This window comes from Caulobacter sp. 05T431, from assembly GCF_056665975.1.
Genome location: NZ_JBFTKU010000013.1, coordinates 1 through 115,343 on the forward strand (window position 1 = coordinate 1; position 115,343 = coordinate 115,343).

The window sequence follows — 115,343 nt, forward strand, 5'->3', positions numbered from 1 at the left end:
ATGTCGGCGTAGTTCTTGGCCGTCGCGCCGCCCGACTTGGCCAGCGTGATGGTGATCGCCGCCGTCAGCGTCGTCTTGCCGTGGTCAACGTGACCGATCGTGCCGATGTTGCAGTGCGGCTTAGTGCGTTMGAACTTTTCCTTGGCCATGGTCTCTACCTTCGCGCCGGCGGCTTGTTTCTGGGAAATAGGTGTTGGGAGCTGGAGCGGGTAGCGGGAATCGAACCCGCATCCTCAGCTTGGAAGGCTGCTGCACTACCATTGTGCTATACCCGCCAAGCTAGCGGGGTCGCGATCGGCTCCCGGTCTGGCTTCTTTGGGGTCCAGGCTTCTTGGGAGCTCTCTTCGCGCGTGGTGGGGGAAGTAGGACTCGAACCTACGAAGGCGTACGCCAGGGGATTTACAGTCCCCCCCCTTTGCCACTCGGGACATTCCCCCAGCGCGCGACAGAGTTCCTTCAAAGCGGCCTTTCCATCCTCGAAACCGGCGGCGGACCGCCCGTCACGAAAAAGGAACAAAAGCTTCCTCGAGACCTGTGAGACGGTGCTAAAGCAGCGCCGCCCTGGCTCTCGGAAACCCTCAGGGCCCCAAATCGGAGCGCGTCTTATAGTGTCCTCTCATTCCGAACGCAACGACCGGAAAAAGCCTTCTTCGCCCGGACGTGATTTTCGTTCCAAGCCACGGGAAAACAACAAGTTTTCCAAAGGCCAGGGAGACGCCAAGGACTGGATTTGGGGGACTCACGCCGTCGAGGCGGCTCTTTCGAACCCCGCCAGACCCGTTCCGAAACGCCTTCTGGCCACTCCGGATCGCGCCAAGCGACTCGCGCCGAATCTGAGCCGTGCGCCCTTCCTGCAGATCATGGAGGGCGCCGACATCGCCCGTCAGCTGCCCACCGGAGCGGTCCACCAGGGCATCGCCCTGAAGATCGACGAGCCCGAGATGCTGACCGTCCACGACCTGGGGACGCCGGCCCGGGGGCTGATCGTGATGCTGGACCAGATCACCGACCCGCAGAACATCGGCGCGATCTTCCGCTCGGCCGCCGCCTTCGGGGCCAAGGGCATGATCCTGCAGGACCGCCACGCCCCCGCCCTGACCGGCGTGCTGGCCAAGACCGCCGTCGGCGCCGTCGACAAGATCCCCTACGCGCGCGTGGTCAATCTATCCCGGGCGCTGGAGGAACTGGCCGACCTGGGCTGGCGGGCCGTGGGCCTGGCGGGCGAGGCCGAACAGACCCTGGACCAGGCGCTGGATGATCGTCCCACGGTCCTGGTGCTGGGATCGGAGGGCGAAGGCGTGCGTCGACTGGTGGCCGAGCACTGCGACGTGATGGGCAAAATTGCCATGCCCGGAGGGTTTGAAAGCCTGAATGTGTCGGCTGCGGCGGCGGTGGCGCTCTACGAAGCGTCGAAATTTCGCTCCAGGGATGAAATCGGTTCGTGAATCTCTCTTAACCGTTTTGATTTCGTCGCGATGACGTGGTTCTCTCAAGCTTGAGAGTGCCGCCAGGCTGCTTGGCGGAGAGTTCAGACATGGGATCGGGGGACCCGATGTTGCATAACAAAGTCCGTTTGGCGGCTCTGGCCGGTTGCGCGGTAAGTGTTCTGGTGATCGCCGGGTGCGGCGCGCGCGAGCCTGTCGAGGCCCCGCCGGCTTCGGCGGCGCCCGGCGCCGGCGCGGCTCAGACGCCGGAACTGATGGGCGCGCCGCCCGCMGCCGAGGCCACGCCGGCCGACGGCCTGCTGGGCGGGCCCGCGCCCGCCGCGACGCCTGAACAGGCCGCGCCGGCGCCCGTCGTCAGCTCCAACCCGAATCTGAAGACCTGGCGCCGTCCGGACGGCACCCTGGTCACCGCCATGGCGCCGATCGCCAATCCCAAGGCGACCCGTTACGCGCCGCGCGCCGTCGCCGCGCCGGCCCGCCGGAGCCACGCCGCGTCCGCTCCAGTCGCCAAGCCCGTCGCGAAACCGGCCGTCGTCGCCAAGGCGCCGGCCAAGCCGGCCGTCGTCGCGCCCGCTCCGGCCCCGGTGAAACCGGTCGTCGCGGCCAAGCCCGCCGTCGCCCCGGTCAAGGCCCCGGTGGTCGCCGCGGCCGCGGTCGCGCCCGCCGCCGCCAAGCCCGCCCCGGCCCAAGTCGCGGTCAAGCCGCTGACCAAGCTGGAGAAGCTGCAGGCCGCCGTCGCGCCGGAAGCCACCAAGGGCGCGACCCTGGCCACGGCCGAGAGCCTGGGCCAAGGCAAGGAAGGCCAGGTCACCCTGTCCCTCCCCGCCACCCTGGGCGACCTGATCAAGAAGGAAGCGGCCAAGCTGGGCCTGGGCAAGCCGGCCAAGAAGGCCAGCGCCTACGCCGACCTGCAGGGCCAGGGCTACGAGATCACCCCGAACGGTCGCCAGACCGCCGAGATCAAGGCCGGCGAGCCGGCCACCTTCGCCTGGCAGGTCAAGCCGACGGCTGACGCCAAGGGCCCGCTGAAGACCGACTTCGGCGTCGAGCTGAACGGCGCCAAGCCGGCCCAGGGCTTCACCCTGGGCTCGATCTCCAAGCAGGTCGCGCCGATCCAGGAAGCGGTGAAGGAGAAGACCAAGGGCTTCAAGTTCGCCATGCCCAGCCTGCCGAGCCTGGGCAAGTACGAGACCGTCGACCTGCCGGGCGTCGGCAAGGTGCCGGGCAAATCGCTGCTGGGCGGCGCCCTGGTCCTGCTGGCCCTGCTGATCCTGGTGGCGATCGCCCGCAACGCCGCGGCGTCCAAGGCCCGGGCCGAGCGTCGTCGCAAGTTCCGCACCCTGACGGACTACGGCCGCAACGAGATGGAGCATGACGCCCCGCCCGCCTCGGCCAGCGTCAACTACGTCAACCCAATGGTCGCGGCCGCCGGCGGCGCCCTGGCCGGTGCGGCGATCGCCACCGCAGTCAACCATCATGACGACCACGGCCACCACGATGATCACGGCCACGACGCCCATGGTCACGATGACCACGGCCACGCTCACGACGATCATGCCCACGGCCATGACGATCACGGACATGGTCACGACGACCACGCCCACGACGCCCATCACGTGACCGCCCAGACGGTCAGCGGCCACGACGATCACGGCCACGGCCATGACGACCACGCCCACGGTCACGACGACCATGGTCATGGCCACGACGATCACGGGCACGACGACCACCACGTCGCCCCGGCGGCCGGCGCGCCGACCCTGGCGGTCAGCGGTCACGACCATCACGACGACCACGGTCATGGCCACGACGATCATGGCCACGGCCATGACGACCACGGCCATGGTCATGACGATCACGCCGGTCATCACGACGATCACGGGCATCACGCCCATGCCGATCACAAGGAACTTGAGCACGCCCACTAGGGGGCGCTTGCCAGACCCGCCCGCCTGACGCATTGAGGCCGCATGTTTGACGCGCTCCTAGCCCAGGTGGGCGGACTGAACGGTCCGTTCGCGGCCTTCCTTTCCGTCCTGATGATCGACCTCGTCCTCGCGGGCGACAATGCGGTGGCCGTGGGCCTGGCGGCCGGCGGCCTGCCGGCCAAGGACCGCAAGAAGGTCATCCTCTACGGGCTGGGCGCGGCCGTCGTGCTGCGCATCAGCTTCGCCCTGATCACCACCTGGCTGCTGGGCGTGATCGGCCTGCTGCTGGCCGGCGGCATCCTGCTGCTGTGGGTCTGCTGGAAGATGTGGCGTGAGCTGCGCGAGCAGATCACCCACGACCAGGCCAACGCCCAGGCCTGCCTGGACGACGATCCGAACACCGAGCCCGTCAACGTCAAGCCGGCCAAGAGTTTCCAGGAGGCCTTCCTGCAGGTGCTGATCGCCGACGTCTCGATGTCGCTGGACAACGTGCTGGCCGTGGCCGGCGCGGCCCGCGAGCATCCCGCCATCCTGGTGTTCGGTCTCCTGCTGTCGATCATCCTGATGGGCGTGGCCGCCAACGCCATCGCCAAGCTGCTGCACAAGCACCGCTGGATCGGCTTTATCGGCCTGGCCATCGTGCTGTACGTGGCCGCGCACATGATCTGGGAAGGCCATCGCAGCGTGGTCATCGACCTGAACAAGACCCAGGCCTACAACGCCGCCGTGCCGTCATTCGTGGAGATCACGCCGGCCGAGGTGGCCGAGCACAACTCGCACAAGAAGCACAAGTGATGCGCGGCCCGGCGCTCGTCGTCCGCCTGGCCGCCCTCAGCGGCTTCCTGGCCGTCGCCTTCGGCGCCTTCGCCGCGCACGGGGCCAAGGACGCGCGGGCGGCCGAGCTGCTGCACACCGGATCGCTGTACCAGATGACCCACGCCCTGGCGGTGTTCGGCTGGCTGGCCGTGCGGAAAGCCGGCGGCAAGGCGGGGGTGACCATCCCCGCCCTCTTCCTGGCCGGGACCGTGCTGTTCTCGGGCTCGCTGTACGCCCTGGCGTTCGGCGCGCCGCGGATCATGGGCCTGGTCACGCCGTTCGGCGGCCTGTGCTTCCTGGCCGGCTGGCTGCTGCTGGCCTGGCGGGCCGGGACGATCGTCGACCGCGAGGCCTAGGCCGCGCGCCGGTCCTTGGGGACCGCCAGCAGGAAGATCGCCAGGCTCGATCCCGCCAGGCAGGCGAACATCACCGCCGCCACCGGCCTGGGCGTGCCGTCGTGCAACAGGCCGCTGACGCCCGAGGCCAGGGCTCCCGCCGCGAACGACACCCCGCCCATCAGGGCTGAGGTCGAGCCGGCCCGGCTGGGATCGACGCTCAGCGCCCCGGCCATGGTGTTGCCGGCCATCAGGCCGTAGCTGGACAGGGCCGCGAACAGCAGGGGCAGGACCGTGAACTGCCCGCCCAGGCCGCTATAGGCCGCGACGGCCAGCAGCAGGGCGGCGACGATCGAGGCGATGCTGGCCCGCACCAGCACCTGGTCGGGCGTGAAGCGCCGCAACAGCAGGCGGTTGACCTGGCTGGCCCCGATGATGCCCACGGCGTTGAAGGCGAAGATGATGTTGAAGACCAGCGGCGCGTGGCCGTAGGTCCCCATCACCAGGTCCGGCGCGGTCGAGATGTAGGTGAACAGGGTCGCGCCGTTCAGAGCCCCGGCCAGGCCGTAACCGACCAGTCGCTTCTGGCGCAGCAGGGCGAAATAGGCCCGGAACGGGTTCTCCGACCGCGCCTGGACCGCCGTGGCCTCTGATCGTGATTCCGCCAGACTCAGCGTCACCCATAGGCCGATCAGCAGGCCGAACACCGCCAGGGTCCAGAACACCCCGCGCCAGCCGGCCAGGAATTGCACCGCGCCGCCCAGCTGCGGGGCCAGCACCGGCGCCAGGCCCATGATCAGGGTCATCATCGACAGCACCCGCGCCGTGTCGGCGTGGTTGAACTTGTCGCGCACCACCGCCCGGGCGATCACCGGCCCCGCGCAGCCGCCCAGGGCCTGGACGAAACGGGCGGCGATCAGAACCTCGACCGACGGCGCCAGGGCGCAGACCACCGAGGCGGCGATGAAGATGGCCACGCCCAGCAGCAGCGGAAGGCGACGTCCGAACCGGTCCGAGGCCGGACCGTACAGGAACTGGCCGATCGCCATGCCCGCGAAGAAGGCCGCCAGGGTGGCCTGAACATCCTCGGCCCCCGCGTGCAGCGACCGGCCGATGTCGGGCATGCTGGACAGGTACATGTCGATCGACATGGGCGCGAACGCCGTCAGGGCGCCCAACATCAGGACGAGCCGCCAGGGCGTGGCGGCGGGCGCGGGCTGTACGGTGTCGGTCATGGCCGCGCTTTTACGCTTGTTTTCCCCAAGGGTAAGTCCTTGACCGTGCGAATCGCGGCCTTGCTCGACGTGACGCCCGCCTGCAAGGTGATCAGCAATAATATAAGCAGGAAACGCCATGACCCAGCTTGCGCCGCCGATGCCCGAGCCCGCGTTCGCCCAGATCAACGGGATCCGCATGTCCTATTGCGAGGCCGGCCCGCGGGAGGGCGTGCCGATCGTGCTGTGCCACGGCTTCCCAGAATTCTCCTATTCCTGGCGCTGGCAGATCGCCGCCCTGGCCGCCGCCGGGCGCTGGGTGATCGTGCCCGACCAGCGCGGCTACGGCCTGACCGATCGTCCCGAGGCGGTCGAGGACTACGACATGGCCCACCTGACCGGCGACCTGGTCGGGCTGCTGGACCACCTGGGCGTGGAGAAGGCGGTGTTCTGCGGCCACGACTGGGGCGGCCTGGTCGTCTGGCAGATGCCGCTGATGCACCCCGACCGGGTGGCCGGCGTGGTCGGCGTCAACACGCCGTTCCTGCCCCGCCTGCCGGTCGACCCGATCACCGCCTTCCGCAACGCGTTCGGCGACGACATGTACATCGTCCACTTCCAGAAGCCCGGCGTGGCCGACGCCCAGCTGGCGGCCGACGTCGAGAAGACCATGCGCTATTTCATGCGCAAGCCGACGGGCGAACAGGCCGCCTTCACCAGCGGCAAGGGCGAGCGTCGCTCGTTGGCCCTGCAGGACGGCCTAGCCCGCTTCGACGTCGCCGACACCTCGGCCCAGCTGCTGGAGCCCGAGGAGCTGGCGACCTTCGTCGAGACGTTCGAACGAACCGGTTTCACGGGCGGGATCAACTGGTACCGCAACTTCGTGCGCAACTGGGAACGGGCCGAGCATCTGCCGACGCGGATCGACGGCGTTCCCTGCCTGATGATCATGGCCGAGCACGACGTGGTGCTGCCCCCCTCGCTGGCCGACCGCATGGGCGACCAGATCTCGGACCTGGAGAAGGTGCTGGTMGAGGGCAGCGGCCACTGGACCCAGCAGGAGGCGCCCGAGCGGGTGAACGCGATCCTGATCGACTGGCTGGGCCGGCGGTTCCCGAACTAACGGCCGGGGACATGCCCTTGCGGCGTGTTCCCCAGTAGCTAGTCCAGGCGCTTGGGCTTGGGATCGCCCGCCAGAAGCTCGGCCCGGCGGCGCATGGCGGCGGCCATCTGCAGCATGGCCAGGGCCGAGGTCGGGTCACGTTCGGCGGCGCGCACGGTGTAGAGCTGGGCGGTCACCTGCAGCGGGATGACCTTGTCCAGGCCCTCCGGGCCCATCAGGGCCGCGATGGCGCGGTCGAGGTCGGCCAGCTGGCGCGGGCTCAGCATGGCCAGCAGTTCTTCGTCGCTGAAGTCTTCGGGATTCGGCTGATCGGTCATCGTGCTCAGAATAACGCAAATGACGGCCGCGGCGACACAGGCCCTTCTTCGCGTCGTGACGTTCCCTCTCGCCCCGAAACGGGGTTAGGGTTGCGGCATGGATCGTAATGCTTCCGCCTCCCCGATGTCCGCCACCGGTCGCCGCGGCCTGTTTCGCGACATCGAGCCCTTCTCGTTCGGCTGGCTGAGCACCGACGGTCCTCACGAAATCTACTACGAGGAATGCGGCGCCCCGCGCGGCAAGCCGGCGGTGATCCTGCACGGCGGGCMCGGCGGCGCGGTCAATCCGACCATGCGGCGGTTCTTCGATCCCAACAAATGGCGCATGGCCCTGTTCGACCAGCGGGGCTGCGGCCGCTCGCGCCCCAACGCCAGCCTGGAAGACAACACCACCTGGAGCCTGATCGCCGACATCGAGCGGCTGCGAGTGCATCTGGGCGTCGAGAAATGGACCGTGTTCGGCGGCTCGTGGGGCTCGACCCTGGCCCTGGCCTACGCGATCGCCCATCCCGACCGGGTGGAGGCCCTGGTGCTGCGCGGCATCTTCCTGCTGACCCAGAAGGAACTGCGTTGGTTCTACCAGGAGGGCGCCTCGATGCTGTTCCCCGACGCCTGGGAACGGTTCCTGGCCCCGATCCCGGTGGAGGAGCGCGGCGACCTGATGGCCGCCTATCACCGCCGCCTGACCCACCCCGACCGCCGCGTCCAGGCCGAGGCCGCCGGCGCCTGGAGCCAGTGGGAGGGCGACACGATCTCGCTCCGGGGCCCCGAAGCGCGTCCGCCCAAGTTCAACGAAGAGGACTTCGCGATCGCCTTCGCGCGGATCGAGTGCCACTTCTTCACCAACGGCGGCTTCTTCGACGAGGACGGCTGGATCCTCCAGAACATCCACAAGATCCGCCACATCCCGGCCTGGATCGTTCAGGGCCGCTTCGACGTKGTCACCCCGCTGGACAGCGCCTGGGCGCTGCACCGAGCCTGGCCCGAGGCCAAGTTCGAGATCGTCTGGGACGCCGGCCACGCCTCGACCGAACCGGGGATCATCGACGGCCTGGTGCGGGCCACCAACGCGGCCCTGGCCGTCTAGGCCGGCGCCCCGGCCCGGCGCGCCAGCCCTTCCCGGACGGACAGGCCCAGCAGGACTAGCGTCGTGGCGATCGACAGGATCAGCGGGCTGACCACCAGGCTGGCGGGCGCCAGGGCCGCCAAGGCCAGCAGGGCCACGACCTGCGCCGGGGCCCATGCCCGGAACACCGCCCGCTTGAACAGCAATCCGCCCAGCAGGAACAGGAACGGCCCGCCGATCAGGGCGGCCGCGGTCTTCAGGTCGGTGTGGTCGGTCGGATGGTGGATGGTCCACTCGTCGGCCACGGCCGTCACGATGATCCCGGCGATCGGCAGCAGGTGGATGTAGGTGTAGGCCGCGCGGGCGACGCGGCCGGGATCCTTGGCGTGGCTGATCGCCTCGCTGGCCGCCTCGGCCGTGTCCGAGAAGTAGATCCACCACATGGCCAGGCTGCCGGCGAACGAGGCCAGGAAGGCGGCGATCACCGTCGGCGTCCAGGCCAGCCCCGCCGTCRTCGCGCCCATGACCAGGATCGACTCGCCCAGGGCGATGATCGTGAACAGGGCGCAGCGCTCGGCCAGGTGCCCGCCCTCGACGTCCCACTCCTCGGCGCGAGCTCGTCCCATGCCGGGCGTCCAGAACCCCAGGGCCGGTGAGACGTATTCCAGGGCGATCGCCCCGCCCCATAGCGCCAGGCGCGCCCCGCCCTCGGCCAGGCCGCCGGCGATCCACAGCACGCCCGAGGCCGCGAACCAGGCTGAGATGCGGATGAAGTTGCGGCTCTGGAACGGGTGGTTCCGCATCGCCCAGGCCGTGAACAGGCTGCGGCCCAGTTGGATGGCTACGAAGGCCAAGGCGAAGATCAGGCCGCGCTCGCCGAACGCCGTGGGGATCGACATGGTCAGGACCATGCCCACCACCATCACCACGAACAGCATGATCCGCACCGGCGGCCGCTCGGGGTCCAGCCAGTTGGTGACCCAGGCCGTGAAGATCCACGCCCACCAGACGGCCATCAGCAACAGGCCGGTCTCGACCACGCCCAGCAAGCTCGGATGCTGCATCAGGCCGTGCGACAGCTGGGTCACCGCGAACACGAAGACCAGATCGAAGAACAGCTCGACATAGGTCACGCGCGCATGGCCGCCGGCGGCGCGGTCCCGGAGCATGTGGCGGCTTGGCATGTCGGAATCCCTCGTGGCGAGTCGCCAGCCTAAAGTCTGGCGGCGGAAAGTGGAGACATCCGCGCCGGCGGATAGAACGTTTTGCGTTCCAGCGCGCTTCCGTTGGTATGGACGCCTCGGACCTCCTCCCCCATCGCACCGCCCTGATCGGCGCCGCCGTCGCGCTGACGGTCGGGCTGACGGGCGGTTTGATCCTGAAGACCGGCTCCCAGACCGCGCCGGAAACCGAAATGGCCTTCGCGCCCGAAGCCCCCTCCGCCCAGGCCGAGCCCATCGCCTGGCCCAGCGGCAAGGTCCCCGATTACGTGATCGGCAGCGACTTCCTGCGGTCGCAGGCGCCCGATCCGCCGGTCGTCGTGGCGTCCTACGAGGTCCCCGAGTACGTGCCGGCGTCCTGGACCGAGCCGACGCCACAGGCCCAACCCGTCCGGGTGGCGGAGACGACCGAACGCGCCTGGCCGTCGACCGGCGGCGACATCTTGGACGTCCGCCTGCCGGAAGACGCCCCCGCCGCGCCCGAGCCGCCCCCGGCGCCCCAGGCGATGAACGCCCCGGACGCGCCCGCCGCCCAGGACTCCGTCATCCTGGCCGCCGCCTACTAGGCCACCGAGGCCCGGCCTTCCGGCCCTCCCCTTGCAGCCGACCGCTCCAACCCAGGGCGCGTGTTCCATTTCGCGCCACAGGCGAGGATCGGAATGACGGACGGACAGCAGCAAGACGGCGAACGGCCCGACCTCTGGCGCAAGCTGGAAGCGCTGGCCTGCGGCTTCGTGCTGTTCATGCTGTCCAACGCCTTCATCGGTCCGCTGCTGGATCCGCTGCAGGCCGGCGGCGAGAACATTCCCGTCCTGCGCCTGATGTGGCTGCCGGTCTACGCCCTGGTCCTGGGCCTGGCCGCCTGGCGCGCCCCGCGCCTCATGCGGTTCTGGTTCCCGGCCGTTATGCTGAGCCTGCTGATCTTCTGGGTGTTCGCCTCGGCCTCGTGGTCGCTGGAGCCGGGCACCACCAACCGCCGCGCCCTGGCGGCGGCGTTCACCACCCTGTTCGGGCTCTATTTCGCCTCCAGCTTCGACGGCAAGCGGATGGCCGAGATCATCGCCACCACCTTCCTGTTCCTCGCCATCGGCGGTGGGCTGGCGGCGGTGGCCTATCCCAAGATGGGCGTCCACCACGACGTCAACGCCGGCGACTGGCGCGGCCTCTGGTACGAGAAGAACCAGATGGGCGCGATGATGGTCTACGGCGCCCTGGCGGCGATGGCCGCCATCCTGGCCGGTTCGACCCGCCGCAAGCAGATGGTCGTCACGATCCTGCTGTGCGCGGCGCTGATCGTGATGACCAAATCCAAGACCTCGCTGGTCGTGCTGCTGATGGGCCTGGGCGGATCGATGCTGCTGACGGCGATGCGGCGGGGGCCCGCCACGGCGATCGTCGTGGTCTGGCTGGGCGTCACCGTGGTCCTGACCGTCGCCATGGTGATGTGGCTGTCGCCCGAGCTGGTGTTCAAGGCCCTGGGCAAGGACCCCACCCTGACCGGCCGCACCGACATCTGGGCCGCCCTGCTGCGCCAGTCCGCCAAGCGCCCCCTGACCGGCTACGGCTATGCGGTGTTCTGGACGCTGGAATCCCATCCGGCCCAATGGATCCGCAAGGAGACCGGCTGGCTGGTGCCCACCGCCCACAACGGCTGGCTCGACATCCTGGCCCAGCTGGGCTGGATCGGGGTGGGCCTGTGCGCCCTGGTGCTGGGCGGGTCGCTGCTGGTCTCGCTGGTCCGCTTCCGCCGGGTGCAGGACGGCTACTGGGCCACGCTGTTCCTGGCCATCTTCCTGATGACCACCTTCTCCGAGAGCTTCATCCTGGAGCGCAACGGCATCGCCTGGGCCCTGGCCTGCGCGGCGGTTACGCGACTGCTGGGTCCTGTGTGKACCAAGCCGGCCGAGAAGGCTCAACGCCGCCCGATCTTCGCCGAGGCGCCGCTGGCCTGGTCCCTGGCCCCGGCCGAGCCGGTGTTCGAGATCTGGACGCCCGAGCCGGGCCGCGCGCCGGTCGTCGCCCAGGCCGAGGCGCGATCGGCCACGCGCCCCGCGACCTTCGGTCAGCCCTTCCGGCCCACTTTTGGCAAGCGCGCGGTCTCGCCTTTCGGCGCTTAGGCGTCTACTGGAGCGGCATGACCGACTACACGCCCCAGCAGATCGTCGCCCGCGGCGCGCGCGCCGACGCCGAAGCCGCCGCCGACGCCATCGACAACCACCCCGGCCTCGAGGGCGCGACCTACTCGATCCTGGAAGAGGACGAGGACAAGGGGATCTGGCGCATCGACGCCTTCCCGACCACCGACGAGGAAGACGCGGGCCTGCTCGCGGTCCTGGCCGGCTATCCGCTGAAGGTGGTGCGCGAGCAGCTGGCCGACGCCGACTGGCTGGCCATGGCGCTGTCGGGCCTGCCGCCGGTGCGCGCCGGCCGGTTCTTCGTCTACGGCATGCATGATCGCGGCCGGGTGCCGGCCAGCGCGGTCAACCTGCGCATCGAAGCCGGCGCGGCCTTCGGCACCGGCCACCACGGCACCACCGTCGGCTGCCTGCTGGCCTACGACAAGCTGCTCAAGGCCCGGAAGTTCGACAAGGTGCTCGACGTCGGGGCCGGCACGGGCCTCCTGGCCATCGCCGCCGCCCGCACCGGTTCGAAGCTCGCGGTCGGCACCGACATCGACAAGCCCAGCGTGCGCATCTCGCGCGAGAACGCCAAGGTCAACCGCGCCAACGCCCGGTTCGTCCACGCCTCGGGCCTCAGCAACCGCCTGGTGGCCGACAACGCCCCCTACGACCTGGTGTTCGCCAACATCCTGGCCCGCCCGCTGATCAGCCTGGCCCAGGACATCAAGAACGCCCTGGTCCCTGGCGGCACGGTGATCCTGTCGGGCCTGCTGCGCACCCAGGAACGCATGGTCAAGGCCGCCTACCTCTCGCGCGGCTTCAAGGTGGTCGATCGCATCCACCGCGACGCCTGGGCGGCGCTGGTGCTGCAGCGGCCGTAGAAGGCGGAACACCCTCCCCCTTCCCCACGTTTCTCCGAGCGGGACACTCTCGCTCCAGGAGCAACGTCATGACCTATGTCGATCCCCAAGGCCCGCCGCCCGAGCGCGTCGTCCATGTCCGCCGTGAAGGCGGCGCGACGGGATGGTTCGTGGCCGGGGCCGTGGCCATCGTCGCCGTGGTCGCCATCGCCTTCATGCTGACCGTGGGCGCGCGTACGCCCACCGACGACCAGATGATCGCCCAGGCCCAGGAACAGGGCCGCGCCGCCGGCGTGGCCGAAAGCGCCCAGACCGGCGCCGCCCAGGCCACGATCGTCGCCCAGCAGGCCGCCCGCGACGCCAGCGCCGCCGCCGACAGSGCCCGCCGCTCGACCGAAGYCACGGCCGCCAACGCCGCCCAGGCCGCGCACGACGCCGCCGACCGGGCCGACCTGTCGCGCGACGACACCATCGCGCCCTCGGCCGATCCCAACATCAACCCGCCGCCGCCCGCCCAACCGGCGAACTGAGCCCCTCTTTCCAGGCAGGCGGGGGCGGATTACATCGTTGGGCATGCGCCAGACCTTCGATGAATCCACCGATCCGGGCTTCGGCCCCCGCCACGTTCCCCTGATCCGCGCCGCCATGGCCAAACAGGGCCTGGACGGCTTCCTCGTCCCGCACGAGGACGAGCATCAGAACGAGTACCTGCCCGCCGCCAACGACCGCCTGGCCTGGGCCAGCGGCTTCACCGGTTCGGCCGGGGCCGGTGTGATCCTCAAGGATCGCGCCGCCGTGTTCGTCGACGGCCGCTACACCCTGCAGGTGCGCGACCAGGTCGACCAGGGCGTGTTCGAGATTCGCGATCTCGTCGAGGGCGGCGTGCCCGCCTATCTCGAGACCGCCTCCAGGGGCGCGGTGATCGGCTACGACGCCCGCCTGCACAGCCCGCAAGCGCTGGACGGGCTGAAGGCCGCCGCCGCCAAGGCCGGCGCGGCCTTGAAGCCGGTTGCGATCAATCCCATCGACGAGGCCTGGGGCGCCCAGCGTCCCGCCCAGCCCGCCGCTCCGGTCGTGCCCCAACCCGTGAAGTACGCGGGCGAGGAATCGGCCTCCAAACGCGCGCGCGTCGGTTCGGCCGTCGCGGCCCTGGGAGCCCAGGCCGCCGTGATCACGGCTCCGGCCTCGATCGCCTGGCTGTTCAACATCCGCGGCGGCGACGTGATCCGATCGCCCCTTCCGCTGTCGCAGGCGGTGCTGCGCGCCGACGGCACGGCCCGGCTGTTCCTGGACCCCGCCAAGGTCACCGACGACCTGCCGGCCTGGCTGGGCAACCAGGTGTCGCTCGAGACGCCCGAGGCCCTGGACGACGCCCTGGCCGAGCTGACCGGCCAGAAGGTCGTCGTCGATCCGGGCCAGTCCTCGGCCTGGTACTTCGACACCCTGGCCGCCGCCGGCGCCGAGGTGGTCCGCGCCATGGACCCCTGCACCCTGCCCCGCGCCTGCAAGAACGCCGTCGAGATCGCCGGCACCATCGAGGCCCACAAGCGCGACGGCGCGGCCCTGACCCGGTTCCTCCACTGGCTGGCCACCGAAGGCCAGGTCAACCCGCCCGACGAGAAGGAAGCCGTGGCCAAGCTGGAGGCCTTCCGCGAGGCGACCGGCGTGCTGAAGGACCTCAGCTTCGACACCATCGGCGCGGCCAACGGCCACGGCGCCCTGCCGCACTACCGCCCGACCGAGCGCAGCAACGAACGCGCCGCCATGGGCTCGCTGCTGCTGGTCGACAGCGGCGGCCAGTACCTGGACGGCACGACGGACGTGACCCGAACGGTCGCGATCGGCGAGCCGACCGCCGAGATGGTCACGCGCAACACCCTGGTGCTGAAGGGCCACCTGGCCATCGCCCGGCTGCGCTTCCCGGCCGGCACCACCGGCTCGGCCATCGACGCCTTCGCCCGCGCCGCCCTGTGGAGCCACGGCCTGGATTATGACCACGGCACCGGCCACGGCGTCGGCGTCTATCTGGGGGTCCACGAGGGCCCGCAGCGGATCAGCAAGGCGCCCAACACCATCGCCCTGCAGCCGGGCATGATCGTCTCGAACGAGCCGGGCTACTACAAGGACGGCGAATACGGCATCCGCATCGAGAACCTCGAGGTGGTCATGCCGGCGGAAGCCGTGGGCGCGGGCGACCGCCCGATGCACCGCTTCCACGCCCTGACCCTGGCCCCGATCGACCGGCGCCTAGTGGACAAGAGCCTGCTGAGCCCCGAGGAGATCGCCCAGTTCGACGCCTATCACGCGCGGGTCGTGCGCGAGATCGGTCCGCTGGTGGAGGGCGAGGTCCGCGCCTGGCTGGACGAGGTCTGCGCGCCGCTCTGACCGTTTCGACGACCCCGCCCTCCGTTGGTGCGGGATCGTCGACGGTTGTCGCTATTTGGCGGAAGGCGAGCTGATCCCCGCCTCTTTGAGCATTTCCTCGAACTTTTTTTCGTCCATGGATTTGCCCAGTCCGGCCATGCCTTCGGCCACCTTGGGATCGCTCATCAGGCCGCGCATGGCCGCCTGGCCGAGCACGCCGAACGCCTGGCCGATGGAGCCCGTGCCCTCGTACTTCAGCGCGTCGACGGTCTCCTTGCGGCAGTCGACCAGCATCAGGCGCTGCATCAGGGCGCCCGCCTTCTGGACGGCGGCGTCGCGCTGGGCGTCGGTGAGGTTGGTCATCGGCTTCACCGACGGGTGCGAGCTGATCGCCGCGAAAAGCCAACCCACCAGCTGGGCCTGGTCGGCGTCGGTGGTCGAACGCACCAGGCATTTGGACATGTCGTCAGCATAGACGCCGGCCGAGGCCATACCCGGCACGGCGAGCGCGCCCATGAGGGCGGCGCAAGTGATCAATCGACGCAATGGTAGTCCCCCGAAATAAAGCGGCGACTCTGCCGCGGGCGCAGTGGTGCAACTTCCCCGGCAATGGACAAGCTTTTTCACCGACCTTAAGTGCCTCGAGGCTTGGCCCGTGTCGTCGGCGCCGTCGTCGCCGGGTCGTCCGGCCAGACGTGGCGCGGATAGCGACCCTTCATCTCGGTCTTCACCTCCCGCCACGACCCCTTCCAGAACCCCGGCAGGTCCTTGGTGATCTGGATCGGCTTGTGGCCCGGCGACAGCAGGGCCAGCACCAGGGCCGCGCCGCCGACCGTCGGATGGGCCGTCAGGCCGAACAGCTCCTGCACCCGCACGTCGACGCGCGGGCCGCCGTCGGCGGCGTAGTCGATGGCGAAGCTGGAGCCCGTCGGCGCCGTGAACCGGGCCGGCGCCTCCGCGTCGAGGCGGCGATGCAGCTCCCAGGGCACGAGCGTGCGGATCGCGTCGGTCAGCGCGCCGTCCGGAAGCTGGCTCAAGGCCGAGCGGCCGGCCAGCAGCGGTTCCAGCCATTCCTCCAGCCGTTCCAGCAGGGCCGTGTCCGACAGGTCCGGCCAGGTCTCGGCGTCGCGCCCGCGCAGGAAGGCCACCCGACGGCGCAGGGCTTGAGCGCCCTCGCCCAGCGGCACGGCCGACAAGCCTTCGCGCGCGACCTGGTCCAGCAACGCCCTGGCGACCAGGCCCGGATCGACCTTGTCCAGCAGCCGCTCCTCGATCACCAGCTTGCCCAGGCGCAGCAGGCGGCGGGCGCGGACCTTGCCCTTGGCGTCCGGTTCCAGCCGATCCTCGGCCACCAGCCGGTCGGCGAAGGCCTCGCGCAGGGCCGTCTCGTCCAGCGGCGCGGCCAGCAGGATGCGATCGCGGGCGTCACCGCCGCCCAGTTCGCCGACGGCCAGCCAGGTCTCGCGGGCCAGGGCGTCGGTGGGCTCCAGATAGACCCCGCGCCCGCCGGCCAGCTGGTACTCGCCCGGCTTGCCCCGCGCCTTGGCCACGCGCTCGGGATAGGCCTCGGCCAGCATCAGGGCGTCGTCCAGCGGCGACGCGCCGGATACGCGACCGGCGGACCGCGCCCAACGCTCGGACAGGGTCCGGGCGTCGCGGGCCCTCGGCGAGCGGTCGCGGTCGAAGCTCTCCAACCGGTGACGCAGATCGACCTCGCGCCCACCCAGCCCCTGTTCGCTCAGCACCGCGGCGACCTTGGCCCCGCGTTCGGCCTGGCCCGAGGCCGCGGCGCGGACCACCATGTGGGCCAGGCGCGGGGCCAGGGGCATGTCGRCCAAAGCGCGGCCGTGGGCGGTGAGCCCGCCCTGCCCGTCCAGGGCCTGCAGGCGATTGAGCAAGGTCCGCGCCTCGCTGAAGGCGGCCGACGGCGGCTTGTCGAGGAAGGCCAGGTCATTGGCGTCTCGGGCGCCCCAGCGGGCCAGGTCCAGGGCCAGGCGCGAGAGGTCGGCTTCCAGGATCTCGGGCCGGGCGAAGGCCGGCAGGGCCCGGGTCTCCGGCTCGTCCCACAAGCGGTAGCAGACGCCCGGCTCGGTGCGGCCCGCCCGGCCTCGGCGCTGGTCGGCGGCGGCGCGGCTGACGCGGACGGTCTCCAGCCGGGTCAGGCCGCTGGACGGGTCGAAGCGCGGCACGCGGGCCAGGCCGCAGTCGATCACCACCCGCACGCCCTCGATGGTCAGGCTGGTCTCGGCGATCGAGGTGGCCAGCACCACCTTGCGGCGGCCCGGCTGGGCCGGCGCCACGGCGCGGTCCTGCTCGGCGGGCTCGAGCGCGCCGTAGAGGGGGGCGACATCGACCTCGGGACGTCGCAGCCGCTCGCGCAACAGGGTCTCGGTCCAGCGGATCTCGCCCTGGCCCGGCAGGAAGACCAGCAGGCTGCCGGTCTCCTCGGACAGGGCCCGTTCGATCGCGCGGACGACGCGCTCCTCCAACCGCTGGCGCTCGTCCCGGCCGAGGTAGCGGGTGTCGATCGGGAACATCCGCCCCTGGCTCTCGACCACCGGGGCTTCGTCCAGCAGGGCCGAAATCCGGGCGCCGTCCAGGGTGGCCGACATCACCAGGATCTTCAGGTCCTCGCGCACCAGCCCCTGGGCGTCGCGCGCCAGGGCCAGGCCCAGATCGGCGTCCAGGCTGCGCTCGTGGAATTCGTCGAAGATCACGGCCGCCACGCCGTCCAGACCCGGATCGTCCAGAATCATCCGGGTGAACACGCCCTCGGTCACCACTTCGACACGGGTCTTGGCGCTGACCTTCGACTGCAGACGCACGCGGAAGCCCACGGTCTCGCCGACGCCCTCGCCCAGGCTCTGGGCCATGCGCGAGGCCGCGGCTCGGGCGGCCAGGCGGCGCGGCTCCAGCATGACAATCTTGCCGCCCGCGGCCCACGACTCGTCCAGCAGCGCCAGGGGCACGACCGTGGTCTTGCCCGCCCCCGGCGGCGCGACCAGCACGGCGGCCTCGCGCTCGGCGAGCGCGGATCTCAGGGCCGGCAGGGCGTCATGGATGGGAAGGGTCACGCGGCGTGGTTTAAGGGCGCGGGATAAAATCGCCAAGCGCCGGCCGCCGAACGCCGGTCTCCTCGCCAGCGCCTAACCCTGAGGCAGCAACGGCTAGGAAGCGTGCTGCGTCGCAACATCGCCCCGGCAGGCCATGGCCCTTATTGCGCGCAGCGGGGCGAACAATTACGCACGCCCTCCGCTTTACCTTGACCGCGTCCCGTTAACCGGGCCAGGGTCCGCAAAATTTATCTACGCGGCCCCCGGGGGTGGCCGCGGGTCTCTGGAGGAAATATGTGGCGCGTTAAGTCGCTGGACGCGATTCTAGCAACGGCCGAGAAGAAGTCGCTGCATCGCTCGCTCGGTCCCATTCAGCTCACCCTGCTCGGCGTGGGCGCCATCATCGGAACCGGCATCTTCGTTCTGACCGCCGCCGCCGCCCAAAAGGCCGGCCCGGGCATGATGTGGAGCTTCGTGATCGCCGGCGCCGTGTGCGCCATCGCCGCGCTCTGCTACTCGGAACTGGCTTCGATGGTGCCGGTGTCTGGGTCGGCCTACACCTACACCTACGCCGTGATGGGCGAACTGCTGGCCTGGATGGTCGGCTGGGCCCTGATCCTGGAATACGCCGTCGCCGCCAGCGCCGTGTCGGTGGGCTGGTCGGGCTACTTCCTCGGCTTGATTGAGAACGCCCTGCACTTCCATTGGCCCGATCTCCTGCGATCCGGTCCCGCCTGGTCGATGAACGGCTTCGTGCCGGCCGCCGACTTCAGCAAGGGCATCGTCAACATCCCCGCCATCCTGGTGGCCCTGACGGTGACGGCCCTGCTGGTGCGCGGCACGACCGAAAGCGCCCGCGTCAACGCCATCCTGGTGGTGATCAAGGTGACGGCCCTGACGGCCTTCGTGATCCTGACCATCCCGGTGCTGAAGACCGGCAACTTCTCGCCCTTCACCCCCAACGGCTGGTTCGGCCCGCACGGGACGACGGGCATGGGCGTGGTCGGCGCCGCCGCCTCGATCTTCTTCGCCTATGTCGGCTTCGACGCGGTCTCGACCGCCGCCGAAGAGACCAAGAACCCGCAGCGCAACGTGCCGATCGGCCTGATCGGCAGCCTGGGCATCTGCACCGTCTTCTATCTGCTGGTCGCCGCGGGCGCGATCGGCGCCATCGGCGCCCAGCCGGTGCTGGCCCTGGACGGCTCGGTCGTCCAGCCCGGTTCGGCCGCCTTCCAGGCCGCCTGCGCCACCGCCGCGAACGCTGACCGCCTGGTCTGCTCGAACGAAGCCCTCGCCCACGTCCTGCGCGAGATCAACTGGCCCGTCGTCGGCAACCTGCTGGGCCTGGCCGCCAACCTGGCCCTGCCCTCGGTCATCCTGATGATGATCTACGGCCAGACCCGGATCTTCTTCGTCATGGCCCGCGACGGCCTGCTGCCGCAGAGCTGGGCCACCATCCACCCGAAGTGGAAGACGCCGCACGTCGTGACGATCTTCACCGGCGTCTGCGTCGCGATCGCCGCCGCCTTCTTCCCGGTGGGCCAGCTGGCCGACATCTCCAACTCCGGCACCCTGTTCGCCTTCTTCATGGTGGCGATCGCGGTGATGGTGCTGCGGGTGAAGGATCCGAACCGTCCGCGTCCGTTCAAGACGCCGGCGGTCTGGATCATCGCGCCCCTGGCGATGGTCGGCTGCGCGGGCCTCTACTTCAACCTGCCGCTCGAGGCGATGGCCGTCCTGCCGATCTGGGGCGGGCTGGGCCTGGTGATCTATTTCGCCTACGGCTTCCGCAAGAGCCACGTGGGTCGCGGCATCACCGACGAGGTCCACGAACTGGACGCCGACGCTCCGCCCACCGGCGTTCCCGGTCAGGACTGAGATTAGGACTTGAACAGGCGTTCATAACGCTTAGTTCGGACGGGCGGAGATCCTCGGGTCTCCGCCCGTTTTCGTTTCGGAGTTTCCTTAAAGGATTTGGCCGCATGACCGACATGCCCATCCGCGCCGTCATCGCGCCGGTCACGCCGCTGCAGCAGAACTGCACGATCGTCTGGTGCGCCAAGACCAAGAAGGCCGCGGTGATCGATCCGGGCGGCGAGATCCCGCGCCTGATGAAGGCGATCGAGGACCAGGGCCTGACCCTGGAGAAGATCTGGATCACCCACGGCCACATGGACCACGCCGGCGGCGCGGCCGAGCTGAAGCGTCTGACCGGCGTCCCGATCGAGGGGCCGCACAAGGACGACCAGTTCTGGATCGACCGCATCCAGGAGAGCGGCGAGATGTACGGGATCCCGGAGGCCCGCATCTTCGTCACCGACCGCTGGCTGGACGACGGCGACGTGGTCACCCTGGGCGAGACCCAGTTCGAGGTGCTGCACTGCCCGGGCCATACGCCGGGTCACGTGATCTTCTTCCACCGCCAGGCGCGCTTCGCCCAGGTGGGGGACGTGCTGTTCAAGGGCTCGATCGGCCGCACCGACTTCCCGCGCGGCAATCACCAGGACCTGCTGGACGCCATCACCGGCAAGCTGTGGCCGCTGGGCGACGACGTCCAGTTCGTGCCGGGCCACGGCCCGATGTCGACCTTCGGGGCCGAGCGCCGCTCCAACCCGTTCGTCAGCGACCTGGCGATCGAGGCGATGAACGTCCAGGGCAAGGACTACGAAGCCCCGGTGAACCGCTCGCCGGGCTAAGGCCGGCCCAGGTCCTAGTTCGGAGGCCCACGCCGCATCGGCCGCTCGGCCTCGCTGAGCTTGCCGTCCTTGTCGGTGTCGAGGGTCTCGAAGCGGGCCTTGCTGGCGGCCAGGGCCTCGGCCAGCGTGACCTTGCCGTCGTGGTCTGCGTCCATCGCGCTCCAATCGCCGCCACCGCCGCCCGGCCGCGGCCCCACGTCGGGCCGCTGGGCGCGGAATTCTTCCATCCGCTTCTGGATCGCGGCCAGTTCGGTCGCGTCGATCACGCCGTCCTGGTTGGCGTCCATGCGCTGGAACCGAGCCTTGGCGGCGTCCTCGAATTCCTGGGCGCTGATCACCCCGTCGCCATTGGCGTCCTGATTGCCGCGCGGCCCTTGGGCCTGGGCCAGGCCGGCGGTGGAGGCCAGGAGAAGGACGGCGAAACCCGTCGGCATTAGGCGGGACATGCTTGTCTCCAAACAACAATTGCGGGGATTGGTCGCATGCGCGGGTTGCGTCCCTGTTGCAGGCGTGAAATCTGCACGAGACGGGGGCGTGGAAAGAGCAAGTCATGGAAAGTTCGCAAGATCCCGCGACGGCCTCCGTCGCCGCCCCCGCATCCGGCCAGAACACCGACCCGGCGCGCGGCGCCCGCATCCTGATCGTCGACGACGATCCCGGCATCCGCGACGTCGTGGCCGATTTCCTGGGCCGGCACGGCTACACCATCGACACCGCGTCCGATTCCCGGACCATGGAGCAGGCCCTGGCCCGCGGGCCGGTCGACCTGATCGTCCTGGACATCATGCTGCCCGGCGAAGACGGCCTGGCCATCTGCCGCCGTCTGTCGGCCGCCGACGGGCCCGCCATCATCATGCTGTCGGCCATGGGCGAAGAGACCGACCGGATCGTCGGCCTCGAGCTGGGCGCCGACGACTACCTGCCCAAGCCGTGCAATCCGCGCGAGCTGCTGGCCCGCATCCGCGCCGTGCTGCGCCGCCGGCAGGAGCCGCGCACGGTCGATGACGGCATGGGCGCGGCCTGCGAGTTCGCCGGCTGGCGCCTGGACCTGGTCCGCCGCGAACTGCGCTCGCCGCAATCGGTGGTGGTCAACCTGTCCAGCGGCGAGTTCTCGCTGCTGCGCGCCTTCGTCGAACGCCCCCAACGCGTGCTGACCCGCGACCAGCTGCTGGACCTGGCCCGGGGCCGCGAAAGCGACGCCTACGACCGGGCCATCGACGTCCAGATCAGCCGGCTGCGCCGCAAGCTGGACGACGGCGGCGGCGGCGAACTGATCCGCACGATCCGCAGCGAAGGCTACATGTTCACGTCCAAGGTGACCCGCACTCCATGAGCGACCGCGTGCGGGTGAAGGGGCCGAGCAGCGCGCCGCTGTTCGTCCAGGCCCTGGGCCTGGTCATCGTGACCCTGGTGGCGGCCCAGTTGATCGCCATCGCCGTGGTCTTCAACCTGCCCGCCCCGCCGCCCGAGATCTATCGGATGAGCGAGATCGCCCGCGCCCTGAAGGGTCCGGCGACCGTCCAGCCGCGCGACGGGCGCCTTCTGGTGCTCCGCCGCAACGTCGGTCCGATCCGGGGCTTGGTCGACAACCGGCGCCGCGCCGAGTTCAAGACCGCCCTCGCCAGGGAGATCGGCGTCGATCCCGCCCGGATCGAGATGGACATCGACACCGGCCCGCGCTTCTTCGTCCGCGCCCAGAAACGCACGTTCGTCCAGGATCTCCCCCGGGATGTCCGCCACCGTCCGCCGGAAGGCCCCGGCGGTCCGGACGGTCCGGTCGGCCCTGGTCCGCGAGGCGGCCCCGACGGGCCCGGCGGGCTTGGACGTCCCGGCGGCCCCGGAGGCCCGCCGGGTCCCGCCGGACCGCCTCGCATCTTCCAGTTCGATGGCCCCCGCGACGAGCCGTTCATCGTCGGCGACTTCAAGGTGGCCGTCCATCAGGACGACGGGCGCTGGACGATCGTCGAGCCCAAACCCGCCATCCGCTTCGACAGCTGGCAGCAGCGGATTCTGCTGATCCTGGCCCTGTCGGTGCTGTGCGTCTCGCCCCTGGCCTGGCTGTTCGCGCGCCGGCTGTCGGGTCCGATCAGCGCCTTCGCCGGCGCGGCCGAGCGCCTGGGCCGCGACCCGCGCGCCGCGCCGCTGGCCCTGCACGGCTCGTCCGAGGTGATCGCCGCCGCCCAGGCCTTCAACATGATGCAGGAGCGCCTGCGCCGCTATGTCGAGGACCGCACGGCGATGATCGGCGCGGTGGCCCACGACCTGCGCACGCCCCTGACCCGCCTGCGCTTCCGCATCGAGGCGGTGCCGGACGACGTCCGCGCCAAGCTGGCCTCCGACATCGACCAGATGGAGGCGATGATCGCCGCCACCATGGCCTTCGTCCGCGACACCACCCGGCCGGCCGAGCGCACCAAGCTGGAGCTGGCCTCGCTGCTGGAAAGCATCATCGACGAGGCCGCCGAGACCGGCGGCCAGGCGTCTGTGGAGCTGGGCGAGAAGATCATCATCGACGGCGATCCCGTCGCCCTTCGCCGCCTGCTGACCAATCTGGTCGAGAACGGCCTGAAGTACGGCGGCGCCGTGCAGGGCCGGGTCCGCGCCGAGGGCCGCCTGGCCGTGGTCGAGATCGACGACAACGGTCCCGGCATCGCGCCCGCCGAGCTGGACCGTGTGTTCGAGCCGTTCTTCCGCAGCGAGCCCTCGCGCAACCGCGAGACCGGGGGCATCGGACTGGGCCTGGCCGTGGTCCGTTCGGTGGCCCGCGCCCATGGCGGCGACGCCACCCTGCACAACCGCCCCGAAGGCGGGCTGCGCGCACGTGTCGAGCTGCCGTTCTAGGCCGGATACGCAGCCGACAAGGAAGCCCCCGATTTGTTTCGGGCGCGCAAAAGCTGCGCCATACGCAGGACATCCCGGGCGTCATTGATCAGGCCATGCAAACCTTCACCAGCCTCCGCGCCACCTGCATCCTGATGTTCGCCGCCCTGTGCCTGGGCGCCTGCGCCTCCGGTCCGCCGCAGGACGGGCCGCGCGGCGACTGGGGCAAGGCTCCGCGCCCCCGCCCGCCGGAAGAGGGCGAACCGGGCGGACCGCCGCGCCAAGCCCGTCCGCAACTGTTCATCAGTCCGGCCGGCGAGCCGTTCCGCGCCGAGCCCGGCGCGCCCTACCCCGTCGTCGCCTGGTTCTCGGGCGCCGACGCCGACCACGACGGGGCCCTGACGCGCGACGAGTTCGTCGCCGACGCCCTTCGGTTCTTCGACAGGATCGACAGCGACCATAACGGCGTCATCGACGGCTTCGAGGTCTCGACCTACGAAACCAAGGTCGCGCCGGAGATCCTGCAGGGCTTCCAGGGAGACGGCGGCGGTCGCGGCGGTCAAGGCGGCCGGCCCGGCGGCGGACGTCACGGCGGTCGCGGCGGATCGCCTCCCGGTGGCGGCGGCGGATTCCCCGGCGGCCTCGGGCTCGCCGGCCAGGACGACGGACCGCCGAGCGGAGGCCGTCGTCGCGGCGGCGGCATGATGGGCGGCATGCTCCAGGGCGCGACGCCCTACAGCCTGTTGGCCGAGCCGGAGCCGGTCATGGCGTCCGACGGCGACTTCGATCGCCGCATCACCCGCGCCGAGGCCACCAAGGCGGCCAAAGCCCGCTTCGCCCTGCTCGACAAGGACGGCGACGGTCGGCTGCACCTGGCCGACCTGCCCCAGACCCCGGTCCAGGCCCGGCTCGAAGGCCCGCGCCCCGAAGGCAAGCCGCCGMGTCGCTAGCTGACCAGCCCGGCGATGATGTTGATCCCCAGGGCCAGCACGGCGGTGTTGTAGAAGTACGAGCAGACCGCCTGGGCGGTGACCAGGTTGCGCAGCTTGGCGGTCAGCACGTTGTTGTCCGACACCTGGAATGTCGCCCCGATGCTGAAGGCCAAATAGACGAAGTCCAGATAGGTGCGGGCCGGTTCGCCGGGGAACAGAAAGCCCGGCTTGCCCGTTCCGTCGCCGAAGTGGCGATGGGCGTAGTGCAGCGTGAACACCGAGTGCAGGACGATCCAGGACAACACCAGGGTGACCCCGGCGCAGGCCGCGGTGATCGCCTGGATTTCCGGCCCCGCCGACTTGGCGTGCAGCATCGCCGCCACCACCGCGACCAGGCTGGACAGGATCGCCATCAGCACCAGCAACAGAATCTGCGAGGGCTTTTCATCCTCCGCCGCGGCCCGTCGGCGCACTTCGGCCTCGTCGGCGGTGAGGAAGAGATGCCAGGTGGTCGTTACATAAACCAGCGCGCAGACATCCCAGCCGATGAGCAAATGCGTGCTGACCGGAGCATTTAGGTGACGCGCGGCGAGCCAACCCAAAACGCCGGCCAGACCGGCCGCCCATAGCCGCCAATGGCGCGATATTGCTGCGCTTTCAGGTTTTTTCGCCCGGGCTTTCGTCATGCTTTTTGCCTCTCCGTCGCAGGCCTAACGCGAAACTCTGCAATTTTGTCTCGCCTGTTGGGTGAACCGAACGCGACTTCACCGGTTACTTCACTGGAACACGCTGAAGGACGCCATGACCGACCCCGACGCCCCGCCGCCGATCGAGCCCTCGCGACCCGAGTACGACCCGGGCTCCCAGCCCGACGAAGTGCCGATGAACGAGCCGCCCGTCCAGCCCGGCGACGACCGGCCCTATGACGCCCCGCCCGCGCCGTTCCCCCCCGTGACCAGTCCCGATTAGGAGCAACCTATGGACCTCGACACCGAACGGCCCCGCGGCCGCCGAGGCTTCGCCGCCATGGACCCCGAACGTCGTCGCGAGATCGCGCGCAAAGGGGGGGCCAGTGTTCCCAGTGAAAAGCGCAGCTTCGCCAAGGACCGCGACCTCGCGGCCAACGCGGGCCGCAAAGGCGGCTCCTCGTCGCGTGGCGGCGGGCGCCTGTCCGGGCGCGACGCCTGATCTGAAGCGCGCCGCGGTCCTAACCCTTCCAGGGTTGGGACCGCGGCCGCTTTCCGATGTGAATTCCGCCCGCCTCAGCCGGCCAGGGCGAAGACACCGAAGCTTGGGCTGTCGCTGATCCAGCGCGCCGCGACCTTCCAGCCCGCGCGCCGGGCCAGGTCCACGAACATTTCCGGGGTGTATTTGTAAGAGTTCTCGGTGTGGATCGTCTCACCGGCCTCGAACCGGATCTCCCGTCCCGCCACGCGCGCGGTCTGGTCGACACGACTGACCAGATGCATCTCCATGCGGCTTTCCTCGGCGTTCCAGGCGGCGCGATGGTCGAACGCATCCAGATCGAAGTCCCCGCCCAGCTCCGCATTGATCCGCGCCAGCACGTTCTTGTTGAACGCCGCCGTCACGCCCTGGGCGTCGTCATAGGCGGGCACCAAGACGTCAGGGCTCTTGGCGATGTCCACCCCGACCACGAACATGGCGCCGTCGCCGAGCAGTTCGTGCGCGCCGCGCAGGAACTCCTCGGCCTCGGGCGGCGCGAAATTGCCGATCGTCGAGCCCGGGAAGAAGCCGGTCACCGGCCGCCCCCGCGCCGCCGCCGGCAGCCGGACCGCGCGGGTGAAGTCGTCGACCAGCGGGGCCACCGTCAGGCCCGGATAGTCCCGGCGCAGCGCCTCGCTGGCCTCGTCCAGCGCCGACTTGCTGATGTCGATCGGCACATAGACGCCCAGCTGCGGCATGGCGTCCAGCAGCAGGCGGGTCTTGGTGCTGGCTCCGCTGCCGAACTCGACCAGGGCCGCGCCCTCCATCACCCGGGCGGCGATCTCGGGCGCGATGCGGCGCAGCAGCGCCGTCTCGGTGCGGGTGGGATAGTATTCCGGCAGCTCGCAGATCGCCTCGAACAGGCGCGAGCCCTCGGCGTCGTAGAAGTACTTGGCCGGCAGGGTCTTGCGCGCGGCCGTCAGGCCGGCCAGGGCGTCGTCCAGGAAGGTCGAGGCCTGGAGGGTTTCACGGTCCGAGGTGCTGGCGTCGTCGGCCAGGCGCACGCTCGTGAAGGCCCAGCGCTGTGCCGGATGGAAGAAGTTGCGATACGACGGCCGCGTGTGGCCGGGCGGGCTTTCGACCGCCCCGCCCCGCAGGACCATCTGGTTGATCATGAACTTGCCGTTGTATTCGCCCAGCGCGCCCGCGCCGGGCTTGAAGCCCGGATAGGCGACATAGGGGCTGGCGGTCCATTGCCAGGCCTCGTCGGACGTCTGGCGCAGCCCCTGGCCTTCAGTAGCCGTGACGGCGGCCTCCCATTCGGCCTCGGTCGGCAGCCTGCGGCCGCACCAGGCGGCGAAGGCGGCCGCCTCGTAGTAGCTGACATGACCCACGGGCGCGTGCGGATCGACGGGGCGTCGGCCCGACAGGGTCATGACCGACCAGGCGCCGCCCTCCTCCCGCCGCCAGTAGAGCGGCGCTTCCCAGGCCTGCTCGTTGACCGCGGCCCAGCCGTCGGACAACCACAGGTCGGCCCGGCGATAGCCGMCGTCCTCGATGAAGGCCAGCCACTCGCCGTTGGTCACCAACCGGTCGGCCAGGCGATAGGGCTCGAGATAGACCTTGTGACGCGGCCGCTCGTTGTCGAAGGCGAAGCCGGGCCCCTCGTCGCCGATTTCGACCAGTCCGCCCTCGAAGGCCAGGTAGCGGGCGGCGCCGGCGACCGGGCGCGCCGGTGGGGCCGCGTCGCGATAGGCCGGCTGCAGCGGCGATTGAGCGAACAGATGCAGCAGGTCCATCAGGATCAGCTCCTGATGCTGCTCCTCGTGGGCCAGGCCCAGGTCGAGGCGCTCGATCACCTCCGCCGTCGGCGTGGTGGTCAGCAGCCGGACCATGGCCGCGTCGACATGGGCGCGATAGGCCCCGACCTCGTCGGCGGACGGACGCGTGATCAGGCCGCGAAGGGGCCGCGGCTGKCGGGGCCCGACGGCCTCGTAATAGGAATTGAACAGATAGGCGAAGGCCGGATCGAAGACCCGATAGCCCGGCAGGAAGGGCGTCAGCAGGAAGGTCTCGAAGAACCAGGCCGTATGGGCGCGATGCCATTTGACCGGGCTGGCATCGGGCATCGATTGCGCGCCCTGGTCCTCGGGCGAAAGGGGCTTGGCCAGGGCCTCGGTGCGCCGACGGACCGCCAGATAGCGATCCACCAAGGCGATGGCGCGGGCCTCCGAGGCCTCGCGTGCAGGGGTATCGTCGGGACTCATGCGCTCTCCTGGCGGCCCTGCCTCGGGGAGCTTGCGCCGCCCGATGAGCTCAACGAATAAGCAACTTGAGTGTTCCCCCCTCGCCGTTCAAGCGGCGCCGGGAATAAAAAGTGAACGACGATCGAAGAACGTCGCCCCGACCACCGCGGGGCTAGAGCAGGAAGGGCTCGGGACCGTCGTCGATGGGCAGCATCACCGGCGGCGGGCTCTCTGTTTCAGGCGCGGCTCTGGTCGGCCTGACCGGTCTGGCCGGCGCCTTGCGCAGCAGCCGCCCCACCCTCTGCAGCAGTTGTTCGTCCTTGAACGGCTTGGCCAGGAAATCCCGGGCGCCCAGGGTGATCGCCTTTTTCACGTCGTCGGGCTGGTTGCGGGCGGTCAGCACCATGGTCGGGGTGTTCAGGCCCTCCTGGCGCATCTTGCGCAGCACGCCGAAGCCGTCGAGCCGGGGCATGTTGATGTCCAGCACCAGGGCCGACGGCCGCAGTTCATGCAGCCGCTTGAGGCCCTCGAAGCCGTCGCGGGCGAAATAGGTGTCGTAGCCCGCGATATCGAGGCGGGTGGTGATCAGGTCGAGGATGATCGGATCATCCTCGACGATCAGGATACGCGTGCGGCCCACCTCACGCCTCCGCGAGGTCGAGGTCGGCGCCCAGGTCGTCGGGGACGCCGTCCCAGCGCGTGAACCGGTCCACGGCCTCGACCAGATCGGCCGCCATGATCGGCTTGGAGACCAGACCGTCGAAGCCGTGGTCCAGGTCCGTCAGGTTGAGGTCGGTCTCCGCCGTGAAGGCCAGGATCGGCACGTCCTGGTTGGGGCCCGGCGTGTCGCGGATCTCGTGCAGGGCGTCGATCCCGGAGAGCCCGGGCATCCGCAGGTCCATCAGGATGCAGTCGAACGGTTCGAGCGCCGCGGCCTCGAGCGCGCCACGACCGTCGCCCGCCTCGGCGACCTCGGCCCCCATGTGCTCCAGCACGGTGCGCGCCAGCTCGCGATTGACGAAGTTGTCGTCGACCACCAGCACCCGGACGCCGTCCAGGCGCCGCGCATCCGCCACGGGCTCCAGCGAAGGCGCCTCGCCGCCCGGGCCCGTCGCCCGTCCAGCGGCGATGTGGAAGGTGAACACCGCCCCCTCCCCCAGGGTGCTGCTCACGGCGATGCCGCCGCCCATGGCCTCGGTCAGCCCCTTGCAGATCGCCAGCCCCAGGCCGGTGCCGCCGTGCCGGCGGGTGGACGAGGCGTCGACCTGGGAGAAGCGCTGGAACAGCTTGGTCTGCTGCTCGACGCTCATGCCCTCGCCGGTGTCCTCGACCCGCATCCGCAGCCGGGCCGCGTCCGGGTCGTAGGCGACGAACAGGCGCACCGCGCCCTGCCGGGTGAACTTGACCGCGTTGCCCACCAGGTTGAGCAGCACCTGGCGGACGCGGTCCGGATCGATCATCACCCGCTCGGGCAGCTCGCCTTCCGCCTGGCACTCCAGCCACAGCCCCTTGGCGTCGGCCTGGGGGGCGAACAGGGCCAGGGCGTCCTGGGCCAGCGTCAGCGGCGAGACCGCGCGCGGCGTGATCTCGACCTGGCCGGCCTCGAGCTTGGAGAAGTCGAGCACGTCGTTGACGATCGCCAGCAGCGCCTGGCCCGCGCTCGACACGCGCTGCACATAGCGTTGGGACACCTCGTCCAGCTCGGGACGCTGGGCCAGCAGGCCCGAGAAGCCGATGACCGCCGTCAGAGGGGTGCGGATTTCGTGGCTCATATTGGCCATGAACTCGCCCTTCACGACCGCGGCCGCCTCGGCCTCGGCGCGGGCGGCGGCGAGGGCCTCCTCCTGGGCGACCTGGGCGGTCACGTCGCGGATCACGTCGAGGAAACCCGTCGGCGCATCGGTGGCCGGATCGCGCAGCAGCGACGGGTTGGATTCCAGCCAGACCTCGCGGCCGGCGGTCTTGTGCGAGACGCGCCAGCGGACGCGCCCGGCGGAGCCGCCCTTCAGCAGGTTGCGATAGACCCGGCGCACGCGCACGCGCTCCTGCGGGTGGGCGAGGTCGGCGGCGCCGCGCCCGATCACCTCGGCGGGCGCGTAGCCGGTCAGCTCCTGGCAGGAGGCGGCCACGAAGGTGATCCTGCCGTCCAGGCCGGCCGTCAGGATCATGTCGGTGGTGTTCTCGGCCATCAGGCGATAGCGGGCCTCGCTGTCCTTCAGCGCGGCTTCGGCTTCCCGCCGGGCAGTCAGGTCCTCGATCTGCGAGATGAAGTAGCGCGGCGTGCCGTCGGGGTTGTCGACCCGCGACACCGCCAGCTGGATCCAGATGATCGAGCCGTCCTTGCGGATATAGCGCTTGTCCATCCGGTAGGTGGAGATCAGGCCGTTGTAGAGGTCGGTCACCAGGCTGAGATCGGCGTCCAGGTCGTCGGGGTGGGTGATGGCCTGGAAGTTCAGCGCCAGCAGTTCCTCGCGGCTGTAGCCCACCATCTCGCACAGCATCGGATTGACCTTCAGGAAGGCCCCGTCCAGCCCGACCAGGCACTTGCCGATCGGCGCGTGCTCGAAGGCGTTCTCGAACAGCTCCAGCTGTTCCTTGCGCTCGGTGATGTTACGGAAGACGTTGACGATCTCGGTCGCCCGCCCCTCCGGGTCGCGGACGATATGGGGATTGCCCTCGAACCACACCCAGCGGCCGTCGGCGGCCTGATAGCGGTGCTGTCGATTGGCCACCAGATCGGGAACCGAGCCCGTGAACAGCGGCCTGGAATTGGCGATCAGGCGTTCACGGTCGTCCGGATGCACCAACCGGTCGTACGGCGTGCCGACCAGGTCCTCGGGCTCGTAGCCCATCGTCCGGCAGGCGGGCGAAACATAGAGCAGCGTCCCGTCGAGAGCGCAGCGGACGATGACGTCCGAGGTGTTCTCGGCCAGGAGTCGATAGCGCGCTTCGCTGGCCGTCAGGTTCTCCAGATTGCGGACCTGCTCGGTCACGTCCTGGAACAGGCCGATCAGGGCGACGACCTGGCCGTGCTCGTCCAGCTCGCAACCGGCCTTGGACTGGACCATCCGCGTCTCGCCGTCCGGCCGGATCATGCGCGCCTGGAAGCTGGAGGTCGTCTTGCTGGCGATCGCCTCGGCCAGCCGATCGGAGACCAGACCCTGATCGTCCGGGTGGAAGGCCTCCAGGCCAGCCTGGTAGGTGAGGACATAGGTCCGGCGATCCACCCCCAGGATGTCGTAGAGCAGGTCCGACCAGTAGACCTCGCCGGTGACGACGTCGTAGCGCCAGTGCGCGACGCCCGACATGGTTTCGGCCAGCTTCAGCAGGCGCGCCTGCTCCCAGCGCACGCGGTTGACGCGCATCCGCTCCAGCTCGTCGACGACGATCCGCGCCAGGGCCCGCAGGCGGTCCAGCTCGCGATCAGTGGGGCGCGGGCGGGGCTTGGTGTCGATGATGCACAGCGTGCCGAGATTGTAGCCCTCGGGCGAGGTCAGCACGGCGCCGACATAGAAGCGCACGCCCATGTCGCCGACCACCGAGGGATAGTGGGCGAAACGCCGATCCAGAGCGGCGTCTTCCACGATCATCACCGTGTCGGGACCCTGCTCGATGGCCACGCTGCAGAACGCCTCGCTCCGGGGCGTCGAGCAGTCCGTCAGGCCCTGGCGCGACTTGAACCACTGGCGCTCTTCGTCGATCAGCGAGACCAGGGCGATAGGCGCGTCGAACAGGTCGCACGCCAGCTGGGTCACGCGATCGAAAGCGACGTCGGGCGAGGTGTCCAGGACGCCGTAGCTCTGGAGCGCCCGGATGCGCTTGGCTTCGTTGGGGTTCATGCTGCGCCTCCGAAGCGGGCAGCATGAACCGAAAGGTCCGCAAAACCGGTTAAGGCCGACCGCGACAATGGCGCGCGGGCCGTCGGGGCCAACCGCCGCCGGGCTCAGACCGGGCGGCGGCGAAGCCCGCTACGGACGCTTGGGGATCTCCAGGCCGCGCTGGACGGCCGGACGGGCCAGGCCCCGCTCCAGCCAGGCCGGCACGTGCTTGAGGCTGGCGTAGTCGACCAGGTCGCCAGCACCGTAGAAGCCGACCAGGTTGCGCACCCAGCCGAGGGTGGCGATGTCGGCGATGGTGTATTCGTCGCCCATGATCCAGTCGCGGTCGGCTAGTCGGGCCTCCAGCACGCCCAGCAGGCGCTTGGATTCGGCGACGTAGCGATCCCGCGGCCGCTTGTCCTCGTAGTCCTTGCCCGCGAACTTGTGGAAGAAGCCGACCTGGCCGAACATCGGGCCGACGGCGGCCATCTGGAAGAACACCCAGGCCAGGGTCTCGTAGCGCCGCGCCGGGTCGTTGGGCAGGAACTTGCCGGTCTTCTCCGCCAGATAGACCAGGATCGCGCCGGACTCGAACAGGCCCAGCGGCTTACCGTCGGGGCCGTCGGGATCGATGATGGCGGGGATCTTGCCGTTGGGGTTCAGCGACAGGAATTCCGGTCCCCAGGTCTCGTTCTTGCCGATGTCGATCGTGTGCGGCTCGTACGGCAGGCCGATCTCCTCCAGCATGATCGACACCTTGACCCCGTTCGGCGTGGGCAGGCTGTAGAGCTGCAGGCGGTCGGGGTGCTGGGCGGGCCAGCGCTGGGTGATCGGGAAGGCTGAGAGATCGGTCATGGTCGGCTCCGAAAGCAAAAGGCCGCCACTGCCAGCGCGGCCGAGCTTGTCAGATGGTCTCGCTCGGCGCGGCGACAAGGCGCCGGCCGTCGAAAGCGTCGCGCCTCAACCGCGCTTGGCCTTGGCCGGCGCGTCGGCCGGAACCTCGGCGTCCAGCACGGCCCGGATCTTGGCCGCCAGGGCCGGGCCCAGATAGGGCTTGTCGATCATCGGGAATTCGTTGGCCCACGACGCCGCCTCGTCGCCCACATAGCCGGACGTCAGCAGGACCTTCAGCTCGGGCCGCACCTTGAGCGCGGCATGGGCCAGCTCGACGCCGTTGACGCCGCCGGGCATGACGACGTCGGAGAACAGCAGGTCGAACGCCTTGCGGCTCTTCAGGCGCTTCAGGGCCGCCGCGGCCGTGTCGGCGGTCGTGACCTGGTAGCCCAGGCCCTCCAACGTCTCGACGGCCATGGCCAGCACCGCGGGATCGTCCTCGACCACCAGCACCCGTTCCGAGCCCCGGGCCGCTTCGGTCGTCTCGCCCCCGGCGCCGCGCTGGCTCAGCGCGGCCAGGCTCAGCGGCAGGGAAATCTCGAACGCCGCGCCCGCCCCCGGCGCGCTGGTCACCGTGACCTCGCCGCCCGACTGCCGCACGAAGCCGTAGACCTGGGACAAGCCCAGGCCCGACCCCTTGCCGATCTCCTTGGTGGTGAAGAACGGCTCGAAGATGCGCGAGGCCACGTCCGCGTCMATGCCCTGGCCGGTGTCGCGCACCGTCACCAGGATCCGGGGATCGTCCCCGCCGATCGACTTGGTGGAGACCGACAGCAGGCCGCCGCCCTCCATCGCGTCGCGGGCGTTGACCGCCAGGTTCAGCAGGGCGCTCTCGAACTGGGCCGGATCGAGGTGGGCCGGCAGCGCCTCGGCCGCCAGGCTCAGCTCGATGCTGATCGCCTCGCCGACCGCCTGGCGCAGCAGCGGCGTGAAGTCGGAGATCAGGACATTGAGGTCGACGGTTAGGGGATTGAGGCGTTGGCGACGCGAGAACGCCAGCAACTGCCGGGTCAGGGCTCCGCCCTTCTCGGCCGCCAGCCGCACGGCGTCGATCTGCCGGGCCAGCTCGTGCTGCTCGCCGGTCCGTCGCTTGATCAGCTCGATATTGCCGAGAACAACCGTCAGCAAGTTATTGAAATCGTGGGCGACACCGCCGGTCAGCTGACCCACGGCCTCCATCTTGCGGGCATGGCTCAGTTGCTCTTCCAGCCCCCGGCGCTCGGTGTTGTCCAGCAACGTGCCGAACACCACCTGCCGGCCGCTCTCCTCGTCCTGGGCCAGGACGCCCTGGTCGATCAGCGAGCGGTAGGACCCGTCGGCGCACTGCCAGCGGTATTCGCAGCTGTAAGCGCCGGACTTCCGGGCCTCGGCCTGGGCGCGCACCACGATGTCGACGTCGTCGGGATGGACCCGGCTGATGCCGAACTCGGCCGAGGCCAGGAAATCCTCGGCCGAAAAGCCGGTCAGTTCGATCACGTTGCCGCCGACGAACAGCGGCTCGTAGGGCGCGTCGGCCGTGCGCGAATGGAACACCACCGGCAGGGCGCGGAGGATCGCCTCCTGGCGCTCCTGGGTGCGGCGCAAGGCCCGCTCCGCGGCCAGTTTCTCGGCGTGGATCCGGGCGTTCTCCTCGATCAGCAGGCGACGGCTCTCCGACTGCTGTTCCAGCTCCAGGGTCTTGATGTGCAGGTCGACCAGCACCTGCACCTTGGAGCGCAGGATGAAGGGGTCGACCGGCTTGAACACCACGTCGACGGCGCCCGCCGAATAGGCCTTGAAGATGTGGGCTTCGTCGCGGAACACCGCCGTCAGGAAGACGATCGGCACGTCGCGGTTGCGGCGCCGCTGGCGGATCAGCTCGGCCGTCTCGTAGCCGTCCATGCCCGGCATGTGCAGGTCCAGCAGGATCACCGCGAAGTCGTCGATCAGCAGGCGCCGCAGCGCCTCCTCGCCCGACCGGGCGACGATCAGCTCCTGGCCCAGCGTCTCCAGGGCCTGGATCGCGGCGAAGGCGTTGCGCTCATCGTCGTCGACGATGAGGATCCTCGTCCTTGGTCGATCCTCKGGCGGCGGGGTCGCCTGATGCTTTACCGCGGGTACGGTCATTGCGCTGCGGTGCTGTGGATGGCGACGACGTTGTCTCCGGCCAGGCGCTGGGCGTCCGTGCGCTGGACCGAGACCCGCAGGACCGAGATCAGCTGGTCGATGTCCACGGGCTTGGACACGTAGTCCGAGGCGCCCGCCTGGATGCACTTCTGGCGGTCGCCCTTCATCGCCTTGGCGGTGACGGCGATCACCGGCAGATCGGAGAACCGCGATCGGGCCCGGATTTCACGCATGGTCTCGTACCCGTCCATGTCGGGCATCATGATGTCGACCAGCACCATATCCACCGACGGCAGGCTGTCGAGCAGCTCCAGGCCTTCGCGGCCGCTCTCGGCGTAGCGGAGTTCTATGCCGTATTCCTCCAGGGCGCTGGCCAGGGAGAAGATGTTGCGGATGTCGTCGTCGATGACCACCGCGGTCAACCCCGTCAGGACGGCGTCGGCGTGGCGGCTGTGGGCGATCATCGCCTTGGCCGGGCTGGACAGGCGCTCCAGCGGCGCGTGCAGCGACATGGTGACGTGGTCGATCAGCTGCTCGGGCGTACGCGCCAGGCGGGCCAGACCGGAGAACACCGCCAGGCGCAGCCGACGGTCCTCCTCGGGATCCAGGTCGTCGGGCGCGTAGAGCACCGCCACCCCCGACGCCGCACCGCGCTGCTTCAGGGTATCGATGAACGGGCCGACCGGCCCGGCGCCGACGTCGATCACCAGGCAACCGCCCTCTTCGACGAAGGCCTCGTCCGGCAGGTCCGCCAGGACGGGAACGAACTTCACGGCCCCGATCGCCTCGCGCAGCGTATCGGCGGCTTGGCCCTCGCCGCCGACCAGGATCGGGGCTCGGCCGGTCTCGGCCACCAGCTTCTTGACCTTCTCCAGCGTCGAGGCCACCGCCTCGCGCTCCACGGGCTTGCTGGTGAAGCCGAAGGCGCCCATCGACAGGCCAAGCCCGCCGTGGTCGTCGGCCGAGATCACCTGAACCGGGATGTGGCGGGTGTCGGGCGTGCGCTTGAGCAGGTCCAGCAGGGCCAGGCCGTCCATGTCGGGCAGGCCGATGTCCAGCATGATGGCGTCCGGCGAGAAGCGGCGGGCCAGGGACGGCACGGCGGATCCCTCGCCCGTCACCACGCCCTTGAAGCCGCCGTCGCGGACCAGGGACAGCAGGATCGAGGCGAAGCGGGTGTCGTCCTCGACGATCAGGATCACCGGATCGCCGGGCTCGATCTGCTCGCGGTCGTCGACCACGGTCTCGGCCGGTTCGACCGTGCCGGCCTCGGTCGTCGACAGACGGAAGGTCTGGACCGGCGAGATGGCGGGACGCAGCGGCTGGGCCGGCTGGGGCAAGGCGGACGGGCTGAAGTTGAGCGGCAGGTACAGGGTGAAGGTGCTGCCCTGCCCCGGCGTCGAGACGACCCGCAGCTCACCGCCCAGCAGACGGGTGATCTCGCGGCTGATCGACAGGCCCAGGCCCGTGCCGCCGTACTTGCGGCTGGTGGTGCCGTCGGCCTGCTGGAAGGCCTCGAAGATGATCCGCTGTTTGTCCTCGGGAATGCCGATGCCGGTGTCCTCGACCGAGAAGGCCAGCACCTGGCCGGCCTTGTTGAGGTGGTCGTTGCCGCTGGCCCAGCCGTCTTCCGCCCGGGCGATGCCCAGGCGCACCGAGCCGGCCTGGGTGAACTTGAAGGCGTTGGACAGCAGGTTCTTGATCACCTGCTGCAGGCGCTTGTCGTCGGTGTACATCGAGCGCGGCAGGGCCGGGTCGATGTTGATCGAGAAGTCCAGCTTCTTGTCCTGGGCCAGCTGCGAGAAGGTGCGGTCGGTCTGGTCGCGGAGGCTGGCGAACGACATCTCGCCGATGTCGAGGGTGACCGTGCCGCTCTCGATCTTCGACAGGTCCAGGATGTCGTTGATCAGGCCCAGCAGATCGGCGCCGGCGCTGTGGATGTTGCGGGCGAACTCCACCTGCTTGGCGCTCAGGTTCCCCTGCGCGTTCTCGCTGAGCATCTTGGACAGGATCAGCAGGCTGTTGAGCGGCGTGCGCAGCTCGTGGGACATGTTGGCCAGGAACTCGGACTTGTACTTCGAGGTCAGGGCCAGCTGTTCGGCCTTCTCCTCCAGCGCCGCCTTGGCCTGCTCGACCTCGGCGTTCTTGGCTTCCACCTGCTTGTTCTGGGCCGACAGCAGGACCGCCTTGTCCTCCAGCTCGGCGTTGGTCTGCTGCAGTTCGTCCTGCTTGGAGCGCAGCAGTTCTTCCGATTGGCGGAGGGACGCGGCCTGCAGTTCCAGGCGGTCGTTGGTCTTCTTCAGCTCCTCCTGCTGGGCCTGGAGTTCGGCGGTCAGCAGCTGGGACTGCTCGAGCAGGCCTTCGGTCCGCATGTTGGCGGCGATGGTCGACAGCACGATGCCGATGGATTCCATCAGCTGGTCGAGGAAGGCCTGCTGGGTCTCGTTGAAGGTGCCGAAGGTGGCCAGCTCGATCACAGCCTTCAGCTCGCCTTCGAACAGGGCGGGCAGGACGATGATGTTCTGCGGCGCGGCCTCGCCCAGGCCCGAGCTAATCTTGATGTATTCGGACGGGACGTTGGTCAGCAGGATGCGCTGGCGCTCGGCGGCGCACTGGCCGATCAGGCCCTCGCGCTGGCGCAGGCGGGCCGGCGGCCGGTCGCCCGGGTTCGAGGCGTAGCTGGCGGCCAGGTTCAGCACCGGCTCACCGTTCACGTCGTGGTCGGAGACGTAGAACACCCCGTGCTGGGCGTTGATCAGCGGGGCCAGTTCCGACAGCACCAGGTTCGACACGGTCGACAGGTCGCGCTCGCCCTGCAGCATCCGGCTGAACCGCGCCAGGTTGGTCTTCAGCCAGTCCTGCTCGGTGTTCTTCAACGTCTGATCCTTCAGATTGCGGATCATCTCGTTGATGTTGTCCTTCAGGGCGGCCACTTCGCCCGACGCTTCCACGGTGATCGACCGCGTCAGGTCGCCCTTGGTCACGGCGGTGGACACCTCGGCGATGGCGCGGACCTGGGTGGTCAGGTTGGCGGCCAGTTCGTTGACGTTGTCGGTCAGGTCGCGCCACAGGCCGGCGGCGCCCGGCACCCGCGCCTGGCCACCCAGCTTGCCTTCCGAACCCACTTCGCGGGCCACGTTGGTCACCTGGTCGGCGAAGGTGGCCAGCGTCTCGATCATGCCGTTGATGGTGTCGGCCAGCGAGGCGATCTCGCCCTTGGCGTCCAGGGTCAGCTTGCGCTTCAGGTTGCCCTGGGCGACCGCGGTCACGACGTCGGCGATGTTCCGCACCTGGCCGGTCAGGTTGGCGGCCATCATGTTGACGTTGTCAGTCAGATCCTTCCAGGTGCCGGCCACGCCGGGCACCTGCGCCTGGCCGCCCAACTTGCCTTCCGTGCCGACTTCGCGCGCCACCCGGGTCACTTCCGAGGCGAAGCCGTTCAGCTGGTCCACCATGACGTTGATGGTCGACTTCAGCTCCAGGATCTCGCCCTTCACGTCGACGGTGATCTTCTTGGAGAGGTCGCCCTTGGCGACGGCGGTGGTGACGTCGGCGATGTTGCGGACCTGACCGGTCAGGTTGGCGGCCATGAAGTTGACGTTGTCGGTCAGGTCCTTCCAGGTGCCGGCCACGCCCTTCACCTGGGCCTGGCCGCCCAGCTTGCCTTCCGTGCCGACTTCGCGGGCCACCCGGGTCACTTCCGACGAGAACGAGTTGAGCTGGTCCACCATGACGTTGATGGTGTTCTTCAGCTCCAGGATCTCGCCGCGCACGTCGACGGTGATCTTCTTGGACAAGTCGCCCATGGCGACGGCGGTGGTCACCTCGGCGATGTTCCGCACCTGGCCGGTCAGGTTGCCGGCCATCAGGTTGACGTTGTCGGTCAGCTCCTTCCAGGTGCCGGCCACGCCCTTCACCTGGGCCTGGCCGCCCAGCTTGCCTTCCGTACCCACTTCGCGGGCCACCCGGGTCACTTCCGAGGCGAAGCCGTTCAGCTGGTCCACCATGACGTTGATGGTGTTCTTCAGCTCCAGGATTTCGCCGCGCACGTCGACGGTGATCTTCTTGGAAAGGTCGCCGTTGGCGACGGCGGTGGTGACCTCGGCGATGTTCCGCACCTGGCCGGTCAGGTTGCCGGCCATGAAGTTGACGTTGTCGGTCAGGTCCTTCCAGGTGCCGGCCACGCCCTTCACCTGGGCCTGACCGCCCAGCTTGCCTTCCGTACCCACTTCGCGGGCCACCCGGGTCACTTCCGAGCTGAACGAGTTCAGCTGGTCCACCATGGTGTTGATGGTGTTCTTCAGCTCCAGGATTTCGCCGCGCACGTCGACGGTGATCTTCTTGGAGAGGTCGCCCATGGCGACGGCGGTGGTCACCTCGGCGATGTTACGAACCTGGCCGGTCAGATTGCCGGCCATCAGGTTGACGTTGTCGGTCAGCTCCTTCCAGGTGCCGCCGACACCGGTGACGTTGGCCTGGCCGCCCAGCTTGCCTTCCGTACCCACTTCGCGGGCCACGCGGGTCACTTCCGAGGCGAAGGCGTTCAGCTGGTCCACCATGACGTTGATGGTGTTCTTCAGCTCCAGAACCTCGCCCTTCACGTCCACGGTGATCTTCTTGGAGAGGTCGCCCATGGCGACCGCGGTGGTCACCTCGGCGATGTTACGGACCTGGCCGGTCAGGTTGCCGGCCATGAGGTTGACGTTATCGGTCAGGTCCTTCCAGGTGCCGGCCACGCCTTCCACGCGGGCCTGGCCGCCCAGCTTGCCTTCCGTACCCACTTCGCGGGCCACGCGGGTCACTTCCGAGGCGAAGGCGTTCAGCTGGTCCACCATGGTGTTGATGGTCGACTTCAGCTCCAGCACCTCGCCCTTCACGTCCACGGTGATCTTGCGCGAAAGGTCGCCGCGGGCCACGGCGGTGGTCACCTCGGCGATGTTACGGACCTGGCCGGTCAGGTTGCCGGCCATGAGGTTCACGTTATCGGTCAGSTCCTTCCAGGTGCCGGCCACGCCCTTCACGTTGGCCTGACCGCCCAGCTTGCCTTCCGTACCCACTTCGCGGGCCACGCGGGTTACTTCCGAGGCGAAGCTGTTGAGCTGGTCCACCATGGTGTTGATGGTGTTCTTCAGCTCCAGAACTTCGCCCTTCACGTCCACGGTGATCTTGCGGCTCAAGTCGCCGTTGGCGACGGCGGTGGTGACCTCGGCGATGTTCCGCACCTGGCCGGTCAGGTTGGCGGCCATGAGGTTCACGTTGTCGGTCAGGTCCTTCCAGGTGCCGGCCACGCCCTTCACCTGGGCCTGGCCGCCCAGCTTGCCCTCGGTGCCGACTTCGCGCGCCACGCGGGTCACTTCCGAGGCGAACGAGCCCAGCTGACCCACCATGGTGTTCACGACCTTGCCGATGCGCAGGAACTCGCCGCGCAGGGGGCGTTCCTCGTTCTCCAGATCCATGGTCTGGGAAAGGTCGCCCTTGGCGGTGGCGCCGATCACGCGGGCCATTTCGGCGGTCGGGTGGACCATGTCGGTGATCAGGTTGTTGACCGCCTCGACGCTGTCCGCCCACGAGCCCGTGGCGCCCGGCAAACGAGCGCGATGATTGATCTTGCCTTGCTTGCCGACCACGTCGCCGAGGCGTTCGAACTCTTTCGAGATTTGATCGTTCAGGTTGACGGCGTCGTTGAACGCCTCGGCCAGTTCACCGTCCAGGCCGGACAGGTCGGTGGGGAGCCGCACCGAGAAGTCGCCGCGCCGGAAGGCGCGTAGGGCGGCCAGGAGCTGGTGGTTGTCGAGCCCGCGCTGCTGCGCCTTGGACTGTGCCGCCGGCATTGAACATACTCCACGTCGAAATCGTTCGATCACGTGGGCGGCGCTAGATGAGACGATGGTCCAGGCCTTTGAAGCGGTTCACGCTCTCGACAACCTAGACCGGTCCTCATGACCCCCCGAACGGGTCCAACGCGGGGGCAAATCTTTGGTTCCGCTTTACGGTGAAGCTTTTTCGGGCGGCGTGCGGCCGGCCTAGCGGGCCAGCTTCGCGCGAACCGAGACTTCGACCTTGTCGACCCCGCGCAGGGCGTCGCCGGAGGCCTCCAGCTGGCTCTTGAAGACGTGCAGGTCGCCGGTGTCGATGCGCCTGATCTTCTTGTCGCGCGCCCATTCCAGCCCGATCGTCTGGCCAAGCCGGCAGGCCTTGGGCAGCAGGGCGGCGTACTCGCTGGGACCGCCGCGGGCCAGAAGCTTGCCGACGATGTCGTTCCAGTTCGGCGAGCCTGGAAAGCACATCGGCAGGTGATCGCAATCGCCGGTCCAGAACCGTCGGTACCAGCGCTGATGCAGCGCCGTGTCGAACCTCAAGGCGGCCGGATCCAGCTGGGACCGGCAATCGGCGCGGACATAGTCCTGGGCTTGGGCGCCGCCGGCCAGGCCCAGCGTCAACGCGGTCAGGAGAGCGGTCACCGCCCCACGATACGCCATGCCCTAGACCATGCTCGCCATCGGGCCGTCCGCGCGGCCGTCGACGAACTGGCGCACATAGGGATTGTCGGTCTGGTCCAGTTCGGCCGGGGTGCCGCGCCAGATGATCTTGCCGGCGTTGAGCATGGCGATCTCGTCGCCGATCGTGCGGGCCGAGGCCAGGTCGTGGGTGATCGACACCGCGGTGCACCCCAGCCCCCTCACCTGCTCGACGATCAGTTCGTTGATCGCCGACGAGGTGATCGGGTCCAGGCCCGTGGTCGGCTCGTCGAAGAAGATGATCTCGGGATTGGCCACCACCGCCCGGGCCAGGCCGACCCGCTTCTGCATGCCGCCCGACAGCTCGGACGGATAGGAGTCGGCGACGTGGGCGGCCAGGTGGACGCGGCCCAGGGCCTCGATCGCCCGCGCCTTGGCCTCCTTGCGGGGCACGCCGTCGGCGTTGATCAGGCGGAAGGCGACGTTCTCCCAGACGCTGAGGCTGTCGAACAGCGCCGCGCCCTGGAACAGGACGCCGATGCGTTCGAACAGCTTGCGACGCGACGCCCCGCCCATGCCCAGCAGATCCTCGCCGTCGACCAGCACCTTGCCGGCGTCGGGGCGCACCAGGCCCATGGCGACCTTGATGGTCACCGACTTGCCCTGGCCCGACCCGCCGATGATCACCAGCGACTTGCCCGCCGCGACGCTGAGGTCCAGCCCGTCCAGGACCGGACTGTCGAAGCGCTTGCGCACGCCCTTCCATTCGAGTTTCGGCGTCTGGGTCATGCGGCGGTGAACAGGGTTGTGAGGAAGTAGTCGGAGGCGAAGATCAGGATCGCCGAGGACACCACCGCGTGGGTGGTCGCCCGGCCGACGCCCCGCGCGCCGCCCTTGGCGTTGTAGCCGTGATAGCAGCCCATCAGGGCGACGATGAACCCGAACACGGCCGCCTTGATCAGGCCCGACCCGACGTCCCAGCCCTGGATGAAGTTCATCGTGTTGCGCATGTAGATCGTCGAGTTGAAGTCCAGGATGCGCACGGCCACCAGCCAGCCGCCGGCCACGCCGATGATGTCGGCGACCAGGGTCAGCAGAGGCAGGACCAGAGTCGCGGCCAGCAGGCGCGGCGCGACCAGGTAGCGGAACGGATCGGTCGACAGGGTGCGCATGGCGTCGATCTGCTCGGTGGCGCGCATCGCCCCGATCTCGGCGGCGATGGCGGCCGACACCCGGCCCGCCAGCATCAGGGCCGCCAGCACGGGCCCCAGCTCACGCGTGATGCCCAGGGCGACGATCTGGGGCATCACCTGCTCGGCGTTGAAGCGCCCGCCCCCGGTGTAGATGTTCAGTCCCAGGGCCGCGCCGGTGAAGATCGCCGTCAGGCCGACGACCGGCAGCGAGAAGAAGCCGATGGCCGCCAGCTGGCGCAGCAGCTGGATCGGGAACCAGGGCGGGGTGAACACCGAGACGACGCCGCGCAGGGCGAAGACCCCGACCCCGCCCACCATGCGCAGCGCGCCCAGGGTCGAGCGCCCGATCGTGCGCAGGGGCTTGAAGATGCCCGGGATCGCGGCTTGGACCGCGGCCATCTCAGTAGCTGTCCGGAGCCGTGGCGGCGGACGCGGCGGGCGGCGTCTCGCCGGCCGCCGGGGCGGCGGCGGCGCCCGCTCCCCCTTGGGGCCGCATCACCGATCCGATCAGGCCGAACAGGTCGACCGCGCCCTGGGTGTTGTCGATCTCGCCGCCCGGCGGGATGTTGTCGACCGCGCCGCCGGGCGCGATCGCCACGTGGACGCCGCCCAGCAGGCTGTCGCTGGTGACCTTGGCGCTGGAATCCGAGGGCAGCTTGACGTCGGGGTCCAGGGTCAGCTTGGTCACCGCCAGATAGGTCTTGGGGTCMAGCTTGATTTCCGAAACGGTGCCGACCTTCACCCCCGCGACGCTGACCGCCGCGCCCGGCGCCAGCGAACCGACCTGGCCGAACTTGGCCGTGACGTCATAGCCGCCCGGCTTGCGGCCCACGCCGCCGACGCTCAGCGAATAGACCAGGAAACCCGCCGCCAGGACGAGCACGAGAAGACCCATCAAGGTCTCGGCCCATTGTTCGCGCAACCCCATGATCCCGAGTCCCCGCTCTTACCGCGACGCCGGACGCTGAGCGTCGCGCTGCAATTGGCTGATCAGCACATCGATGTTGCCGCCGGCGTTGTCGATGGTCGAAACGAAATCCTGCTGCTGGGTGATCGCCAGCCAGACGCCCTTGAACTGGACGTCGACGACCTTCCAGGCGGTTCCACCACCCAGCACCCGCCAGGACACCTGCACCGGCTGCCCCAGCTGGCCGCCCGAGATGGTGGTGTTGACGATCACGTCGCCCGGCTTGCGCACCGTCGAACCCGTCACCTTCAGGGTCTCGCCGTGATAGTCGCTGATGCGGTTCTGGTAGACGCTTTCGGCATAGACGCGGAACGCCGGCGCGAAGCGGGCGCGCTGATCCGGCGTGATGGTGCGCGCGTACTTGCCGAGCACGAAATTGGTGATCCGCGGCACGTCTGCCAGTTCGTCGATGCCCTGGTGGAAGGTCGCCTTCTTCTGGGCCACGCTCTGGTTCTTGTCGGCCAGGACCGAGATCACCCGCTGGGCCCGCGTCTGGACGAACTGCTCGGCCTGCGGTTCGCGCGGCCCCTGCGCCAGGGCCGGCGCGGCCTGGGTCATGACGCCGAGGCCGACCAGGGCGACCAGGGCCAGTTGGGCGAAGCGACGTGTGGGATGGGCGTTCGTMATGGGCGTATCCGGGGGATCTATTGTGGTTCGGGAGAGGCCGCGGGGGCGGCCGGCTCGGCAGGCGCGGGTTGGGGCGTAGCGGATTCGGCGGGAACGGTCGAAGTCTCCGGCGACGGGGCGACAGGATCGGTCGCGGCCGGGACGTCGTCGAAATCGGGCAGCTCCTGCACCGCGCCCGTCGCCTCGCGGATCAGGGCCTCGCGGTGCTGGCCATAGGCCGAGCGCGCCGTGGCGTAGGGATCGACCGCCTGGTCCAGCGCCCGGAACGCCAGGTCGGCGTTGGCGCGGGTGTCGATCGTCTGGGTGACCAGGCGCGTGATGCCGAACGGGCTGGTCCAGCCCTGCCCCGCCAGGCCGATCGGGTCGGTGAAGAAGTCGAACACCCGGCCGACGCCGTCGCGGAAGTTCAGCGGTCCCAGCACCGGCACGTACAGATACGGACCGGGCTTGACGCCGTAGCGGCCGAAGGTCTGGCCGAAGTCGGCGTCGTGGGAGCGGATGCCCATGCCGGCCGCGACGTCGAACAGCCCCAGCACCCCGACCGTGGAATTGATCGCGAACCGCGCCGTCGTCCGGCCCGCCCGCTTGGGCTTGCCCTGCAGGACGTCGTTCAGGAACGTGCTGGGTTCGCCCAGATTGTAGACGAAGGCGCTGACCCGGTGCCGCACCGGCGTCGGCGCCACGGCCATGTAGCCGTGGGTGACCGGCGCGAACACGGCGCGGTCCAGACCCATGCTGAAGGCGTAGCTGCCCCGGTTGAAGCCCTCGAGCGGATCATACTCGATCTGCGCCATGTCGGACGCCGCATCCGGCGCGGCGACCAGCGGGATGGGCGTTTCGCGCGCATCCCCGGCGTGCGCGGACGAAGCCGCCGCCGAGACACCCCCAGCGGCGATCACGGCCAGAGCCATGGTCGCTGTCCGTACAATCACGCTCAAGCCCTGCATTTTCTTCAGTATCTTCGTGGCCGACGCACCGATCCTCCTGGCGAGTTCGCCAGGCGTCGGCAGGAGGCATGTAGGCGCCGCTCGAAGCTAGGCAAGGGCTAGAGGCCGTTAGAACGTCATCCGCGTACGGAAGCTGAACCGTGGTGCAGAATCGTGACGCCGGCCAAGCTCGACCTGACACAACTCTTGCGACGCATGATCTTTACCTTGTCGCGATGGTGGAGATTGGGCAGACTTCGTCGTCAAAGCGAGGCGAGCCATGGACCGTTTGCGTGCGCCGTTCTTCTGGCTGGCGGGCTTCGTCCTGCTGGTGGCCCTGCTGATCGAATGCGCTTCGGCGTTCATCCTGGACGCCGTGCATCAGGCCGGTTTCGAGGCCTCGACCCCGGGCCTGGGCATCCGCTACCTGCCGGTCCTTGACGGCCTGCTGTTCTACACCGTCGCCTTGATGGGCTTGGGCATCCTGCTGTCCCGCAGCGTGATCGGTCGCGTGCAGGGCATCGTCACCCTGGTGATCGCCTTCTTCGGCCTGCTGGGCACGATCGTCATGGCCCTGGCGGCCCTGGGTCTGCTGATCCTGATGGTCACCCTGCTGGTGGCCATTCCGTTCGGGACCATCGCCTATTTCGCCGCCTTCGCCGACTTCCCGACGGGCGCGGCCACCGCCACCCTGGGCCTGATCCTGATCCTCAAGATCGTCTTCTGCATCCTGCTGATCCTGGCCCACGAGCGCTTCCTGCAGAACAAGGGCATCGTCATCCTGAGCGCGGTGTCGATCGGCGCGACCCTGTTGCTGGCCTTCCTGATCGACTTCCCGCCGGGCTTCCTGGCCAGCATCACCGACGCCATCGGCGCGTTGATCATCGCCATCGTCGGCGCGATCTGGCTGCTGATCCTGCTGATCGGCTCGATCCTGGCGACGATCTCGGCGCTGCGGACCGTCCGCGTCTAGACGTGGATCACCGGACCGTCACCTCCACCGACTGGTCGCCCAGGGGCTTGATCTCGATCACGCCGCCCGATCGATAGATCACCGCCGAGACGTCGTCGTCCTTGGCGCGGCAGAAGAACTTGCCGTCGCCGGCCTTCCGGGCCTTGCGCCAGGCGTCGCCGCAGTCGTCGACCTCGTCCTCGTCCACGAGGGTGTTCTCGGCGCACAGGCACGCGGTCTGGGGGCTCGTCTCCCCCTGTCCGGGCGCAAGGACCGTGTAGGTCGCGATCGCGCCGCGTCCCACGATCAGCCGAAGGCGGGCCATGCGCATGTCCTTGTTGGCCGCCGGGACGGACACGGTCTGGGACTTACGGTCCTCGGCGGCCGGGAATTCGACCACCTCCGCCTTCTTGAACAGCTTCGGCGCGAACGGGCGCGAGATGCTGCCCATGACGGCGGCCATCGACGGAGGCTCCCAGTCGGCCAGGGCGTCCTCGTCGATATTGCCGTTGCTGTCCGTGGGCGGCCCGTGAGCCGACGGCGGCGCGGGCGGCGTGGTGGCCCGGTAGACGGCCACGCCGATCGCCACGACGAAGCCGAGGACGATAAGGATCAGGATGATGATGACGATCTTCATCGGCGCAGCTCAACCATAACCGGCCATCATGATCGCCACGAACGCGGCGCCCAGCCCCGCCACGCCGATCACCGAGGTGACGATGGCCAGCGGCCAGGGCCAGCAGACCCAGCCCGTTACCGTGCCGCTGCCGTCCAGKAACCGCTGACCGGTCCGATCCGTGGGATTGGCGATGCCGTAGGCCATCACCTCCCAGGGATTGTCGAAATAGGTCCACCAGGTGATCGCGTCCCCGATCCGGCGGCTGGAATCGATCAGGCCGGCGATCAGAGCCGGGATAAGGGTCACCAGCATCCAGCCGACATAGGAGAACCAGAAGAACGGCCCCAGCAGCCGGTTCTGCCAGATATGGATCGTCTCGTGCTTGAACAGGTCCGTCGTCGGGTCCCAGGCGTCGGTGTTGCTCATCACCGCGCCCTGGGTGAAGGCGAAGCCCGACCGCACCGCGAAACCCTGCTTGTAACGATGGGCGTCGTGGCGGTCCTCGTCGGGGCCGTCGCCGTGGTCGCCCCAGGCGAAGTTGATCAGGTGCATCAGGACACCGTTGGTGTTGCCGCCCAATCCCCAGGTAACGTCCAGCAGGAAGGCGGGCGCGCCAAGGCCCGCCCACTTGTGGGTGGCCCACAGGCCGTCGAACAGGCCCACCAGCCCGCCCACCACCAGGGCGATCCACAGCAGCGCCTCTACGCCGATCACGGGGTGGCCGAAGCCCAGCGAGATCAGGTTCACCACGCCCGGCCAGATGAAGAACAGCAGGCTGGTCACGGTGATCGCCGCGTCCGAGTCCCCGCCGACGCTCAGCATGATGCTGATGAAGGTCCGCGCCAGGAAGGCGCCGAACGTCGCGGTGAGGAAGGTCTCCAGCACCCGCCACATCGCCGCGCTTCCGTCGCCCTTGGCCAGCCGCACGATCAGGGCCACCAGCGCCCCGGCCACGCCGAAGGCCAGGGATCCGAGAATGGCCTCCAGAGAGAATATCCGCTCCATGATGCGCTCCTTGCGGACCCGCCGGCCCTCCTGCATGCGTTCCTGGACCCGCGCCCGGCGGGTCCAGGCGTTCGGACGCCTAGCCCGCGGGCGACGTGACCTTGGTTCTCGGGATGATCCGCTCCGGCCGGCAGGCGCGGTAGCGGGACGGCCCCGCGGCGTTCTCCTGGGCCACGACCGTGCGCCGCTCGCCGGTGACGCAGACGTGGTCGCCGTTGTAGCCGTCGCGCCAGACATAGCCCATGAGGCAGGTGTCCGGACCGTACGGCCCGCCGTTCGGGTTACGGCGCGCGCCGGCCTGGCTGTTCTMCAACGCAGCCAGGTAGCGGGACTCCGGCGGGACGCAGACCCGGTCGTTGGGCCAGGCCTCGCGCCAGACGAAGCCGTCGATGCACGCGCCGACCGCCGGATCGCAATTGGCTTCGGCCGGCTCGACGATCGGCGGTTCCTCCTTGGGCTCGTCCGGTGGAGGCGTGACCACCGGCAGGGGGATGGCCACCGTCAGGAGGATGGGCTCGCTCTTCTTGGCCTTGGCGTCGGCGGCGGGCGACTGGTCCAGCACGGTGTCCGGAGCCTTGTCGATCGCCTTGTCGGTCCGCTTCACCGTCTTGTAACCGGCCTTGTCCAGCGCCTTGACGGCGTCGGCGTAAGGTTGGCCGACCACGTTCGGGACCTTGCCCCCGCCGCCCAGCGCCACGACGGCGATGATCACGGCGATCACCAGGACCAGCACCCCGCCGGCCACCGCGATGATCCACCACGGGAACGGCTTCTTGGGCGGCGGCGCCGGGCCGGCGGCGGCGGGGACGGTGACCGTCGCCGCCGTGCTGTCGGTGCTGTCGTTGTCGGGATCGTTGACATTGGTCGCCCGCAGCTTGATCCGATGCTGGCCGGGCGGGGTCGCGGCCGGGATCTTGGCGACCACGGTCACGGTCTGGTTCTCACCCGCCGCGATCGGCCGTTCCGGTTCCCCCTGGACCTGGTACCACTCGGGCTTGGCGTCGCCCTGGACCTGGACGCTGAAGCGCGCGGTCAGGCCCTCGCCCGTCTTGTTGGTGACGCCGAACACGGCGCTGCCCTTGTGGAAACCGCCTTCCGTCTTCAGCGCGACGGTGGTCGGTCCGTCCGGAATCTCGAAACTCGGCATGTCCTGATCCTTGGGTTCGACATCCTCGCGATCGACGCCGCGCCGCGGGCCATGCGCCCGCGACGCGGCCCGCGATCACTTCGGCAGGGTCCTCAGAGTGGTCGGCGCGACCGTCTTCACCGACCGCATCTGCGTGCTGTAGGTCAGGATGTTCGCGTCCACGATCGCGCGGCAGAACGCGATGTTGGCCTGGGCGCTGGCGACCGTGATGTTCACCCGGGTGCCCAGGGCGACCCTGGTCTTCGGCTCGATGCTCTGGGTCATGATCATGTTGGGCGTCCCGACGCAGGTGGAGCCGATGGATCCGATGTCGGTCCCGGCGTTCTTCAGCGCCTGGATGCCCGCGATCCCGCCGATCTGCGGGCTGAGCAGGTTGGGCACGACCACGCCGGGATCGGTCGTCAAGGTCACGACGCTGCCCTTGGGGGCCTTGGTGTCGCCAGCCGGATTCTGGACCTGGACGGAGTCCGGCTGCTGGCCGGAGGCCTTCCCGACCGCCGAGACGACCTTGAAGCCGCGATCCTCGAGCAGGGCCTGGGCGGCCACCAGCGGCTTGCCGGCGACGCTCGGCACGGCCACCGTCTCGCCCACGGCCACGGTCAGCTTGACCTCGGTCGTGGCGGGATCGGCCTGCGCGTCGGCCGCGGGGTCCTGCTTGAACACCTGGCCCAGGGTCTTGTCGTTGGAGACCTCCTCGATCGCCGGCCCGACCTTGAAGCCGGCCTTCTCGAGCACCGCGGCGGCGTCCGGATAGTCCAGCCCGGTCACCCCGGGCACCGCGACCGTCGGCACGCCCGCGACAGTCAGCTGGACCTGGGTCGTCTTGGGATCGGCCTTCGTGCCGGCCGCGGGAACCTGCAGGAACACCTTGTCCAGGGGCTCCTTGCCGGGCGGCGCCTGTCTAATCTCGGGCGCGGCGCCGTAGCCCTTGTCCTTCAGGGCGGCGACGGCGGAGGCGTAGTCCATCCCGATCACTTTCGGGACCTTCGAGCCGCCGCTCATCACGACGACGGCGATGATCACCCCGATCACCAGCACCAGCACGCCGGCGGCCACCGCGATGATCCACCACGGGAACGGCTTCTTCTTGACCGGCGGCTTGACGACCGCCGGGATCGTGATGGTCGCGGCGGTGCTGTCGGTGCTGTCGTTATCCGGGTCGTTGACGTTGGTGGCGCGCAGCTTGATCCGGTGCTGACCGGCCGGCGTCGCGGCGGGGATCTTCGCCAGCACGGTGACCGTCTGAGTCTCGCCGGCAGCGACCGGCCGCTCGGGCTCGCCCTGGATGGAGTACCATTCGGCCTTGCCGGCGCCCTGGATCTGCACGCTGAACCGGGCGGTCAACCCCTCCCCGGTCTTGTTGGTGACGTTGAACACGGCGTTGCCCTTGTGGAAGCCGGCCTCCGTCTTCAGGGCTACGGTCGTGGGGCCGTCCGGAATCTCGAAACTCGGCATGGGCGTTCGTCCTCGTGCTCGCGATCAGGCTGCAGAAAATTCGATTTCGTAGGTCGTGTAGGCGGGACGCTCTTCGTCGACGATCCGACGCACTAGATCGGCCAAAGGCCGTGCGGCCGCCGGAGCGACGACGCGCAGATGGAAGCACCGGGCTTCGCCCTTGGGCCCCGGCGGGTTCTCCTGGACGGCATAGCCGGGCAGCCCGGTCGCCACGGTCAGGAAGCGTTCGAGAGTCCGTCGGGTGCCGCGCCAGCGCGCCAGCTCGGCCGCCTCCAGGCACAGCAGCCGCAGGCGGCCCAGCCCGGCGGCATAACGGGGCGCGCCTTCGCCCGGGCGGCCGCCGGTCCAGTCGAGATAGCGCTCCAGGTCCAGCCAGCGGGCCAGCATCAGGGCGAAGTTCGGCGGCGCGCGCATCGGATCGACGTGGGCGTCGAGGTTCGCCAGGGCGGTCTCGGCCGGCGCCTGCAGCATCTCCATCACCTCCAGCGTCGCCGCCAGCGGCTTCTTGGGCGTGATGGCGGACTGGTAGGTCTCCGGCAGCAGGCGGGCGATGCGGTCGCGGTTCATCGTCAGCCCCCCGTATCGTCGTCGATCACCACCGAAAGGTGATGCTGGTCGGCGCAATAGAGCCAGTTGGGCGGCAGCGGGATCCGGTCGGTGAACACCGTGGCCGACGCGGTGGCGAAATGCTGGGCCCCGTCCAGGCTGCGATAGACGCCCATGGGGCCGCCCGCGAAAACCATCGGCGCCGCGCCGGCGACGGGCGCCGCCGCCACGCTGGACACCACGTGCAGCAGCCGTTCGGTGTCGCGGATCGGCAGGCCGGCGTCCAACGGCGCGGCCCGCCAGGACGGCGCCGCCGCCGTGGTGTCCAGGGCCAGCACGCCGCCGCGATTGGAGCCGGCGAACACCCATTGGTCCGCGAAGGCTAGGCCCTCGCAAGAGCCGCCCTGCCAGCCGATGTTGAACGGCTTGAAACCCTCGGGGTCGTCGGCGCCGCCCGACCGCAGCTCCACCCGGAAGGCGCCCGAGCCTTGCTGGCCGGCCTCGGCCGCCGCCGCCGCCCACAGGAAATCGCGGGCGTTGAAGCGCTGCACCGTCAGGCTGCGGATGTCCTGGTTCACCAGCCCGATGGGATGGAAGCTCTCGGACACCCCGCCCAGGGCCGACAGATAGACCCCGCCCTTGACCCGCGCGGCCACCGCGACCTGCACCACCCCGGCCGACGACACCGAGGTCGTCACGGCGTAGAAGCCCTTGGTGTCACGGGTCTTGTCCACGACCACGGGGGCCGGGCCCGCGTCGCCGAAGGGCTTGAGCTGGCGAAGGCCCTCGCCCGTGGCGATCAGCAACAGGGGCGAGCCCTCCCGGTCGACCCAGTCGGCGTCGGACACGTCGCTGTTGAACACCGCCGCCTCGGTCTTCCAGGTCTCGCCGCAGTCGCGCGACACGTGGATCGCCCCGCCGGCCTTGCGGACCACGCCCAGCGCCATCAGGCCCGGCCGGTCGCGGTGGCGGCGAACGAACAGCGGCCGGTCGCCGTCGGCCTTGAACACCACCGACCAGGTGTTGCCGTCGTCCAGGCTGCGATGCAGGCCCTGGTTGGTGGCGGCGAACCAGGTGCGGGCCTGGTGCGGGTCGCGCAGCAGGTCCGACACGTCGCGGTCGGGCGCCTCGCCGATGGTCAGGCGCAGCTGGTCGGCGTAGCGCACGCTGGGATCGGCCAGCATGGCCTCGTAGACGTCCGAGGCGCGCAGGACCTGGCCGAAGGGCTCGTCGCGCAGCGGCGAGAACAGCTTGTTGAGCCGCACCCGCAGCCGGGCCTCGACCGCCGGGGCGTCCTCCTCGCGGCTGACCACCACGCGCGCGGCCACCGACACGGGGCGCACCCTGGCCCAGCCGACCGAGGTCTGCACGCCCAGCGGCCGGCGCTGGTCGACGGCCTTCTGGACGCGGGCCCGCAGTTCCTCGCTGCGGCGATCGACCACCGCCTGGGCGGTCACCCCCGCGTCGGGCAGCGTCTCGGGATCGACGGCCGGCACCAGCAGGATCTCGACCACCCCGGGGGCGGCGTGAGCCCAGACCTGCGACTGGGCGTAGGCCTTGGCCCGGGCCACGGCCCCGACGCTGAGCGCCACCCGCTCGAAGTCGCGGGCGGTGACGGCGCAGCGCATGGACGTCAGCTCCAGCGGTCCGCGCCGCAGCGCCGCCTGCACGGTTTCGGCCTCGGCCCCGCCGGCGGCGCGCGCCGCGTTGGTCACCGTCAGGCCGGCGATCGGGGTCTTGAACACGGTGAGGACGCCGGGCGCGACGTTGCCGGCGCGCCCGCCGCCGATGCGATACCAGACCCGGATGTCACGCCCCAGGGCCGGCACGGCCGACAGCGGCGTGGACCCCTCCCCGGCCATGGCCGGGGCGAACTGGATGCGGCCGGTGGCGCGGTCGACCCGGTAGACGCAGTCGGTGGGCGCGGCGTCGGCGAAGCTGAAGACCTCGCGCCAAATCCGATAGCTCTTGTCGCCCAGCGTGCGCGACACCGCCCCGTCGGCCAGTTCGGCGCTGTCGGCCTCGACGCCGACAATCAGGTCCAGGCCGTCGCCGGACGGGGCGATGATCGGGGGACGCCGCACCTGCACGCTGAGGCCGGGCCCGCCCGTGCCGGCGCCGACCGACTCCGCCTCGATCGTCTCGCAATGGAGGGCCGGTGCGTCGACGCTCTTCTGGTCGACCGGCAGGATCGCGGCCTGGGTGACCATGAAGGTCACCGACCCATCGCTGGTGGCGATCCGGGCTCCAGCGGGGATGGTGATCCGCGCATTGCCTTCGGCGCGGGTGAAGGTCAGGGTCACCGCCGCCGCGGCCGGCGGCCGGATCTGGGCGCCGACCAGGTTCAGCAGGCTGACATACAGCTTCTCCGGCACGCGATTGAGCCGATACAGCATGGTGTCGGTCAGGTAGGCGAAGGTCTCCAGCAGGGTGATGCCGGGGTCGCTGGGATTGCGGTCGGTCCATTCCGGGCACGATCGGTCGATGACCTTGACGGCGTCGGCCATCAGCTCGGCGAAGGTGCGGTCGTCCAGCTTGGGCGTGGGCAAGGGCATCAGGCGGCCTCCCCTTGCAGGTCGAGGCCGAACTGCAGCTGGCCCGGCTGGTTGCTGCTGCGCACCCGGTAATCCAGCGAGACGTTCAGCTGGCTGGGCGCGGCGGGATCGACGCCGGCGTCCAGCCGCACGATCTCGATCCTGGGCTCCCAGCGCTTGAGCGACTGGCGCACATAGTGGATGGCCAGGCCGGCGGTCGTGGCGTCGTTGGGGGCGAACATCAGCCGATGCAGCGGGCAGCCGTAGCTGGGCCGCATCACGCGCTCGCCGGGGATGGTGGTCAGCAGCAGGATGATCGCCTGGCGCACGGCGTCGGCGCCGCTGACCTCGGCCAGCCGCCCCGCCGGCGACAGGACCAGCCCGGCCGGCCGCCGCAGCTCGGACGTGCCTCCGCCCAGCTCCGCGCCTTCGAACCGAATGCCCCGAACGCTCTTCATGCTCAACTCCCGGCCGCCACGAGGCGCTGGCCGGGATCGACCACGCGATAATTGACCGTGCCCGGTGGCGACCCGTCGGTAAGCCCCGTCACCGTGTCCAGGCACACGGCCCGGCCGCCGATGGTGACGAAGGTGGAATAGCCCTGCTTGACGGCCAGGGTCGTCAGGCAGGGGCGCAGGCCGATGACCGGATTGGCGTTCGGACAGGCCGAGATCGGCCGCGACTGCGGGTTGGGATTGACCAGCGCCAGCCGGTTCTTGATGCGCACCAGGGTCTGGGTGGGCGCTATGCCCACCCGGCCGCCATGATCACACACCAGTGTCGCGTCCTGGGTCAGCCACAGCATGCTCAACCCTCCTCGAACGCGACGGCGGCGGCGCGGATCGTCAGCCGGCGCCCCGGGGCCTCGATGACAAGGTCGCCGCTGGCCCTCAGGCGCGAGCCGTTGGGGCCGAACTCGAACAGGCCGCCCGCGCGGGTCTCCAGCCGCGCCAGGGCGTCGACGCTGTCCAGGGTCAGCACCTGGCCGCCCGGCGTCCGCACGGTGAAGGCCCGGGCCCCGGCCGTCCCCGCGCCGCGCGGTCCCGGCGCCGTGCGTTCGCCATAGAGGCCGCCCAGCACCACGCCCCGCGCCGGATCGCCATCCGGGAACAGCACCAGCACGTCGTCCTCCGGTTCCGGCAGGATCGCCACGCCCTTGTCGGCGCCCGCGCCCAGCAGCAGCACCGACATCCAGCCGGTCTCGACGTCGCCCAGCACCGGCAGCTTGACCCGGACTCGCGCCAGGCCGTCGGGATCGTCGGCGTCGGTCACCTTGCCCAGGGTGAAGGCGGGCGTGCGCGGCCGGTCGGGCCGGACCGGCGGTTCGGTGGAGATTTCGACCACGTAGCCGCGGGTTTCCTCGAAGCGATGCAGGGCCCGCGTCACCACGCAGCGGCCGTCGACCAGGTCGCCGAGGCCCTCCAGGTTCACCGGCCGTCCCGGGCGCAGATGGGTGTCGCCCTCGACCACCGCGTCCAGCAGCACGGCGCGCGCCACCGCCCGGTCGAGATCGGCCTGGGCCAGGCTCTCGGCCTCGGCGGCGTCGGCCGCGAGGCGGTTGAACAGGGTCCGTCCGCCCAGGTCCGGAAAGGCGGTCAACCCGCCGTCGCGCAGTTCCTCGGCGTCCTGCCGGGCCAGGCCCGCCCGGGCGTTGGCCGAGACCGCCCGCGAGGGGTCCCACGACTGGGCGCTGGTCCAGGGGCGCAGCGAGTCCGCCCCCGCCGAGGCCCGCGCCTCGATGATCTCGCGCCGCATCCGCAGCGGGATCGGCTCGCCCTCGCCCGCCAGGCTGATCAGCCGCAGGTCGCCGCCCTCCACCACCAGATAGAGGCCCGCGTCCCGCGCCAGGTCGACCACCAGGTCGAAGTCGTTCTGGTCATGCTGGACGATCAGGGCGCGGGTCGGCGGATGCTCGGCGCACTGGAACCCTAGACCCAGATCGCCGGCCATCTGGCCCGCGACGTCAGCCACCGTCTGATCGGTCAGGGCCCGAGCCCGTTGGCGCAGCCGCGCCCGGTGCAGCTTGTCGAGCGCCCGCAGGCGCACGATCMGGCCCTGGTCGGCGTCGTTCTGGTACTCGACGGCGGTGATCTCGCCGTCGAACAGATCGCCCGAGCCGTCGATCGAGAAGGCCAAGCCCGCTCCTAGCCGCAACCCTCTCAGGGCGTCGGCCGGCGGCTCGGCGAAGACCAGTTCGGCCATGGCCGGCGCGTTGAGCGCCTGGCGCACGAAGGCCGAGACCGCGTAGCGGCCAAGGGTCGGGTCCAGGGGCGATCCGTCCAGGCGGGCCCTCAGCGGGCGGTTGGCGAAGATCGAGGTCATGCCCGCGCCTCCAGAAGGATCGCCAGCGAAGGCAGCACGATCGTCGTGCCCTCCGGAATGTCGAGGGGGTCGTCGATGCTGTTGTAGGTGGCGATGTCGGGCCACAGGCTGGGATCGCCGTAGCCGTCGTCGGCCATCTGATCGAGCCGCTTCAGGGGCAGGCCTTCGCTGTCGACCGGCATGTCGACGGCCGGGTACTGATCGGTGGATCCGCCTTCCAGGTCGAACGGCGACTCGAACTGCGGGGTCACCGGCCGAGCGGGCGCCGGGCGCGGCTCGGAATCCTCGACGCGACGCAGGCGCAGGCTGAGCCACGACCGACGCGGCGCCCCGTCGGCGTTGAACCGCTCCAGCCGTTCGGCCACGTGGAGCACGACGCTGGGGATGTTCCACGACTTGCCCCAGATGAACCGCACGGTGGGCGGAGCCGAAAAGCCGTCGGCGGCGACGGCGTTCTCGGTCAGGTCCCAGAGCGGACGGGTCAAGGCGCGGACATCGTCGTCCGCGGCCGGGCCCTGGCCGTCTTCCGGCGTGTTCGACGGGCGGCCCTCCCGGGCGATCTCGACGTCGAACAGCAGGTTCAGGTCGTATTCGGTGACGCCGCCGCCGGTGGCGATCAACGGATCCTCGGACCGCGCCACGCCGGTCAGGAAGCCGCCGCCGGCCACCCGCGTCCGCACGCCGGCGGTTCGCCGGGCCTCGAGGCTCTCGGGGTTGAGCAGGCAGGAAAGCCGCTCGCCCGTCCGCTCCAGCAGGAAGGCTACACGCTCCATCGCCCCTCCTCCTGTTCACGAGCCAGTTGGTCCCAGCGGGGCGGCGGAACCTCGACCCCGGTCGGCGCGGCGAAGGTCGCCGGCGGAAGCGCGGGCCAGCGGTCGTCCGACGGCTGGTCGGAGAAGGCGCGCGGGACGGCGCGCGAAGTGAACGRCCGGCGCGCCGCGTAGGTCGGCCGTTTGTCGTGGGGCTCGCCGGCCGAGGTGGCGGCCGCGACCTGACGGGCCATCCGCCCGACGGCGGGGTGGCGCTCCCGGTCTTCGCCTGGATCCGACGGCGCGGCTCGCTCTTGGGGCGGATCGCGAGGTGGGAGGATCGAGGCGACCCGCGCCCGGGGCTCGACMGCCAACGCGGTGAAGAACGGCGCCGGGGGGCCGGGCCTCGGCTTCGACGATGACAGGTCGATCGGGGGCGCCGCCGTCGCGACGACCGGGTCGGAGGCGGCGGGACGCTGGGCGCGCGGGTGCGGCCTGGCTCGCAGCGCTGTCAGGGCTCGGAAGATCGCATGTCGCCCGGGCGACGACGGCCGGGCGCGCCAGACCCGTTCCGGGACGTCGGTTCGGCGATCCGCCGCCAGGAACGGAAAGGCTGGACGGGGCTTAGGCGCGGCCCCTACAGCGGTCGCTTCAGGGGTTTCCGCCAGGTCGTCGACAGAAGGCTCGGGAGCCGCCGAAAGCGCGAGGGCCCGCCCGAGACGCGCGGTGGCCGACTTCGCGAAGAACCAGGATCTTTGACGGAGCGCGCGGCGGCGCACGGCGGTGTCGTGCGTGAAGGCCTCCGAGCGGTMTTGCTGAGAGGCTTCCGAACCCGACGGCGCGGCGACGCGATCGGACGACACCTGTTCGGTCGAGCGGCCAGGTCCGGCCTCCGGGGACTCCCACCTCGGCTCATGGGTCGTCGTTCGCGAGACCGGCGCCGGGGACCAGGTCGTCTCGTGCGCGGGAACGGCCGATCGCGCTGGGGACGCTTCCGTGTCGGACGGCGCAGCCGGTTCCGGTCCCGCCTGCGTCGCCCGGGCCGGCTCGGCGACCAGGCTCAGCGGCGACCTGGGACGGCGCGCGTGCGGGGCGGGCTCCGGCGTCGCCGCCGGGCGGACGAGTCGATCGGACGCCGGCGCGGCGCTTGCCGCCGCGAACACCGGTCGCGGCCGGCGCCGGCGCTCCGGCTCGGATCGACGCCAGACCTCGCCCGAACGCTCCCGCAGGTCGGCCAGGCTCGGAACACCAGGGTCTCGCGCGATCGGTTCCCGCGCTTTCGGGGCCGGCGACGCCTCGGGCGCCAGCGGCCGCAGCGGCGGGCCGTCCGAGCGCGCGGGCGGCCAGGCCGACGGATCGCTGTTCAGCGACAGCGGCGCCTGACCCGCTTCGGCCAACTGGGACGTCCGCTCGGCCACGTGCGCCAGCCAATGGGCGGGCGCGCCCGGATAGCGCTCGGCCAGGGCGGCCATCACCGGGTCCGGCGCCGGCGCGGATCGATCCTCGGAGGCGCGCTCCAGGGCCTGGGCCACCGAGCGGGCCAAGGCGGCCATGGCGATCAGCCAACCCGAAAACAGGCGGCGAAGGGCCATGGCTTACGCTCGGGTCAGGGTGTCGAAGGACAGCTTGAGTTCCTCGATCGCGACTTCGCGGCCGAGGGCGTCGAACGACACGCCGCTCCATTCACAAGGCCAGGCGTTGTCGAGGTTCCAGCGCAGGACCTCGGCCGTGCCCTTCACGTCCATCATCGCGATCGAGATGTTGCGACGGGGCGTGCCCCCGGCCAGGACCTCCTTGAGCCAGTCCCAGAGGGCCGGGGTCTTGGTCAGGCCGTAGCGCAGGGTGACCTCGGCGTACTCGATCGGCCCGGGCAGGGTCCGGACGATCTGGCCGCTGCCGGACTCGCGGTAGCGGATGGGATGGATCCGCACCCCCAGGCCGAAGCACTCGGTGAACCGGACATCGCCCATCTCGCGGGACGACAGCATGAAGTTGTAGTTGCGGTAGACGTCGGGCAGAGCGCCAACCTTGGGCGCCGCCGCTGCTTCTTCAGGCTTAGCCATGACGGATCCTCTCTAGGGTTGGGGGTCAGGCGGTCTCGACGGTGGTTCCGACCGCCGTCTGGCCGATGCGGAAGATGACKAATTCGGCGGGCTTCACGGGCGCGATGCCGATGACCACCACCACCTGGCCAGCGTCGACCACCTCCGGCGGGTTGGTTTCGGCGTCGCACTTGACGAAGAAGGCGTCCTCGGGCCGGGCCCCGGCCAGGGCGCCCTGGCGCCACAGCAGGGTCAGGAAGGCGCCGATGTCGCGCTGGATGTCCTTCCACAGCGGGCCGGCGTTGGGTTCGAACACCACCCAGCGGGTGCTGATGGCGATCGACTCCTCGATCATGTTGAACAGCCGGCGGACGTTTAGGTAGCGCCAGTTGCTGGCGCTCGGGGCCAGGGTCCGCGCGCCCCAAACCCGCACGCCCTCGCGGCTGAAGAAGCGGATGCAGTTGATCCCGACCGGATTGAGCACGTCCTGGTCGGCGCGGGACACCATCTGGGTCAGCCCCTGGGCGCCGCGGATCGTGACGTTGGCCGGCGCCTTGTGCACGCCGCGCTCGCTGTCGGTGCGGGCGTAGATCCCGGCCATGTGGCCCGACGGCGGGATTTCCACCGGGTTCTTCGGATCGGGGTTGACCGAGTCCAGGCCCGTCAGCCAGGGGAAGTAGCAGGCGCCGTAGCCGCTGTCGGAATCCCGGGGGCGCTGGCCCGGCTTCTGACCCTTGGGCTTGGCCGCCGCTCCCGCGTCACCGGCGGGCGGCGCGGGCGGCGCTGGCCCCTCGGCGGCCCGGGTCAGGACCTCGACGTCGTCGACGCGAGCCGGAGCGTCCAGGATCGCCACGCGGTCCTTGAGAAGCTCGGCGGCGTCCAGCAGCGCGCCGTGCGACGCCACGTCGGTTCGCCCCGGCGCGGCGATGATGGCGATCTCGTCGATCGCCGCCAGGGCGTCGAGCCCTCGCCCCTTGCCGGAGATGGCCCCGTCGGCCTTGGTGTTGACGACATAGCAGCGCGAGCCGCCATTGAGGAAGAAGCCGTAGACGGCGTTGGACAGGTGGGTGCCCTTGTCCCCGTCCCGGATGTAGGTTCTCTGGAATTCGCTCCAGTTGTTGATCGCCTTCGCCTCGTCGACGAGGACGTCGGGGTTCGGCGCGGTTCCCACGAAGCCGGCGGTCGATGTCCCCACCGCCTCGATCGGGCGTGTTCCAGAGTCGATCTCCTCGACGTAAACGCCGGGGCTCAAATAGGACAGCATGTCAAATCTCCAGCGGTAAACGAAGGATCACGGGACTGTCGGTCTCGACCTCGCTGTCGATCTCGACGCCGCGGGCGCGGACGTTGAGACGGACGGGCTTGTTCTTGGCGCCGACCGGGCCGCGCAGTCGGAAGCGGCCGAACGCGTCTGTACGGGCGGTGCGGTCCACGCCCTCGACGCGCACCACGGCGTCGGCGACCGGCGTGTCGCCCGGCCCCAGGACCGAGCCCTGCAGGACGCCGAGCTCGCCCGCGTCGATCGTGAGCGGGAAGCGGACGAGGGCCGCCGCGGCGGCCGCGCGACGCCGGGCGGCCGAGACCATGGCCCGCAGCACGAAACCGGGGCCGGGCGGCAGGCTCAGCTCAAGGCACAGCTTCAGCGCGTCACGGTCCAGCACCACTTCGGCCTCGTCGCGCTCCATCGCCGCGAACAGCAGGGCCATGGCCCCGGTCTGCTCGACGATCGGATCGGCGGCGCGCACGGTGACCAGGTAATCCGCGGCCAGGGTCAGCGGCGGCGAGGCGGCTCGGGGCGTCGCCTGCGGCGCCAGACCGACCAGGCGGAGATCGACCCCCTCCCCGCAGTCACGATCACCCAGAGACCGGGCGACGACGGCGCGACCCGGCAGGACCTCCTGGGTCCAGCCGATCAATTCGCGCGTCGTTTCCTCCAGCCCCTCAGGCATCTTTCAGCTCGCTCCCCCGGGTACAACCAATAGGCGTCCACTCATACTAAGACCGAACTTTGACAAATGAAAAGCTCAGATTTCACCGTTTTCTGAATGCGATTTTCTCCAGTTTTGCAAAATCGATCCCGATAAAAAGTCACATGATTATTCTCGTTAGATTCAATATAAGCGTCTACAAAAGCGCCCCCTAAGCGCTTTAGACTTGGCACTTTTTGCCATAGACAACTATTTCATAACTTAATTTTCGAAGGAATTTCGGGAGTTTTCGCCAAATTGGCGTATTTTGATCTTTCAAAATGCGCCACGTTCGCTAAAAACGGGTAATGAATAACTCAAACTACCGAAACTAGAAATAAACGGAATGGTTGCAGTTCGCGAGAGATTTTGAGCTCGACGGCGCCGCTGCCGAGACGCCGCGCACAGCGCAACCGCCACCTCGCCCCTCCAGGCGCCGACGGCGTGCCCGGCGCGCACGCGTCGAAGACGGAAAGCGCCGTAAGAGCGCGTTAACGCGCGCGCTATCTACTCGGCGTTAACTATGATTCGAGAGGACCATCGGATGCTGGCCGAGCCTATCGCGCCCGTCGGCGCGGACCCCATCGCCGCCGGACGCGCGGCGCTGGAAGCAGGCGACGCCGCCGAGGCGGCGCGGCTCTTCCTGACCGTCGCCCGGGCCAAGCCGGCCGACCACGAAAGCCGGTACTGGCTCTACAGCGCCCTGATGGCGGACGGCCAGCCGAACGCGGCGCGGCCGTTCCTCGACGAGGCCCGCGACCTGCACGCAACCTCGCTCTTCCGCGGGCTGGGGGTCGATGTCCAGCGCTTCCGGGCGGACAAGGCCTATTGCGGCGACGTGGGGCTGGCGCTCTACAGCCATCAGCAGATGGCCGCGGCCAGCCTGGCCCTGGGCCGCAGTCTCGACTTCGACCAGCTGAACCTCCAGCATTTGGCGTCCTACGGACTGTCCCTGCTGCACCAGGGTCGCACCGACGAAGCCATCAACGTCTTCCAGGTGGCGGCCGACACCTTCCAGAACTCGGTGGTCCACGAGTTCCTGCTGTACGCCCTGTTCCACGCCCCCGACCGTATGCAGCGGGTGGCGGACGAGGCGCGCCGCTGGAGCGACCTCTACGCCGCCCACCTGACGCCGGCCGAGCCCCGCTTCGACAACGACCGCACCGCCGGGCGGCGGCTGCGGATCGGCTATGTGGGCCCCAGCTTCACCCGCAACCAGGTGGCCCAGTTCCTGCTGCCGGTGCTGGACGCGCACGACCCGGCGGTCGTGGAAGTCTTCCTCTACTGCGCCGACCCCGCCGAGGAGGGCCCGCTGCCCCAGGGCTGCAAGGTGCGCGGCCTCGACGGCATGGGCGACGCCGACGTCGCCGCCCTGATCCGCAAGGACGAGATCGACATCCTGATCGATGTCTGGGGTCACACCGCGGGCAGCCGCCTGGGCGTCTTCGCCTACCGCCCCGCGCCGATCCAGGTGGCCTGGATCAACTTCGTCCAGACCACCGGCCTGGCCTGCATGGATTACATCCTCCACGCCGACAGCATGGCGGTCGAGGGCTCGGAACAGTACTACACCGAGGAGATCTGGCGGATCGGCCCGATCGTGGCGCCCAGCCGTCCGTCGCCCGATCGCCTGGCCCCGGTCACCACCCCGGCCCTGAAGAACGGCTATGTCACGTTCGGCTCGTTCAACAATCCGGCCAAGCTGAGCGAGATCACCATCGCCGCCTGGGCGATCATCCTCGGCCAGCGGCCCAATGACCGCCTGGTGCTGAAGTACGCCACCTTCGCCGACCCGGTCCTGCAGCGCGTGACCCAGGCGCGCTTCGCCGCCTACGGGGCGCGGCCCGAGCAGCTGGAGTTCCGCGGCCGCACCACCGGCGTCGACTACCTGCGCGAATTCCAGGACATCGACCTGGCCCTGGACCCCTCGCCCTGCCCTGGCGGCACCACCTCGTGCGACGCCCTGGCCAACGGCGTGCCCCTGCTCACCCAGCTGGGCGAAGACCTCTACGGCCGCATCGGCGTGCCGGTGGTCGAGCCCTGCGGCCTGTCCGAACTGATCGCCGACGGCTGGGACGACTACGTGGCCAAGGCCCTGGCCGTCACCGAGGACTACCAGGCCCTCGACGCCCTGCGCGCCAAGGTGCGCCCAGGCTTCGACGCCTCGCCCTACTGCGACGAGGTCGGCTTCACCCGCAATCTGGAAGCGACGTTCCGTCAGATGTTCGACCGCTGGCTGGCGGCGGAGTGAGCGCGATGTCGGAACGGGTGATCGAGGTTGGATGCGACCTGCGCGACGGGACGATCGTCCCCCGGCTGACGCACGCCGAGATCGTCGACCGGGTGATGGGCCAGGGCCAGCTGCTGCTGCTCAAGGGGGTCTTCCCCTACGACCAGGTCTCCGACCTGCGCACGGCCGTCGCCGCCTGGGGGCGCGAGACGCCGCCGGCCGAGATCGACGACTTCGCCGGCAACTACCATCGCCGCCGCTGCATGATCTCGCGCCTGCAGCAGGCGCCGCACGTCTTCCACGACTATAATTTCAACGACCTGTCCGCGGCGCCGCCCGCTCTCGAACTTCGGCTKCGCAACCTCTTCGAGCCCTTGCGCGGGCTCTACAACGCCCTGACCGGAGCCGGCGTGGCGTTCGAGATCCCCGCGTCGGGTCCCTACGTCCACCCGCAGCTCATCCAGTATCCGGCCGGCGGCGGCTTCTTCGCCCGCCACTGGCACAACCTGCTGCCCCAGCAACTGGGTTTCATCGTCTCGCTGTCGCAGCGCGGGCGCGATTTCCGCAACGGCGGCACCTGCTTCGAGATCGAGGGCGAGGTGATCGACATGGAGACCCGCCAGGACGCGGGCGATATCCTGATCTGGCGCTACGACCACCACCACTGGGTCAGCCAGTCCGACCTTCGCGACAAGTTCGACTGGGACAGCGAGGCCGGACGTTGGGTGGCGACCTTCGCCTATTTCGATCCACGCGGGTGAGACGGCTGACATGACGATCGAGTTGAAGGCCAGCAAGTACCGTTGCCCGACCTGCGGCGGCGCGGATTTCGTGACCAGCGTCACCCAATGGCGCTGCACGAGCTGCGGCCAGGCCTATGCCTGCGTCTACGGCATGCCCAAGCTGTTCAACGAGGAGCGGCTGGGGGCCCAGGACCGCAAGCTGCGCGACACCTTCTACGACGGCCTGTTCGGCCGCCTGTACCAGGTGACGATGCCGGCGATCGTGATGCCGGTCCGCCCGCTCTCGTTGTCCGGCCCCTACTGGGTCGCCTACGCCGCCGTCTGGATCGCCCTGCTGGGCCTGGTCATCGGGCTGGTGGCGGCCTTGGCGTCAGGCGCTCTGGTCGCGGCGCTGATCCTGGCCGTTCCGCTGGTCCTCGCCGGCCTGGTGCTCAATCGGCAGCGCTACCTGCTGCACCTGCTGTGGACCGCCGCGCCGGTCTGGCTGTCGCTGTCGCGCCGCCCCTACACCCCGCCCGAGACCTTCGCCCAAGTCCACGAGCGCATGCTGGCCCCGCTGCGGACCGCCGGTCGCCGCCTGCAGGTGCTCGACGTCTCCACCGGCTCGTGCAACTCGCTCTACAAGCACGGCTGGATGTCGCTGGACGCCGACTACACCGCCATCGACCTGTCCGAGACCATGCTCAAGCAGGGCAGCGAGATGATGAGCAAGGCCGGCGTCGCCGTCGACCTGGTGCTGGGCGATGCGATGGCCCTGCCCTTCCAGGACGACCGCTTCGACGTGGTGCTGAGCTACGGCGCGGTGAACGGCCTGACCGACCCGGTGAAGGCCATCGCCGAGATGGCCCGCGTGGCCAAGCCCGGCGGCGTGCTGCTGTTCCTCGACGAGCAGATGTACGACGCGGCGACGCCCCTGGACCGGGCCTATTTCCACAAGGTGCTGTCCAGCCACAACGTCATCCACCGCTGCCCGGTGGAGAGCCTGCCGGCCAGCCTGACCGACGTGCGGGTCTCGCAGATCTATCAGTTCTACTACATCTGCACGGCCCGTAAGGCGGGGTGATCCCGCCCTACGGCTTCAGATGGACGAACATCGCGCCGCCGGCCACGAAGTGGCGCTGGACGCGCGCGCCGTAGGCGGCGATGGCGCGGTCGGCGACCTTGCGCGGCCCGTCGCCGTGCGGCCAGTGGTAGTCGTCGAAGATCACCCAGCCGTCGGGCGCCACCAGCGGGCTCCATAGCGCGAAGTCCTCGGCCACCGCCGCCTCGTCGTGGTTGCCGTCCAGGTGCAGCACGGCGATCGATCCGGCCAACGCGGTCGCCCCGAACTCCGGCGAGGTCACCGCGCGGTCCTCGACATAGCGCTGATGGGCGTCGGCCGAAGTCATGGGCAGGTAGTTGAAGTCGCCCGCCGAGCAGCCCAGCATGGCCAGCAGGAAGCCGGTGCGGACCAGGTTCCAGTCCCAGCCGCCGGAGGCCTCCTGGATCAGCACCGGGGCGTCGGTCTGCACCGACAGACCCAGGTCCCAGGGATCGACGCACAGCGTCGCGCCCACGCCGCAATAGGCGCCCACGCGGTTGAAGACATAGCTGCTCTTGCCGAACAGGGCGCCGATCTCGACGATGTCGCCCTTGGGCGCCATAGGCACGACGCCGCAGATCGCCAGGATCTTCTCGCGCGAGCATTCGCCGTGGATGGTCTCGGCCTGGGCCAGGATGCCGCCCACCAGCTCGGCCGGCAGCGACGAGGGGGCGCCGGCGATGGCCGCGATCGTCTCCAGCCCCGCCCGGCCGTCGGCCAGGGCGGCGCTCACGCGGTCCATCTGGCGCATGAAGGGACCCGGCCCCATCAGCCGCACGCCCGGCAGGCGCTCCGGCAGGGCCTGCTCGAACAGGTGGAAGGTGGCGGCGTGCGGCGTGAAGACGTCGGTGACCCCTTCGCGCGCGACCAGCGCCGCCAGGGCGTCGAAGAAGTCGGGCGCGCCGATGAACGGCAACCGCCCCCAGGCGTCGAACGCACCGGCGTTGGGGTCCTGCTCCAGCGACGACGCCCCGACGACGCGACGGCCCCACTGATGGGCTTCGCGGGCAAACTTGGCGGCCGCCTCGAGGGCCGAGGGGAAGACGAGGATGGTCATGCGTCCTCCAGGACGGAACAGCCGACGCCGGTCTGGCCGAAGCCGTCGCCGTTGTGGAACATGATCTTGCGGCCGTCGGCGACGACCACGCTGGGATACGACATGGTGGCGCTGTTCCAGCCTTCGCCGGTCGGCTTCAGGCCTTCCGGATCGGGTTGTCGGGTCCAGTCCACGCCGTCGCTCGAGGTGGCGTGGCCGATGCGGTACGAACCCGTCCCGTCGCGATAGCCGATGCTGTTGCGATACGAGAACCACATCTCGTAGCCGTCGGCCGTGCGCAGCACCGACGGACGCGTATTGGCCTCCAGCGCATCCAGCTTGGGGATGCAGGCGTGATTCAGCTGCCGCCAGGTCAGGCCGTCGTCCGAGCGGGCCAGCTTGATCTGGTAGGTCGGCTCGAACTTGCCGTCGATCTCGACCCAGCCGGTGCCCGAGCCGTACCACATGGTCCAGGTCCCGTTCTCGATCAGGATGTTGGGGGCCATGGTCATGTAAGGCTCGTGGGGCGTGCGGTCGACGACCGGCCCCTCGAAGGCGCGCTCGAAGGTCAGGCCCCCGTCGCGGCTGCGCGCCAGGCCCACCGACATGCGATACGGCACGTTGCCGCCCCGGCTGACGCCGCCGTAGTAGAGCCACAGCTCGTCGCCGACCATCATCGCCTGGCTGCCGATGGCGCCGTCCTCGTCATGGGTTCCCGGCTTGCCCAGGCCCAGCACGGGCTGGTCGTGGACGTACAGCACACGGGTGGGATCAGCGCGGTCGCACTCGAAAAAGCTGGTACGACTGCGGTTGTCGGCGTCGCGAGTGCCATAATAGACGCGGATGCGGTCGCCCATCAGCAGGGCCGCCGGCGCCTGGGCGTGGGTCTTGGACCAGTCGAGTTCGCCGCTGGGGACGAAGATCGCGCCGAGTTGTTTCCAGTCCGCCACGCGGCCTACCCCTGCCAATAGTCTTTGGCGGCCAGCAGAGCCCGATAGTCGTCGCTGGTCACGCCCACCATGATGCGGTCCCAGAAGCGGCCGCCGCGGAAATACCAGTCGCGCTGACGGCCCTCTTCCTTCCAGCCGCACTTGCCGCAATAGACCCCGGTCGAGGCCTCGTTGTAGGCGATCATCGACCCGTCCAGGCGACGCAGGCCCAGTTCGTCGAAGGCGTAGCGCATGGTGGCCATGATCACGTCCACCCCGACGCCCCGGCCGCGCATGTTCGGATCGCCGATCATCATGCCATGGAAGGCGTTCTTGTTCTTCCAGTCGATGTCCACGAGGTTGGCCGTGCCGACCAGGCCGTCGCCCGGGACCTCGATCGCGAAGCGCTGGTTCAGCGGATCGCCGGCCAGCCGCTCGAACCACAGCTCCGTCTGGCGCAGCGAGGTGGGGAAATGCCACCCGCCCAGCATGGACCACAGGTCGGGATCGTTGCCCCACCGATGCAGGGTCGGCAGGTCCGCCTCCTCGATGGCGCGCAACGTGACGATCTTACCCTTGATGCTCATTGACCTGCTCCACCTTGCGCTGTCCCCGGTAGGCAGGGAAGAAGCCGCTGTCCACCCTGTCGGCGCTCATCGCCCGATAGGCGTCCGCGTCAAGCACCGCGCCGCACAGGCGGGCGGGCGCGACCGCGTTCGCGAAACCTCGCTTGAACCGGACCAATCCGTCGTCGGGGTTGTCGCCCACCCCTGCCCCGCCGCCGAAATTGACCACCCGGCAGTCGTCCAGGCTCCGCGCCGCCAGGTCGTTGACGGCATAGGCCGCGCCGGCGGCGTAGCCCTCGGGCGTGGACGAGGCGAGATGGCTCATGGCGTGGCCGTCGTGGGTGACGAACACGTGGGCCGACACCATCCGGTCCTCGATGAAGGCCGCGAAGGTCCGCACCCCGGGCAGGACGGCCAGCAGGGCGTGATGTTCGGGCGGGAAGACATGCGTGCCGGAAAGGCCGTGGCGCGTGACCAGCTCGCCATACAGCGCCCGCCAGGCCGGCAGGTGGTCGCCCAGGGCGATTTCCGTCGCCGTCACCCGGCCGTGGGCGCGCTTGATCTCGTAGCGGTGATGCTTGCCGTAAGCCAAAGCGCCCACTTCGCGATCGAGGACCTGGTGCGACTTGAACGGCCGCGCGAAATCGAAGGCGGTCTCCAGCGCCGAGGTCGGCGGCCCCAGGCAGTCTTCCACCACCAGCACCGCCGAGACCAGGCCTTCCGCCTTCAGCCGCGCCAGGCCGCCGGCGAGGTCTGCCTGGTCCGCCAGGACGGTCAGCGGATAGGGCCCCACGGCGTCCTCCCGCGTTCCGCAGGGCGTGGGCCGCGCCAGCACCCAGGCGTCCCACTCGGGCACGGCGATGGGTCGCCCGATATGGCCGAGCGTGGCGGCGTAGTCCTCGCGGGCGTAGGGATGGGTCATCGCAGCAGATCGTTCGCCAGTTCGGCGATTCGTGCCATGGCCGCCGCGTCGTAGCGATGATCGCATGGCAGGGTGACGAGCTGTCGGGTCCAGCCGGATTCGCGGGGGAAGGCCTCGGCCGGCGCGGCGATCCGCGGCCAGTGCACGGCGGCGAACACCCGAAGGGCGTGCAGGCCGGCCAGCAACCGGTCACGCGCCTCCGGCTCCAGACGCAGGACATAGCCCAGCGGCGGCGCCCCCGGCTCGGCGGGCAAAGCCGACCAGGCCCGCAGCGCACGATCAAGGACGTTCCAATTGGCGTGGCGCGACGCCGCCAGTCCATCAAGGGAGACCTCCGCCAGGATCGCCAGGCTCTCGGCGGTCATGGCCTGGTCGCCGACCCCCATGGCCACTTCCTTGGCCTGGTTGGCGGCGTGCCAAGCGGCGTTGTCGCGGCCTTCCGGATCGGCGGCGCGCAGCCGAGGCGCGCGCCACAGGGTGTCGGCGTCCGCCGCCGCTGTGGGCTGGGGCGGGTCCTGGCCCGCGTCGGGCGCGACCAGCAGGCCGCCGTCGGCCACGCCCAGCAGCTTGCGGGGGCTGAACAGCAGCCAGGCGCCGGGGAGCGGCGGGCCGGCGTCCAGGGCCTGGGCGCGATCCTCGACGAACCGCAGGTCCGGACGTCGGGCGGCGAACGCCCGCGTCTCGGGTCCCAGCGGCAGCCCGAAATGGGCGACGAACACGACCAGGTCGCCGGGACGGACCCCGGCCTCGATTTCGGTCAGGTCCGGCCTGAAGCCCTCCAGCACCGGATAGAAGCGCGTCCGGGCCGCCAGGGCGGGGTCCAGGAGATCGCCGCAGACGAAGGCGGGCAGCCAGATCGAGGCCGTGGGCCAGGTCCGCGCCAAGGCCGAGAAGGCGGAGCGCGCATTGACGAAGGCGCTGTAGGGACGCCCGCCGGTCCAGGCGGCGAGCAGGGTCGGCGAACCGACGGCCGTCTCGGCGTCGTGGCGTTCGAAGAACCCGCCGATCGGCCGGAAGGACGGCTCGGCTGGCGTGCCGGCGGCGGTCACCGGGCGGTGTACCCGCCGTCGACGAGGTAGGTTCCCCCGTGGCACGATCCCGACTCGCCGCCGCACAGGAAGGCGACCATCTGGGCCACTTCCTCGACGGTGACGTACTTCTGCAGCGGCAGCGACTTGGACGCGTCAGCCCGCCCCGCCGCGCGGGCCGGGTCGCGGGCGGACAGCGCCTCGTCCAGACGCCGCATCATGTTCGAGGCGATGGGGCCGGGACACACCGCGTTGACCCGCACGCCGTGTGGGCCGGCTTCGAGGGCCGCCGAGCGGACCAGACCGATCACCGCGTGCTTGCTGGCCGTGTAGGCGCCCAGGTTCGGACCGCCGACCACGCCCGAGATGGACGACAGGGCCACGATGCTGCCCGCGCCTTGGGGCTTCATCACCCGCAGGCAGGCCTGCATCGCATGAAGGCAGCCCTTCACATTGACCGCCATGACCTGGTCGAAGGCGTCGCCGTCGATCTCCTCGATCGGGGCGACGGGGCCCTCGATCCCAGCGGCCAGGACCGCCGCGTCGAGGCGGCCGAAGCGCTCCACGGCGAGCCGCACCGTTTCGTCCACGGCGGCGCGGTCGGTGATGTCGGCGGCCTGGAAGGCGACCTCCGGCCGGGCCAGGAAGCGCTCGGACGGGGGCGTGCGATCGCTCAGGACGACCCGCGCCCCGCGTTGCAGGAGCAGGTCGGCGCAGGCTTGGCCAACGTCGCCGGCGGCGCCGGTGATCAGGACCACGCGGCCCTCCAGGCTCGACATCTAGGCCTCGGCCAGGGCGCGGCCCAGGGCGGCGGCGATCCGGCGGATCTCCGGTACGCTGAGGTCGATGGCGAAGGGCAGACCCACGACCGAGGCGCCCAGGCGGTCGGTGTGGCGAAGGTCGCTATGGCCGCAGTCGGCGAAGGCCGGGCTGACATGGCACCCGCGGCCCCACCACTGGCGGGTCCCCACGCCCTCGGCTTCGAGCGCCGCCGCGACGACGTCGGCGGAGCCGTCCGGCACGCGGACATTGCAGACGCTGGTCACCCATTCCGAGCCCCAGCCGGGCTGGAAGCGCGCCTTGGGCTGATCGATCAGGCTGATGCGCAGATGCTGGGCGGCGCGGGCGAATTGCAGGCGGTCCGCCTCCCAGGAATCGAGCGCCGCCAGGCCCACKGCCGCGGCGTATTCGGAAAGCTTGGCGTTGGTGGCGGGAACCTGGCTCTCGCGGCTGCCTTGGAAGCCGAAGGTCGACAGCTGCCGCACGCGCAGGGCCAGGTCGTGGTCTTCGGTGACCAGGAAACCGCCCTCGCCCAGGCCCAGCGCCTTGGTGGCGTGCAGGCTGACCACCGCCGGCAGGTCTGCGTCGCGTAGGGCGTCAAAGGCGGCGGCCGCGTCCAGCAGGACCGCAACGCCGGTCTCCTCGCGGAACCGGCGCCAGGCGGCGAGATCGCCGAGGGCCCCGAAGGCGCAGACGGGGATCACCGCGATCAGGTGTTCGCGTACGGCCGCCGGCAAGTCGGCGATCGCGTCGGGCGTCATCATCCAGGTGTCGGGATCGACGTCGACGAACCACGGGCGCAGACCCGCCTGGACCACGGCGTGGGCGGTGGCCACGAAGGTCCAGGCCGGGATGGCGACGTAGCCGTCCGCCGGCAGGTCCATGGCGTTCAGCGTCAGGCTCAGGGCCTGGGTGGCGTTGGCGACCGTCACCACCTCGGCGCCCGCCGGGAACCGCCCGGCCAGGCGTGCTTCGAACTCCGACAGCAGCGGCCCGAAGTTCGAATACCAGCGCGCGGTGTCGATCCGCTGCAGGTACGGAAAGATCGCTTCCGCAGAAGGCAGGCGAGGACGAGCCACCGGCACGGCCGCCAGGACGGACGGCCCAGCATGGGTCGTTGCTTTATGGACGAGCAAAACAGTTCCTCCGACGTCCGGCGATGCCAACACCATCATGGTTAACGGCGCGTTAGGAGGCGGCGCCGCTTCGGATTTCGGAGGCGGCGTCGGGTCGTGGAAACCGGCCCGTCTGTGCGGGCGGGGGCGACCGGATTCCGACAAGATAGATTTGTAACCCTCTGAAATAACTGATGTATCATTCTGACGGCGTCGCCACCGTCGCATTCGCCCACCCCGCAGCCCCTTCCCGAATGGGACAAAAGGCCGCGTGGCGGTCGAAAGCGCCGCCGGCCCTAGCCTCCCGGGTGCAGCCCCGGCGCTTCCTGGCCCGTGCGGGTGACATATTCCGTGTAGCCGCCGCCGTACTGATGGACGCCTTCGGGCGTCAGTTCCAGCACGCGGTTCGACAGGGCCGCCAGGAAATGGCGGTCGTGCGAGACGAAGAGCATGGTGCCCTCGAAATCCGCCAGGGCCGCGACCAGCATCTCCTTGGTCGCCATGTCCAGGTGGTTGGTCGGCTCGTCCAGCACCAGCAGGTTCGGCGGATCGAACAGCATCTTGGCCATGACCAGGCGCGCCTTCTCGCCGCCGGACAGGACGCGGCAGGGCTTTTCGACATCATCGCCGGAGAAGCCGAAACAACCCGCCAGGGTGCGCAGCGCGCCCTGGCCGGCCTGCGGGAACGAGCGCTCCAGGGATTCGAAGATCGTCTCCTCGCCGTCCAGCAGGTCCATGGAATGCTGGGCGAAGTAGCCCATCTTGACGCTGGCGCCGACGTTGACCGTGCCCTGGTCGGGCTTGGCGTCGCCGGCCACCAGCTTCAACAGCGTCGACTTGCCGGCGCCGTTGGCGCCCAGGACGCACCAGCGTTCCTTGCGCCGCACCAGGAAATCCAGGCCCTCGTAGATCGGCCTGTCGCCATAGCCCTTGTGGACATCACGCAGGTTGATCACGTCCTCGCCCGACCGCGGCGGGCTCTGGAACTCGAACTGCACCGTCTGACGACGGCGCGGGGCCTCGACGCGTTCGATCTTGTCGAGCTTCTTGACCCGGCTCTGGACCTGGGCGGCGTGCGAGGCGCGCGCCTTGAACTTCTCGATGAACTTGATTTCCTTGGCCAGCATGGCCTGCTGGCGCTCGTACTGCGCCTGGCGCTGCGCCTCGCCCAGCGCGCGCTGCTGGTCGTAGAAGTCCAGATCGCCCGAATAGGTGATCAGCGCGCCGCCGTCGATCTCCACCACCTTGCCGATGATGCGGTTCATGAAGGCGCGGTCGTGCGATGTCATCAGCAGCGCGCCGTCGTAGTTCTTGAGGAAGGCCTCGAGCCAGATCAGGCTTTCCAGGTCCAGGTGGTTGGAGGGCTCGTCCAGCAGCATGCCGTCGGGCCGCATCAACAGGATGCGGGCCAGCGCCACGCGCATCTTCCAGCCCCCGGACAGCAGGCCGACGTCCCCGTCCATGCGTTCCTGGCTGAAGCTGAGGCCGGCCAGCACCTCCCGCGCCCGCGCTTCCAGCGCGTAGCCGTCCAGTTCCTGGAAGCGCTCCAGCACCTCGCCGTAACGCTCCATGACGGCGTCCAGCTTCTCCGCCTGATCGGGATCGACCATGGCCGCCTCGAGTTCGGCCATCTCGGCGGCCAGGGCGCTGACGGGGCCGACGCCGTCCATCACCGCGGCGACCGCGCTCTGGCCCGACATCTCGCCGACATCCTGGCTGAAATAGCCGATCGTCATGCCGGGTTCGATGGCGACCAGCCCGTCGTCGGGTTGTTCCTGGCCGGTGATCATGCGGAACAGCGTCGTCTTGCCGGCGCCGTTCGGGCCGACAAGGCCGACCTTCTCGCCCTTCTGGATGCCCATCGAGGCTTCGATGAACAGGATCTGGTGGCCGTTCTGCTTGGAGATATTGTCGAGGCGGATCATGCGGCGTCTGCTAACGCGGGCCGCGCCAGAACGCCAGCCTTAGAGCCACTCCAATTCCAGGCGCGGTGATTGGTCGCCCCGCCCCAGGCGGCCGCGGATACGAAAAGTCGACGCGGCCTGCTGTGGGTTGGCCGTTGTCGTGCGTCATGCACGGTGAGAAAAACCTCTTGAACCCGGGCTCGCGCCCATGGGGCGGGATCGTGCGACCAGTCATCGAACCAGACCTCAACAGACTGGACCGCCGCTATCGGCCGGCGCTGATGGCGTTCTTCATGCGCCGCGCCGCCAGCCACAGCGACGCGGAAGACATGACCCAGGAGCTGTTTGCCAAGCTGGCGACCGCCCAGTCCGGTCCAAGAGAGACCGGCGAAGTGGACAACGCCGACGCCTACATCTTCCAGATGGCCGCCAACCTGCTGCGCGACCGGGGCCGGCGCGAGCGGGTGCGGGCCAACTATCGGGCCAGCGTGCGCGCCGGCCCCGGCGACCTGGAGCCGCTGGACCCCGCCCGCGTGCTGCTGGGCCGCGAGAGCCTGGGCGAGGTGTCCGACGCCCTGCGCGAACTGCCCGAACGCACCCGCGCCATCTTTCTTCTGTTCCGTCTGGAAKGCATGAAGCAATCCGAACTCGCCGCCCTGTACGGCGTCTCTGTCAGCGCGGTGCAAAAGCACATCCTCAAGGCCATGACCCATCTGACCCGACGCGTGAGGGCCGGCGAATGACCGTGATCTCCCCCGAAGAGCGGCTGGAGGCCGCCCGCGAGCAGGCCGCCCTCTGGTGCGTGCGCCTGGCCGACGACGAACTGACTCCGGCCGAGCACGACGAGCTTGAAGCCTGGTTCCGGGCCGATGACGCCCATCGCGGCCTGCTGGACGACGCCGTCATGGTCTGGCGCGCCGTCGAGGAGCAGGCCGCCGCGCCGGGCCTGATCGCCCTTCGCCGCGAAGCGCTCGAGGACCTGCGCCGCGCCCAGCACGGCCGCTGGGCCCGTCCCGGCCGCCGCCGGGCGATGTGGACGGCCCTGGCGGCCTGCCTCGTGGCGGCCGTCGTCGGCGGCGTCGCCTGGCGCGCCGGCCTGCCCGACGTCTACCGCACCACCGAGGGCGAGCGGCGCATCGTCGAGCTGGCCGACGGCTCGCGCGCCTCGCTCGACAGCGCCACCGTGCTGAAGGTCAAGTACGAGCGCGGCCGCCGCCGGCTGTGGCTGGACAGCGGCCGKGCCAAGTTCTCGGTGGCCAAGGACCCGCTTCGGCCGTTCTCGGTGGCGGCCGGCGACAAGCTGGTGGTGGCCACCGGCACGGTGTTCAGCGTCGAGCGCCTGACCGGCCAGATGCGGGTGGTGCTGTACGAGGGACACGTCGCCGTGCTGGACGACAAGACCGGCCGCGCTGACACCGCCGTGCCGGTCAAGATCGACGGCACGCCCGCCGATCGGCTGCTGACCCCCGACCACGAGTTGGTCACCTCGACCCGGACGAACGCCACGGTCGTCAGCCAGCTGGATCCGGTCCGCGCCAAGGCCTGGGAGAACGGCCAGCTGGTCTTCCAGGACGAGCCCATGGACCTGGCCGTCGAGCGGGTGAACCGCTACGCCCGCGACAAGCTGAAGATCGGCGACCCTGGCGTCGCCCAGCTGCGGATCAGCGGGGTGTTCACCTCGGGCGACACCAGCGCCTTCGTCGACGGGGTGACGGCCGTGCTGCCGGTCCACGCGGTTGCGGCCAACGGCGTGACCGTGCTGAAAATCGACCGCGGTCAAAAAAATTCCGCGCCGTCCGGTGTGTCTTCGACGAGCTGAGGCGTCTCACTTTCCAAAGCGCCGCAATCAACGTCGGCGCATCAAGGGAGGGAAGACAATGCGCAGAATGTTCGACCGTCGTCTGGCTTGGGGCTCCACCGCCGCCGCGGCCCTGATGCTGCTGGCCGCCCCCGTCGCCGTACACGCCCAGCAGCAGCGGACCACCTACAGCTTCGACATCCCGGCCCAGGACCTGAGCAGCGCCCTGCGCGCCTTCGGCCAGGCGTCCGGCCAGCAGCTGGCCTTCGACGAGGCCAGCGTGCGCGGCAAGCGCGCCCCGGCCCTGAACGGCGCCTACACCGCCGAGGCCGGCCTCAAGCGCTTGCTGAACGGCACGGGCCTCAGCGCCCAGCCGACCGCCAGCGGCGTCTACGCGATCCGCGCCAAGACCCTGCTGGTGGCCACCAGCGCCCAGACGAGCGCCCAGCCCGCCACGGCCGTCGAACCCGAACCCGAGACCCCGGCTCAGGTCGAGGAGGTGATCGTGGTCGGCACCCCCGGCGGCAAGGGCATCGACAAGCTGGCCGCCAGCTTCGCGGTCACCACCGTCAACGCCGACGACATCACCAAGGCCTCGCCCAAGAGCACCGCCGAGCTATTGACCCTGGTCCCCGGCGTCTGGGTCGAGACCTCCGGCGGGGTGGCCGGGGCCAACGTGTTCGTGCGCGGCTTCCCCGCCACCGGCGACGCCGAGTTCCTGACCATCCAGCTGCAGGGCTCGCCGATCTATCCGCCCTCGACCCTGTCGTTCCTGGAGAACAGCTCGATCTTCCGGGTCGACGAGACGATCTCGCGGATGGAGGCCCTGCGCGGCGGCCCCAACCCGATCTTCTCCAACGGCCAGCCGGGCCTGACGACGAACTTCCAGCTGAAGGAAGGCGGCGAGGACACCCACGGCCTGATCAAGCTGTCGACTTCCGACTACGACCTGCGCCGCGTCGACGGCCTGATCAGCGGCAAGCTGGCCGACGACCTCTATTTCATGGTCGGCGGCTACGCGACCACCTCGCCCGGCGTGCGCGACACCCAGTTCGACAGCGAGGTGGGCCAGCAGTTCACCGTCAACATCACCAAGCGGCTGGAGCGCGGCAAGATCAACCTCTACGCCCGCTATACCGACGACCACGGCGCCTGGTACCTGCCGTTCGCGATCAACGTGCCCGGCGTCGACAAGGGCACCTACACCCAGATCGGCGAGGCCAGCCGCTTCCACACCCTGCAGGTCAACGCGGCGGGCGCGACGCGTAATTTCGACCTGGCCGACGGCCGGGGCTTCAAGGGCTACATCGCCGGCGGCGGGTTCGAGCACGAGTTCGGCGACGGCTGGAGCGTGCGCGACCGCTTCAGCCTGACCGACGGCGACGCCAACACCTACGGCCTGGTGGGCGACGGCGCGGCGATCACCGTCGCCTCGCTGAACACCGTGGTCCCCGGCGCGATCAAGACCCGCGGCGGCGCCACCCTGGCCTCGACCGACTACGTGCAGAACTGGGGCGCCTGGATCGTCGAGAAGAAGATCAAGGCGGTGACCAACGACCTGTCGATCGCCAAGACCCTGGGGACCCACCAGCTATCGGCTGGCTACTACGCCTCAAGCTTCAAGTCCGACGACTTCTGGACGCTGGGCAATGTCGAGCCGATGCAGGTGAAGGCCAACGGCGAATACCTGGCCGCCCCGGTCACCTGCGCCGACCTGGCCACGGCGGGCAGCACCTCCAGCTGCTTCAAGTTCGGCCTGACCTCGGCCGGTGACGGGCGGGTGGACGCCCTCTACCTGGCCGACTCCTGGCAGGTGATCGATCCCCTGCGCATCGACCTGGGCGTCCGCCGCGAGCGCTTCCAGACCGACTACGTGGTCGACGACGGCCCCGGCTTCCCCGACGGCCTGGCCCTGCGCACCACCGACTACAGCAACAGCAAGACCAGCTACACGGTCGGGGTGAACTACGACATCAACGGCGTGTCGGGCGTGTTCGGGCGCTATTCGCGCGGCTACAAGTTTCCCAGCTTCGACAACTTCCGCGAAGGCCTGACCGACACCCTGTCGGTCGACCAGTACGAGTTGGGCTACAAACTGCGCAGCGGACCGTTCGAGCTCTACGCCACCGGCTTCGCCAACGAGTTCAAGGGCGCCAAGTTCGCCGACGTCGGCGGTATCCAGGAGAGCAACAGCAACAAGGCCCACGGCCTGGAGCTGGACGGCCGCTGGCGCTCGGACTTCGGCCTGTCCCTGGCCCTGAACGGCACCTTCCAGAAGACCGAGATCGTCAAGTCGTCGATCCCGGCCAACAAGGGCAACAGCGCCCAGCGCCAGCCCGACTGGATGATCCGCTTCACCCCCAGCTACGACGTGACCCTGGGCTCGGTGGAGTCGACCTTCTACGGCACGGTCAGCGCCGTGGACGACCGCTTCGCCGACAACGCCAACACCCAGGTGCTGAAGGGCTACACCAAGATCGACCTGGGCGCGATCTTCGACGTCGCCGACTTCACGGTCCAGGTCTCGGCCGACAACCTGACTGACAGCCACGGCCTGACCGAGGGCGATCCGCGCTCGACCAGCGGCGCCAACGCCCGCCCGATCCTGGGCCGGTCGTTCAAGTTCAGCGTCGGCTACAACTTCTGACCGGTTCTCCCGATCAGACCGCCGGAGCCGCCCCCAGTCGGCCCGGCGGAGGGCGCGCCTCCCCCGGGCGGCTCCCGCTGGCGGATCGGGTCCCTCCCTTGGACCCGATCCGCGCTTTTCCCGTTCTTGAGCTAAAGCTTTCGCCTTCGGAGGAACGCCGTGAACCGTCGCCACGTCCTAGCCGCCTCCATCGCCTGGCTCGCCCTCGCCGCGCCCACCTTCGCCCAGATCAAGGCCAGCGAGGCCCCCTCGCCCGCCGACACCTACGCCGAGCTTTTCCACCAGGTGCAGATGCGCCGGCTGTTCCCGGACGGGAAGACCTTCGTCGACGCCACGCCCAAGCGTCCGCCCGCCGAGATCCTGGCCGCCTATCGCGCCCACGCGACCTTCACCGACGCCGAGCTGAAGCGGTTCGTGATCGCCAACTTCGTCGTGCCGCAAAGCCTGCCCGCGCCGCCGCCATCCAACGACCGCACCACCCTGAAGGCCCACATCGCCGCCCTGTGGCCGGTCCTGACCCGTCCGCCGGTCAAGCCCGTCGACGGCGACAGCGCCCTGCCGCTGGACAAGCCGTTCGTGGTGCCGGGCGGCCGTTTCCGCGAGATGTACTACTGGGACAGCTACTTCACGATGCTGGGCCTGGCCGCCGACGGCCGCCAGGATGCGGTCGAGAACATGGTCGACGACTTCGGCGGGCTGATCGACCGCTACGGCCACATCCCCAACGGCACGCGCACTTACTATCTCAGCCGCTCGCAGCCGCCGTTCTACTTCGCCATGGTTGGATTGGCCGACAAAACCGATAAGGCGCGCTTCAAGACCCGCCTGGACCTGATGCGCCGCGAGCACGCCTTCTGGATGGACGGCGAGAAGGACCTCAAGCCCGGCCAGAGCCATCGCCGCGTCGTCGCCCTGCCCGACGGCGCGATCCTCAACCGCTATGCCGACGACCGGACCACGCCGCGCGACGAGTCCTATCGCGAGGACGTGCTGACCGCCCGCGAAGTCGCCAACCGCCCGGCGGGCGAGGTCTTCCGCGACCTGCGCTCGGGGGCCGAGAGCGGCTGGGATTTCAGTTCGCGCTGGATGGCCGACGGCAAGAGCCTGAAGACCATCCAGACCACGTCGATCATCCCGGTCGACCTCAACGCCCTGCTGTACGGCCTTGAGACGGCGATCGCCCAGGGCTGCGCCGACCTGACGGACGCCCCCTGCGTCGCCGAGTTCAGCGGCCGCGCCAAGGCTCGCCAAGCCGCGATGGACGCCTATCTCTGGGATGCGCCGCGCGGGCTCTATCTGGACTACCAGTGGCGCGAGCGGACGCGGCTGGACCATCCCAGCGCCGCGACGCTTTATCCGCTGTTCGTCGGGGCCGCGAGCGCCGACCAGGCCAAGGCCGTGGCGGCGACGACCCGCGCCCTGCTGCTGGCGCCCGGCGGCCTACGCACCACCACGGCCTCGACCGGCCAGCAGTGGGACACCCCCAACGGCTGGGCCCCGCTGCAATGGGTGGCGGTGTCGGGCCTGCGCCGTTATGGCCAGGAGGACCTGGCCAAGGATATCGGCGAGCGCTGGCTGGCCACCGTGGCCCGCGAGTACCAGGCCAGCGGCAAGATGCTGGAAAAGTACGACGTCGAGGAGGTCAAGGCCGGCGGCGGCGGCGAGTACCCGCTGCAGGACGGCTTCGGCTGGACCAACGGCGTGACGCGGGCCTTGCTGGAACTTTACGCCTCGCCGTGAGGACGCCGGGAGCGGTCCACCACGCGATGGCGGACGGCTCCCGGATTGACAGCGCCACCGAGACCATCGCCGCAGCCGGAATCCGGATTCCGGCCGGGAATCCCGGCGCGCACCACCCAGCGACTAGGGGAGTGGCGTTCGGGGTTTCAACCCATGGCCCCCCTTAGACCGCCGCCCGATCATCGCCGCGCTGTATCGTCGATCAGGTCGAGAGCGTGGCGTGATGACTTCATCCCTCCGCACGGCGTTTCTGTGCAGTTCGATGCTGGCTCGGGTCGGCGGCCTGGAGCGACGCAAGCACGCCGCATCGCCGGCGTCTCCCCGACGCCTGGCGATCGCCCTGTTCGGCGCCGCCCTGACGGCGATGGCGACGCCGGCCCTGGCCCAGTCCGCCCTGCCCTCCGGCGGCGCCTTCGTCCGCGGCGAAGGCCAGATCAGCCAGACCGCGCCGGACGTGATGACGATCACCCAATCCAGCCAGCGCGGCGTGATCGACTGGAGCAGCTTCTCGATTTCCAGTCCCGGCCAGGTCAACATCCTCAACGGCCAGGGCGCGACGCTGAACCGGGTGCTGGGCGGCCAGGTTTCGCGGATCGACGGGAGCCTGACCGCCACCGGCTCGGTCTATCTGATGAACCCATACGGCGTCGTCGTTGGGGCCGGCGGGCGCATCCTGGCGGGCGGCAATTTCGTCGCCACCACCAAGGAGACCAACCTCGACGGCTTCATGGCGGGCGGCCCCCTGGTCTTCTCCGGCGGCTCCCAGGCGTCGGTGATCAACGAAGGGTCGATCGTCTCTCGCGGCGGCGACGTGGTGATGATCGCCAGCACGGTCGCCAATCGCGGAACGATCGAGGCGCCGAACGGCCGGGTCAGCCTGGTCGCCGCCGACGAGGTCCTGCTGGCCACCACCGACCGCAGCGACGGCGGCCTCTATGTCGCGACCGCCTCGGGCGGCGGCGACGTCACCCAGGAGGGGCGCATCCAGGCGGCCGCGGCGACGCTGCAGGCGGCCCACGGCAACATCTACACCCTGGCCGGCAATCGCGACGGCCTGGTCCAGGCGACCGGGACCGAGCGGATCGACGGCCAGCTGTGGCTGACCGCGCCGCAGGGCTCGATCACCGTCGGCGGGGTCCTGTCGGCGGTCAACGCCGATGGAACGGGCGGCAAGGTCGTCGCCAATGGTCGCGACGTGACCGTGGCGTCCACGGCGCGGGTCTCGGCCGTCGGTTCGTCCGGCGGTGAAGTGCTGATCGGAACCTCGGCTTTCGGCGGGACGGACCTGGCCCGGACCACGACGATCGCGTCGGGCGCGACGATCCTGGCCGGCGGCCCCTCGGGCGGCGGCCGCATCGAGACCTCGGGCAAGACCGTCTCGATCGGCGCGGCGCGGATCGACGCCGGACGCGGCGGGACCTGGCTGCTGGACCCCGACGACCTAACCATCGACGCGGCGGCGGCGGCGACCATCTCGTCCTCGCTCGACGGCGGCAGTAACGTCACCCAGGCCACCACGGCCGGCGGGACGGGCGGCAACGGCGACCTCACCGTGGCCTCGGCCATTTCCTGGACCGGCTCGGGCGAGCTGACGCTCAGCGCCTATCGCGACCTGGCCATCAACGCGGCGATCAACGGCGGCGGCATGGTGACGCTGGAAGCGGGCCGCAACGCCACCATCGCCGCCCCCCTGGCCGCGACCGAGGTGCAGACCGGGTTGCCCGCCTTCCAGGGTGTCGGGGGGACCCTGACCATCACCTCCGGCGGATCGGTGACCGCCACCAGTGGAAACCTGGCCCTGGCGTCGGGCGCCTTCGTCAACCAGGCCGGCGCCGGCGCGCTCAGCGCGACGGGCGTCTGGTACGTCGTGAGCCAAGATCCGACCACGACCACCCTCGGCGGCCTGACGCCGGACTTCTATCAATACGACATTGTCACCAGCAGCAGCCCGGCGACGACGGGCAACGGCGTGCTGTATCGCGCCGCCCCGACGGTCAGCGTCACCCTGGGGACCGTCACCAAGAGCTATGACGGCACGACCACGGCCACGCTGGACGACGGCAACACCACGGTCACCGGTCTGTTCGCCGCCGACGACTGGACGCTGGACGGCGTCTATTCGACCAAGAACGCCGGGACCGGCCTGACCGTCACGACCAGCAACTTCCAGATCACGGAGGGCGGGATCCCGGTCTACGGCTATGCGTTCGCCGCGCCCGTGCCGACCTCGACGGCCGGCGAGATCACTCCAGCCGTCCTTACGGCCAGCATCATCGGCACGCCGACCAAGACCTACAACGCCACCACCAGCGCCACCCTGACCGCGTCAAACTACCAGCTGACGGGCGTCGCGGCCGGCGAGACGATCACGATCAGCGGCCTGACGAGCGAGGACTACGATTCCGCCAACGCCGGCGCGCGCACCATCACCGCCACCCTGACCACCCCGGACTTCGTCGCCGGCTCGGGCGTGGACCTCAACAACTACGTCCTGCCGACCAGCGCCAGCGGAGCGGGCCTGATTAATCCCGCCACCCTGACGATCAGCGGGCTCACGGCCAATAACAAGGTTTATGACGGCAACGCCGTCGCGACGGTCAACACAGCGGGCGCCAGCCTGTTCGGCGTGATCGGCGGCGACAGCGTCACCGTCGATGGCTCGGGCGCGACCAGCCTCTTCCCCAGCAAGAACGTCGGGACCAACCTGGCGGTCACGGTGTCCGGCGTGACGCTAACCGGGGCCAGCGCCGGCAACTACGTGGTCACCCAGCCGACCGGCCTGGTCGCGGACATCACTCGGGCCACGCTCACGATCTCGTCGGTCACGATCAACGACAAGGTCTACGACGGAACGGCGGCGGCGACCGCCGACACGAGCTCGGCCGTGCTGACCGGCAAGATCGCGGGCGACGACGTCACCGTCACCGCCTCGGGTCTATTCTTCGCCTCAAAGGACGTCGCCCAGAACATTCCCATCTTCGCCACCGGCGGCGTGATCAGCGGCGCGGACAGCGGCAACTACCGGGCGGTGGTCGCCGGCTCGGTGACGGGCGACATCACACCCCGCCCGGTCACGATCACTGTCACCGGGACGCCGACCAAGATCTATGACGGCACGACGGCCGCGCGGCTGTCGCCGTCCGACGTGGTCATTTCCGGGCTGGTCGCCGGCGAGGGCCTCACGGTCACCCAGTCGTCGGGCGCGACCTACGCATCGAAGGACGCCGGCTCACGGGCGGTGACCGCCAACATCTCGGCCTCGGACTTCCAGGCCCAGCCGGGCACGCTGCTGTCCAACTACCAGCTGCCGGCCACGGTCACCGGGATGGGGCTGATCAACCCGGCGCCACTGGACATCGAGATCGTCGGAAACCCCACCAAGCCCTACGACGGCAATTCGAGCGCCGGCCTGGGCCCCTCGAACTTCCAGGTCGAAGGCTTCGTGCCCGGCGAAGGCGCGACGGTCACCCAGACCAGCGGCCAGTACAGCTCGGCCGACGCCGGCCTCTGGACGGTGTCGACCACCCTCGACGCCAGCGACTTCGCCCCCGACGCCGGGACGCTGATGTCCAACTACGTGATCCCCTCCCCCGTGACGGGGTTCGGCACCATCACACGCATCGACGTGGATCCAGGCTTCCTGAACGCGGCGATCACCGGCAACCCGACCAAGACCTATGACGGCACGGTCCTCGCGACCCTCAACCCCAGCGACTACACGATCACCGGCTTCATCCCGGGCGAGAGCGCGACGATCACCAAGACGACGGGGACCTACGCCGACAAGAACGCGGGCCAGAAGCCCGTCTATGTCTCGCTGGCGCCGACGGACTTCGTGGCCGGCCCCGGCACCAATCTCGACAACTACAACCTGCCGACCGAGGCGACGGGGATCGGCACAATCCTGCGGGCCCAGCTCACGGCGGCGATCATCGGCAACCCCACACGGGTCTACAACGGCTCCACCAACGCGTTCCCGCTGTCATCCAACTACCAGGTCAACGGCCTCGTCGGCTCGGAAACGATCAGCATCACCGCCTCGTCGGTGGTCGCCAACTACGACAGCAAGAACGTCGGCGCCCGGACCCTCACCACGCCGCTCGCGCCCAGCAACTTCGTCTATGCGAACGGGGCGCTGAGCACGAACTACATCCTGCCCGTCCAGGCGATCGGACCGGGCGCGATCACGCCCGCCCCGCTGGTGGTGCTCAGCGCCCGGGCGCTGAACAAGGTCTACGACACCACCACGGCCGCCCCGCTGGACGTCAGCGTCGCCAGCCTGTCGGGCCTGATCGCTGGCGATACGGTCACGCTCAGCACCAGCGGCGCGGTGGGAACCTTCGCCACACGGAACGTCGGCAACGGGATCGCGGTCACAGTCGTTGGCATGACCCTCGGCGGCGCCGACCTGGCGAACTACCAGTTGTTCCAGCCCACGGGCCTGACCGCCAACATCACGCCCGCGCCCCTGGTCGTGGCCAACATCACCGCGTTCGACAAGACCTATGACGCGACCACCGCAGCGACGCTGGATATCTCCGCCGCAGCGCTGCAGGGCGTGCTCGGCTCCGACTCCGTCGCCCTCGGCGCATCCGGCGTGGCCGGGGCCTTCCGACAATCCAACGTGGGGACCAATCTGGCCGTCAACGTCAGCGGCTTCTCGATCAGTGGCGCCGACGCCGGGAACTACAGCCTCAGCCAGCCGTCGGGCCTGCTGGCCGACATCAACCGCGCCATCCTGACCGGCTCCATCATCGGCAACCCGACCAAGACCTACAACGGCTCGACCCAGGCGACCCTGACCGCCGCCAACTACAGCGTGACCGGCTTCGTCGCCGGCGAAGGCGGTTCGATCGTCCAGGCCTCGAACGCCCGCTACAACGTGGCCGACGCGGGCTCGCGGACCGTGCTGGCCGACGTGGTGGTCTCGGACTTCACGGTCAACGCCGGCACCAGCCTGGCCAACTACCAGCTGCCGACGACGATCTCGGGACCGGGCACGATCAACCGGGCCACCCTGCTGGCCGCGATCATCGGCAACCCGACCAAGGTCTATGACGACACCACCGTCGCCACCCTGACCTCGGCCAACTACAGCCTCAGCGGCTTCGTCGCCGGCCAGGGCGCCACGGTCAGCCAGACCGTCGGGACCTACGACAGCGACAATGTCGGCGCCCGCATCGTGACCGCCAGCCTCGGCGCGCCCAGCTTCACCGGTGTCGGCGCCACCAACCTGGCCAACTACAACCTGCCCACCACCGCCAGCGGCGGCGGCACGATCACCCCGGCCAGCGTCCAGGTGATCAACGTCAGCGCCCAGGACAAGGTCTATGACGGCAACACCGGCGCCATCCTGAACAGCGGCGCGGCCGCCCTTTCCGGCGTGCTGGGCGCCGACGTGGTGACCGTGGTGTCCGGCGGGGCCAGCGGGACCTTCGCCAGCAAGAACGTCGGAGTGAACATCCCGGTCACCGCCATCGGCTACGCGATCGGCGGGGCCGACGCGGGCAACTACACCGTGGTGCAGCCCACGGGCCTGTTCGCCGACATCACCGAGGCGACCCTGATCCTGGCTTCGGTGACCAAGGTGTACGACTCCACCCTGGCGATCCCGACGACTAACGGGGCCTACGGTCTTTCCGGCGTGATCGGCGGCGACACCGTGGCGGTCAACGCCGCCGGGCTGTCGGGCGCCTATGCCGACAAGAACGTGGCCACTGGCATCGGCGTCACCCTTTCCGGCGTCAGCCTGACCGGAACGGACGCGGCCAACTACACGATCGCGGCGACCACGACGAACGCGCCCATCGGCATCATCACCCCGGCCTCGCTGCAGGTGATCGGGGTGCTGGCCAATGACAAGGTCTACGACCAGACCGCGACCGCGATCCTGAACAACACCGGGGCGGGCCTGACCGGCGTGCTCGGCTCCGACGACGTCACCCTGCAGACGGGCGGCTCCAGCGGCCAGTTCTACAACGCCGGCCTGACCGCGCCGGACGCCAACGCCGGCGTGGGCAAGCCCGTGGTGGCGGTCGGCTACAACGTCACCGGCGTCGACGCGGGCAACTACACCGTCACCCAGCCCCAGGGCCTGACCGCGACCATCACGCCGGCCCCGATCAGCCTCCTGGCCGTGACCAAGATCTATGACGGCTCGACCGCCCTGCCGACCGCGAGCTCGGGCTACGCCTTCAGCSGCGTCTATGCCGGCGACACCGTCACGGCCAACACGTCGGGCCTCTCGGGCGCCTATGCCGACAAGAATGTCGCCGGGTCTCTGAGCGGCGGGACCGTGATCGGCGGGATCAACGTCACGCTCAGCGGCCTGAGCCTGTCGGGCAGCAGCGCCGGCAACTATTCGATCTCGCCGACCGTGACCGCCCAGCCGATCGGGATCATCACGCCCAAGACGCTGACGGCCAGCATCATCGGCGACCCGACGAAGGTCTACGACACGACGACCGCCGCGACGCTGGCCTCGGCCAACTACGACCTCACCGGCGTGGTGGCCGGCGAGACCATCACCGTCACCGAAACGGCGGGCGTCTACGACAGCAAGAACGCCGGAGCCCGCACGGTGACCGCGACGCTCGACGGCCTGGACTTCACGGCCGGCGGCGGCACGTCCCTGGCGAACTACACCCTGCCCACCACCGCCTCCGGCGCGGGCCACATCACCCCAGCGCCGGCCACCGTGGTCGGCGCGGTCGCCAACAGCAAAATCTATGACGGCACGACGACCGCGACGCTCGACAACAGCGGGACCACCCTGGGCGGCCGCCTGGGCGTCGATAATGTGATCCTGGTCAACACCCCGACCGGCCTGTTCGCCGATCCCAATGTCGGAACCGCCAAGCCGGTGACCACCACCGGCTACGCCCTGAGCGGACCGGACGCCGGCAACTACATCTTGCAGCAGCCCAACTATCTGACCGCCAACATCTCCGCCGCCCTCATCGCCCTGTCGAAAGTGACGCGCATCTACACGTCCGGCGTCGAGCTGCCGACCAGTTCGAGCGCCTACACCCTGGCGGGCTTGATCGCGGGCGACGACGTCAGCGTCGACACCTCGGGGATCGCGGGCTTCTACGCGAACAAGAACGTCAACACCGGCATCGGCGTGACGCTCACCGGCCTTGCCTTAGGCGGCGCCGATGCGGGCAACTATTCGATCGGCGCCAGCCTGACCAACGCCCCGATCGGCGAGATCACCCCGGCCACCGTCTCCCTGGCCGGCATGCTGGCCAACACCAAGACCTATGACGCCACAACCGTCCTGACCCTGAACAACGCCGGCACGGTCGTGGTCGGCACGTTGGGCGTCGACGACCTGGACGTCGACAGCGCCGCCTCGACGGCCAGCTTCCCCTCGGCCAACGCCGGGACCTATCTGGTCAACGCCAGCGGCTACGTGCTGACCGGCGTCGACGCCGGGAACTATATCCTGACCCAGCCGACCGGCATCCCGGCTACGATCGATCCCAAGGCGCTAGCGGCGGCGATCATCGGCGATCCGACCAAGACCTATGACGCGACTACCGCCGCCAGCCTGGCGGCCGGCAACTACGACCTGGTCGGCTTCATCGCCGGGGAAGGCGCCACCGTCACCCAGACCGTCGGCGCCTACGCCTCCGCCGACGCGGGCGCGCGCCTGGTCACCGCGACCCTCGCGGCCGGCGACTTCACGGCCAATGGCGGGACCCTGCTCAGCAACTACGTCCTGCCCACCACCGCCGCGGGCCTGGGTCACATCAACCAGGCCAGCCTGACCGCCGCCATCATCGGCAATCCCACCAAGACCTACGACGGCACCACCGCCGCCACCCTGGCCTCGACGAACTACCAGCTGACCGGCTTCATCGCCGGACAGGGCGCCAGCGTCGGCCAGACAAACGGGACCTACAGTTCCGCCAACGCCGGAGCCCGCACGGTCACCGCCGGCCTCTCCGCCGGAGACTTCACCGCCAACGGCGGTACGAACCTGGCCAACTACGTCCTGCCCACCACCGCCAGCGGCGCGGGGACCATCGGTCAGGCGACCTTGACGGCGTCCATCGTCAATGACCCGACCAAGACCTACGATGCGACCACCGCCGCCATCCTGGCCTCGCTCAACTATCAGCTCACGGGCTTCGTCGCCGGCGAAGGCGCCAGCGTCACCCAGACCGTCGGCGCCTACGCCTCGGCCGACGCCGGCCTTCGCAACGTCAGCGCGACGCTGGGCTCCAGCKACTTCACGGCCAACGGCGGGACCCTGCTGGCGAACTACGTCCTACCGACCACCGCAGCGGGCCTGGGCCACATCAACCAGGCCAGCCTGACCGCGGCCATCATCGGCAACCCCACCAAGACCTACGACGGGACCACCGCCGCCACCCTGGCCTCGACCAACTACCAGCTGACCGGCTTCATCGCCGGCCAGGGCGCCAGCGTCGGCCAGACCGTCGGCGCCTACAGCTCCGCCAACGCCGGCGCCCGTACGGTCACGGCCAGCCTCTCCGCCGGAGACTTCACCGCCAACGGCGGCACGAACCTGGCCAACTACGTCCTGCCGGTCAGCGCGGCGGGTTCGGGGACCATCGACCCCAAGGCTCTCACCGCCTTCATCATCGGCGTCCCCACCAAGACCTACGACGCCACCACCGACATCACCCTGGCTCCCGCCAACTACCGCCTGGCCGGCTTCGTCGCCGGCGAAGGCGCCGGCGTCAGCGAGACGGCGGGCCAGTTCTCATCGCCCAACGCCGGCGCGCGCCTGGTCACCGCCACCCTGGACGCCGGGGACTTCACAGCCAACGGCGGAACCTTGCTGGCCAACTACGTCCTGCCGACCACCGCCACCGGGGCGGGGCTGATCCGCAAGAAGCAGCTGGAGGCGGTGATCCTCAGCGATCCCACCAAGATCTATGACGGCAACCAGGACGCGGTGCTGACCACCTATCTGCTGACCGGCTTCGTCTCGAGCCAGGGCGCCATCGTCACCCAACCGACCGGCGTCTACGAAAGCGCCAACGCGGGGACCCGTCTCGTCTCCGCCCAGTTGGGCAGCCCCAACTTCCAGGCCAACAGCGGCACCTCCCTGGGCAACTACATCCTGCCGACCCGGGCTGAGGGGGTCGGGCACATCACGCCCAAGTCCCTGGCGGCCCTGATCATCGGCAACCCGTCGAAGCTCTACGACGGATTGACGGCGGCCAGCCTGACAGCGGCCAATTACCAGCTGACCGGCTTCATTGCGGGCCAGGGCGCCACCGTCGACCAAACCGTCGGGACCTACGCCAACCCCAATGTCGGCGTGCGCGCCGTGACCGCCAGCCTGACGTCCAGCGACTTCACGGCCAATGGCGGCACCCTGCTCAGCAACTACGTCCTGCCCACCACCGCCCTCGGCACGGGGACCATCGGCCAGGCGACGCTGGTCGCCATCCTGAACGGCGTCTTCAAGACCTACGAGGGCACGACGGGAGCGGTCCTGACGTCCGCGAACTACACCCTGACCGGCTTCGCCGCCGGCGACGGCGCCAGCATCACCGAGACGGTCGGGACCTACGGCTCGGCGAACGCGGGCCTTCGCCTGGTCACCGCCGACCTCGACGGCGGGGATTTTGTCGCCAGCGGCGCGACCGACTTGTCCAACTACGTCCTGCCTGTCCAGGCCACGGGCACGGGACGGATCGACCAAGCCGCCCTGACCGCGATCATCGTCGGCGATCCGACGAAGACCTACGACGCCACGACCCTGGCGAGCCTGACCTCGGCCAACTACCTGCTGACCGGCTTCGTTTCGGGCCAGGGCGCCACGGTCGGCCAGACCGCCGGCGCCTACGCCTCGGCCGACGCTGGCGCCCGCCTGATCACCGCCACACTCGGCGGCGGCGACTTCACCGCCCAGTCCGGAACCCTGCTGAGCAACTACGTGCTGCCGACCTCGGCCGCGGGCCTGGGCCACATCGATCCCAAGACCCTCCTCGTCGCCTTCGCGGGTGTGACCAAGACCTATGACGGGACCACCGCGGCGACGGTCGCGCCCGACAACTTCCTCGTGACCGGTTTCGTGGCGGGCCAAGGGGCCACCGTGACCGAGAGCCAAGGCTTCTACGCCCAGGCGAACGTCGGCCTCCACGCGGTGACGGCCAATCTGGACGCCAGCGACTTCAACGCCGCCAGCGGCACGAACCTGGCCAACTACGTGCTGCCGACCAGCGTCAACGGTCTGGGCCGGATCGACCCGGCGGTGCTGGTCGCCCAGCTCAACGGCGTCTCCAAGGTCTATGACGGCAACGCCGTCGCCGCTCTGACCTCCGGGAACTACATCCTGACGGGCTTCGCGCCCGGCGAAGGCGCTGTCGTCACCGAAACCATCGGCGCCTACGGCTCGCCCAACGCCGGCCTGCGCACTGTGAGCGCCGTCCTGGAGGCCGGCGACTTCACCGCGACCGGCTCGACCCTGCTGTCCAACTACGTGCTGCCCGCCACGGCGGACGGCCTGGGCCAGATCGACAAGGCCTTGCTGGCCGCGGCGATCGTCGGCGGACCGGCCAAGGCCTATGACGGCACGACCGTCGCGACGCTCGCCTCGGCCAACTACCAGCTGACGGGCTTCGTCGCCGGCGAAGGCGCCGAGGTGACCAAGACGACCGGCGTCTACGACGACAGGAACGCCGGCCCCCGCACGGTGAGCACCGGCTTGGCGGCGACCGACTTCGCGCCCGGCGGCGCGACCCTGCTCGACAACTACGTCCTGCCCACCAGCGCGTCCGGCGCAGGGCGCATCGATCCCAAGGTGCTGGCCGTCGCCCTGACCGGGGTTTCCAAGACCTACGACGCCACGACCGGCGCGACCCTGATGTCCGGCAACTACGTCCTGACGGGCCTGGCGTCCGGCGAGAGCATGGCCATCGGCCAGACAGTCGGGACCTATGACTCCCCGAACGCCGGCCCCCGCACGGTCAACGCGACGCTGGCCACGGCGGACTACACCGCCGGAGCCTCGACCTTGCTGTCGAACTACGTCCTGCCCACGGCCGCGACCGGCGCGGGGACGATCAACCGCGCGCCCCTGGCCGCCGTGATCATCGGCAACCCCACCAAGGACTACGACGGCAACACGACCGCGAGCCTGACCTCCGGAAACTACCAGCTGACCGGCTTCATCGGCGGCCAGGGCGCGACGGTCACCGAAACGATCGGCGCCTACGACTCCGCGGATCCCGGAACCCGGACGGTGACCGCGATGCTCGGCGCCGACGACTACAGCGCTGGCGCCGGGACACTGCTGTCGAACTACGACCTGCCGACCTCGGCCTCGGGTCCCGGCGAGATCATCGCGCCGCCCGGGCCGCCGGGATGCCCGACCGCGCGGGCGGACGCCTGCAACACGGTGTTCAACCTGGCCCGCTCCGTCGGCAATCCGCGCTTCTACGTCCCCTACCCCGTCGCCGGCGGCCTCTATCAGGGGCGCACCAACGGCCTGGGCGACCTGCCCTCCAGCTTCGAGATTTCCCTGCCGGTCATCGAGGGCAACGAGGCGATGATCTTCGGCGGCGCGCCGGTCGCCAACTCGACCGAGGACGTCCTGCTGCTGGGCGACCGCCAGACCCGGTGGAGCCTGCGCTTCGTCGCACGATCCGCGCCCTTCGAAATCAGCGAGGCCCAACCTTGAAGCCCTACTCGAAGTCGCCCGCGCGGTGGGCGGCGATGATCGTCGCCCTGGCCGCCTCGGCGCCGCTCGTCGCGCGGGCGCAGGACTTCGAGCGCGTGATCCCCCGGCCGCCCCAGCCGACGACGCCGCCGCCCGTACAGCCCCCACCGGCGGCCTCCCCGCCCAGCCAGGACCAGACGGTGCTGCTGCCGCGTCTGGAAGGCCTGGTGTTCGTTCCCGATCCGGGATCGGTCCAACCCGCCGGCGTCGCGCCGCCGCCCACCGGCCTGGCGTCCGCCGATCTGCCGCTGCTGTCGGCGCCGGCCTTTACCCGGCAAGTGGCGGACTATCTCGGCAAGCCCCTGACCCGCGCCGATCTCGACAAGATCACCGCCCTGGTGCGGGCCACCTACCGCAAGGCCGGCCGACCGTTCATGGACGTGACGGCACCGCCGCAGAACGTCCAGAACGGCGTCGTCCAGATCGTGGTCACCGAGTTCCGCGTCGGCGAGGTGACCATCACCGGCAACCGCCACTTCTCGGCGGAAACGGTGCGCCGGCTGGGCGGATTGGACAGCGGCGAGCCCCTGACCCTGGCCCGGATGCGCGGCGCGCTGGACGCCTACAACCAGAACGCCTTCCTGACCGTCGACGCCGTCCTTCGCCCCGGCGCCGAGACCGGACTGAGCGATGTGGCCTTGACCGCCCACGACCGGTTCCCGTTCCGCGTCTACGCCGGCTACGACAACCAGGGGGTCACGACCCTGGGCCGCGACGAATGGAACGTGGGTTTCAACTGGGGCAACGTGTTCGGCCGCGGCGGGACCTTCTCGTACCAGTTCACCCAGAGCTTCTCGGGCCGCTACACGTCCCACTCGTTCAGCGACGTGGTCCCGTTGGTGGACGGCGACCGCCTGCTGTTCTTCGGGGCCTATGCGATCCAGAAGCCCCGCGTCGCCCGCGAGTTCGGCAGCAAGGGCCATTCGGGCCAGTTCAGCGCCCGCTGGGCACATCCCGTGGTCGGTCCCGGGCCGATCAAGCAGACCCTGCAGCTGGGCTTCGACTACAAGCGCGTCGACAACACCTTGGAATTCCTAGGCTTCCGGCTGCTCGACACCGACGTCGAGATCGTCCAGTTCCCCGTCATCTACAGCCTGACCGCCACCGACCGCGCCGGCCAGACCGACCTGGAGAACCTCGCCGTGCTCTCGCCGGGCGAGCTGGCTCCGCACAACGGCGACCGGGAAATGCGCCTGCTGGTCCCCGGCGGCGACGCCACCTACGCCTATGACCGCTTCAGCGCCACCCGGACCACGATGCTACCCAAGGGCTTCACCTGGATCGCCCGCGGCGTGGCCCAGATCGCCAGCGGCAACCTGCCCTACAGCGAACAGCTGGCGGCTGGCGGCATCGGCAGCGTGCGGGGCTACGACACCAACATCGCCCTGGGGTCGAACGGCGTGATCCTCAGCACCGAGATGCGCTTTCCGACCATCCGGGTGGGACAGGCGCTGGGTCGGCCGGGGCTGGACGACCGCCTGCAGCTGGGCGTGTTCGTCGATTACGGGAAATTCGAGCAGCCCACGGATTTTCCGGATCTCGCCGACGAGGCGGAACTGGCCAGCCTGGGATTCAATCTCCGCTACGTCGTCGACCGCTACTTCGCCCTGCAGCTCGAGTTCGGCTCGCAGCTGAAGCCGGCGCCCGGCGAGGCCCACAAGGCCAGCCAGTTCGCCGTCTCAACCTCGATCGGCTTCTAGGGGAACCCTGGCGTCAGTCCTTGAACGCCGAGGCTTCCCGCCGCTCCTCGACGTCCTTGTTGAGGAAGTAGTTGAGGCCCGTGCGGATCGCCGCGATGGCCGCCAGCTGGCCGATCTGGTCCCAGGTGGGGGCGATGGCGGTGCGGACGATGTCGGCGGCCAGCGCGAACTCCAGCGCCAGGATGATCCACCCGGCATAGGCGACGAAGATCGTCTGGCGCGCGCTGACGTCGCTCGCCCGTCCCCGCACCAGGGTGATGATCACGCGGGTCAGGGCCACGATCGAGCCGATGGCGATGCAGAGGACGCAAACCAGTTCCGTGGCCAGGGCGATGTGGCTGGCGAATTCCCGAAGAATCTCTTCCATGCGCGCGCCTTCGGTTTCGTGCTTCGGCGAGACGTCGGCGCCGCGACCGGCCGGACCGGGGGGGGGGCCGGGCCGTGCGGCCTAGTCCACCGCCATGGCGGCGGCGGCCAGCTTCTCGAGGTTCAGGTACTGCTCCTTCTCGACGGTCACGCCGACACCGAAGATCGTCCCGCCCTTGAAGGTGCCGGGCGTGACATAGTCCTCGCTGACCGCGTCGCCGCTGTCGCGCCCGATGCACAGGCCGTCGCCCGACAGGGTGAACTTGCCCAGCTGGGTCTTCATCGGCCCCTGGGCGGCGACCTCCTCGCCCACATAGAGCGTGGTCTTGCCGGTGGACTCGCCGTTCGGGCCTTCGCCTTCACGGATGAACTCCACACCCAGCGTCTGCTTGCCCGGCTTGAGCTTGCCCGAGACGAACTTCTGCTCGGGCTTGATGCCCAGGAAGTTGTAGACGTAGTGCAGCTTGCCGTCCTTGATGAACAGGCTGTGACCGCCGAAGCGCGAGCCGTGGGCGAAGATCACGCCTTCGGTCTGATCGGTGATCTCGACGTCGGCGATGATCTTGTAGGACCGCCCGCGCACATTGACCGCCACGCCTTCCGGCACCGGCGAGGTGCCGGGATAGTAGACATAGCGTTCACGCGGCGGTTCGGTGCTGGGTCGCTCCAGTCCCAGCAGTTCGGCGGCGCTGCGGTCGTCCAGCGGCAGAACGTTGTTGGCCTCGGCCTCCTCGAACCAGGCCTTGACCAGCGCCTGCAGCTTCTCGGGATGCTTGTCGGCCAGGTCGATCGATTCCGAGCGATCCACGTCGACGTGGTAGAGCTCCCAGTCGTCGTGGTCGAAGTGGCCCTTGCCGGTCAGCGGGGCGTGGATGGCCGCGGCCTTCCAGCCGTTCTCCCAGATGCCGCGCGTGCCCAGCATGGCGTAGTACTGGCGCTTCTTCGTCGTCGGCCCGTCGGCCGCGAAGCTGTACTTCATGGAGACGCCCGACAGCGCGTGCTGCTTCACGCCCCGATAGGTGTCTGGCATCTCGATGCCGATGCACTCGAGGATCGTCGGCACCAGGTCCACGGCGTGATGGTACTGGTTGCGCACCTCGCCCTTGGCCTTGATGCCCTTGGGCCAGGAGATGACCATCGGGCAGGCGGTGCCGCCGGCGTATTCCGAATAGCGCTTGAACATCTTGTAGGGCGCCGAGAACGCCGCCGCCCAACCGGTGGGATAGTGGTTGTAGGTCTCCGGCCCGCCCAGCACGTCGAGATACTTCATGTTCTCGCTCAGCTCGTCGGGATAGTTGTTGAAGAACTTGTTCTCGTTGACCGAGCCGTTCGGACCGCCCTCGCCCGATGCGCCGTTGTCGGAGCAGTAGAGGACGATCGTGTTCTCCAGCTGGCCGCTCTGTTCGAGATAGGCGACCAGTCGCCCGACCTGCTCGTCGGTGTATTCCGAGAAGCCGGCATAGACCTCGGCCATGCGGGAGAAGAGCTTCTTCTCCTCGGCGCTCAGCTCCTCCCACGGACGCACGTAGTCGCCGGCGTTGGCCTGGTCCTCGCGCATGGGGTTGAAGTCTTCCAGCTTGGTGTCAGCCGGCAGCAGGCCCTTCTCGATCATCCGCGGCACCACCCACCTGCGATAGGCGTCATAGCCGTCGTCGAACTTGCCCTTGTAGCGGTCGGCATATTCCTTGGGCGCGTGGTGCGGGGCGTGATTGGCGCCGGGGCACAGCCACATGAACCACGGCTTGGAAGGATTGCTGGCCTTCTGGTCGCGGATCATCTGCATGGCCTGGTCGACCAGGTCCTTGGACAGGTGATAGCCGTCTTCCGGCCCATAGGGCTGGTCGATGAACTTGTTGTCCTCGGTCAGGTCCGGATACCACTGGTTGGTCTCGCCGCCGAGGAAGCCATAGAAGCGGTCGAAGCCCTGCTGCAGCGGCCATTCCGACTTGGGCCCGCCCGCGCAGATATCCTGCTCCGGCACGTTGTGCTCCTTGCCCAGCCAGAAGGTGCTGTAGCCGTTCTCCTGCAACATGCTGCCGATGGTCATGCAGTCGTGCGGCAGGCGCCCGCTCCAGCCGGGGAAGCCGTTGGCGCCCTCGGTGATGCACGACATGCCGTTGAGGTGATGGTTGCGGCCCGTCAGGAAGCACGAGCGCGTGGGCGAGCACAGCGCCGTCGTGTGCCACTGGGTGTAGGTCAGGCCGTTGTCGGCCAGTTTCTGCAGGGTCGGCATGTTGATCGCGCCACCGTAGGCCTGCCAGGCCGCCTGGCCCGTGTCGTCGTAGAGGACGATCAGGACGTTGGGCGCGCCTTCGGGCGCCTTGGGCGGCAGGAACGGCTCCCAGTCCGCCTTGGAGTCGCGGATGTCGAGCTTGATCACGCCTTTGAAGGGTTTGTCGGCCACGGGAACCTCCGGAGGTTTACTGTGCGCGCCGGTCACCAGCCCTGGCGTTCGGCGCCGCGACTCCACCTCGGCCCCCGTAGCCGCGCCACCGGGTAAAACCCGGATCGGGACAGCCGACGATTGCTCTGGCGCCTCCGGAGAATTCCCGCGTTCGGCTTTGGCCTTCGGTCAAAGACCAGGCCGTCGGATAACGGAGGCTATCTTCCGGATGATGGCGCGATATCGCGCCCGCCGCCGACGTGATCGGTCGACAGATCAGCTCACCGGCGACGAGGCTGGACGTCTGCCGAGCCACGCCGCGACGTTCAGGGCGTAGCGGTGGGTGTCCGCCAGCGCCTTGGGTTCGCGGACCATGCCGTCGCCAGGCCGTTCGGACACGAAGCTCGGGCACCCCATCGACAGGTCCCAGTTGTAGTCGGTGAAGTGGTGGAAGGTGCTCTGCAGGATCGCGGGGCCGCCCGCCTCCCCTCGCTCGAACGCCACGGCGAGATTGAAGTCCCGGCCCGTGGCTTGGCTCCTTCCCTTCATGACGACGCGGGCCTCGGCGCCGTCGGGGACGACCACCGCGCCCTCGTGCGGGTGGGCCGGCAGGTAGCGCAGGATCCCGGCCGGCGACGATGGGTCGGAAAGGACCGAGTGCGCCGGTTCGACCACCTGGATCTCCTGATAATCGCCGTTGGCCCCGGACCGGTAGTTCGGCCACGAGATGGCCTGCGTCTCCTCGTCGTCGCGCACGTGACGGCTGTCGTCGGGCTCGAGGTTCTTGCTGTGAAACCGATGGCCCAAACCGACGCCGCCCAGGCTGCAGACCGACGAGCCCAGGTCCATATGGTCGCGCGTGACCATCAGGCCGCCGCCGGCGGCGTGGAAACGGGAGATCGCCTCGCAATCCTCGTCGGTAAGGCCGTCGCCGACATCCACCGCGAACAGCCACAGCTGATCGAAGTCGCTGTCGTCCAGCTCGGACAGGAGGGGGTCGGGAACGCCGACCGGTCCGCGATCCCGGGCCTCCACGGCGTACAACGGCCGCCCTTCGCCGTCCTTCGCGTCGGCCAGGAGGTCGCGCAACAGGCTGAAGCGCGCGATCGACCAGTCGTCCGCCATGGAAGGGATGGTGGTCTGCAGCAGAATGCGCGTCGGACGGGGGGTCATCGTGGTCTCCAACATCGTGCGACCCGAAACCGGATCGCACKAAATCCAGGAAAATGCGACCTCAGCGGCCCGAGGCGGCGTCTTCGATCAGGGCCGCGACCTTGTCGGGATGCGAGACCATCAGGGCGTGGGACGCGCCCTCGACCGCGACGGTCTTCCGCGCACCGGCCCGCTCGGCCATGAACCGCTGGGTCTGGGCCGGGATGTTGCGGTCCGCCGAGCCGTAGATCACGTAGKACGGCAGGCGCTTCCACGACGGCGCGCCGGCCATGTCGGACAGGGCCCGCCCGGTCACCGGACGCTGGGTCGCGGCCATCAGGGCCGCCGTGGCGGCGGGCACGTCGGCGGCGAACTGGTCGCGGAACTTGGCGGGCTGGATGTAGAAATCCTCGTCGCCGTCGGGCAGCACCACCGGCGCCAGCGCGGTGGCCAGCGTGCCGCCCGGGAACTTGCCGGAGAGCGACAGGGCCGACTCGCCCGCCTCGGGCAGGAAGCCGGCCACATAGACCAGCGCCTCGACGTTGCCGTTGCCGTTGGCCGCTTCGGTGATCACCTCGCCGCCGTAGGAATGGCCGACCAGGACGACCGGTCCGGGGATCGACTTGACCAGGGCCGACACCGTCTCGGCGTCCGAATTCAGGGCGCGCAGGGCGTTGGCCGCGGCCACGACGTGATAGCCGTCGCGGTTCAGCCGCGTCACCACGCCGTTCCAGCCCGAGGAGTCGGCGAAGGCGCCGTGGACGAGCACGATCGTCGGCTTCTCGCGGGGCGTTGCGGCCTGGACAGCCGCCGAGCCCGTCAGGGCGAGGGCGGTGGCCAGGGACAGGGCGGCCAGGGACAGGGCGGGAAGGAACTTGCGCATGGGATGTCTCCGTGGCGGCCGGGAGCGGCCTCTGCGCCAAGACTGCGGGGCCGCCCGCCCCGCGCCTATCTCGCGGAAGGGCCTGGCGGCCCCCTCCGAAAGTCTAGGGCGGACGCTCCCCGGGGTAGGGTCGGCGGGGCGCTAGAGCAGGCTCATGCCGCCGTCGACCCTGAGGTTGACGCCGTTGACGAAGCTGCCGGCGTCGGAGGCCAGGAACAGCGCCGCCTGGGCCAGTTCTTCCGGTCGGCCCAGACGACCCAGCGGGATGCCGACGGCCACCGCGCTTTCGAACGCCGCGCGCTCCGACGCCGGAACGCCCAGCTTGTCCAGGATGGCGGTGTCGGTCGGTCCCGGGCTCAGGACGTTCACCCGGACGCCGCGCGCCTTGAACTCCAGCGCCCAACTGCGCGCGAAAGCGTTGAGGGCCGCCTTCGAGCCGGCATAGACCGCGTGGCCGTCCAGCACCTTGTCGCTGGCGATCGAGCTGGTGAGGATGATCGCGCCGTTGTCGCGCAGCAGCGGCGCGATCTTCTGCACGCCGAAGAACACCGCCCGGGCGTTGATCGCGAACTGGGCGTCGTACTCGGCTTCGGAAACCTGGGACGAGGGCGTGATCGTGTTCACCCCGGCGTTGGCCATGTAGATGTCCACGCCGCCGAAGCGCTCGCGCGCCAGGTCGGCGACGTCCGCCTGGTGCGCGGGATCGGCGGTGTCGCCGACCAGGCCGACGGCTCGGGGTCCGATCTCGGCGACCGCGGCCTCGACCACGTCCGCGCGACGTCCGGTGATGATGACCGACGCGCCTTCCCGCGCGAAGAGCTTGGCCGTCTCCAGGCCGATGCCGCTGTTGCCGCCGGTGATCACCGCGACCTTGTCGATGAGGGAGTCCATTGGGCTTTCGCCTCCGGAAGAGTGTTTCGAGGCCCTCCAGATAGCCTTGACGCGAGATCAAATAAGTCGGCGAAATGGCAAGTTACTCATTCCATGATGGAATATATGACCGATCTGCTCGACAACGCGGCCGGGCTGACCGCCTTCATCAACACGGTCGAGACGGGCTCCTTCAGCGCGGCGGCGCGGCTGGCGGGCGCGACCCCGTCGTCGGTCTCCAAGAGCGTGGCCCGGCTGGAGCGGCGGCTGGGCGTCGTCCTGTTCACCCGCTCGACCCGCACCCTGAACCTGACCCTGGAAGGCGCGGCCTATTTCGAGCGCGTCATGCCGCTGCTGCGCGCCCTCGGCGAGGCGCAGGACGTCGTCCAGACCGCCGCCGTCGCCCAGGGCCGGCTTCGGGTTTCCCTGCCCAGCGACCTGGGCCGCCTGCTCATGGACCCCCTGACGCGGATCTTCCTGAAGCGACACCCTCGCATCCATCTGGAACTCCACATGAGCGACCGTCACGTCGACCTGATCCGCGAGGGCTATGACCTGGCCTTGAGGGTCGGCCAGGTGGACGACAGCGCGCTGACGATCCGGCCGCTGGGCCGGGCGCCACTGGTCCTGGTGGCCGCACCGGATCACCTGGACCAGTACGGACGGCCGCGAACGCTCGAGGCGTTGCKGGCCGCGCGCCACGTCCGCTATCGCCTGGACGGGCGGCCCTTCCCGATCACCTTCGCGGACGGCGCGACGCTGTCGCCGGACGGCGTCCTCGACTGCGATTCCGGCTTCGCCCTGAGAGCGGCGGCGATCAACGGCGTGGGGATCGCCCAGCTGATGCGTTGGACCGTGGATGAGGACCTGCGGGCCGGCCGGCTGGAGATCGTCATGCCAGACGCGCCCCTCCCCTCGGCGCCGCTGCAGATCCTCCACGCCTTCGGCCGCTTCCAGCCCCTTCGCGCGCGGCTGTTCGCCGACTTCGTGGCTGAACAGACCGCGGTGCTGGCGCGGGCGTCCAGCGGTCCCGCCACGACGCCGGACTAGCGCGCCCTATCCCTTGGCCCAGTCCAGGCAAGACCTTCGGCGAGATCGCCGGCCGCCCTCCGTACAGTTTCGACGCGCGCCCAGGTCCCGTACCCCTGGGACCAGCCGTTTCCTCAAGCCAGGCGCGAACGACATGACCTCTTCCCCATCCGACCCGACCTTCGAGATCGTCCGTGAACGGACGCGCGTGCGCGCGCTGTTCGAGGGCCACGACATCGCCGACAGCGACGACGTGGTCGTGGTGCATGAGGCGGGCCGCCCGTCGGTGCGCTACTTCCCGCGCAAGGACGTGTTCATGGTGTTCCTGAGCCAGACCGACAAGGTCACCCGCAACCCCGACAAGGGCGACGCGCGCTACTTCACGATCTACCGGGACCAGCACATCGTCGACAACGTGGCCTGGTCCTACGAGACGCCCAACGCGCCGTTCGCCGACATCGCCGGGCGCATCGCCTTCCGCCCCGAACACGTCGAGATCCAGGTGGACGGGCAATCGGCGGCCGAGACCGAGATTGACGACGAGGGCGTCGACATCGGCGAGGGGCGCTGAACCCGCCTCACGGCGTTCGGCGATCCTATACTTCCTATACCTATGTACAGTTCCGTTTAGACGGGCCGATTTCCTAACAACATCCCGCAGCCGTGTTAATCGGACGCGACAGGGATGATGAACGTAAGATTTTTTCCGATTTCATCTTACGGCCGACGAAACGGCAGGCGAGCATCCTACCTGTCCGGCTCACCCGCGCGACGTCGCGGCGTCCACAGCGCCGCGGCGTCGCGCACCCCCGGTCGAACGGCGCCGGGACCCTATACGCCGGGATAGTCCGGCCTGATCCTTTCGGCCAATCGACCCATCCCCACCCCCGCCCCTAGCCTTCCGATCCTGGGTTCTGGATCACGCCAAGGGGCGACGCACATGAAAATCGTGGTGGTGGGCGGCAGCGGCCGGATCGGCGGCAAGCTCGTCTATAATCTTCGTCAGGACGACTACCGCGTCCTGGAGGCCTCGCCGACCTTCGGCGTCGACACCCTGACCGAGGTCGGATTGGCCCGAGCGCTGGACGGCGCGACGGTGGTCGTCGACGTCACCCAGTCGCCGTCGCTGGACGGGTCGGCCGCCAAGGCCTTCTTCGAGACCTCGGGCCGCCACCTGCTCGCCGCCGGGCGCGCCGCCGGTGTTCGCCACCACATCGCCCTGTCGATCGTCGGCACCGACCGGCTGCAGGCCAGCGGCTACTTCCAGGCCAAGAAGATCCAGGAGGACCTGGTCAAGGCTTCCGGGATCCCGTTCACCATCCTGCGGTCGACCCAGTTCTTCGAGTTCATCACCGGCGTGGTGCAGGACGGCGCGACGCGTGACGTGGTGATCTCGCCGGCCCCCGTCCAGCCGATCGCCGGCGAGGACGTCGCCGAGGCCCTGGCCGACTTGGTCCTGGGCGCGCCGCTGAACGACACCGTCGAGGTCGCCGGCCCCGAGCGCTACCGCCTGGACGACCTGGCCACCCAGGTGCTGACCGCCTACGAGGACCCGCGCCGCGTCGTGGCCGACGTCCACGCCCCCTATTTCGGCGCCGAGCTCGACGAGCGGTCCCTGCTGCCGGGCGAGCGCCCGCGCATCGCCCCGACCCGCTTCTCCGACTRGCTGCGCCAGAGCCTGCAAGCCCCGGCCCCCGCCAGCCTCCACTCGAACCGGAAAGGTTGATCCCATGAAGATCGTTGTCACGGGCGGCGCGGGCGTCGTCGGGTCCAAGGTCGTCGAAATCCTGGCGCGCCAGGGCCACCAGGTCACATCCGCCTCGCAGAGGACGGGCGTCGACGTCATCACGGGCGAGGGTCTGGAGGAGGCCCTGGTCGGGGCCGAGGTCGTCATCGACGTCGTCAACCCGCCGACCTACGACGACGAGACGTCGCTGCGGTTCTTCGAGACCTCCAGCCGCAACATCCTGGCGGCGGCCGCCTCCAACGACGTGCGCCACTATGCGGCCCTGTCGATCGTCGGTTCCGAGCGCCTGCCGGAGATCGGCTACTTCCGCGCCAAGCTCCTGCAGGAGTCGCTGATCAAGGCGTCCGGCGTGCCGTACACGATCGTCCGCTCGACCCAGTTCTTCGAGTTCCTGGACGCGGTGGTCGCGGACGGCGCGCGCGGCGACGAAATCCGCCTGCCGCCGGCCCGCGTCCAGTTCATCGCCGCCCACGACGCCGCCGCGGCCCTGGCCGACATCGCCGACCGCGCGCCGGCCAACGACACCCTCGAGGTGGCCGGCCCGGACCCGTTTCGGCTGGACGAGCTGGCGCGGCTGTACATGGCCGCGCGCGGCGACGCCCGTCGCGTCACGGCCGATCCCGAGGCGCGCTATTTCGGCGCGCGGCTCGACGACCAGACCCTGATCGCGGGCGCGGTCCCGCGGTTCGGCCACACCGAATTCGACGCCTGGCTGCGGGAGCGGACCGCGCGATAGGCGCGCCGTCCCCGTCTCCCTTCTCACGCAAGGATCATCGCCATGACCGACGCCGCCCCCACCACCGAAGGCCAACTGCGCACGCTGTTCCCGGGCCTTCCCCAATCGCCCTTGATCAGCCGGGCCTTCAACCACGCCCGCGACCGCTGCCCCGCCTTCCTGTTCAACCACGTCGCCCGCTCGTGGATGTTCGCGGTCAAGCTCGCCGCCCTGGAGGCCGTCGCCCACGACGCCGAGGTCCTGGCGGTGTCGACCCTGCTGCACGACCTGGGACTGACCGAGCACGGCTCTGGGCCCAACCGCTTCGAGGTCAACGGCGCCGAAGTCGCCCGGGCGTTCGTGCGCGAGCAGGGCTTCGACGACCGCCGCGCCCAGCTGATCTGGGACAGCATCGCCCTGCACGGCACGCCGTCGATCGGCGTGTTCAAGGAGCCGGAGGTCGCGCTGTGCGCGCGCGGGATCGGGGCCGACTTCGGCACGCCGGACAACGACCTGCTGGGCGTCTCGACGATGACCCTGGCCATCGCCGCCGCGCCCCGCCTGGACATGAAGCGCCAGTTCACCGCCTGCGTCTGCCACCTGGCCAAGACCCGGCCCGAGACCACCTACGCCAACTTCATCCGCGATTTCGGCGAGCGGCTGGTCCCCGGCTACAAGGCGCCGTCCTGGGTCGACGTGATCGCCAACGGCCCGTTCGCGGAATAGAAAAACGGGCGGCCGTCGAGCCGCCCGTCCTCCCTCATCACGACTGACGAAGGCCGCTAGTCGGCGGCCATGGACTCGTTGAGCCAGTCCTCGAAGGTGGTCTCGCCCAGGATCGCGTCGGGCTCCGGCGTCAGGGAACGCTCCTCCAGGCGGGCGCCGAAATAGAGCGCCTCGGGGTCGGCGACGACGTTGCGCGGGTCCTGCTGGGCGTCCAGGTACTGCTCGGCGAACACGTCCAGGCGGAAGGCCTCGGGGCCGGCGATCTCGATCATGCCGTTGACGGGAGCGCCAACCACGGTCCGCGCCAGGATGGCGGCGACGTCGTCGGCCGCGATCGGCTGGATCTGGACCGGCGGCAGGCGGATGGCGTCGCCAGCGGCCGCCGAGTGGACGATGCCCCCGACGAACTGGAAGAACTGCGTCGACCGCACGATCGTCCAGGGCGTCGGCGAGGCCTTGATCAAGGCTTCCTGCGCCAGCTTGGCGCGGAAATAGCCGCTGGCCTGCAGGCGTTCGGTCCCCACCACCGACAGGGCGACGTGATGCCTGACGCCGGCGACCTGTTCGGCGGCCAGCAGGTTGCGGCCGGCGGTCTGGAAGAAGGCCATGGCCGCGTCGTCCTCGAACGAGGGCGAGTTGGCGACGTCGACCACGACGTCCGCGCCGGCCAACGCCTCGGCCAGGCCTTCGCCGGTCAGGGTGTTGACCCCGGTGTTGGGCGCGGCGGCGATCGCCTCGTGCCCCATGCGGGTCAGGTTGGCGACGGTCTTCGACCCGATGAGGCCGGTTCCACCGATGACGACGATCTTCATGTCAGGTCTCCTTGACGGTTGTCCGGAGAGGTATCGCGCGTCTCTTGGCGCATGGAACGCTATCCATACCGCCAAGTCCGGCGACCAAAGCTAGACCCCCGGGCGGTCCGGGGACAGGACGGCGGCGGGGCCGTCCTGTCCCCAGGGAGGGCGCGACCTGTCGGAAGGGCGTAGGTCCATCCGCCGGCCGGACGATGGCCGGCGCCCCTGGCGGCCCGGCAAGGTCGGATCACTTCAACCCCACCGAAGGATCCAACATGACCCCGCGCTTCGCCCCGTTCAAAATCGTCCCGGACCTCACCAACGCCCTGATCGCCGTCGAGAAGGCCCTGGGCGCAACCGACATCGAGCACGGCCTGGCCGAGCTGGTGAAGATCCGCGCCTCGCAGATCAACGGCTGCGCCTTCTGCGTCCACATGCACGTGACCGACGCCAAGGCGCACGGCGAAACCGACATGCGCCTGTTCCTGCTGGACACCTGGCGCGAGTCCCCGCTGTTCACCGACCGCGAGCGCGCCGCCCTGGCCTGGACCGAGTCCCTGACGCGGATCGCCAAGACCGGCGCGTCGGACGCCGACTACGACCTGGTCAAGAGCCAGTTCACCGAGGTCGAGATCGCGACCCTGTCGGTGATGATCGGCCAGATCAACACCTGGAACCGCCTGCAGGTGGCCGCCCGCGCCGTCCACCCCGTCCAGCCGGCCACCGCGGCCGCCTAGGCCTCGAGCTCCGAAGCGATCCGCCTGTGCTTCGGACCCGCGGAGACGCGCGCCGATCCATCCCCCCCAAGGCGCGATGCGGCTCCGCTGCGCCCCGGCTCGTCACCGCGAGCCGGGGCGTGACTCTTCCCCTCCATGCCCTCGAAAGGAGACCCCATGCTCAAGCCCATCCTCATCGGCCTGGCCGTCGTGCTCGGCGTCGCCGCCCTGGCCAACGGCGTCTTCATGCTGGCCTCGCCCGAGGGCTGGTATTTCGCCGTGCCGGGCGTGACGACGACCGGGTCGTTCAACCAGCACTTCATCCGCGACATCGGCATCGTCTTCCTGTTCATCGGGGCCGGCTTCCTGACGGGCGCGTTCCAGCCGCACCTGCGACTGTTCGCTTGGAGCGCGCCGACGATCTGGCTTTCCGGCCACGCCCTGTTCCACTTCTGGGAGGTGGCCGTGGGCATCTGCTCGGCCTCGGCGCTCGGCCGGGACTTCCCGGCCGTGACCCTGCCGGCCCTGCTGGGCTGGGTGCTGACGGCCTGGGCGCTGAGGCGGGCGCGGATCGACGGCGCGCGCTAGGGCGGCCCGTTTCCCCGTCCCCTTCGCATCCACGACCAGAGCCGCCGCGCTCCCCCTGGGGCGCGGCGGTTTCGCGTCGTTCGCACGCCGAACCGCCGCGCGACCTATACGGCCGCATAGGGTCGCCAAACCTACGCCCAGCCCGCCCAGACCAAGGGACGGATGGGGCCGCCGGTCGCCGCCGCCTAGGGTCCGGTCATCAGGCAACGGCCGAACGGCGGCCGGCGGAGACCACCCCATGACCCTTCATTCGGCGACCTTCACGCCCATGGGCGCGCCCACGGAACGGCCGCGCGGCGACACCGCCTCGGTGATCGACCAGCTGCTGCGGAGCTTCGCGGACCTCGGCGCCGCTCCGGCCGAGGGCGAGCCCGACCCCGGCGCGGACCGTCGCCGCGCCCTGCCCCCCGGCGCCAAGCTGCCCCTCTGGCGCGTGAGGAAGATTGAACGCTTCATCGTGGCGAACCTGGATCGGGCGCTGAGCCTGGAGATCCTGGCCTCTCAGGTCCACCTCAGCTGCAGCCACTTCGCGCGGGCCTGCAAGAACACCCTGGGCCTGACGCCGCGCCAGCTGGTGCTGCGTCACCGGATCGAGCGCGCCCAGACGCTGCTGCGCGACACGGCCATCCCGCTCAGCCAGATCGCCCTGATCTGCGGCTTCGCCGACCACGCCCATTTCTCGCGGCAGTTCCGCCAGGAGGTCGAAGCGACCCCGCTCGACTGGCGCCGCCGCAACCGCGCCCCCTCCAACTGAAGAGACATCGCCATGAACCAGCCAGATCACCAGGCCACGCGCCGTGTCGTAATGACCGCCGGCCTCGGCCTCGCCGCCACGGCGGTCGCGGCCGGCCTTCCCTCGAGCGGCGGCGCCCGCGCGAACACCCCCTCCCCCCAAAGCACAGGAACCAACACCATGGGCAGCGGCTTCGTCACCACCAAGGACGGCACCCAGATCTTCTACAAGGACTGGGGTCCCAAGACCGCCCAGCCGATCGTCTTCCACCACRGTTGGCCGCTGTCGGCGGACGACTGGGACAACCAGATGCTGTTCTTCCTGGCCCAGGGCTATCGCGTGATCGCCCATGACCGGCGCGGCCACGGCCGCTCGAGCCAGACCGACACCGGCAACGAGATGGACACCTACGCCGCCGACCTGGCGGCGGTGACCAACCACCTGGGCCTGAAGAACGCCATCCACGTCGGCCATTCGACGGGCGGCGGCGAGGCGGCGCGCTACGTCGCCCGCTACGGCGGCGCCGGTCGCGTGGCCAAGCTGGTGCTGATCGGCGCGGTGCCGCCGATCATGGTCAAGACGCCGGACAACCCGGGCGGCCTGCCGATCGAGGTGTTCGACGGCCTGCGCGACGCCCTGGCCGCCAACCGCAGCCAGTTCTACAAGGACCTGCCCTCGGGCCCGTTCTACGGCTTCAACCGCCCCGGCGCGAAGGTCAGCCAGGCGATCGTCGACAACTGGTGGCGTCAAGGCATGATGGGCGGCGCCAAGGCGCAGTACGACTGCATCGCCGCCTTCTCGGCCACCGACTTCACCACCGACCTCAAGACGATCGACGCGCCGGTGCTGCTGATGCACGGCGAGGACGATCAGATCGTCCCGATCGCCGACGCCGCCCTGATCGGGATCAAGCTGCTGAAGAAGGGCTCGCTGAAGGTCTATCCGGGCCTGCCGCACGGCATGTGCACGACGCACGCCGAGATCATCAATCCAGACCTGCTGGCCTTCTTCAAGAGCTGACGGGACCCGGCCCGGAAGCGCCTCCCCCGATGGAGGCGCTTCCTTCGGGCCGGACCCTTCCAGTGACCATGGACCTCTCGAAAACGGGATCAGCACAGGGAATTGCGATGAACCGCGGGTCAGCGCATGGTGAGGTCGCCTTGCAGGCGCGTCGCCTGGGGCGCGACCGGGAGACCTTGCCGATCACCGCCCTCGACCCCGAGACCGATCATGTCCTGGCGGGCCGGGCCGTATCACTGCGAAACGCGCTCGCGCGCTATTTCCAGCGCCGGGTCCAGGACGCCAGTGAGGTGGACGATCTGGTCCAGGAGGTCTTCCTGCGCATCGTGCGACGCGGCGACGCCGGCGAGCTCGAGAAACTGGAAGGCTACGTCTTCAAGACCGCCGCCAGCGTGCTGGCGGATCGGGCGCGGCGCCGCAAGGTCCGCCAGGCCGACCGCCACGTTCCCTTCGAGCCCGACTTCCACGCCGGCGAGGCGCCCGGCCCCGAGCGGACCCTGATCGGGCTGGAAACCCTCGAGACGATCGGCGTGGCCCTGCTCGAACTGCCGGAGCGGACGCGCCGGGTGTTCATCCTGCGCCGGATCGAGGGCCTTTCCGCCTCGGAAATCGCCCGAAGGCTGGGCGTCTCGCCCACCGCCGTGGACAAGCACATGCTCAAAGCGGTTCGCCACATCCTGGCGCGAACGAGGGACGACCGATGACCCATCCCCTTGCCCAGGTCGACCAGGACGCCGCCGAAGAGGCCGCCGCCGTGTGGCTGCTGCGACGCGACGCCGGCCAGGACGTCGAAGGCGATCCCCAGTTTGTCGCCTGGCGCGACGGCGCGCCGGAGAACGCGCGGGCCTGGGCGCACGCCGCCACGATCTGGCAGGCCGCCGGCCAGCCGTCAGGCGACGATCCGCTGTTCGCCGCCCTGAGGCGCGACGCCCTGCAGGCGCGGCCTGATCGCCGGCCCTTCATGGCGGTCGCGGCCGCGATCGCGGYGGTCGCGATCGTCACGATCGGACTGGCCTGGACCCAGCTGTCGCCGCGCTTCACGACCGCGCCGGCCCAGCCCGGCCCAGCCGCCGACGCGACGCCGACCTTCGCCGTCGCCGCCGGCCCGCCGAACAGCTTCGCGCTGCCGGACGGGAGCCGCGTCACGCTGAACGCCAATTCCGCGATCGCCGTCGACTATCGGGCCGACAGCCGCGCCGTGCGCCTGCTGCGCGGCCAGGCCTATTTCAGCGTCGTCCACGACGCGCGGCGCCCCTTCACCGTGGCAGCGCGGACGCGGACGATCACCGACCTGGGCACCGAGTTCGACGTGCGGCTGGGCGGCGACACCATGACGGTCACCCTCGCCAAGGGCGCGGTCGCCGTGTCGGCGCTTCCTGGGCGCAACGCCGTCAGGCTCTCGGCGCCTGGCCAGCAGCTGACCGCGGAGGGCGCCCGGGCGGATACGGTCGCCCACGTGGACCTGACGGACGTCCTGGCCTGGCGGACCCGCCTGCTGGAATTTTCCGAGACGCCGCTGGCCCAGGCCGTCGCCGAGGTCAACCGCTACGGCGGCCCGTCCGCCAGGATCGTGGACCCCGCCGCCGCGGCGTTGCCCGTGAGCGGCCAGTACCGCGCCGGCGACCCCACACGCTTCGCMCAGTCGCTGGCCGAGGTCTATCCCGTCCGCGTGCGAACACGCAGCGACGGCGGCGCGGACATCGCCGCGCGCTAGCGACGTCACGGTCGCGCGGGGTCATCTCAAAAAAATTTACCGCGCGGGGTGTGAGATCGGGCGCGGGCTACGTTCTTGGTGGGCAGGAGGGCTTCCCATGCCTGCACTGCTCAAGATCGACGCCTATCGCAGAACCCCGGTCGCGGCCACGCCCGACCGCCCCCTGTCCCGCCCTGAGCCCCCTTCGGGTCAGAGCGACGGCTACGACAATCCGGTCGTCCTGGTGGTCGACGACGACGACGAGGTCCGCGCGTCGCTCTGCGAACTCCTGGAGTCGGTCGGCATCGCCGCGGTTGGGTTCGGCGCGGCCAACCGGCTTCTCGAGACCGACCTGCTCGACGCGCCCGGCTGTCTGATCCTCGACGTCCGCATGCCGGGCCTCAGCGGCCTGGCGTTCCAGGAACAGCTGATCGCCCGCGGCGTCGGCAAGCCGATCATCTTCCTCACCGGACACGGCGACATCCCGATGACCGCCAAGGCCATGAAGGCGGGCGCGGCGGACTTCCTCACCAAGCCCGTGCGCGACCAGACCCTGCTCGACGCCGTCGCCCTGGCCCTCGCGGCGGACGTCCGGCAACGGGTCGAGAACCGCTCCAGGCGCCAGGCCCTGGACCTCTACGCCACGCYTACCCYGCGCGAACGCCAAGTCCTGGAAGCGGTCGCCCAGGGCCGCCTCAACAAGTGCATCGCCTTCGACCTCGGCATCAGCGAGGTGACGGTCAAGCTCCACCGCAGCAGCGTCATGCGGAAGATGGGCGCCCGGTCGGTCGCCGACCTGGTCCGCGCCTKGCAGTCGCTGCCGGTCGACGCCCAGCGGGAAATCGCCCATGAGCCCGCTTGACCGGACGCCGCTCCAGGCGGCGCTGTTGACGCTGGACGGCCACGCCCTGGATCGCGCGATCGACCAAGGCGGCGCCCAAGCGGTCGATCTGGTCTGCGACGAGGTCCGCATCATCGACGCCAATCCGCGCGCGGCGGCGTTGTTCGGAAGCGACGACAGGACCGCGCTCTTGGGTCCGATGGGACGCCTGTTCGCCGCGACGCCCGGGGCCGCGGGCCGGGTCGTCGCCGCGCGACTGGCCGGGCGCGCCGAACATGTCGAGGACATCACGATCCGCCGGTTCGACGGCGGGGCCCTGGACGTGCTGCTGCAGGTGACGTTCCCGCCGCGCGGGGCGCCGACGACGTCGATCCTTGTCCTGATGATCGACGTTACGGACCGGTTGCGTGGCGATGTGTTGCTGTCGTCCATCGCGCACGAGGTCCAACAGCCGCTCTCGGCCATCGCCACCAACGCCGACGCCGCCCTGCGATGGCTCGACCGCGACACGCCGCCCCTGGAAAAGGTCCGCCCGCTCCTGACCCGCATCGGCGCCAACGCCCACCGGGCCGGCGATCTCCTGCGGAGCCTTCGGACGGCTCGCGACGGCCGCCCGGCGCACGACGCGCTCGACGTCAACGCCGTGGTCGCCGAGACCTGCGAACTGGTCCGTCACGACGCCGGGGACCGCCGGATCGGGCTGGACCTCGCCCTGGCCGGCGCCTCCCCCCTCGTACGCGGGGACCGGATCCAGCTTCAGCAGGTCGTCTTCAATCTGCTCGTGAACGCCGTCCAGGCGATCGACCGGTCGACGGTCCGGCGGCGACGGGTCAGCGTCAGCACCGCGATCGGCGACGACGGGGTCCGCCTTTCCGTGACGGACACCGGTCCCGGCGTCCCCCCCAGCGACCTCGATCGGATCTTCGCGCGCGCCTTCACGACCAAGCCCGACGGCATGGGCCTGGGCCTGGCCCTCTGCCGGTCGATCGTGGAGGCCCACAGCGGCTCGATCCACGCTTCGAACGCCCCCGGCGGCGGCGCCCGGTTCGACGTCGTCCTGCCCGCCGCGTCCGGTGGCTGACGCCTCAGAACCGCGCGGTCAGCGACGCCGTGATCCACCGCCGGCGCGGATCGCCGTACGGGCTGAAGCCCAGGTTTTCCGAAGAGGCCAGGATCGGTGGGCTTCGGTCGAAAAGGTTCTGCACCGACAGGCGAGCCTCCAGGGCGCGCAGCGGATCCAGGCCGAACGACGTGGTGAACCGCTTGCGCAGGCTCAGGTCCACATAGACCTGGGCGGGTATGCGCTCAGCGCCCTGGTCGCGGATCATCGCCGGGTTGCCGACCGAGGCGGGGTCCGCGGCGGCCACGCTGTAGCTGGCGTAGTATTGGGCGTTGAGATCGACGGTCAGCGAGCCGCGCGCCCATTCCACGCCGCCGTTGCCGCGCCATTCGAGCGGCCCGTCCACATAGCCGACCTTGTCGATCATGGGCGCGCCGGGCGCTCCGCCCGTGACGAAGGTCGGCTCCCAGGTGAGGGCGCCGTAGACGCGGAAGTCGCCGATGTCTTGCGGCGGCAGCCGCCAGTCGACCTGGAGGTCCACCGCCTCGACCTCCGTACGGCCGGCGTTGATCAGGGTCATGTCCAGCGCTGTCACGCGACCGACGGCGAAGCCGGCCGCCTTGTCCGCGTCCGTGACCGGGGCGCGGATGACCCGCTCGGGGTATCGCGCCTCCGCCGCCAGCAGTTCGGCCGCGCCCAGCTGGAAGCGCGCCGGCTCATGCGAGAMCGTGGTCCGGGAATAGTCGAGGGAAACACGAGGGCCGTCGCGTCCCTCGGGATTGAGGACGGCGCCGACCGAGAAGCTGGTCGCCTCCGACGAGCCGACACGGGTCGAGCCGCCCTGGAGGATCTTCCACGATCCCTCGCTTCCGAGCGGCCGGCCAGGCCTGCGCGGGTCCTGCACCGCCTCGGCGCCGGGCAGCCTGAAGCCGCTGATGCCCGCGAAGTTCGCCAGCGTCGGCGGTCGCTCGCCGGTCGCCAGGCTTGCCCGCAGCATGAGCCGCGGGGTCGGCAGGAGGCGTGCGCCGGCCGTGAACATCGTGGCGTTGTGGCGGACCGAAAAGCGACCCTCGCTGACGCCCAGCGAGAGGATCTGCAGATCGCCCTCGTGGATCAGGCGGTCGTGCCGCACAGCCAGCTGCGCTTCGAGACCGCGCAACAGAAGATTGTCGGCGTCGGCCGCGCCCAGCGGCGCCCGAAGCTCGAAATAGCCGGACCGAACGTGCTGGGTCCGGGCGGGCAGATCGATCGATTGACCGTAGAGTTCGGTCCTGGAGGTGGCGACGCGATCTTCGCGATCCTCGGCGAGCAGCGTGGCCGTGAGCGGGCCGGCGGGGAGCCTCAGCAGCGGCCCGGACAACCGCACCGAGGCGTCGAGCAGGCGGCCATCGAGATGGAGCCCCTCTTCCCTGGGGACGGCATAGGCCGGAAGCGCCGCGACCAGGGCGGTCCAGTTCCCGAAGGGCGCCAGGGGCGGTTCGCCGTTGGGACCCGGCTGGCCGGTGCCGACCGCCATCAGGATGCCGGCGTTCGCGCGCTGGGCCGTGCGACGGTACAGGGTCCGTCCGACCGTATAGTCGGCCGCCGCCTTCCAGCCGTGGGAAAGCTGGACGATCGTCCCCGCGCTCCAGCGACTGGTCTCGATCGCGTAGGCGGTCTCGTCGCGCATCACGCTCATGGGGAAGCTGAGGGCGATGGCCTGGGCGAAGGGGTTGCCGGGCGCATCGGCGGACAGCAGGAACGTGCTGTCGAATTCGGTGCCGGCCCATCGGCCGGTGTTCCTCAGATAGAAGCCATCGAGGAAGACCTCGGCCCTCGACCCCAGTCGACGGCGGACGTTGAGCAGGCCGGACGTGATGTGTCCCGCCGTCGAGATGTAGCCGCGCTTGCCCGAGAGGTCGTCGGCGAGGTCCGCCGGGATCTTGCCGGCGTTGGCCATGAACAGCGCATCGGCGTCGGCGGTCGTGCCGCTGAATCCCAGAGGCAGAAAGGTGTAGGTCGCGCCCAGCGCCGCGCCGCCACGGTTCGGGTCGAGGGTCAGGTTCCCTTCGAGGCTGGCGACCGAGACGCCGTTTCGAATGGGGAGGTTGACGGCGTAGGCTTCGGGATTGTTGGTGAAGCGAAGACGGCCGGCGCTGTCCACGAAGTTCCTGCGTCCCGTCTGCAGCGGGTCCGCCTCGCCGTGGGAGACGAACAGCATGACGTCGGTGTCGCCGTGGTCCGGCGTGAAGCCGAACCGGCCTTCCACGCGGAATTGCCGGGAGTCGCCGCGGTCGCTTCCGCCCGCCTGGGCCGTCAGTTCCGCGCCCCGATAGTCCCGCCGCAGCACGACGTTGACGACGCCCCCGACGGCGCCCGGACCGTAGATGCCGCCCGCCGTGGTGGTGAGCACCTCGATCCGCTCGACGGCGCCTGGCGGGATGCCGTTGATGTCGGCCTGGTTGAAGTCGCCGCCCGACGACGGCACGAAGGGCATGCGGCGGCCGTCCACCAGGACCAGGGTCGAGGTCTCGCCGAACCCCCGAAGGTCGATCGCCGAACGGGTCTCGCCGCCCCCCAGGGCCAGGGGGCCCGCCTGGGTGTTGGCCGGTTCGCGGACGCGCAGGAACTCGTCGATCGTGGCGCGGGCCGCCGTGTCGATCTCGTCCTGACCGAAGACCTTGTACGGCTGGATGTCGTTCTCGGTTCGGCGGATGTCGGCGTTCTGGGTGCGACGCCCGACCACCAGCAGCTCGGCCACCGCGCCGTCGTCGCCGCCCTGGGGCCTTTCGACGGGCCGGGGCGGCGGAAGCGCGAAGAGCACGATGACGCCGCCCGGCGTCTTCCGATAGCCGACGCCGCTGCCCGCCAACAGTTGCGAGAGCGCCGCCTCGCCCGACAGTCGCCCCCGGACGGGGCGCGCCGTCAGTCCCCGCACCAGGTTGCGGTCGTAGAGCAGTTCGATCCCCGTCTGCCGCGCCAGATCGGAAAGCGCCGTCGCCATGTCCTTGGCGCGGATGTCCAAGGCCGTCGCTGGCGCGGCCGACGCCGCCGACGCCGTCGCCGMGCCGGCCGCGAGACAGGACGCCAACAGCAACGGTAGGGCGAGCTTTCGCAAAGAGGGGTCCCCGAGACGCAGTGGGACCTCGCTACCAGAGACTTCACGCGTTGTCGTCCCAGCGGGCCTGGCGATCGCTGGCGCCGCGCTCCCGACGGACAGAAACGGACGCCGCGGGGCAATCAGCGAAGCGCAAGCGATCACCCGCGCTCACAACAACTCACACCCGCTTCGCGCGGGACGCGCTAGCTTCGTGTTCACGCAATCGAGGATCTCGGCCATGCCCACAGCGACCTCCGTGGAAAATCATCCTGACCGTCGTCGGCTTCTCGGCGGGGCGACCCTGGCGGTCGTCTTCGCCGCCCTGGAGAGCCAGGCGCGCGCCGCGACCCCGGCCCCGACGCCGCCCGCCTTCGACGCCATCAAGCAGATCGACGCCGGCGTCCTGAACATCGGCTATGTCGAGATGGGGCCCAAGGACGGTCCGGCGGTCCTGCTGCTGCACGGCTGGCCCTACGACATCCACGCCTTCGCCGAGGTCGCCCCGCGCCTGGCGGCCGCCGGACACCGGGTGATCGTCCCGCACCTGCGCGGCCACGGGACCACCCGTTTCCGTTCGGCCGACACGCCGCGCAACGGCCAGCAGGCCGCCCTGGCCATGGACGGGATCGCCCTGCTCGACGCCCTGGCGATCAAGCAGGCCATTGTCGCCGGCTTCGACTGGGGCGCGCGGACCGCCGACATCATGGCCGCCCTCTGGCCCGAGCGCTGCAAGGCCCTGGTCTCGGTCAGCGGCTATCTGATCGGCAGCCAGAAGGCCAATGCAGCCCCCCTGCCCCCCGCGGCGGAACTCCAATGGTGGTACCAGTTCTACTTCGCCACCGAGCGCGGCCGCGCCGGCTACGCCGCCAACACCGAGGCGTTCAACCGGCTGATCTGGACCTTGGCCTCGCCGAAGTGGACGTTCGACGACGCCACCTTCGCCCGCACGGCCAAGTCGTTCGTCAATCCCGACCACGTCGACATCGTCATCCACAACTACCGCTGGCGGCTGGGCCTGGCTCAGGGCGAGGCCAAGTACGACGACCTGGAGGCCAAGCTGGCCGCCGGCCCGCCGATCACCGTCCCGACCATCACGATGGAAGGCGACGCCAACGGCGCCCCACACCCGCCGCCCGCCGCCTATGCGGGCAAGTTCAAGGGACCCTACGCCCACCGCCTGATCACCGGCGGGATCGGCCACAACCTGCCGCAGGAGGCGCCCGCCGCCTTCGCCCAGGCCGTGCTCGACGTCGCCAGGCTGTAGGGGCGACCGATGAAGTCGCCCCTCCTGGTCTTCCTCGCCGCCGGCGCCGCCGTCACGGTCGCCGGTCTCTGCTGGGCCGACGCCTCGGCCTGGGCGTGGACCAAGCCGGCCGCCGAGGCCTCGCCGATCTATGGCGTGCGGATCCCGTCCGGCTATCGCGACTGGCCCCTGGTCGCCCCCGCCCAGGAGGCCGCGCCGCTGAACGAACTGCGCGCCACTGTCGGCAACGGCGAGGCGCTGAAGGCCTACCGGACCGGCAAGACGCGGCCGTTCCCCGACGGGACCGTACTGGTCAAGCTGGCCTGGAAGCACACGGCCTCGCCGGACTTCCCGCCCGCCTCGGTCCCCGGCGCGGCGACCACCGTCCAGGTGATGGTCAAGGACTCCAGGCGCTACGCCGCGACAGGCGGCTGGGGTTTCGGCCGCTTCATCGACGGCAAGCCGGTGGACCAGGCACAGCACGAGACCTGCTTTGCCTGTCACGCCGCCCGCGTGAAGGACCGCGACTACGTCTTCACCCGCTACGCGCCCTAGGCGCGCCGGACCTCCCCCTTCCCCAAGCTCCACGGAGTTTCCAGTGAACAACCCGTTTCTCCCGGCCACCCGCCGCGCGGTGGTCGGCGGCCTCGCCGTGGCCGGCGCGGCGGCGCTCACGCCTGGTTTGGCCAAGGCCGCCTCGCCCGCCGTGCGTCCCTTCAAGGTCGCCATTCCGCAGGCCGACATCGTCGCCATGAAGCGCCGCATCGCCGCAACGCGTTGGGCCGACGCCGAGCCTGTGTCAGACGACACCCAGGGCGTCCGCCGGCGAACCCTGGAACCGCTGATGGCCTACTGGTCCGGCGCCTACGACTGGCGCAAGGTCGAGGCCCGGCTGAACGCCCTGCCGATGTTCGTCACCGAGATCGACGGGCTGGACATCCAGTTCATCCACGTCCGCTCGCGCCACGACAACGCCATGCCGATGATCCTGACCCACGGCTGGCCGGGCTCGATCCTGGAGTTCCTGAAGGTCATCGATCCGCTGACCAACCCTACCGCCCACGGCGGCGAGGCGAAGGACGCTTTCCACCTGGTGATCCCGTCCATCCCGGGCTTCGGCTTCTCGGCCAAGCCGACCGTCCCCGGCTGGGGCTCGGACCACATCGGCCGCGCCTGGTCGCAGCTGATGCTGCGCCTGGGCTATCAGCGCTACGTCTCGCAGGGCGGCGACTGCGGCTCGGTGATCTCCCAGCGGATGGCGCTGCAGAAGGTGCGGGGCCTGGTCGGCATCCACCTGAACATGCCCGCCGTGGTGCCGGCCGAGATCGCCCACATCCTGGCCGCCGGCGATCCCGCGCCCGCCACGCTGTCGGCCAAGGAGCGCGCGGCCTTCGACCAGCTGGAGGCCTTCTATCGCGACAATTCGGCCTACGCCGCGATGATGAACACCCGTCCCCAGACCATCGGCTATTCGCTGGTCGACTCGCCCGTCGGCATGGCCGCCTGGATGTACGAGAAGATCTCGCAGTGGACCTACAGCGGCGGCGACCCGCTGAAGGTGCTGACCCGCGACGAGATCCTCGACGACTTCTCGCTGTACTGGCTGACGGCGACCGGCGCCTCGGCGGCGCGGATCTACTGGGAAGACCACTCCAACAACTTCAACGCCCGCGGCGTGATCGACCTGCCCGTGGCCGTCACCGTCTTCCCCGGCGAGATCTTCCGCGCGCCCAGGA

General features: G+C 69.7%; 93 protein-coding genes and 2 tRNA genes (1 of these 95 running past the window's edge). 44 read left to right on the forward strand and 51 right to left on the reverse strand.

What is annotated here, in order from left to right:
* The 3 genes from AC1U89_RS13230 to AC1U89_RS13240 all read right to left on the reverse strand — a co-directional run.
* Positions 1 to 149: GTP-binding protein (locus tag AC1U89_RS13230; RefSeq protein ID WP_479900280.1), on the reverse strand; the 149-nt coding region annotated here is incomplete at its 3' end.
* 52 nt (positions 150 to 201) lie between these two features.
* A tRNA-Gly gene (locus AC1U89_RS13235) sits at positions 202 to 275 on the reverse strand.
* 76 nt (positions 276 to 351) lie between these two features.
* Positions 352 to 437: transfer RNA gene (locus tag AC1U89_RS13240), tRNA-Tyr, on the reverse strand.
* 171 nt (positions 438 to 608) lie between these two features.
* Between AC1U89_RS13240 and rlmB the strand changes: the two genes are divergently transcribed.
* The 4 genes from rlmB to AC1U89_RS13260 all read left to right on the forward strand — a co-directional run bounded on the left by rlmB (position 609) and on the right by AC1U89_RS13260 (position 4,545).
* Positions 609 to 1,445, forward strand: coding sequence for a 23S rRNA (guanosine(2251)-2'-O)-methyltransferase RlmB (rlmB, locus tag AC1U89_RS13245; RefSeq protein ID WP_479900160.1), 837 nt, complete (start codon positions 609 to 611; stop codon positions 1,443 to 1,445).
* Positions 1,446 to 1,552: 107 nt separating this feature from the next.
* Positions 1,553 to 3,373: a stalk-specific protein StpX gene (gene stpX, locus AC1U89_RS13250; protein WP_479900161.1), complete on the forward strand. Its 1,821-nt coding sequence runs from the start codon at positions 1,553 to 1,555 to the stop codon at positions 3,371 to 3,373.
* A gap of 42 nt (positions 3,374 to 3,415) precedes the next feature.
* A complete protein-coding gene (locus AC1U89_RS13255) occupies positions 3,416 to 4,168 on the forward strand; it encodes a TerC family protein (RefSeq protein ID WP_479900162.1) in 753 nt (250 codons plus the stop codon).
* Entirely contained in the window at positions 4,168 to 4,545 is a 378-nt protein-coding gene (locus tag AC1U89_RS13260) for a DUF423 domain-containing protein (protein WP_479900163.1), read from the forward strand. The genes AC1U89_RS13255 and AC1U89_RS13260 overlap by 1 nt, the downstream gene beginning before the upstream one ends.
* Here the strand turns inward: AC1U89_RS13260 and AC1U89_RS13265 are convergent.
* Positions 4,542 to 5,759 (reverse strand): multidrug effflux MFS transporter, encoded by a 1,218-nt coding sequence (locus AC1U89_RS13265; protein WP_479900164.1) that lies wholly within the window; start codon positions 5,757 to 5,759, stop codon positions 4,542 to 4,544. The genes AC1U89_RS13260 and AC1U89_RS13265 overlap by 4 nt on opposite strands.
* A gap of 118 nt (positions 5,760 to 5,877) precedes the next feature.
* Here AC1U89_RS13265 and AC1U89_RS13270 point away from each other — a divergent pair, with 118 nt between their 5' ends.
* Complete coding sequence (locus AC1U89_RS13270) at positions 5,878 to 6,861, forward strand: alpha/beta fold hydrolase (protein ID WP_479900165.1); 984 nt, start codon at positions 5,878 to 5,880, stop codon at positions 6,859 to 6,861.
* 38 nt (positions 6,862 to 6,899) lie between these two features.
* Here AC1U89_RS13270 and AC1U89_RS13275 read toward each other — a convergent pair whose 3' ends face one another.
* Positions 6,900 to 7,178, reverse strand: coding sequence for a low temperature requirement protein A (locus AC1U89_RS13275; protein ID WP_479900166.1), 279 nt, complete (start codon positions 7,176 to 7,178; stop codon positions 6,900 to 6,902).
* A 97-nt stretch (positions 7,179 to 7,275) separates the two neighbouring features.
* On the opposite strand from AC1U89_RS13275, the gene pip reads away from it, so the two are divergent.
* Complete coding sequence (pip, locus tag AC1U89_RS13280) at positions 7,276 to 8,265, forward strand: prolyl aminopeptidase (RefSeq protein WP_479900167.1); 990 nt, start codon at positions 7,276 to 7,278, stop codon at positions 8,263 to 8,265.
* On the opposite strand, the gene AC1U89_RS13285 is transcribed toward pip, so the two are convergent.
* On the reverse strand, positions 8,262 to 9,413 hold the full coding sequence (locus AC1U89_RS13285; protein WP_479900168.1) for a low temperature requirement protein A: 1,152 nt from the start codon (positions 9,411 to 9,413) through the stop codon (positions 8,262 to 8,264). The genes pip and AC1U89_RS13285 overlap by 4 nt on opposite strands.
* Positions 9,414 to 9,535: 122 nt before the next feature.
* Between AC1U89_RS13285 and AC1U89_RS13290 the strand changes: the two genes are divergently transcribed.
* From AC1U89_RS13290 to AC1U89_RS13310, 5 genes are all read left to right on the forward strand, one after another.
* Positions 9,536 to 10,030: a hypothetical protein gene (locus AC1U89_RS13290; protein WP_479900169.1), complete on the forward strand. Its 495-nt coding sequence runs from the start codon at positions 9,536 to 9,538 to the stop codon at positions 10,028 to 10,030.
* 93 nt (positions 10,031 to 10,123) lie between these two features.
* Positions 10,124 to 11,581 carry an O-antigen ligase family protein gene (locus tag AC1U89_RS13295; protein ID WP_479900170.1) on the forward strand — a complete coding sequence of 486 codons (1,458 nt, stop codon included), beginning with the start codon at positions 10,124 to 10,126 and terminating at the stop codon, positions 11,579 to 11,581.
* Between the two features lie 17 nt (positions 11,582 to 11,598).
* A complete protein-coding gene (locus AC1U89_RS13300; protein WP_479900171.1) occupies positions 11,599 to 12,465 on the forward strand; it encodes a 50S ribosomal protein L11 methyltransferase in 867 nt (288 codons plus the stop codon).
* A 68-nt stretch (positions 12,466 to 12,533) separates the two neighbouring features.
* Positions 12,534 to 12,974, forward strand: coding sequence for a hypothetical protein (locus AC1U89_RS13305; RefSeq protein WP_479900172.1), 441 nt, complete (start codon positions 12,534 to 12,536; stop codon positions 12,972 to 12,974).
* Between the two features lie 43 nt (positions 12,975 to 13,017).
* Positions 13,018 to 14,829, forward strand: a complete 1,812-nt coding sequence (locus AC1U89_RS13310; RefSeq protein WP_479900173.1) for a M24 family metallopeptidase — start codon at positions 13,018 to 13,020, stop codon at positions 14,827 to 14,829.
* Between the two features lie 51 nt (positions 14,830 to 14,880).
* Here AC1U89_RS13310 and AC1U89_RS13315 read toward each other — a convergent pair whose 3' ends face one another.
* Together AC1U89_RS13315 and hrpB are read right to left on the reverse strand one after the other, a co-directional pair.
* Positions 14,881 to 15,324 (reverse strand): hypothetical protein, encoded by a 444-nt coding sequence (locus AC1U89_RS13315; protein ID WP_479900174.1) that lies wholly within the window; start codon positions 15,322 to 15,324, stop codon positions 14,881 to 14,883.
* Positions 15,325 to 15,440: 116 nt separating this feature from the next.
* Positions 15,441 to 17,882 (reverse strand): ATP-dependent helicase HrpB, encoded by a 2,442-nt coding sequence (hrpB, locus tag AC1U89_RS13320; protein WP_479900175.1) that lies wholly within the window; start codon positions 17,880 to 17,882, stop codon positions 15,441 to 15,443.
* A 273-nt stretch (positions 17,883 to 18,155) separates the two neighbouring features.
* On the opposite strand from hrpB, the gene AC1U89_RS13325 reads away from it, so the two are divergent.
* Entirely contained in the window at positions 18,156 to 19,739 is a 1,584-nt protein-coding gene (locus AC1U89_RS13325; RefSeq protein WP_479900176.1) for an amino acid permease, read from the forward strand.
* Positions 19,740 to 19,843: 104 nt separating this feature from the next.
* Positions 19,844 to 20,557 carry an MBL fold metallo-hydrolase gene (locus tag AC1U89_RS13330; protein WP_029916382.1) on the forward strand — a complete coding sequence of 238 codons (714 nt, stop codon included), beginning with the start codon at positions 19,844 to 19,846 and terminating at the stop codon, positions 20,555 to 20,557.
* Between the two features lie 14 nt (positions 20,558 to 20,571).
* Here AC1U89_RS13330 and AC1U89_RS13335 read toward each other — a convergent pair whose 3' ends face one another.
* Positions 20,572 to 21,003, reverse strand: a complete 432-nt coding sequence (locus AC1U89_RS13335; protein ID WP_479900177.1) for an EF-hand domain-containing protein — start codon at positions 21,001 to 21,003, stop codon at positions 20,572 to 20,574.
* 104 nt (positions 21,004 to 21,107) lie between these two features.
* Between AC1U89_RS13335 and AC1U89_RS13340 the strand changes: the two genes are divergently transcribed.
* From AC1U89_RS13340 to AC1U89_RS13350, 3 genes are all read left to right on the forward strand, one after another.
* Positions 21,108 to 21,890 (forward strand): response regulator, encoded by a 783-nt coding sequence (locus AC1U89_RS13340; RefSeq protein WP_479900178.1) that lies wholly within the window; start codon positions 21,108 to 21,110, stop codon positions 21,888 to 21,890.
* Positions 21,887 to 23,398 carry an ATP-binding protein gene (locus tag AC1U89_RS13345; protein ID WP_479900179.1) on the forward strand — a complete coding sequence of 504 codons (1,512 nt, stop codon included), beginning with the start codon at positions 21,887 to 21,889 and terminating at the stop codon, positions 23,396 to 23,398. The genes AC1U89_RS13340 and AC1U89_RS13345 overlap by 4 nt, the downstream gene beginning before the upstream one ends.
* Before the next feature lie 95 nt (positions 23,399 to 23,493).
* Positions 23,494 to 24,327, forward strand: coding sequence for a hypothetical protein (locus tag AC1U89_RS13350; RefSeq protein ID WP_479900180.1), 834 nt, complete (start codon positions 23,494 to 23,496; stop codon positions 24,325 to 24,327).
* Here the strand turns inward: AC1U89_RS13350 and AC1U89_RS13355 are convergent.
* A complete protein-coding gene (locus tag AC1U89_RS13355; RefSeq protein WP_479900181.1) occupies positions 24,324 to 24,995 on the reverse strand; it encodes a DUF1345 domain-containing protein in 672 nt (223 codons plus the stop codon). The two genes, AC1U89_RS13350 and AC1U89_RS13355, sit on opposite strands and share 4 nt — an antisense overlap.
* Positions 24,996 to 25,110: 115 nt before the next feature.
* Here AC1U89_RS13355 and AC1U89_RS13360 point away from each other — a divergent pair, with 115 nt between their 5' ends.
* Positions 25,111 to 25,278 (forward strand): hypothetical protein, encoded by a 168-nt coding sequence (locus AC1U89_RS13360; RefSeq protein ID WP_197026748.1) that lies wholly within the window; start codon positions 25,111 to 25,113, stop codon positions 25,276 to 25,278.
* Between the two features lie 9 nt (positions 25,279 to 25,287).
* Positions 25,288 to 25,497, forward strand: coding sequence for a KGG domain-containing protein (locus AC1U89_RS13365; protein ID WP_012285637.1), 210 nt, complete (start codon positions 25,288 to 25,290; stop codon positions 25,495 to 25,497).
* Between the two features lie 74 nt (positions 25,498 to 25,571).
* Here AC1U89_RS13365 and egtB read toward each other — a convergent pair whose 3' ends face one another.
* The 12 genes from egtB to AC1U89_RS13425 all read right to left on the reverse strand — a co-directional run bounded on the left by egtB (position 25,572) and on the right by AC1U89_RS13425 (position 44,693).
* Positions 25,572 to 27,740 carry an ergothioneine biosynthesis protein EgtB gene (gene egtB / locus AC1U89_RS13370; RefSeq protein WP_479900182.1) on the reverse strand — a complete coding sequence of 723 codons (2,169 nt, stop codon included), beginning with the start codon at positions 27,738 to 27,740 and terminating at the stop codon, positions 25,572 to 25,574.
* A gap of 151 nt (positions 27,741 to 27,891) precedes the next feature.
* A complete protein-coding gene (locus AC1U89_RS13375; RefSeq protein WP_479900183.1) occupies positions 27,892 to 28,359 on the reverse strand; it encodes a response regulator transcription factor in 468 nt (155 codons plus the stop codon).
* Position 28,360: 1 nt separating this feature from the next.
* Positions 28,361 to 31,558, reverse strand: a complete 3,198-nt coding sequence (locus AC1U89_RS13380) for a PAS domain S-box protein (protein ID WP_479900184.1) — start codon at positions 31,556 to 31,558, stop codon at positions 28,361 to 28,363.
* 129 nt (positions 31,559 to 31,687) lie between these two features.
* Positions 31,688 to 32,392 (reverse strand): glutathione S-transferase N-terminal domain-containing protein, encoded by a 705-nt coding sequence (locus tag AC1U89_RS13385; RefSeq protein ID WP_479900185.1) that lies wholly within the window; start codon positions 32,390 to 32,392, stop codon positions 31,688 to 31,690.
* A 105-nt stretch (positions 32,393 to 32,497) separates the two neighbouring features.
* Positions 32,498 to 34,537: a response regulator gene (locus AC1U89_RS13390; RefSeq protein WP_479900186.1), complete on the reverse strand. Its 2,040-nt coding sequence runs from the start codon at positions 34,535 to 34,537 to the stop codon at positions 32,498 to 32,500.
* Positions 34,534 to 40,368, reverse strand: a complete 5,835-nt coding sequence (locus AC1U89_RS13395) for a hybrid sensor histidine kinase/response regulator (protein ID WP_479900187.1) — start codon at positions 40,366 to 40,368, stop codon at positions 34,534 to 34,536. The genes AC1U89_RS13390 and AC1U89_RS13395 overlap by 4 nt, the downstream gene beginning before the upstream one ends.
* A 192-nt stretch (positions 40,369 to 40,560) precedes the next feature.
* Entirely contained in the window at positions 40,561 to 41,016 is a 456-nt protein-coding gene (locus AC1U89_RS13400; protein WP_479900188.1) for a hypothetical protein, read from the reverse strand.
* A gap of 3 nt (positions 41,017 to 41,019) precedes the next feature.
* Positions 41,020 to 41,784, reverse strand: coding sequence for an ABC transporter ATP-binding protein (locus AC1U89_RS13405; RefSeq protein ID WP_479900189.1), 765 nt, complete (start codon positions 41,782 to 41,784; stop codon positions 41,020 to 41,022).
* Positions 41,781 to 42,587: an MlaE family ABC transporter permease gene (locus tag AC1U89_RS13410; protein WP_479900190.1), complete on the reverse strand. Its 807-nt coding sequence runs from the start codon at positions 42,585 to 42,587 to the stop codon at positions 41,781 to 41,783. The genes AC1U89_RS13405 and AC1U89_RS13410 overlap by 4 nt, the downstream gene beginning before the upstream one ends.
* A 1-nt stretch (position 42,588) precedes the next feature.
* The gene (gene mlaD, locus AC1U89_RS13415) at positions 42,589 to 43,116 is read right to left on the reverse strand and encodes an outer membrane lipid asymmetry maintenance protein MlaD (RefSeq protein WP_479900191.1); all 528 of its coding nucleotides are present in this window, start codon (positions 43,114 to 43,116) and stop codon (positions 42,589 to 42,591) included.
* Between the two features lie 18 nt (positions 43,117 to 43,134).
* Complete coding sequence (locus AC1U89_RS13420) at positions 43,135 to 43,803, reverse strand: MlaC/ttg2D family ABC transporter substrate-binding protein (protein WP_479900281.1); 669 nt, start codon at positions 43,801 to 43,803, stop codon at positions 43,135 to 43,137.
* Positions 43,800 to 44,693, reverse strand: a complete 894-nt coding sequence (locus AC1U89_RS13425; RefSeq protein ID WP_479900192.1) for an MlaA family lipoprotein — start codon at positions 44,691 to 44,693, stop codon at positions 43,800 to 43,802. The genes AC1U89_RS13420 and AC1U89_RS13425 overlap by 4 nt, the downstream gene beginning before the upstream one ends.
* Positions 44,694 to 44,988: 295 nt before the next feature.
* On the opposite strand from AC1U89_RS13425, the gene AC1U89_RS13430 reads away from it, so the two are divergent.
* A complete protein-coding gene (locus AC1U89_RS13430; protein ID WP_479900193.1) occupies positions 44,989 to 45,681 on the forward strand; it encodes a hypothetical protein in 693 nt (230 codons plus the stop codon).
* A gap of 7 nt (positions 45,682 to 45,688) precedes the next feature.
* Here the strand turns inward: AC1U89_RS13430 and AC1U89_RS13435 are convergent, their stop codons facing one another.
* The 14 genes from AC1U89_RS13435 to AC1U89_RS13500 form a co-directional block, all read right to left on the reverse strand.
* Positions 45,689 to 46,297 (reverse strand): hypothetical protein, encoded by a 609-nt coding sequence (locus tag AC1U89_RS13435; protein WP_479900194.1) that lies wholly within the window; start codon positions 46,295 to 46,297, stop codon positions 45,689 to 45,691.
* A gap of 9 nt (positions 46,298 to 46,306) precedes the next feature.
* Complete coding sequence (locus AC1U89_RS13440; RefSeq protein WP_479900195.1) at positions 46,307 to 47,284, reverse strand: hypothetical protein; 978 nt, start codon at positions 47,282 to 47,284, stop codon at positions 46,307 to 46,309.
* Positions 47,285 to 47,363: 79 nt separating this feature from the next.
* Positions 47,364 to 48,431 carry a PASTA domain-containing protein gene (locus AC1U89_RS13445; protein WP_479900196.1) on the reverse strand — a complete coding sequence of 356 codons (1,068 nt, stop codon included), beginning with the start codon at positions 48,429 to 48,431 and terminating at the stop codon, positions 47,364 to 47,366.
* Between the two features lie 75 nt (positions 48,432 to 48,506).
* Positions 48,507 to 49,886, reverse strand: a complete 1,380-nt coding sequence (locus tag AC1U89_RS13450) for a PASTA domain-containing protein (protein ID WP_479900197.1) — start codon at positions 49,884 to 49,886, stop codon at positions 48,507 to 48,509.
* A 24-nt stretch (positions 49,887 to 49,910) separates the two neighbouring features.
* Positions 49,911 to 50,453 carry a hypothetical protein gene (locus tag AC1U89_RS13455; protein ID WP_479900198.1) on the reverse strand — a complete coding sequence of 181 codons (543 nt, stop codon included), beginning with the start codon at positions 50,451 to 50,453 and terminating at the stop codon, positions 49,911 to 49,913.
* 2 nt (positions 50,454 to 50,455) lie between these two features.
* On the reverse strand, positions 50,456 to 52,987 hold the full coding sequence (locus AC1U89_RS13460; protein WP_479900199.1) for a baseplate J/gp47 family protein: 2,532 nt from the start codon (positions 52,985 to 52,987) through the stop codon (positions 50,456 to 50,458).
* A complete protein-coding gene (locus AC1U89_RS13465) occupies positions 52,987 to 53,424 on the reverse strand; it encodes a GPW/gp25 family protein (RefSeq protein WP_337687912.1) in 438 nt (145 codons plus the stop codon). Before AC1U89_RS13465 ends, AC1U89_RS13460 begins: the two co-directional genes overlap by 1 nt.
* A gap of 2 nt (positions 53,425 to 53,426) precedes the next feature.
* Positions 53,427 to 53,771, reverse strand: a complete 345-nt coding sequence (locus AC1U89_RS13470; protein WP_035081941.1) for a hypothetical protein — start codon at positions 53,769 to 53,771, stop codon at positions 53,427 to 53,429.
* Between the two features lie 2 nt (positions 53,772 to 53,773).
* A complete protein-coding gene (locus AC1U89_RS13475) occupies positions 53,774 to 55,288 on the reverse strand; it encodes a phage baseplate assembly protein V (RefSeq protein WP_479900200.1) in 1,515 nt (504 codons plus the stop codon).
* Positions 55,285 to 56,061, reverse strand: a complete 777-nt coding sequence (locus tag AC1U89_RS13480; protein WP_479900201.1) for a CIS tube protein — start codon at positions 56,059 to 56,061, stop codon at positions 55,285 to 55,287. The genes AC1U89_RS13475 and AC1U89_RS13480 overlap by 4 nt, the downstream gene beginning before the upstream one ends.
* Positions 56,049 to 57,629: a hypothetical protein gene (locus AC1U89_RS13485; protein ID WP_479900202.1), complete on the reverse strand. Its 1,581-nt coding sequence runs from the start codon at positions 57,627 to 57,629 to the stop codon at positions 56,049 to 56,051. Before AC1U89_RS13485 ends, AC1U89_RS13480 begins: the two co-directional genes overlap by 13 nt.
* A 3-nt stretch (positions 57,630 to 57,632) precedes the next feature.
* Positions 57,633 to 58,100 carry a phage tail protein gene (locus AC1U89_RS13490; protein WP_029916321.1) on the reverse strand — a complete coding sequence of 156 codons (468 nt, stop codon included), beginning with the start codon at positions 58,098 to 58,100 and terminating at the stop codon, positions 57,633 to 57,635.
* A gap of 25 nt (positions 58,101 to 58,125) precedes the next feature.
* Positions 58,126 to 59,343, reverse strand: coding sequence for a phage tail sheath family protein (locus tag AC1U89_RS13495; protein WP_479900203.1), 1,218 nt, complete (start codon positions 59,341 to 59,343; stop codon positions 58,126 to 58,128).
* 1 nt (position 59,344) lies between these two features.
* Positions 59,345 to 60,028, reverse strand: coding sequence for a carboxypeptidase-like regulatory domain-containing protein (locus AC1U89_RS13500; protein ID WP_479900204.1), 684 nt, complete (start codon positions 60,026 to 60,028; stop codon positions 59,345 to 59,347).
* Positions 60,029 to 60,590: 562 nt separating this feature from the next.
* Here AC1U89_RS13500 and AC1U89_RS13505 point away from each other — a divergent pair.
* Genes AC1U89_RS13505 through AC1U89_RS13515 form a run of 3 tightly spaced genes read left to right on the forward strand, consistent with a single transcriptional unit; the run spans position 60,591 to position 64,082 of the window.
* On the forward strand, positions 60,591 to 62,297 hold the full coding sequence (locus AC1U89_RS13505) for an O-linked N-acetylglucosamine transferase, SPINDLY family protein (protein ID WP_479900205.1): 1,707 nt from the start codon (positions 60,591 to 60,593) through the stop codon (positions 62,295 to 62,297).
* Between the two features lie 5 nt (positions 62,298 to 62,302).
* Positions 62,303 to 63,037 carry a hypothetical protein gene (locus AC1U89_RS13510; RefSeq protein ID WP_479900206.1) on the forward strand — a complete coding sequence of 245 codons (735 nt, stop codon included), beginning with the start codon at positions 62,303 to 62,305 and terminating at the stop codon, positions 63,035 to 63,037.
* 10 nt (positions 63,038 to 63,047) lie between these two features.
* Positions 63,048 to 64,082, forward strand: a complete 1,035-nt coding sequence (locus tag AC1U89_RS13515) for a class I SAM-dependent methyltransferase (RefSeq protein ID WP_479900207.1) — start codon at positions 63,048 to 63,050, stop codon at positions 64,080 to 64,082.
* A 7-nt stretch (positions 64,083 to 64,089) separates the two neighbouring features.
* On the opposite strand, the gene AC1U89_RS13520 is transcribed toward AC1U89_RS13515, so the two are convergent.
* The 8 genes from AC1U89_RS13520 to abc-f all read right to left on the reverse strand — a co-directional run bounded on the left by AC1U89_RS13520 (position 64,090) and on the right by abc-f (position 72,401).
* Positions 64,090 to 65,157 carry a class I SAM-dependent methyltransferase gene (locus AC1U89_RS13520; protein ID WP_479900208.1) on the reverse strand — a complete coding sequence of 356 codons (1,068 nt, stop codon included), beginning with the start codon at positions 65,155 to 65,157 and terminating at the stop codon, positions 64,090 to 64,092.
* Positions 65,154 to 66,086, reverse strand: coding sequence for a hypothetical protein (locus tag AC1U89_RS13525; RefSeq protein WP_479900209.1), 933 nt, complete (start codon positions 66,084 to 66,086; stop codon positions 65,154 to 65,156). The genes AC1U89_RS13520 and AC1U89_RS13525 overlap by 4 nt, the downstream gene beginning before the upstream one ends.
* A gap of 5 nt (positions 66,087 to 66,091) precedes the next feature.
* Positions 66,092 to 66,652, reverse strand: coding sequence for a GNAT family N-acetyltransferase (locus tag AC1U89_RS13530; protein ID WP_479900210.1), 561 nt, complete (start codon positions 66,650 to 66,652; stop codon positions 66,092 to 66,094).
* Positions 66,636 to 67,553, reverse strand: a complete 918-nt coding sequence (locus tag AC1U89_RS13535; protein WP_479900211.1) for a hypothetical protein — start codon at positions 67,551 to 67,553, stop codon at positions 66,636 to 66,638. The genes AC1U89_RS13530 and AC1U89_RS13535 overlap by 17 nt, the downstream gene beginning before the upstream one ends.
* Positions 67,550 to 68,602, reverse strand: a complete 1,053-nt coding sequence (locus AC1U89_RS13540; protein ID WP_479900212.1) for an aspartate aminotransferase family protein — start codon at positions 68,600 to 68,602, stop codon at positions 67,550 to 67,552. The genes AC1U89_RS13535 and AC1U89_RS13540 overlap by 4 nt, the downstream gene beginning before the upstream one ends.
* Positions 68,599 to 69,360 (reverse strand): SDR family NAD(P)-dependent oxidoreductase, encoded by a 762-nt coding sequence (locus AC1U89_RS13545; RefSeq protein WP_479900213.1) that lies wholly within the window; start codon positions 69,358 to 69,360, stop codon positions 68,599 to 68,601. Before AC1U89_RS13545 ends, AC1U89_RS13540 begins: the two co-directional genes overlap by 4 nt.
* Positions 69,361 to 70,440 (reverse strand): DegT/DnrJ/EryC1/StrS family aminotransferase, encoded by a 1,080-nt coding sequence (locus tag AC1U89_RS13550; protein WP_479900214.1) that lies wholly within the window; start codon positions 70,438 to 70,440, stop codon positions 69,361 to 69,363.
* Positions 70,441 to 70,772: 332 nt separating this feature from the next.
* Positions 70,773 to 72,401 carry a ribosomal protection-like ABC-F family protein gene (gene abc-f / locus AC1U89_RS13555; RefSeq protein WP_479900215.1) on the reverse strand — a complete coding sequence of 543 codons (1,629 nt, stop codon included), beginning with the start codon at positions 72,399 to 72,401 and terminating at the stop codon, positions 70,773 to 70,775.
* A 200-nt stretch (positions 72,402 to 72,601) separates the two neighbouring features.
* Between abc-f and AC1U89_RS13560 the strand changes: the two genes are divergently transcribed.
* The 6 genes from AC1U89_RS13560 (at position 72,602) to AC1U89_RS13585 (ending at position 91,969) form a co-directional block, all read left to right on the forward strand.
* Complete coding sequence (locus AC1U89_RS13560) at positions 72,602 to 73,123, forward strand: RNA polymerase sigma factor (protein ID WP_479900216.1); 522 nt, start codon at positions 72,602 to 72,604, stop codon at positions 73,121 to 73,123.
* On the forward strand, positions 73,120 to 74,199 hold the full coding sequence (locus AC1U89_RS13565; RefSeq protein WP_479900217.1) for a FecR family protein: 1,080 nt from the start codon (positions 73,120 to 73,122) through the stop codon (positions 74,197 to 74,199). Before AC1U89_RS13560 ends, AC1U89_RS13565 begins: the two co-directional genes overlap by 4 nt.
* Before the next feature lie 67 nt (positions 74,200 to 74,266).
* Positions 74,267 to 76,825 (forward strand): TonB-dependent receptor, encoded by a 2,559-nt coding sequence (locus AC1U89_RS13570; RefSeq protein ID WP_479900218.1) that lies wholly within the window; start codon positions 74,267 to 74,269, stop codon positions 76,823 to 76,825.
* Positions 76,826 to 76,984: 159 nt separating this feature from the next.
* Complete coding sequence (gene treF / locus AC1U89_RS13575; protein WP_479900219.1) at positions 76,985 to 78,565, forward strand: alpha,alpha-trehalase TreF; 1,581 nt, start codon at positions 76,985 to 76,987, stop codon at positions 78,563 to 78,565.
* A gap of 223 nt (positions 78,566 to 78,788) precedes the next feature.
* Complete coding sequence (locus AC1U89_RS13580; RefSeq protein ID WP_479900220.1) at positions 78,789 to 90,230, forward strand: YDG domain-containing protein; 11,442 nt, start codon at positions 78,789 to 78,791, stop codon at positions 90,228 to 90,230.
* Positions 90,227 to 91,969 carry a ShlB/FhaC/HecB family hemolysin secretion/activation protein gene (locus AC1U89_RS13585; protein ID WP_479900221.1) on the forward strand — a complete coding sequence of 581 codons (1,743 nt, stop codon included), beginning with the start codon at positions 90,227 to 90,229 and terminating at the stop codon, positions 91,967 to 91,969. Before AC1U89_RS13580 ends, AC1U89_RS13585 begins: the two co-directional genes overlap by 4 nt.
* 13 nt (positions 91,970 to 91,982) lie before the next feature.
* Here AC1U89_RS13585 and AC1U89_RS13590 read toward each other — a convergent pair whose 3' ends face one another.
* The 5 genes from AC1U89_RS13590 to AC1U89_RS13610 all read right to left on the reverse strand — a co-directional run bounded on the left by AC1U89_RS13590 (position 91,983) and on the right by AC1U89_RS13610 (position 97,644).
* Positions 91,983 to 92,336: a DUF1622 domain-containing protein gene (locus tag AC1U89_RS13590; RefSeq protein WP_479900222.1), complete on the reverse strand. Its 354-nt coding sequence runs from the start codon at positions 92,334 to 92,336 to the stop codon at positions 91,983 to 91,985.
* Between the two features lie 81 nt (positions 92,337 to 92,417).
* Complete coding sequence (locus tag AC1U89_RS13595) at positions 92,418 to 94,739, reverse strand: arylsulfatase (RefSeq protein WP_479900223.1); 2,322 nt, start codon at positions 94,737 to 94,739, stop codon at positions 92,418 to 92,420.
* A gap of 255 nt (positions 94,740 to 94,994) precedes the next feature.
* Complete coding sequence (locus tag AC1U89_RS13600) at positions 94,995 to 95,891, reverse strand: hypothetical protein (protein WP_479900224.1); 897 nt, start codon at positions 95,889 to 95,891, stop codon at positions 94,995 to 94,997.
* Positions 95,892 to 95,952: 61 nt separating this feature from the next.
* Complete coding sequence (locus AC1U89_RS13605) at positions 95,953 to 96,753, reverse strand: alpha/beta fold hydrolase (protein ID WP_479900225.1); 801 nt, start codon at positions 96,751 to 96,753, stop codon at positions 95,953 to 95,955.
* A 141-nt stretch (positions 96,754 to 96,894) separates the two neighbouring features.
* Positions 96,895 to 97,644, reverse strand: coding sequence for an SDR family NAD(P)-dependent oxidoreductase (locus tag AC1U89_RS13610; RefSeq protein WP_479900226.1), 750 nt, complete (start codon positions 97,642 to 97,644; stop codon positions 96,895 to 96,897).
* A gap of 105 nt (positions 97,645 to 97,749) precedes the next feature.
* Here AC1U89_RS13610 and AC1U89_RS13615 point away from each other — a divergent pair, with 105 nt between their 5' ends.
* The 5 genes from AC1U89_RS13615 (at position 97,750) to AC1U89_RS13635 (ending at position 101,840) form a co-directional block, all read left to right on the forward strand.
* On the forward strand, positions 97,750 to 98,673 hold the full coding sequence (locus tag AC1U89_RS13615) for a LysR family transcriptional regulator (RefSeq protein ID WP_479900227.1): 924 nt from the start codon (positions 97,750 to 97,752) through the stop codon (positions 98,671 to 98,673).
* A gap of 133 nt (positions 98,674 to 98,806) precedes the next feature.
* Positions 98,807 to 99,223 carry a DUF427 domain-containing protein gene (locus tag AC1U89_RS13620; protein ID WP_479900228.1) on the forward strand — a complete coding sequence of 139 codons (417 nt, stop codon included), beginning with the start codon at positions 98,807 to 98,809 and terminating at the stop codon, positions 99,221 to 99,223.
* Between the two features lie 369 nt (positions 99,224 to 99,592).
* Positions 99,593 to 100,378: an SDR family oxidoreductase gene (locus tag AC1U89_RS13625; protein WP_479900229.1), complete on the forward strand. Its 786-nt coding sequence runs from the start codon at positions 99,593 to 99,595 to the stop codon at positions 100,376 to 100,378.
* A gap of 4 nt (positions 100,379 to 100,382) precedes the next feature.
* Positions 100,383 to 101,135, forward strand: coding sequence for an SDR family oxidoreductase (locus tag AC1U89_RS13630; RefSeq protein WP_479900230.1), 753 nt, complete (start codon positions 100,383 to 100,385; stop codon positions 101,133 to 101,135).
* A gap of 42 nt (positions 101,136 to 101,177) precedes the next feature.
* Positions 101,178 to 101,840 (forward strand): HD domain-containing protein, encoded by a 663-nt coding sequence (locus AC1U89_RS13635; RefSeq protein ID WP_479900231.1) that lies wholly within the window; start codon positions 101,178 to 101,180, stop codon positions 101,838 to 101,840.
* Positions 101,841 to 101,896: 56 nt separating this feature from the next.
* On the opposite strand, the gene AC1U89_RS13640 is transcribed toward AC1U89_RS13635, so the two are convergent.
* Entirely contained in the window at positions 101,897 to 102,652 is a 756-nt protein-coding gene (locus AC1U89_RS13640) for an SDR family oxidoreductase (protein WP_479900232.1), read from the reverse strand.
* A 257-nt stretch (positions 102,653 to 102,909) separates the two neighbouring features.
* Between AC1U89_RS13640 and AC1U89_RS13645 the strand changes: the two genes are divergently transcribed.
* The 8 genes from AC1U89_RS13645 (at position 102,910) to AC1U89_RS13680 (ending at position 109,306) form a co-directional block, all read left to right on the forward strand.
* Positions 102,910 to 103,371 carry a carboxymuconolactone decarboxylase family protein gene (locus tag AC1U89_RS13645; protein ID WP_479900233.1) on the forward strand — a complete coding sequence of 154 codons (462 nt, stop codon included), beginning with the start codon at positions 102,910 to 102,912 and terminating at the stop codon, positions 103,369 to 103,371.
* A 156-nt stretch (positions 103,372 to 103,527) separates the two neighbouring features.
* Positions 103,528 to 103,938, forward strand: a complete 411-nt coding sequence (locus tag AC1U89_RS13650; protein ID WP_479900234.1) for a hypothetical protein — start codon at positions 103,528 to 103,530, stop codon at positions 103,936 to 103,938.
* 238 nt (positions 103,939 to 104,176) lie between these two features.
* Positions 104,177 to 104,692, forward strand: coding sequence for a helix-turn-helix domain-containing protein (locus tag AC1U89_RS13655; protein ID WP_479900235.1), 516 nt, complete (start codon positions 104,177 to 104,179; stop codon positions 104,690 to 104,692).
* Positions 104,693 to 104,851: 159 nt separating this feature from the next.
* On the forward strand, positions 104,852 to 105,691 hold the full coding sequence (locus AC1U89_RS13660; RefSeq protein WP_479900236.1) for an alpha/beta fold hydrolase: 840 nt from the start codon (positions 104,852 to 104,854) through the stop codon (positions 105,689 to 105,691).
* Between the two features lie 68 nt (positions 105,692 to 105,759).
* Positions 105,760 to 106,395 carry an RNA polymerase sigma factor gene (locus AC1U89_RS13665; RefSeq protein ID WP_479900282.1) on the forward strand — a complete coding sequence of 212 codons (636 nt, stop codon included), beginning with the start codon at positions 105,760 to 105,762 and terminating at the stop codon, positions 106,393 to 106,395.
* Complete coding sequence (locus AC1U89_RS13670; RefSeq protein WP_479900237.1) at positions 106,392 to 107,405, forward strand: FecR family protein; 1,014 nt, start codon at positions 106,392 to 106,394, stop codon at positions 107,403 to 107,405. The genes AC1U89_RS13665 and AC1U89_RS13670 overlap by 4 nt, the downstream gene beginning before the upstream one ends.
* Positions 107,406 to 107,502: 97 nt before the next feature.
* Complete coding sequence (locus AC1U89_RS13675) at positions 107,503 to 108,246, forward strand: response regulator transcription factor (RefSeq protein WP_479900238.1); 744 nt, start codon at positions 107,503 to 107,505, stop codon at positions 108,244 to 108,246.
* Positions 108,233 to 109,306, forward strand: a complete 1,074-nt coding sequence (locus AC1U89_RS13680; RefSeq protein WP_479900239.1) for an ATP-binding protein — start codon at positions 108,233 to 108,235, stop codon at positions 109,304 to 109,306. The genes AC1U89_RS13675 and AC1U89_RS13680 overlap by 14 nt, the downstream gene beginning before the upstream one ends.
* Before the next feature lie 4 nt (positions 109,307 to 109,310).
* Here the strand turns inward: AC1U89_RS13680 and AC1U89_RS13685 are convergent, their stop codons facing one another.
* The gene (locus AC1U89_RS13685) at positions 109,311 to 112,289 is read right to left on the reverse strand and encodes a TonB-dependent receptor (RefSeq protein ID WP_479900240.1); all 2,979 of its coding nucleotides are present in this window, start codon (positions 112,287 to 112,289) and stop codon (positions 109,311 to 109,313) included.
* A 313-nt stretch (positions 112,290 to 112,602) separates the two neighbouring features.
* On the opposite strand from AC1U89_RS13685, the gene AC1U89_RS13690 reads away from it, so the two are divergent.
* The 3 genes in view from AC1U89_RS13690 to AC1U89_RS13700 are tightly spaced (at most 43 nt apart) and all read left to right on the forward strand, a layout consistent with a single transcriptional unit that may run on beyond the window.
* Positions 112,603 to 113,628 (forward strand): alpha/beta fold hydrolase, encoded by a 1,026-nt coding sequence (locus AC1U89_RS13690; RefSeq protein ID WP_479900241.1) that lies wholly within the window; start codon positions 112,603 to 112,605, stop codon positions 113,626 to 113,628.
* A gap of 9 nt (positions 113,629 to 113,637) precedes the next feature.
* Entirely contained in the window at positions 113,638 to 114,162 is a 525-nt protein-coding gene (locus tag AC1U89_RS13695; protein ID WP_479900242.1) for a cytochrome P460 family protein, read from the forward strand.
* A gap of 43 nt (positions 114,163 to 114,205) precedes the next feature.
* On the forward strand, positions 114,206 to 115,343 hold the 5' portion of the coding sequence (locus AC1U89_RS13700) for an epoxide hydrolase family protein (RefSeq protein ID WP_479900243.1). Its footprint extends 131 nt past the window's final position; 1,138 of the gene's 1,269 nt are visible here — the first part of the coding sequence; its start codon is at positions 114,206 to 114,208; its stop codon lies beyond the right edge, outside the window.

Coding starts and splice junctions, on each gene's coding strand:
- AC1U89_RS13360 (WP_197026748.1), top strand. CDS start 25,111: ATGACCGACCCCGACGCCCCGCCGCCGATCGAGCCCTCGCGACCCGAG.
- AC1U89_RS13690 (WP_479900241.1), top strand. CDS start 112,603: ATGCCCACAGCGACCTCCGTGGAAAATCATCCTGACCGTCGTCGGCTT.
- AC1U89_RS13680 (WP_479900239.1), top strand. CDS start 108,233: ATGAGCCCGCTTGACCGGACGCCGCTCCAGGCGGCGCTGTTGACGCTG.
- AC1U89_RS13260 (WP_479900163.1), top strand. CDS start 4,168: ATGCGCGGCCCGGCGCTCGTCGTCCGCCTGGCCGCCCTCAGCGGCTTC.
- AC1U89_RS13405 (WP_479900189.1), bottom strand. CDS start 41,784: ATGACCCAGACGCCGAAACTCGAATGGAAGGGCGTGCGCAAGCGCTTC.
- AC1U89_RS13400 (WP_479900188.1), bottom strand. CDS start 41,016: ATGGCGTATCGTGGGGCGGTGACCGCTCTCCTGACCGCGTTGACGCTG.
- AC1U89_RS13410 (WP_479900190.1), bottom strand. CDS start 42,587: ATGGCCGCGGTCCAAGCCGCGATCCCGGGCATCTTCAAGCCCCTGCGC.
- AC1U89_RS13325 (WP_479900176.1), top strand. CDS start 18,156: ATGTGGCGCGTTAAGTCGCTGGACGCGATTCTAGCAACGGCCGAGAAG.
- AC1U89_RS13330 (WP_029916382.1), top strand. CDS start 19,844: ATGACCGACATGCCCATCCGCGCCGTCATCGCGCCGGTCACGCCGCTG.
- AC1U89_RS13310 (WP_479900173.1), top strand. CDS start 13,018: ATGCGCCAGACCTTCGATGAATCCACCGATCCGGGCTTCGGCCCCCGC.
- AC1U89_RS13290 (WP_479900169.1), top strand. CDS start 9,536: ATGGACGCCTCGGACCTCCTCCCCCATCGCACCGCCCTGATCGGCGCC.
- AC1U89_RS13640 (WP_479900232.1), bottom strand. CDS start 102,652: ATGAAGATCGTCGTCATCGGTGGAACCGGCCTCATCGGGTCGAAGACC.
- AC1U89_RS13515 (WP_479900207.1), top strand. CDS start 63,048: ATGACGATCGAGTTGAAGGCCAGCAAGTACCGTTGCCCGACCTGCGGC.
- AC1U89_RS13255 (WP_479900162.1), top strand. CDS start 3,416: ATGTTTGACGCGCTCCTAGCCCAGGTGGGCGGACTGAACGGTCCGTTC.
- abc-f (WP_479900215.1), bottom strand. CDS start 72,401: ATGATCCGCCTCGACAATATCTCCAAGCAGAACGGCCACCAGATCCTG.
- AC1U89_RS13470 (WP_035081941.1), bottom strand. CDS start 53,771: ATGCTGTGGCTGACCCAGGACGCGACACTGGTGTGTGATCATGGCGGC.
- AC1U89_RS13480 (WP_479900201.1), bottom strand. CDS start 56,061: ATGGAGCGTGTAGCCTTCCTGCTGGAGCGGACGGGCGAGCGGCTTTCC.
- AC1U89_RS13610 (WP_479900226.1), bottom strand. CDS start 97,644: ATGGACTCCCTCATCGACAAGGTCGCGGTGATCACCGGCGGCAACAGC.
- AC1U89_RS13570 (WP_479900218.1), top strand. CDS start 74,267: ATGTTCGACCGTCGTCTGGCTTGGGGCTCCACCGCCGCCGCGGCCCTG.
- AC1U89_RS13695 (WP_479900242.1), top strand. CDS start 113,638: ATGAAGTCGCCCCTCCTGGTCTTCCTCGCCGCCGGCGCCGCCGTCACG.
- AC1U89_RS13315 (WP_479900174.1), bottom strand. CDS start 15,324: ATGGGCGCGCTCGCCGTGCCGGGTATGGCCTCGGCCGGCGTCTATGCT.
- AC1U89_RS13655 (WP_479900235.1), top strand. CDS start 104,177: ATGACCCTTCATTCGGCGACCTTCACGCCCATGGGCGCGCCCACGGAA.
- AC1U89_RS13645 (WP_479900233.1), top strand. CDS start 102,910: ATGACCCCGCGCTTCGCCCCGTTCAAAATCGTCCCGGACCTCACCAAC.
- AC1U89_RS13490 (WP_029916321.1), bottom strand. CDS start 58,100: ATGGCTAAGCCTGAAGAAGCAGCGGCGGCGCCCAAGGTTGGCGCTCTG.
- AC1U89_RS13535 (WP_479900211.1), bottom strand. CDS start 67,553: ATGACCCATCCCTACGCCCGCGAGGACTACGCCGCCACGCTCGGCCAT.
- AC1U89_RS13275 (WP_479900166.1), bottom strand. CDS start 7,178: ATGACCGATCAGCCGAATCCCGAAGACTTCAGCGACGAAGAACTGCTG.
- AC1U89_RS13455 (WP_479900198.1), bottom strand. CDS start 50,453: ATGAACCGCGACCGCATCGCCCGCCTGCTGCCGGAGACCTACCAGTCC.
- AC1U89_RS13520 (WP_479900208.1), bottom strand. CDS start 65,157: ATGACCATCCTCGTCTTCCCCTCGGCCCTCGAGGCGGCCGCCAAGTTT.
- AC1U89_RS13355 (WP_479900181.1), bottom strand. CDS start 24,995: ATGACGAAAGCCCGGGCGAAAAAACCTGAAAGCGCAGCAATATCGCGC.
- AC1U89_RS13460 (WP_479900199.1), bottom strand. CDS start 52,987: ATGCCCTTGCCCACGCCCAAGCTGGACGACCGCACCTTCGCCGAGCTG.
- AC1U89_RS13450 (WP_479900197.1), bottom strand. CDS start 49,886: ATGCCGAGTTTCGAGATTCCGGACGGCCCCACGACCGTAGCCCTGAAG.
- AC1U89_RS13430 (WP_479900193.1), top strand. CDS start 44,989: ATGGACCGTTTGCGTGCGCCGTTCTTCTGGCTGGCGGGCTTCGTCCTG.
- AC1U89_RS13265 (WP_479900164.1), bottom strand. CDS start 5,759: ATGACCGACACCGTACAGCCCGCGCCCGCCGCCACGCCCTGGCGGCTC.
- AC1U89_RS13465 (WP_337687912.1), bottom strand. CDS start 53,424: ATGAAGAGCGTTCGGGGCATTCGGTTCGAAGGCGCGGAGCTGGGCGGA.
- AC1U89_RS13630 (WP_479900230.1), top strand. CDS start 100,383: ATGAAGATCGTTGTCACGGGCGGCGCGGGCGTCGTCGGGTCCAAGGTC.
- AC1U89_RS13385 (WP_479900185.1), bottom strand. CDS start 32,392: ATGACCGATCTCTCAGCCTTCCCGATCACCCAGCGCTGGCCCGCCCAG.
- AC1U89_RS13600 (WP_479900224.1), bottom strand. CDS start 95,891: ATGACCCCCCGTCCGACGCGCATTCTGCTGCAGACCACCATCCCTTCC.
- AC1U89_RS13300 (WP_479900171.1), top strand. CDS start 11,599: ATGACCGACTACACGCCCCAGCAGATCGTCGCCCGCGGCGCGCGCGCC.
- AC1U89_RS13365 (WP_012285637.1), top strand. CDS start 25,288: ATGGACCTCGACACCGAACGGCCCCGCGGCCGCCGAGGCTTCGCCGCC.
- AC1U89_RS13620 (WP_479900228.1), top strand. CDS start 98,807: ATGACCTCTTCCCCATCCGACCCGACCTTCGAGATCGTCCGTGAACGG.
- AC1U89_RS13425 (WP_479900192.1), bottom strand. CDS start 44,693: ATGGCTCTGGCCGTGATCGCCGCTGGGGGTGTCTCGGCGGCGGCTTCG.
- AC1U89_RS13500 (WP_479900204.1), bottom strand. CDS start 60,028: ATGCCTGAGGGGCTGGAGGAAACGACGCGCGAATTGATCGGCTGGACC.
- AC1U89_RS13335 (WP_479900177.1), bottom strand. CDS start 21,003: ATGTCCCGCCTAATGCCGACGGGTTTCGCCGTCCTTCTCCTGGCCTCC.
- AC1U89_RS13545 (WP_479900213.1), bottom strand. CDS start 69,360: ATGTCGAGCCTGGAGGGCCGCGTGGTCCTGATCACCGGCGCCGCCGGC.
- AC1U89_RS13435 (WP_479900194.1), bottom strand. CDS start 46,297: ATGAAGATCGTCATCATCATCCTGATCCTTATCGTCCTCGGCTTCGTC.
- AC1U89_RS13590 (WP_479900222.1), bottom strand. CDS start 92,336: ATGGAAGAGATTCTTCGGGAATTCGCCAGCCACATCGCCCTGGCCACG.
- AC1U89_RS13380 (WP_479900184.1), bottom strand. CDS start 31,558: ATGAACCCCAACGAAGCCAAGCGCATCCGGGCGCTCCAGAGCTACGGC.
- AC1U89_RS13650 (WP_479900234.1), top strand. CDS start 103,528: ATGCTCAAGCCCATCCTCATCGGCCTGGCCGTCGTGCTCGGCGTCGCC.
- AC1U89_RS13635 (WP_479900231.1), top strand. CDS start 101,178: ATGACCGACGCCGCCCCCACCACCGAAGGCCAACTGCGCACGCTGTTC.
- AC1U89_RS13665 (WP_479900282.1), top strand. CDS start 105,760: ATGGACCTCTCGAAAACGGGATCAGCACAGGGAATTGCGATGAACCGC.
- AC1U89_RS13505 (WP_479900205.1), top strand. CDS start 60,591: ATGCTGGCCGAGCCTATCGCGCCCGTCGGCGCGGACCCCATCGCCGCC.
- AC1U89_RS13340 (WP_479900178.1), top strand. CDS start 21,108: ATGGAAAGTTCGCAAGATCCCGCGACGGCCTCCGTCGCCGCCCCCGCA.
- AC1U89_RS13345 (WP_479900179.1), top strand. CDS start 21,887: ATGAGCGACCGCGTGCGGGTGAAGGGGCCGAGCAGCGCGCCGCTGTTC.
- AC1U89_RS13530 (WP_479900210.1), bottom strand. CDS start 66,652: ATGAGCATCAAGGGTAAGATCGTCACGTTGCGCGCCATCGAGGAGGCG.